General features: G+C 63.4%; 103 protein-coding genes (1 of these 103 running past the window's edge). 70 read left to right on the top strand and 33 right to left on the bottom strand.

What is annotated here, in order from left to right; all coding sequences use genetic code 11:
• The 7 genes from LB559_RS29455 to LB559_RS29425 all read right to left on the bottom strand — a co-directional run.
• A protein-coding gene (locus tag LB559_RS29455; RefSeq protein WP_224675612.1) for a serine hydrolase domain-containing protein crosses the window boundary here: on the bottom strand, nucleotides 1-741 show its 5' portion. Its footprint begins 441 nt before the window's first position; 741 of the gene's 1,182 nt are visible here — the first part of the coding sequence; it begins with the start codon at nucleotides 739-741; its stop codon lies off the left edge, out of view.
• 37 nt (nucleotides 742-778) lie between these two features.
• Nucleotides 779-1,975 carry a serine hydrolase domain-containing protein gene (locus LB559_RS29450; RefSeq protein WP_127368316.1) on the bottom strand — a complete coding sequence of 399 codons (1,197 nt, stop codon included), beginning with the start codon at nucleotides 1,973-1,975 and terminating at the stop codon, nucleotides 779-781.
• Nucleotides 1,976-2,038: 63 nt separating this feature from the next.
• Nucleotides 2,039-3,073 (bottom strand): extracellular solute-binding protein, encoded by a 1,035-nt coding sequence (locus tag LB559_RS29445; protein ID WP_224675611.1) that lies wholly within the window; start codon nucleotides 3,071-3,073, stop codon nucleotides 2,039-2,041.
• A gap of 23 nt (nucleotides 3,074-3,096) precedes the next feature.
• A complete protein-coding gene (locus LB559_RS29440; RefSeq protein ID WP_224675610.1) occupies nucleotides 3,097-3,897 on the bottom strand; it encodes an ABC transporter permease in 801 nt (266 codons plus the stop codon).
• Nucleotides 3,890-4,810 carry an ABC transporter permease gene (locus LB559_RS29435; protein WP_013529815.1) on the bottom strand — a complete coding sequence of 307 codons (921 nt, stop codon included), beginning with the start codon at nucleotides 4,808-4,810 and terminating at the stop codon, nucleotides 3,890-3,892. Before LB559_RS29435 ends, LB559_RS29440 begins: the two co-directional genes overlap by 8 nt.
• 2 nt (nucleotides 4,811-4,812) lie before the next feature.
• Entirely contained in the window at nucleotides 4,813-5,907 is a 1,095-nt protein-coding gene (locus LB559_RS29430) for an ABC transporter ATP-binding protein (protein ID WP_027161444.1), read from the bottom strand.
• 141 nt (nucleotides 5,908-6,048) lie between these two features.
• The gene (locus LB559_RS29425) at nucleotides 6,049-7,728 is read right to left on the bottom strand and encodes an amidohydrolase (RefSeq protein ID WP_224675609.1); all 1,680 of its coding nucleotides are present in this window, start codon (nucleotides 7,726-7,728) and stop codon (nucleotides 6,049-6,051) included.
• A 154-nt stretch (nucleotides 7,729-7,882) separates the two neighbouring features.
• Here LB559_RS29425 and LB559_RS29420 point away from each other — a divergent pair, with 154 nt between their 5' ends.
• The 4 genes from LB559_RS29420 (at nucleotide 7,883) to LB559_RS29405 (ending at nucleotide 11,731) form a co-directional block, all read left to right on the top strand.
• Nucleotides 7,883-8,644, top strand: coding sequence for a TetR/AcrR family transcriptional regulator (locus LB559_RS29420; RefSeq protein ID WP_224675608.1), 762 nt, complete (start codon nucleotides 7,883-7,885; stop codon nucleotides 8,642-8,644).
• 26 nt (nucleotides 8,645-8,670) lie between these two features.
• A complete protein-coding gene (locus LB559_RS29415; protein ID WP_024502679.1) occupies nucleotides 8,671-9,702 on the top strand; it encodes a histone deacetylase family protein in 1,032 nt (343 codons plus the stop codon).
• Between the two features lie 551 nt (nucleotides 9,703-10,253).
• Entirely contained in the window at nucleotides 10,254-10,964 is a 711-nt protein-coding gene (locus LB559_RS29410; RefSeq protein WP_024502680.1) for a helix-turn-helix transcriptional regulator, read from the top strand.
• Nucleotides 10,961-11,731 carry a helix-turn-helix transcriptional regulator gene (locus LB559_RS29405; protein ID WP_224675607.1) on the top strand — a complete coding sequence of 257 codons (771 nt, stop codon included), beginning with the start codon at nucleotides 10,961-10,963 and terminating at the stop codon, nucleotides 11,729-11,731. Before LB559_RS29410 ends, LB559_RS29405 begins: the two co-directional genes overlap by 4 nt.
• 34 nt (nucleotides 11,732-11,765) lie before the next feature.
• On the opposite strand, the gene LB559_RS29400 is transcribed toward LB559_RS29405, so the two are convergent.
• The 6 genes from LB559_RS29400 to motA are packed head-to-tail and all read right to left on the bottom strand — an operon-like array spanning nucleotide 11,766 to nucleotide 16,604.
• Nucleotides 11,766-12,203, bottom strand: coding sequence for a hypothetical protein (locus tag LB559_RS29400; RefSeq protein ID WP_224675606.1), 438 nt, complete (start codon nucleotides 12,201-12,203; stop codon nucleotides 11,766-11,768).
• Nucleotides 12,200-13,282: a flagellar biosynthesis protein FlhB gene (gene flhB, locus LB559_RS29395; protein ID WP_027161440.1), complete on the bottom strand. Its 1,083-nt coding sequence runs from the start codon at nucleotides 13,280-13,282 to the stop codon at nucleotides 12,200-12,202. Before flhB ends, LB559_RS29400 begins: the two co-directional genes overlap by 4 nt.
• Before the next feature lie 9 nt (nucleotides 13,283-13,291).
• On the bottom strand, nucleotides 13,292-14,302 hold the full coding sequence (locus tag LB559_RS29390) for a flagellar motor switch protein FliG (protein WP_224675605.1): 1,011 nt from the start codon (nucleotides 14,300-14,302) through the stop codon (nucleotides 13,292-13,294).
• A 43-nt stretch (nucleotides 14,303-14,345) separates the two neighbouring features.
• Nucleotides 14,346-14,732, bottom strand: a complete 387-nt coding sequence (gene fliN / locus LB559_RS29385) for a flagellar motor switch protein FliN (protein WP_023809994.1) — start codon at nucleotides 14,730-14,732, stop codon at nucleotides 14,346-14,348.
• Nucleotides 14,733-14,748: 16 nt separating this feature from the next.
• Nucleotides 14,749-15,696 (bottom strand): FliM/FliN family flagellar motor switch protein, encoded by a 948-nt coding sequence (locus LB559_RS29380; protein ID WP_224675604.1) that lies wholly within the window; start codon nucleotides 15,694-15,696, stop codon nucleotides 14,749-14,751.
• 32 nt (nucleotides 15,697-15,728) lie between these two features.
• Complete coding sequence (motA, locus tag LB559_RS29375) at nucleotides 15,729-16,604, bottom strand: flagellar motor stator protein MotA (protein WP_013529803.1); 876 nt, start codon at nucleotides 16,602-16,604, stop codon at nucleotides 15,729-15,731.
• Between the two features lie 147 nt (nucleotides 16,605-16,751).
• Between motA and LB559_RS29370 the strand changes: the two genes are divergently transcribed.
• The 31 genes from LB559_RS29370 to LB559_RS29220 all read left to right on the top strand — a co-directional run bounded on the left by LB559_RS29370 (nucleotide 16,752) and on the right by LB559_RS29220 (nucleotide 45,535).
• Complete coding sequence (locus tag LB559_RS29370) at nucleotides 16,752-18,563, top strand: DUF1217 domain-containing protein (RefSeq protein ID WP_224675603.1); 1,812 nt, start codon at nucleotides 16,752-16,754, stop codon at nucleotides 18,561-18,563.
• Nucleotides 18,564-18,570: 7 nt separating this feature from the next.
• The gene (flgF, locus tag LB559_RS29365) at nucleotides 18,571-19,293 is read left to right on the top strand and encodes a flagellar basal-body rod protein FlgF (RefSeq protein ID WP_224675602.1); all 723 of its coding nucleotides are present in this window, start codon (nucleotides 18,571-18,573) and stop codon (nucleotides 19,291-19,293) included.
• Nucleotides 19,294-19,296: 3 nt separating this feature from the next.
• Nucleotides 19,297-20,700, top strand: a complete 1,404-nt coding sequence (gene fliI, locus LB559_RS29360; protein WP_013529800.1) for a flagellar protein export ATPase FliI — start codon at nucleotides 19,297-19,299, stop codon at nucleotides 20,698-20,700.
• Nucleotides 20,687-21,526: a hypothetical protein gene (locus LB559_RS29355; protein ID WP_224675601.1), complete on the top strand. Its 840-nt coding sequence runs from the start codon at nucleotides 20,687-20,689 to the stop codon at nucleotides 21,524-21,526. Before fliI ends, LB559_RS29355 begins: the two co-directional genes overlap by 14 nt.
• An 80-nt stretch (nucleotides 21,527-21,606) precedes the next feature.
• A complete protein-coding gene (flgB, locus tag LB559_RS29350; protein ID WP_013529798.1) occupies nucleotides 21,607-21,987 on the top strand; it encodes a flagellar basal body rod protein FlgB in 381 nt (126 codons plus the stop codon).
• Between the two features lie 2 nt (nucleotides 21,988-21,989).
• On the top strand, nucleotides 21,990-22,406 hold the full coding sequence (gene flgC / locus LB559_RS29345; protein ID WP_013529797.1) for a flagellar basal body rod protein FlgC: 417 nt from the start codon (nucleotides 21,990-21,992) through the stop codon (nucleotides 22,404-22,406).
• On the top strand, nucleotides 22,406-22,732 hold the full coding sequence (locus tag LB559_RS29340) for a flagellar hook-basal body complex protein FliE (protein WP_013529796.1): 327 nt from the start codon (nucleotides 22,406-22,408) through the stop codon (nucleotides 22,730-22,732). The genes flgC and LB559_RS29340 overlap by 1 nt, the downstream gene beginning before the upstream one ends.
• Nucleotides 22,733-22,743: 11 nt before the next feature.
• On the top strand, nucleotides 22,744-23,532 hold the full coding sequence (gene flgG, locus LB559_RS29335; RefSeq protein ID WP_013529795.1) for a flagellar basal-body rod protein FlgG: 789 nt from the start codon (nucleotides 22,744-22,746) through the stop codon (nucleotides 23,530-23,532).
• Between the two features lie 3 nt (nucleotides 23,533-23,535).
• Nucleotides 23,536-24,063, top strand: coding sequence for a flagellar basal body P-ring formation chaperone FlgA (gene flgA / locus LB559_RS29330; RefSeq protein ID WP_063168917.1), 528 nt, complete (start codon nucleotides 23,536-23,538; stop codon nucleotides 24,061-24,063).
• Nucleotides 24,060-25,301 carry a flagellar basal body P-ring protein FlgI gene (locus LB559_RS29325; RefSeq protein ID WP_224675600.1) on the top strand — a complete coding sequence of 414 codons (1,242 nt, stop codon included), beginning with the start codon at nucleotides 24,060-24,062 and terminating at the stop codon, nucleotides 25,299-25,301. Before flgA ends, LB559_RS29325 begins: the two co-directional genes overlap by 4 nt.
• 9 nt (nucleotides 25,302-25,310) lie before the next feature.
• Nucleotides 25,311-25,892, top strand: coding sequence for a MotE family protein (locus LB559_RS29320; protein ID WP_024502688.1), 582 nt, complete (start codon nucleotides 25,311-25,313; stop codon nucleotides 25,890-25,892).
• Complete coding sequence (gene flgH / locus LB559_RS29315; protein ID WP_013529791.1) at nucleotides 25,889-26,596, top strand: flagellar basal body L-ring protein FlgH; 708 nt, start codon at nucleotides 25,889-25,891, stop codon at nucleotides 26,594-26,596. Before LB559_RS29320 ends, flgH begins: the two co-directional genes overlap by 4 nt.
• A 17-nt stretch (nucleotides 26,597-26,613) precedes the next feature.
• Nucleotides 26,614-27,108 (top strand): flagellar basal body-associated FliL family protein, encoded by a 495-nt coding sequence (locus LB559_RS29310; RefSeq protein ID WP_013529790.1) that lies wholly within the window; start codon nucleotides 26,614-26,616, stop codon nucleotides 27,106-27,108.
• Nucleotides 27,105-27,836 carry a flagellar type III secretion system pore protein FliP gene (fliP, locus tag LB559_RS29305; protein WP_013529789.1) on the top strand — a complete coding sequence of 244 codons (732 nt, stop codon included), beginning with the start codon at nucleotides 27,105-27,107 and terminating at the stop codon, nucleotides 27,834-27,836. The genes LB559_RS29310 and fliP overlap by 4 nt, the downstream gene beginning before the upstream one ends.
• A 200-nt stretch (nucleotides 27,837-28,036) precedes the next feature.
• On the top strand, nucleotides 28,037-29,038 hold the full coding sequence (locus tag LB559_RS29300; RefSeq protein WP_013529788.1) for a flagellin: 1,002 nt from the start codon (nucleotides 28,037-28,039) through the stop codon (nucleotides 29,036-29,038).
• Nucleotides 29,039-29,305: 267 nt separating this feature from the next.
• On the top strand, nucleotides 29,306-30,370 hold the full coding sequence (locus LB559_RS29295; protein WP_024502691.1) for a flagellin: 1,065 nt from the start codon (nucleotides 29,306-29,308) through the stop codon (nucleotides 30,368-30,370).
• A gap of 135 nt (nucleotides 30,371-30,505) precedes the next feature.
• Nucleotides 30,506-32,152, top strand: a complete 1,647-nt coding sequence (fliF, locus tag LB559_RS29290; RefSeq protein ID WP_013529786.1) for a flagellar basal-body MS-ring/collar protein FliF — start codon at nucleotides 30,506-30,508, stop codon at nucleotides 32,150-32,152.
• A 3-nt stretch (nucleotides 32,153-32,155) separates the two neighbouring features.
• Complete coding sequence (locus tag LB559_RS29285) at nucleotides 32,156-32,782, top strand: hypothetical protein (protein WP_224675599.1); 627 nt, start codon at nucleotides 32,156-32,158, stop codon at nucleotides 32,780-32,782.
• Complete coding sequence (locus LB559_RS29280) at nucleotides 32,779-34,116, top strand: MotB family protein (protein WP_013529784.1); 1,338 nt, start codon at nucleotides 32,779-32,781, stop codon at nucleotides 34,114-34,116. Before LB559_RS29285 ends, LB559_RS29280 begins: the two co-directional genes overlap by 4 nt.
• Complete coding sequence (locus LB559_RS29275; protein WP_224675598.1) at nucleotides 34,113-35,495, top strand: chemotaxis protein MotC; 1,383 nt, start codon at nucleotides 34,113-34,115, stop codon at nucleotides 35,493-35,495. Before LB559_RS29280 ends, LB559_RS29275 begins: the two co-directional genes overlap by 4 nt.
• A gap of 263 nt (nucleotides 35,496-35,758) precedes the next feature.
• Complete coding sequence (locus LB559_RS29270; RefSeq protein WP_224675597.1) at nucleotides 35,759-36,868, top strand: flagellar hook-length control protein FliK; 1,110 nt, start codon at nucleotides 35,759-35,761, stop codon at nucleotides 36,866-36,868.
• A complete protein-coding gene (locus tag LB559_RS29265) occupies nucleotides 36,798-37,385 on the top strand; it encodes a transglycosylase SLT domain-containing protein (RefSeq protein ID WP_050592657.1) in 588 nt (195 codons plus the stop codon). Before LB559_RS29270 ends, LB559_RS29265 begins: the two co-directional genes overlap by 71 nt.
• A gap of 223 nt (nucleotides 37,386-37,608) precedes the next feature.
• Nucleotides 37,609-38,277, top strand: coding sequence for a response regulator transcription factor (locus tag LB559_RS29260; protein WP_013529780.1), 669 nt, complete (start codon nucleotides 37,609-37,611; stop codon nucleotides 38,275-38,277).
• A 79-nt stretch (nucleotides 38,278-38,356) separates the two neighbouring features.
• Complete coding sequence (locus LB559_RS29255; RefSeq protein ID WP_013529779.1) at nucleotides 38,357-39,616, top strand: flagellar hook protein FlgE; 1,260 nt, start codon at nucleotides 38,357-38,359, stop codon at nucleotides 39,614-39,616.
• A gap of 27 nt (nucleotides 39,617-39,643) precedes the next feature.
• Nucleotides 39,644-41,098, top strand: coding sequence for a flagellar hook-associated protein FlgK (gene flgK / locus LB559_RS29250; RefSeq protein WP_224675596.1), 1,455 nt, complete (start codon nucleotides 39,644-39,646; stop codon nucleotides 41,096-41,098).
• Nucleotides 41,099-41,102: 4 nt separating this feature from the next.
• Complete coding sequence (locus LB559_RS29245; protein ID WP_013529777.1) at nucleotides 41,103-42,146, top strand: flagellar hook-associated family protein; 1,044 nt, start codon at nucleotides 41,103-41,105, stop codon at nucleotides 42,144-42,146.
• 31 nt (nucleotides 42,147-42,177) lie between these two features.
• A complete protein-coding gene (gene flaF / locus LB559_RS29240) occupies nucleotides 42,178-42,525 on the top strand; it encodes a flagellar biosynthesis regulator FlaF (RefSeq protein ID WP_013529776.1) in 348 nt (115 codons plus the stop codon).
• Complete coding sequence (gene flbT / locus LB559_RS29235; protein ID WP_013529775.1) at nucleotides 42,522-42,965, top strand: flagellar biosynthesis repressor FlbT; 444 nt, start codon at nucleotides 42,522-42,524, stop codon at nucleotides 42,963-42,965. Before flaF ends, flbT begins: the two co-directional genes overlap by 4 nt.
• Entirely contained in the window at nucleotides 42,965-43,372 is a 408-nt protein-coding gene (gene flgD / locus LB559_RS29230; protein ID WP_013529774.1) for a flagellar hook assembly protein FlgD, read from the top strand. Before flbT ends, flgD begins: the two co-directional genes overlap by 1 nt.
• A gap of 24 nt (nucleotides 43,373-43,396) precedes the next feature.
• Nucleotides 43,397-43,663: a flagellar biosynthesis protein FliQ gene (gene fliQ / locus LB559_RS29225; protein WP_013529773.1), complete on the top strand. Its 267-nt coding sequence runs from the start codon at nucleotides 43,397-43,399 to the stop codon at nucleotides 43,661-43,663.
• A gap of 228 nt (nucleotides 43,664-43,891) precedes the next feature.
• A complete protein-coding gene (locus LB559_RS29220) occupies nucleotides 43,892-45,535 on the top strand; it encodes an MFS transporter (protein ID WP_013529772.1) in 1,644 nt (547 codons plus the stop codon).
• A gap of 15 nt (nucleotides 45,536-45,550) precedes the next feature.
• On the opposite strand, the gene LB559_RS29215 is transcribed toward LB559_RS29220, so the two are convergent.
• The gene (locus LB559_RS29215) at nucleotides 45,551-47,332 is read right to left on the bottom strand and encodes a chloride channel protein (protein WP_063168927.1); all 1,782 of its coding nucleotides are present in this window, start codon (nucleotides 47,330-47,332) and stop codon (nucleotides 45,551-45,553) included.
• 130 nt (nucleotides 47,333-47,462) lie between these two features.
• Nucleotides 47,463-47,762 carry a putative quinol monooxygenase gene (locus LB559_RS29210; protein ID WP_013529770.1) on the bottom strand — a complete coding sequence of 100 codons (300 nt, stop codon included), beginning with the start codon at nucleotides 47,760-47,762 and terminating at the stop codon, nucleotides 47,463-47,465.
• A 147-nt stretch (nucleotides 47,763-47,909) separates the two neighbouring features.
• On the opposite strand from LB559_RS29210, the gene flhA reads away from it, so the two are divergent.
• Genes flhA through LB559_RS29195 form a run of 3 tightly spaced genes read left to right on the top strand, consistent with a single transcriptional unit; the run spans nucleotide 47,910 to nucleotide 51,132 of the window.
• Entirely contained in the window at nucleotides 47,910-49,997 is a 2,088-nt protein-coding gene (flhA, locus tag LB559_RS29205; RefSeq protein WP_027161423.1) for a flagellar biosynthesis protein FlhA, read from the top strand.
• Nucleotides 49,994-50,746, top strand: coding sequence for a flagellar biosynthetic protein FliR (gene fliR / locus LB559_RS29200; RefSeq protein WP_013529768.1), 753 nt, complete (start codon nucleotides 49,994-49,996; stop codon nucleotides 50,744-50,746). The genes flhA and fliR overlap by 4 nt, the downstream gene beginning before the upstream one ends.
• Before the next feature lie 2 nt (nucleotides 50,747-50,748).
• Entirely contained in the window at nucleotides 50,749-51,132 is a 384-nt protein-coding gene (locus LB559_RS29195; RefSeq protein WP_224675595.1) for a hypothetical protein, read from the top strand.
• 164 nt (nucleotides 51,133-51,296) lie between these two features.
• On the opposite strand, the gene LB559_RS29190 is transcribed toward LB559_RS29195, so the two are convergent.
• A complete protein-coding gene (locus LB559_RS29190) occupies nucleotides 51,297-51,992 on the bottom strand; it encodes a response regulator transcription factor (protein ID WP_224675594.1) in 696 nt (231 codons plus the stop codon).
• Nucleotides 51,989-53,539, bottom strand: a complete 1,551-nt coding sequence (locus LB559_RS29185) for a sensor histidine kinase (RefSeq protein WP_224675593.1) — start codon at nucleotides 53,537-53,539, stop codon at nucleotides 51,989-51,991. The genes LB559_RS29190 and LB559_RS29185 overlap by 4 nt, the downstream gene beginning before the upstream one ends.
• Nucleotides 53,540-53,663: 124 nt before the next feature.
• Here LB559_RS29185 and LB559_RS29180 point away from each other — a divergent pair, with 124 nt between their 5' ends.
• The 9 genes from LB559_RS29180 (at nucleotide 53,664) to LB559_RS29140 (ending at nucleotide 66,581) form a co-directional block, all read left to right on the top strand.
• Nucleotides 53,664-59,525, top strand: a complete 5,862-nt coding sequence (locus tag LB559_RS29180; RefSeq protein ID WP_318014191.1) for an autotransporter domain-containing protein — start codon at nucleotides 53,664-53,666, stop codon at nucleotides 59,523-59,525.
• Nucleotides 59,526-59,947: 422 nt separating this feature from the next.
• The gene (locus tag LB559_RS29175; RefSeq protein WP_224675592.1) at nucleotides 59,948-61,033 is read left to right on the top strand and encodes an ABC transporter ATP-binding protein; all 1,086 of its coding nucleotides are present in this window, start codon (nucleotides 59,948-59,950) and stop codon (nucleotides 61,031-61,033) included.
• A gap of 37 nt (nucleotides 61,034-61,070) precedes the next feature.
• Nucleotides 61,071-62,396 carry an ABC transporter substrate-binding protein gene (locus tag LB559_RS29170; RefSeq protein ID WP_013529762.1) on the top strand — a complete coding sequence of 442 codons (1,326 nt, stop codon included), beginning with the start codon at nucleotides 61,071-61,073 and terminating at the stop codon, nucleotides 62,394-62,396.
• Between the two features lie 193 nt (nucleotides 62,397-62,589).
• Nucleotides 62,590-63,441 carry a carbohydrate ABC transporter permease gene (locus LB559_RS29165; protein ID WP_411970131.1) on the top strand — a complete coding sequence of 284 codons (852 nt, stop codon included), beginning with the start codon at nucleotides 62,590-62,592 and terminating at the stop codon, nucleotides 63,439-63,441.
• A gap of 1 nt (nucleotide 63,442) precedes the next feature.
• Nucleotides 63,443-64,336 (top strand): carbohydrate ABC transporter permease, encoded by an 894-nt coding sequence (locus LB559_RS29160; RefSeq protein ID WP_024502709.1) that lies wholly within the window; start codon nucleotides 63,443-63,445, stop codon nucleotides 64,334-64,336.
• A gap of 99 nt (nucleotides 64,337-64,435) precedes the next feature.
• The gene (locus LB559_RS29155; protein ID WP_032808145.1) at nucleotides 64,436-65,047 is read left to right on the top strand and encodes a rod-binding protein; all 612 of its coding nucleotides are present in this window, start codon (nucleotides 64,436-64,438) and stop codon (nucleotides 65,045-65,047) included.
• A gap of 13 nt (nucleotides 65,048-65,060) precedes the next feature.
• Complete coding sequence (locus tag LB559_RS29150; protein WP_013529758.1) at nucleotides 65,061-65,486, top strand: hypothetical protein; 426 nt, start codon at nucleotides 65,061-65,063, stop codon at nucleotides 65,484-65,486.
• Nucleotides 65,487-65,583: 97 nt separating this feature from the next.
• Nucleotides 65,584-66,099, top strand: a complete 516-nt coding sequence (locus LB559_RS29145; protein ID WP_013529757.1) for a hypothetical protein — start codon at nucleotides 65,584-65,586, stop codon at nucleotides 66,097-66,099.
• A gap of 197 nt (nucleotides 66,100-66,296) precedes the next feature.
• Nucleotides 66,297-66,581, top strand: a complete 285-nt coding sequence (locus tag LB559_RS29140) for an SCP2 sterol-binding domain-containing protein (protein ID WP_013529756.1) — start codon at nucleotides 66,297-66,299, stop codon at nucleotides 66,579-66,581.
• Between the two features lie 95 nt (nucleotides 66,582-66,676).
• On the opposite strand, the gene LB559_RS29135 is transcribed toward LB559_RS29140, so the two are convergent.
• Nucleotides 66,677-67,246 carry a GNAT family N-acetyltransferase gene (locus LB559_RS29135; RefSeq protein ID WP_063168935.1) on the bottom strand — a complete coding sequence of 190 codons (570 nt, stop codon included), beginning with the start codon at nucleotides 67,244-67,246 and terminating at the stop codon, nucleotides 66,677-66,679.
• A gap of 153 nt (nucleotides 67,247-67,399) precedes the next feature.
• Nucleotides 67,400-68,533, bottom strand: a complete 1,134-nt coding sequence (odc2, locus tag LB559_RS29130; RefSeq protein ID WP_013529754.1) for an ornithine/lysine decarboxylase — start codon at nucleotides 68,531-68,533, stop codon at nucleotides 67,400-67,402.
• A 540-nt stretch (nucleotides 68,534-69,073) separates the two neighbouring features.
• Here odc2 and LB559_RS29125 point away from each other — a divergent pair.
• The 4 genes from LB559_RS29125 to LB559_RS29110 all read left to right on the top strand — a co-directional run bounded on the left by LB559_RS29125 (nucleotide 69,074) and on the right by LB559_RS29110 (nucleotide 73,144).
• On the top strand, nucleotides 69,074-70,270 hold the full coding sequence (locus LB559_RS29125; protein ID WP_127385244.1) for an amidase: 1,197 nt from the start codon (nucleotides 69,074-69,076) through the stop codon (nucleotides 70,268-70,270).
• Between the two features lie 2 nt (nucleotides 70,271-70,272).
• The gene (locus tag LB559_RS29120) at nucleotides 70,273-71,172 is read left to right on the top strand and encodes a LysR family transcriptional regulator (RefSeq protein ID WP_024502714.1); all 900 of its coding nucleotides are present in this window, start codon (nucleotides 70,273-70,275) and stop codon (nucleotides 71,170-71,172) included.
• A gap of 89 nt (nucleotides 71,173-71,261) precedes the next feature.
• Nucleotides 71,262-71,930: a DUF1007 family protein gene (locus tag LB559_RS29115; protein ID WP_027161413.1), complete on the top strand. Its 669-nt coding sequence runs from the start codon at nucleotides 71,262-71,264 to the stop codon at nucleotides 71,928-71,930.
• Nucleotides 71,927-73,144: a nickel/cobalt transporter gene (locus LB559_RS29110; protein ID WP_013529750.1), complete on the top strand. Its 1,218-nt coding sequence runs from the start codon at nucleotides 71,927-71,929 to the stop codon at nucleotides 73,142-73,144. The genes LB559_RS29115 and LB559_RS29110 overlap by 4 nt, the downstream gene beginning before the upstream one ends.
• A 25-nt stretch (nucleotides 73,145-73,169) precedes the next feature.
• Here the strand turns inward: LB559_RS29110 and denD are convergent, their stop codons facing one another.
• From denD to LB559_RS29090, 4 genes are all read right to left on the bottom strand, one after another.
• The gene (gene denD / locus LB559_RS29105) at nucleotides 73,170-74,147 is read right to left on the bottom strand and encodes a D-erythronate dehydrogenase (RefSeq protein WP_024502716.1); all 978 of its coding nucleotides are present in this window, start codon (nucleotides 74,145-74,147) and stop codon (nucleotides 73,170-73,172) included.
• Nucleotides 74,148-74,163: 16 nt separating this feature from the next.
• On the bottom strand, nucleotides 74,164-74,376 hold the full coding sequence (locus LB559_RS29100) for a hypothetical protein (RefSeq protein ID WP_013529748.1): 213 nt from the start codon (nucleotides 74,374-74,376) through the stop codon (nucleotides 74,164-74,166).
• A gap of 89 nt (nucleotides 74,377-74,465) precedes the next feature.
• Nucleotides 74,466-75,434, bottom strand: coding sequence for a cation diffusion facilitator family transporter (locus tag LB559_RS29095; RefSeq protein WP_063168938.1), 969 nt, complete (start codon nucleotides 75,432-75,434; stop codon nucleotides 74,466-74,468).
• A 10-nt stretch (nucleotides 75,435-75,444) separates the two neighbouring features.
• On the bottom strand, nucleotides 75,445-76,131 hold the full coding sequence (locus LB559_RS29090; RefSeq protein WP_013529746.1) for a GNAT family N-acetyltransferase: 687 nt from the start codon (nucleotides 76,129-76,131) through the stop codon (nucleotides 75,445-75,447).
• Between the two features lie 83 nt (nucleotides 76,132-76,214).
• On the opposite strand from LB559_RS29090, the gene LB559_RS29085 reads away from it, so the two are divergent.
• Nucleotides 76,215-77,399, top strand: a complete 1,185-nt coding sequence (locus LB559_RS29085; RefSeq protein ID WP_024502719.1) for a pyridoxal phosphate-dependent aminotransferase — start codon at nucleotides 76,215-76,217, stop codon at nucleotides 77,397-77,399.
• A gap of 153 nt (nucleotides 77,400-77,552) precedes the next feature.
• Entirely contained in the window at nucleotides 77,553-77,927 is a 375-nt protein-coding gene (locus LB559_RS29080; protein WP_224675590.1) for a YciI family protein, read from the top strand.
• A 101-nt stretch (nucleotides 77,928-78,028) separates the two neighbouring features.
• Here LB559_RS29080 and LB559_RS29075 read toward each other — a convergent pair whose 3' ends face one another.
• From LB559_RS29075 to LB559_RS29065, 3 genes are all read right to left on the bottom strand, one after another.
• Nucleotides 78,029-78,784 carry an SDR family oxidoreductase gene (locus LB559_RS29075; RefSeq protein ID WP_063168939.1) on the bottom strand — a complete coding sequence of 252 codons (756 nt, stop codon included), beginning with the start codon at nucleotides 78,782-78,784 and terminating at the stop codon, nucleotides 78,029-78,031.
• A gap of 258 nt (nucleotides 78,785-79,042) precedes the next feature.
• Nucleotides 79,043-79,780, bottom strand: coding sequence for a tellurite resistance TerB family protein (locus tag LB559_RS29070; protein WP_024502721.1), 738 nt, complete (start codon nucleotides 79,778-79,780; stop codon nucleotides 79,043-79,045).
• A gap of 116 nt (nucleotides 79,781-79,896) precedes the next feature.
• Complete coding sequence (locus LB559_RS29065; protein ID WP_013529741.1) at nucleotides 79,897-80,817, bottom strand: rhodanese-related sulfurtransferase; 921 nt, start codon at nucleotides 80,815-80,817, stop codon at nucleotides 79,897-79,899.
• Between the two features lie 311 nt (nucleotides 80,818-81,128).
• On the opposite strand from LB559_RS29065, the gene LB559_RS29060 reads away from it, so the two are divergent.
• On the top strand, nucleotides 81,129-81,767 hold the full coding sequence (locus LB559_RS29060) for a 2-dehydro-3-deoxy-phosphogluconate aldolase (RefSeq protein ID WP_127367336.1): 639 nt from the start codon (nucleotides 81,129-81,131) through the stop codon (nucleotides 81,765-81,767).
• A gap of 87 nt (nucleotides 81,768-81,854) precedes the next feature.
• On the opposite strand, the gene LB559_RS29055 is transcribed toward LB559_RS29060, so the two are convergent.
• The 3 genes from LB559_RS29055 to LB559_RS29045 form a co-directional block, all read right to left on the bottom strand.
• Nucleotides 81,855-82,046 carry a hypothetical protein gene (locus LB559_RS29055; RefSeq protein ID WP_013529739.1) on the bottom strand — a complete coding sequence of 64 codons (192 nt, stop codon included), beginning with the start codon at nucleotides 82,044-82,046 and terminating at the stop codon, nucleotides 81,855-81,857.
• 176 nt (nucleotides 82,047-82,222) lie between these two features.
• The gene (locus tag LB559_RS29050) at nucleotides 82,223-84,049 is read right to left on the bottom strand and encodes a DUF882 domain-containing protein (RefSeq protein ID WP_224675589.1); all 1,827 of its coding nucleotides are present in this window, start codon (nucleotides 84,047-84,049) and stop codon (nucleotides 82,223-82,225) included.
• A 409-nt stretch (nucleotides 84,050-84,458) separates the two neighbouring features.
• The gene (locus LB559_RS29045; RefSeq protein WP_224675588.1) at nucleotides 84,459-85,994 is read right to left on the bottom strand and encodes a sigma-54-dependent transcriptional regulator; all 1,536 of its coding nucleotides are present in this window, start codon (nucleotides 85,992-85,994) and stop codon (nucleotides 84,459-84,461) included.
• Between the two features lie 175 nt (nucleotides 85,995-86,169).
• Here LB559_RS29045 and LB559_RS29040 point away from each other — a divergent pair, with 175 nt between their 5' ends.
• The 12 genes from LB559_RS29040 to LB559_RS28985 all read left to right on the top strand — a co-directional run bounded on the left by LB559_RS29040 (nucleotide 86,170) and on the right by LB559_RS28985 (nucleotide 100,640).
• A complete protein-coding gene (locus LB559_RS29040) occupies nucleotides 86,170-88,002 on the top strand; it encodes a M3 family oligoendopeptidase (protein ID WP_063168941.1) in 1,833 nt (610 codons plus the stop codon).
• 361 nt (nucleotides 88,003-88,363) lie between these two features.
• Complete coding sequence (locus LB559_RS29035) at nucleotides 88,364-89,134, top strand: proton-conducting membrane transporter (RefSeq protein ID WP_224675587.1); 771 nt, start codon at nucleotides 88,364-88,366, stop codon at nucleotides 89,132-89,134.
• Nucleotides 89,135-89,316: 182 nt separating this feature from the next.
• Nucleotides 89,317-90,462 (top strand): aminodeoxychorismate synthase component I, encoded by a 1,146-nt coding sequence (locus tag LB559_RS29030; protein ID WP_024502728.1) that lies wholly within the window; start codon nucleotides 89,317-89,319, stop codon nucleotides 90,460-90,462.
• Nucleotides 90,411-91,073, top strand: a complete 663-nt coding sequence (locus LB559_RS29025; RefSeq protein WP_224675586.1) for an aminotransferase class IV family protein — start codon at nucleotides 90,411-90,413, stop codon at nucleotides 91,071-91,073. The genes LB559_RS29030 and LB559_RS29025 overlap by 52 nt, the downstream gene beginning before the upstream one ends.
• Before the next feature lie 3 nt (nucleotides 91,074-91,076).
• Nucleotides 91,077-92,030 carry a heme-dependent oxidative N-demethylase family protein gene (locus tag LB559_RS29020; protein ID WP_224675585.1) on the top strand — a complete coding sequence of 318 codons (954 nt, stop codon included), beginning with the start codon at nucleotides 91,077-91,079 and terminating at the stop codon, nucleotides 92,028-92,030.
• A gap of 130 nt (nucleotides 92,031-92,160) precedes the next feature.
• Nucleotides 92,161-93,606: a homospermidine synthase gene (locus tag LB559_RS29015; protein ID WP_224675584.1), complete on the top strand. Its 1,446-nt coding sequence runs from the start codon at nucleotides 92,161-92,163 to the stop codon at nucleotides 93,604-93,606.
• Between the two features lie 185 nt (nucleotides 93,607-93,791).
• A complete protein-coding gene (locus tag LB559_RS29010) occupies nucleotides 93,792-94,169 on the top strand; it encodes a hypothetical protein (protein WP_013529730.1) in 378 nt (125 codons plus the stop codon).
• A 187-nt stretch (nucleotides 94,170-94,356) separates the two neighbouring features.
• Entirely contained in the window at nucleotides 94,357-96,387 is a 2,031-nt protein-coding gene (locus LB559_RS29005; RefSeq protein WP_224675583.1) for a bifunctional metallophosphatase/5'-nucleotidase, read from the top strand.
• Nucleotides 96,388-96,662: 275 nt separating this feature from the next.
• The gene (hemH, locus tag LB559_RS29000; protein ID WP_013529728.1) at nucleotides 96,663-97,727 is read left to right on the top strand and encodes a ferrochelatase; all 1,065 of its coding nucleotides are present in this window, start codon (nucleotides 96,663-96,665) and stop codon (nucleotides 97,725-97,727) included.
• 155 nt (nucleotides 97,728-97,882) lie between these two features.
• Complete coding sequence (locus tag LB559_RS28995) at nucleotides 97,883-99,094, top strand: NAD(P)/FAD-dependent oxidoreductase (RefSeq protein WP_224675582.1); 1,212 nt, start codon at nucleotides 97,883-97,885, stop codon at nucleotides 99,092-99,094.
• Nucleotides 99,095-99,213: 119 nt separating this feature from the next.
• Nucleotides 99,214-100,164, top strand: a complete 951-nt coding sequence (locus LB559_RS28990) for an SPFH domain-containing protein (RefSeq protein WP_013529726.1) — start codon at nucleotides 99,214-99,216, stop codon at nucleotides 100,162-100,164.
• 11 nt (nucleotides 100,165-100,175) lie between these two features.
• Nucleotides 100,176-100,640 (top strand): NfeD family protein, encoded by a 465-nt coding sequence (locus LB559_RS28985; RefSeq protein WP_013529725.1) that lies wholly within the window; start codon nucleotides 100,176-100,178, stop codon nucleotides 100,638-100,640.
• 4 nt (nucleotides 100,641-100,644) lie between these two features.
• Here the strand turns inward: LB559_RS28985 and LB559_RS28980 are convergent, their stop codons facing one another.
• Nucleotides 100,645-101,646, bottom strand: coding sequence for an SIS domain-containing protein (locus LB559_RS28980; RefSeq protein WP_224675581.1), 1,002 nt, complete (start codon nucleotides 101,644-101,646; stop codon nucleotides 100,645-100,647).
• Nucleotides 101,647-101,883: 237 nt separating this feature from the next.
• On the opposite strand from LB559_RS28980, the gene LB559_RS28975 reads away from it, so the two are divergent.
• On the top strand, nucleotides 101,884-103,674 hold the full coding sequence (locus LB559_RS28975; protein ID WP_224675580.1) for an outer membrane beta-barrel protein: 1,791 nt from the start codon (nucleotides 101,884-101,886) through the stop codon (nucleotides 103,672-103,674).
• Nucleotides 103,675-103,714: 40 nt separating this feature from the next.
• Here LB559_RS28975 and galU read toward each other — a convergent pair whose 3' ends face one another.
• The gene (gene galU, locus LB559_RS28970; protein ID WP_013529722.1) at nucleotides 103,715-104,620 is read right to left on the bottom strand and encodes a UTP--glucose-1-phosphate uridylyltransferase GalU; all 906 of its coding nucleotides are present in this window, start codon (nucleotides 104,618-104,620) and stop codon (nucleotides 103,715-103,717) included.
• A gap of 209 nt (nucleotides 104,621-104,829) precedes the next feature.
• Here galU and LB559_RS28965 point away from each other — a divergent pair, with 209 nt between their 5' ends.
• Nucleotides 104,830-106,050 carry a lytic murein transglycosylase gene (locus LB559_RS28965; protein ID WP_224675579.1) on the top strand — a complete coding sequence of 407 codons (1,221 nt, stop codon included), beginning with the start codon at nucleotides 104,830-104,832 and terminating at the stop codon, nucleotides 106,048-106,050.
• Between the two features lie 127 nt (nucleotides 106,051-106,177).
• On the top strand, nucleotides 106,178-107,392 hold the full coding sequence (locus tag LB559_RS28960; RefSeq protein ID WP_224675578.1) for a DUF459 domain-containing protein: 1,215 nt from the start codon (nucleotides 106,178-106,180) through the stop codon (nucleotides 107,390-107,392).
• Between the two features lie 27 nt (nucleotides 107,393-107,419).
• Here LB559_RS28960 and LB559_RS28955 read toward each other — a convergent pair whose 3' ends face one another.
• Together LB559_RS28955 and gltB are read right to left on the bottom strand one after the other, a co-directional pair.
• Entirely contained in the window at nucleotides 107,420-108,874 is a 1,455-nt protein-coding gene (locus LB559_RS28955; protein WP_127388392.1) for a glutamate synthase subunit beta, read from the bottom strand.
• A gap of 141 nt (nucleotides 108,875-109,015) precedes the next feature.
• Nucleotides 109,016-113,752, bottom strand: a complete 4,737-nt coding sequence (gene gltB / locus LB559_RS28950) for a glutamate synthase large subunit (RefSeq protein WP_224675577.1) — start codon at nucleotides 113,750-113,752, stop codon at nucleotides 109,016-109,018.
• Nucleotides 113,753-114,244: 492 nt separating this feature from the next.
• Between gltB and LB559_RS28945 the strand changes: the two genes are divergently transcribed.
• Nucleotides 114,245-115,294: a threonine aldolase family protein gene (locus LB559_RS28945; RefSeq protein ID WP_224675576.1), complete on the top strand. Its 1,050-nt coding sequence runs from the start codon at nucleotides 114,245-114,247 to the stop codon at nucleotides 115,292-115,294.
• The last annotated feature ends 49 nt before the right edge of the window (nucleotides 115,295-115,343 follow it).

Genomic DNA, 115,343 nt, shown 5'->3' with positions numbered 1-115,343 from the left:
CCACAGCTTCTCGCGCATCAGGTCGGTGAACCGCTGGCCCGACGCACGCTCGAGCAGCAGGCCGAGCAGGTCGGAATTCGGCGAGCGGTAGCGGAAGGTCTGGCCATGCGGGGCTGCAAGACGTTGCAGGGTCAGGATGAATTCGCTCAGGCTCTCCGTGCCGCCGCCCGGATTCCACAGCGTGGCACGGCGATAGCGGGCGAAAGCACTTTCCGGATCGAGATAGGCTTCCTCGAAATCGAGGCTGACGCTCATATCGAGCACATGCCGCACGCTCGCATCGCCATAGGCCGAGCCGGCGGCTTCGGGGATGTAGGCCGTCACCGGCGCTTCCGGGTCGAACACCCCCTCGCCTTCTAGTATGCCGGCAATGATGGCGGTCAGCGACTTGCTGATCGAAAAGATGATGTGGCGGGCGCCGAAATCCATATGCGGCGCGAACCAGTCGCCGACGATCCTGCCGCCTTTCATCACCGTCAGTGCGTCGGTGCTCGAACGTGCGAGAAAATCAGCCACCGTCTCCGGTGTGCCGGCGATCGCGACCTTCTCGCCGAGCAGGCCGCCCATATCGCGCACGGGGATTTCGACAACGCCCGACGTCGCCGCCACCCGGGCGGTCGGCACCAGTTCGCCGAGATTCTGGAACGACCACCGGTTGAACGGGTTCTCGCGCCAATTGGCGAGCACCACCTGGTTGCGCCGGAAGCCATAGCGGGTCTCGAACACGGTTTTGCCGGTCATGGCGTTTCCTTCCGGGTCGTTTCTTCTTTGTGGAGGCTCAGCGAAGTGCCGTGGCGATAGCGTGCACGGCTTTCAGCGTCGCTATGGAATAGGCACCATTGGCGAAATCCGGCCAGGTCGAAAGCTTCACCACGACCATTCCGGTGTTCCAGTCGATATGGATCATCTGACCGAACACGCCGCGGCACATCAGTGCGCGCGAGCGCGGGTCCTCGATCCAGAACTGGTTGCGATAGCTGCCCTCCGGCAGGCTGGGGCTGAAGTCCGGCCCATGCCTGCCGTTGCGCGTGTCCTCGACCCAGCCGGCCGGCACGACGCCGCCACCATTGTCGAGGATCAATTGGCCGAAGCGGCCATAATCGCGCAACGTTGCATTGAAGCCGCCATCGGCCACCGCATAGCCGGCGCTGTCGACGGTGAAGCAGGCGCTTTCGTCGGCGCCGAGCTTTTGCCAGAGCTCTTCCGAAACCAGCTGCGGCAGCCGTTTGCCTGTCACCCGCTCCATGATGAAGGCGAGCACATCGGTCTCGATCGAGCGGTATTCGAATTGAGCCCCGTGCGGACGGACCGTTTCCTTCAAGCCCAGGATCAGTTCGAACATGTGCGAGGGCCAGCGAAAATCCGGATCGCTGCCAAGCGGCACCGGCTTCCAGCCGGTGGCGACATCGACCTGGCCGATGTCGGAATAGCGGTCGGTATATTCCTCGGAGAAACGCACGCCGCTGGTCATGTCCAGCACATGCTGCACATTGGCGCCGGCCCAGCCGGTAGCGCCGAGTTCCGGCAGGTAGTCGCTTACCGGTCTGGCCGGATCGATCAGGCCGCGCCCGACCAGTATGCCGAACACCGAACCGGTGACGGACTTCGCCATCGACTGCGACAGGTGCAGCGTGCGCTCGTCCATGCCGTTGAAATAGCGCTCATAGGCAACCTTGCCGTCCTTGAGCACCAGAAAACCGTCCGTATAGGTCTCGTCGAGCAGCCCGGCGAGTGTCGTCGGCTTGCCCTCGCTGTCCTCGACCGCCAGCCCGTCAAGATCGACCTCGGCGCGTTCGAGACGGCGGCGATGGCCGTTGCCGCGCCAGACTTCGGCGGTCGGCAGAATTTCACGGATGTGCTGGAACGCCCAGCGGTTCCATGGCGGCCGGTCCCAGTCGAGCTTCGGCGGCACCATGGCGGGCGGCGAGCCCTGCATGATCGGCGGCCGCGGATCGCTGTTGCGATAGGAGTCCATGAAAGCCATTCCCGGAAAAGAAAAGACCCGGCGGCATGTACCGCCGGGTCTCTCATGCAGCGATTACTTCTGCAGTTCGGTCCAGATCTTGGTGTAGAGTTCCTGCGTTTCCGGCGGGCACATCTTCTGGAATTCGCCTTTCGGCTTGGCATCGGCCGGAATGACGACTTCCGGCGCATCCTTCATGTCCGCCGGCATGTATTTGTCCGAGCCGGTGATGGCGTTGGCATAGCGGTGGAAGGCCGAGAGGCCCGCCGCGTTTTCCGGATCCATGATGAAGTTCTGGAACAGCTTGGCATTGTCGACGTTCTTGGCTTCCTTCAGAACGACGACGTTGTCGCTCCACAGGCCGAAGCCTTCCTTCGGATAGTTGTAGTGGATGGCCGGATTGACCAGCCGCTGGCGCAGCGCCGAGCCGTTCCAGTCGCTGGTCGCCTTGAAATCGCCGGCGCCCATCTTCTCGATGGTGTTGTATTCCATCGCGATCCAGTTCGGCTTGGCCGCCACCAGGAGGTCGCGCACCTTCTTCAGCACCGCCTTGTCGTCGGTGCACTGCTGGCCGCCGACATATTTGATCGCCGCGAAGATGACGTCGCCCATCTCCGGAACGACGTTGACCTTGCCCTTCAGCTCGTCCGGCGTGTTGAAGACGATGCCCCAGCTGTCGGCCGGACCCTTGTAGGCATCGGTGTTGACGACGACGCCGATCGTGCCCCAGGCCCACGGCACCGAATATTTGCGGCCCGGATCGAACTCGGGATTGGCCCATTCCGGCGCGACGTTCTTGAAGTTCTCCATCTTGCCCGGATCGGTCTCGAGCAGGAGACCTTCCTTGATCCAGATCGGCACATAGGTCTGCGACGGCACCGCGATGTCGAAGCCGGTGCCGCCCTGGCGAACCTTGGCCAGCGCGGTGTCGTTGGAATCGTAATCGGTGATGGTCACCTTGACGTTGTATTTGGCTTCGAACTTCTTGATCACGTCGGGGCTGGTGTAGTTGCCCCAATTGTAGATGTTGAGCACGCCGTCGGCGCGGGCCAGGCCCGTCGAGGCGAGCAACGCCAACCCCATGGCGGTTGCTGTTGTCTTCCAGTTCATGGTTTTAACTCCCATTTTTCGGTTCAGTCTCGTTTCCTGCTGACGAAGAAAAACAACGTGACGATCGCGACCGAAAGCAGCAGGAAGGCGGTCGATATCGCGTTGATCTCGGGTGTGATGCCGCGGCGGATCTGGCCGAGCATGTAGGTGGGCAGCGTGTCCTGGCCGCCCGATTTGACGAACTCGGTGATGACGACGTCGTCGAGCGAAATGACGAAGGCCAGCATCAGCCCGGCCAGGATGCCGGGCCACAGGAGCGGCAGCGTGATGCGCCGGAACGTCTTCCAGGGCGTCGCGTAGAGGTCGGCTGCGGCACGCTCCAGCGTCAGGTCCATATTCTCAAGCCGCGCCCGGATCGGCAAATAGGCAAAGGGAATGCAGAACGCCGTGTGCGCGGCGACCAGATAGCCGATGCCGGAATAACCGGTGAAGATCTTGATGCGCGAGAAGAAGATCAGCAGCGCCACCCCGGTGACGATCTCGGGCACCATCAGCGGCTGGTTGATCGCCGCATACTTGAAGGTGAGGCCGGGATAGGACGCGGTGCGGGTGGTGGCGAGCGCCGCCATGGTGGCAAAGATCGTGGAGAGCACCGCCGCGATGGAGCCGATCTGGAAGGAACGCAGCGTGGCATCGACGACCTGCGTGTTCTGCCATGCCGACTGGAACCATTTCAGCGAAAAGCCGCCCCATTCGGAGGTCGAGCTCGCCGCGTTGAAGGCATAGATGACCAGCACGATGATCGGCAGATACAGCACGATAAAGCAGGTCGCGGCGATCGCGCTGAATCCTGGCTGGTTCTTGATGGAAAAGTTCTTAGCCATGACGCACCCCCGACTTGCCGGCATTGCGCACATAGGCAAGCAGCGCCACCATGACGATGATCATGACGGCGATCGACAGCGCCGAGCCGAGTGGCCAGTTGCGGCCCTGCCCGAACTGCAATTCGATCAGGTTGGACAGCATCATGTTCTTGCCGCCGCCAAGCACGCTCGGCGTCACATAGGCGCCAAGCGCTGGAATGAAGACCAGGATGGAGCCGGCGATGACGCCCGGCTTGACCATCGGAAAGATAATTCGCCGCAGCACCTGGAAGCGCGTGGCGTAAAGGTCATAGCCCGCCTCGACCAGCCGGAAATCGAGCTTTTCCATACTGGCGTAGATCGGCAGCACCATCAGCGGCAGGTAGACATAGGCCATGCCGATCAGGATCGCCGTGTCGGTGTAGAGGATCTGGATCGGCGCCGAGATGATGCCGAGCTTGAGCAGCATTGTGTTGATGATGCCTTCGTTGCGGATGATCTGCAGCACTGCGAAGGTGCGGATCAAAAGGTTGGTCCAGAACGGAATGGTGATCAGGAACAGCCAGAGATCGCGGGTCTTTTCGCTGCGCGTCGCCATGAAATAGGCGGTCGGGAAACCAAGCACCAAGGTGGCGATCGTCGTCACCACCGAGAGCTTGATCGAGCGCAGGAAGATGGTGACGTGGGCGGCGGCGATCGAAAGCGTGTCGTCGAAGATATCGCGTTCCAGAAACACCGCTATCCAGGCTTCCGGCGAGAACTGCCACTTCACGTCGCCATAGGAGCCTGGCGTCAGGAACGAGTAGACGAGCACGATCAGCAAGGGGCCGGTCGCGGCGAGGAAAATGACCAGCAGCGCTGGCGCTGACAAAAGCCAGCGGTCGCGGACATCGCGCCGCTCCGCTGCCTTGGCGACTTCTTCCGCGGTCGCCATCGTCAGTCCTTCAGGACCTGGGCGGCATCGCTGCCGATGAGGATGCCGACCGCGTCGCCCTTCTCGAAACCGCAGCCCGCGCTGCGCGTGTTCTGCTGGCGTACGGTGAAGAGTTCGCCGCTGTCGAGATGAACATGGATGTGGGTGTCGGTGCCGAAATAGACGATATTATCGACCCTCCCCGACAGTTCGCCCTTGGCCTTGGTCAGCTTGGCGTGTTCAGGCCGAACCACGACCGTGGCATTGGGCTTGGGCTGGAAACCCTGGGCCACGGTCGCCTCGATGGTCGCACCGGACTTGAGCGTGGCGCGCGCCTTGCCGTTGGCCATCTCGCTGATGGCGGCCGTCAGGAAGTTGGTTTCACCGATAAAGTCGGCGACGAAGCGTTCGGCCGGCTTGTCGTAGATATCCCAGGGCGAACCGACCTGGAGGATCTTGCCCGATGACATGACCGCGATGCGGTCGGACATGGTCAGCGCTTCTTCCTGGTCGTGGGTGACGAAGATGAAGGTGATGCCGGTCTCGTGCTGCAGCCGCTTCAACTCGATCTGCATCTCCTTGCGCAGCTTGTAGTCGAGCGCCGACAGTGGCTCGTCGAGCAAAAGCACCTTCGGCTGCGGTGCCAAGGCGCGGGCCAAGGCCACGCGCTGCTGCTGGCCGCCGGAGATCTGGCTGGTGCGACGACCGGCGAGTGCCTCCATCTTGACCAGCTTCAGCATCTCGGCGACGCGCGCCTTGATCTCGGCCCTCGGCTTACCCAGCATTTCCAGGCCAAAGCCGATATTGTCGGCGACCGTCATGTGCGGGAACAGCGCATAGGATTGGAAAACGGTGTTGACCGGCCGTTTGAAGGGTGGCAGCGGCGCGATGTCCTGGCCGTAGAGCAGGATTTCACCGGCGGTTGGAAAATCGAAGCCGGCGATCAGCCTGAGCAACGTCGTCTTGCCGCAGCCGGATGGCCCCAGCAACGTGAAGAATTCGTTCTCGCGGATAGATACCGAGACCGTGTCGAGGGCAGCCACCTGCCCCTCACCTGATCCGAAAATTTTGCTGACGTTTACTACTTCAATCGCATTCCGATCCGGTTTGTCCGGCACGATTACGCCTCACTGTTGACCCCGCTCTTGCTGGCGGAGCTCTTCCCCTGTTCGATGTGACCACATGGCCGGTGGGTTGGCAAGCCCGGCATTGGGTCACAGTTCAGTCAGTCATTGAGACCTGCAAGCCCCATGCCATAGTCAGGCCTGATAGGTGATCTTGCCGCCGCAAATCGTCGTCACCGGCCGCACCTTGTGCAGATCGGCCGGGGCGGTGTTCTCGATATCCATCGACAAAACCACCAGATCGGCCATGTAGCCCGATCTCAGCGTGCCCTTGCGGTGCTCGGCGAATTCGGCGTAGGCGCCCTCGATCGTGTAACCGGCGATCGCTTCATGCAGTGAGAAACTCTGGTCCGGGTCGCTTTCTGCCCATGGTTTGCGCAACACTGCCGCCTGAATGCCCAGGATCGGATCGATCGGCGACACCGGCCAATCGGATGCGAAGACGACATGCGCGCCGGCATCCTTCAAGGTCCGCCAGGCATAGCTCAGCGGCCAGCGTGCCGGCCCGATGCGCGACACCGTCGGCTCCAGCGGAAAATCCATGGCGCCGGGCGGATGCGGCGGTTGCATGGAGGCAATGACGCCGAGTTCGGCGAAACGCGGCACGTCCGAGGCGGTGGTGACCTCGATGTGCTCGACCCGGTGACGGCTGTCGCGCTTGCCGTTCGCCTTCTGCGCCGCCTCATAACCGTCGAGCACCGCGCGCACGGCGCCGTCGCCGATCGAATGCACGGCGATCTGCAGCCCGCGCCTGTCGGCCGCGACGGCCAGATCGATGAATTGTTGCGGCGTGAACAGCGGCTCGCCCACCCAGTCGGGCCGGTCGGCGTATGGCTCGACCATGACAGCTGTCCAGGAGTCGAGCACCCCGTCGTAGAACACCTTGACCATGCCCGACGACAGCCATTCGCTGTTGTAGCTTTCGGCCATACCAGATGCCTTGTCGAGCATGTCGAGCCTCATGAAATTCTTGTAGTGGAACGGGATCTTGACGCGGCAGGGCAAGCCTTCCTCGGCTTCGATCTCGGCCAGCAGCTCAAGCTGGTAGAGGTTGCCGTCCATGTTCTGGATCGAGGTGATGCCGTGGCGGGCGCACCAGGCGAGCCCGCGCCGCATAATGTCGCGGTCGGCGTCCCGCTCGGCCGCCGTCGGCATCGGGTCCGGCTCGCCGCCGGTCGACAGCCCCAGCCGCACCCGGCTTTCGCCGGCAAGGTCGAGCACCGGGCCAAAGGCCTCGCCTTCGCGCAATTCGCCGGCGGCCAGTCCATCGTCACCCATGACAATCTCATTGCCAGGGCCGAGCGTGCGCCCCTGCAGGATGCCGGCCATTTCCAACGCCTTGGTGTTGGCCCACATGGTGTGATGGTCGGGCGCCGCCATGCAGAACGGACGATCGGGCAAAATGGCGTCGAGGTGATGGCGCGTCACGCGCTCGCTGCCGAGCACGGTGTAGTCGACGCCTTGGCCGACCAGCATCTTCGCGTCGGGCCGGGTAGGCGCATAGTCGCGGATCGCCTTCTGCAGCGCCTCGAAGCCATGGATACCGGTGAGTTGAAGGTGGGCAAGTTCAGCCCCGCCCGAAAACAGATGCATGTGGGCTTCGATGAAACCCGGCAGGACGGAGCCGCCCTTGGCGTCGATTACCTTGGTGGCCGGTCCCTTGAACTCTTCGATGGAGGCGCGGCTGCCGATGGCGACGATTGCGCCGTCCTTGACGGCGACGGCCTCGGCGGTGGGATTGTCGTCGTCGATGGTCAGTACACGACCATTGATGACGATCAGATCCGCATTGTGACCTGCACCTGTGACAGACATCGCGACTCCGCGCTTTTGACGACTGACTGAGACCGACAACCTCTTGGCCAACGACCTGCCACTCCACCGGAGCGGCGCCATGGGACGAAAAAGAATGCCAGCGCGCTGTCTTGGAAATTCCCCTTGTCATCCCAAGAGGCAGCGTGGATAAAGAATGCGACTGATTATTCGCGTTTGTCAACATACCGAATCTGGAATGTATCGTGGACAGCAAGCTCCCACCATGTTGAGACCGGGCGGGGAACGAGGACATCGGACGGTGAAGCGCAGTCTCGACCGCAAAACCAGGATAGCGCTCGAACCGCGCAAACAGCCGCGGCAAAAACGCTCCAGCAAGGTGGTCGACCGGATTCTCGACGCAGCGCTGGTCTTGACGCGGGAGCAAGGAACCAAGACGCCGACGACGCTGGCCATTGCGCAGCGCGCAGGCTTGTCGGTTGGTTCGATCTACCAATACTTTCCCAACAAGGAAGCCATTCTTCTGGACCTCGCCCGGCGCTGGCTGTCATCCTTTCCCGAGGTGATCGCCAAGCGTATCAAGGTCGCCCCGCCCACCAACCGTGAAGAGTTTCGGCAGGAAGTGCGCAAGCTCTTCATCGACACGTCCAGACTCTACCTCGAAAACGCCAGCCTGATGCCGGTGATCGAGGCCATTTCAGGCAACGCCGACCTCAGGCCGATCCAGAACGAATATGACGAGCAGATCATCGCGCTCTACGCCGCATGGCTGCAGCATGTGAACCCGGCGCTTGAAGACAATGTCGCCAGCCGGCTCGGCGTGCTGATGATGGACGTCGGGCACGCCTGCCGGCTTGTCGGGCTGAAAAGAGACCGCAAGACATACGACCTCATCGAGGACGATGTGGAAAGAATGTGGCTCGCTCTGGTGAGCCCTTATCTCAATCTTGAATCTTGACTGATTTCGCACTTCGAGAGGAATTTATGAAGACTGTTTTCTCCCCCCTTCACGCCGGCCATGCCGGTCAAATGGAACTGGTCACATCAGCCATCGTGCCGGGTTTCGAGAAGCCATCGAGGGCCGAATTCATCAAGGCGCGGGTCGAAAGCGAGAAACTGGGTCCCATCATCGCGCCGCACGAACATGACCTCGCCGCCGCCAAGCGCATCCACAAATCAGACTATATCGACTTTCTCCCGACGGTCTGGCCGCAATGGCTGGAAGCAGGTCTCACAGGCACGGCGATGCCCTTCACATGGCCGACGCGCGGCCTGCGCGGCGACGTGCCGCCAAAGCGCGTCGACGCGCTGCTCGGCTATTATTCCTTCGATGCCGGCGCCACTTTCGTCGAAGGCACGTGGGCCGCGATCAAGTCTTCCTACGACGTAGCGCTGACCGCCGCCGGTCTGCTCAAGGATGGCGAGGCTTCCGCCTTCGCGCTCTGCCGTCCACCCGGCCACCATGCCGGGGCTGGCTTCATGGGCGGCTATTGCTATATCAACAACGCCGCTGTCGCCGCGCAATGGTTCCGCGACCACGGCGCCAAACGCATCTCGATCCTCGATGTCGACTACCATCACGGCAACGGTACGCAGGAGATCTTCTACGACCGTGCCGACGTCCAGGTGCTCAATCTGCATGGCGATCCGATGGTCGAGTACCCGTTCTTCCTCGGCCATGCCGACGAACGCGGCGCGGGTGCCGGCGAAGGCTTCAACATCAATTATCCGATGCCCTTCGGCACCGACTGGGATGCATGGAACGCCTCGCTCGAGGATGCCTGCGGCAGGCTCGCCGCTTATGCACCGGATGTCGTCATCGTCTCGCTGGGTGTCGATACGTTCGAGAAGGACCCGATCAGCCAGTTCAAGCTGAAGACGTCTGATTATCCCAAGATCGGCCGCCGCATCGCCAGGCTCGGCCTGCCGACGCTGTTCGTCATGGAAGGCGGCTATGCCGTCGAGGAGATCGGCATCAACGCGGTCGGCGTGCTGACCGGGTTCGAGGATCGGTAAATGCCTGTCGTCCAGGAGCATCTGGCGATTTTGGGACAACGACAGGCATAAGCAAAGGACCACCGGGACGGGGCGGCAACATCGCCCGGCTCCCACTATCGGGCCAAGGCACCAGTCTTCGGCACAGCAACCGGCGCGCCCGTCTGTCCAATGCTCCCGAGCCTGGCGAAATCGACCAGCCGCCGAGGTGGCCGGCGAAGACTTTTGCGTCCCGGTCTTCTGTCCAGGGCGCGAAAACCGACTTGTGAGTCGCACATGAGTCCACCGGATTCGATTTTGTCAAATCGCGTTTGATGTCAGATTCAACTGCGGGTAGATTAGACCCGAATCAGCCGGTCCTGGGGGGCGCGGCGACCACCCAAAGTCTTTTGTTCCGGAGCTTTTCCGGCACCAGACGCGGACGGCTTCGCGTTCCCTGAATGGATTCGGGATTTGGTTCGGTGCAGCCCTGCGCCACGCGTGTGTCTTCGTCAAAGTAATGCGTATTCGGGTTCGGCGGCTGGTTTCCAGTATCCGGACAGCAGAAACGATTCCGGCCAAAAGCAACAAGAATGAGCAGTCCCGCCGCACGTCTTCAATCCGACACATTGGGCTCGCGCCTGACGTCGCGCGGCGATCTCACCAGCTTTTTCATGCAACTGACCGCCGAGATCGGCGCCGACAGCTACATGTTGGTCGCCATCGTCCACGACCAGGACCGCAACGATGCGCGCATCGTCTCCTCCAACTGGATTTTCGATGCCATCGAGCTGATCGGCAAGCGATTGATCGCCGGGCTTGCGCAAGGCGCGCTCACCGTCGCGCCAGGCATCCGCCCACAGCCGCTGGTGGCATCTCAAGCACCAGAGGCAGACGGATTGGTCACCGGCGAGGAAGCCCGCCTTCTCGACGTGCTCGGCCATGCCGAAATCTATTCGCTGCGCCTCAATGTCGGCCGCCAGCGCCTGTTTGCCCTGTTCTCTGCGGCGACCGCCGGCAGCATCGACCAGCCGGCGCTGATGCGCGCGCAGCTGAAATGCTGCTACGCGCTCTCGCACATCCCGCAACTGATTGCCGCCGCCGCCATGCAGGACCCGTTGTCGGATCGCGAGCGCGAATGCCTGTTCTGGGTTTCCGAAGGCAAGACCACCGACGAGGTCGCCGTCATCCTTGGCGTCTCCTCCAACACCGTCAACAGCTACATCACCCACGCCATCCAGAAATTCGCGGCCAGCAACCGCGCGATGGCCATCGCCACGGCGATCAGGAGCGGCATCATTTGAAACACGCCGATATCAAGGAAACGGCCGAAGCCCTTTTCAACGAGCAGCGCAACCCGTTCGGGGCCTTCACCCTTGGCTCCGAAACCCATCACGCGGTCACCATTCCCGATGCCGTGCGCCGCTGCCGCTGGATCGCCGTTGACATGAATGCCTCGGCTTTCGGCCTCTTCTTCGTAAGCCCCTCGCCCGAGCGGGCGCGGCTCGTGCCATGCTTCGATTCCGATTATCCCGGCATTGCCGTGGCGACCAAGTTCATCTCAGGCGCCAACGGCGAGGAGATCGTGCGCCACACCCGCATCTCGACCGAACCGCGCTGGTGGACGGATGACGGCGTCCCTGGCACGGCGGAGCTGTTTGGCGATTTCGCCTGGACCGAGCGGATGGCGGCGCTGGTGCCCGGAACCAGCGGCATCGCTTTTCCCGTGCACGCCGACCGCGGCCAATGCGGTCTTGTCGTGTTCCTGGGCTCGGAGATGACCTTGCAGCAGGATGCGCTCTACGAAATACACGCCCGCTGCTTTTCGCTGTTCGCCGCCGTCGCCCGCATCCGTCCGGGCGATGCCGGCCGCATGCGTGCAATCTCCAAGCGCGAACTCGAATGCCTGAAGCTGACCGCCAACGGCAACACCAGCGAGGAGATCGCGCGACTCCTGAAACTGTCGGTGCACACCGCCAACCAGTATCTGACCCAATCGACCCAGAAGCTCAACGCCGTCAATCGCAACCAGGCCGTTGCCAAGGCGCTGCGGCTGGGCTTGATCGAATAGGGGAATTCGGCAGCGCTTCGAAAGCGACCGACGGTCAGCGATAGGCCAGCGGCTCGACCTTGTGGATACGCGCCTCTTCGATCACCGCTTCGAGCAGCGCCGTGTTGCGCTCCGGGTCTTCGCCCGGCTTCTCGAACGATACGTAGTTGACCGCCACCGACGCGCCGAGCTCGCTCAGCGTCAGCTGGAAATAGACGGTGACGCCGGGCGGCCTCAGTTCCAGATCGAGCACGATGCGCGGGCTGCCGCTCCAGTCGACATGCGCCTCACCACCATGGCCGAGCCGCAGAGTGCCCGGCATGAAGAACAACTCAACCGCTGAATCGACCAGGTCCGACAGGCATGCGAAATGCTCCAGCCGGATAAAGGCGATGTAGTCGGCGACATCGATCAGCCTCAGTTCGCCCACCACCTGCTCGATGGCGCTGGCGACGATGATCTCGCGGGATTTTGCGTGCGGTTGCCGGTTCATGAAATCTGTCTGCGCTCAGCCTTTTTCGAGTAGACGATCCGCACCAGTTCGGCGACGGCCTGGTAGAATTGTGACGGGATCACATTATCGACCGAAACTTGCTTGTACATGGAGCGGGCGAGCGCCACGTCCTCGAAGACCGGGATGTTGTGTTCCCGCGCGATCTCGCGGATCTTGAGCGCCACCAGATCCTGGCCCTTGGCCAGCACCATGGGCGCCGAGTCCTCGTCGCGCACATATTTCAGCGCGATCGAGAAGTGCGTCGGGTTGGCGATGATCAGCGTCGCGCGCGGCACCGCCGTCATCATCCGTTTGCGCGCCCGGTCGCGCGCCAGCGAGCGCAGCCGCGACTTGACGATCGGGTCGCCCTCGGACTGTTTGAACTCGTCCTTGACCTCCTGCTTGCTCATGCGCAGATCCTGCTTCCAGTGGAAGCGCGACCAGACGATGTCGACTGCCGCGATCAGCCCCATGACGAAGACGATGGCCACCAGGATGTCGACGGCGATGCCGCGGATGACGAGACCGAAGGCGACCGGATTGGTGATCATCCCGGCGAGCAGCTTGCGGTGGTCTTCCGACAGGGTGAAACTCAGCACGACGATGGCAAACCCGACCTTGCCGAGTGACTTCAGGAACTCGACCCAACCCTGGATGCCGAACAGCCTGTTCCAACCCTTGGCGATCGAAATGCGCGAGAGTTGCGGCCGGACCCGCTCGCCTACGAATTGCGGCATGTTCTGGAACACCGAGGCGCCGACGCCGGCGACGGTCAGCAGCACCATCAAGCTCAGGACGGCGCGGCCGACCTCGAGCAGGACGATCTTGTAAAGCGCGATGACGTCGGTCTCGGTGTCCATTGGCCAGGCTTCCGGCTTCTCCAGGAACATCGACAGGAACATGCCGAGATCGATGATCGCATCCTTAGCGTAGAAGACGGTGAACACCAGTATGGCAACGAACGAGGCAAAGAGCGCTGTCTCCCGCGAATGGGGCAGCTTGCCCTGTTCGATGGTGTCGCGGATCTTCTTTTCCGTCGCCTCTTCGGTTTTCGAATCCTTGTCGACCGCGTCAGCCATGGCGCGGTCCTAGGCGGCGTCTTGGGTCGAGGGGAGTTCGAAGGCGGCTTCGCGCGACAGCTGGATCGTCGTCGTAACGATCGTCTTGCGGGCCGCCATGATATCGGCGAGGGGGATCCCGTCCGAGCCCTCCCCGAGCTCGGCTTCGATCATGCGCCGCGAGCGGGCGCCGATGGCCGACAGCACCGATTCTGCAAGGGCGGCCGACGTGCCACGCAAGGCCAGCGTGACCAGCTCCGTCGATAGCCCGTCGAACAGCAGCACCCGCGCTTTCTGGGTGAGCAGCGGCAGATCGTCGAAAGCAAACAGCCGGGCTCGCACGCCGTCGAGATCAGGCGTGCCGGCGGCTTCCAGATCCTGCATCACCTCCTCGAGCAGCGGCTTGTCGAGTTCGTTGAGGACGCTGGCGACACGCGCCTGTCCGGCCGAGGTATCCTTGGTCGAGGTTTCGGCCAACACACTGGTGCGCAGCCGGTTTTCGACGATCCTGGCGGCAGCGTCGGGAACATTGGCCATCGTCACCATGCGCTTGATGATTTCTCCACGCATCGGCTTGGTCAGTGTCAGCAGCACGCTCGCCGCCACCTGCGGCGCCAGCTTCGACAACACCATGGCCGCTGTCTGCGGATGCTCACCGGCCAGGAAGGCGCCAAGCCGCGCCGGTTCGAGCTTTTCGAGCTCGGGCCAGATCGGCGGCGGGCCTTCCGGTGCGACCTCGAATTTCCTGTCGCCCATGATCGCGCTCATCTCTTCGGGCGAGAGCGATTCGTTGAGGATGGTGTCCATCCTGTCGGCGGAATCGAGCAATCCCGCCCCTTCGGTGAATTCGGCCTCGAACTCAGCGACAATGCGCTCAAGATCGCTTTGCGGAATCGTCCGCAGCAGCCGGGCGCCCTCGATCAGGGCCTTCAGTTCTTCCTGCTTGAAGAATTTCAGCAGGCGGCTGGCCGACGGCTTGCCCATCGCCACAAGTATGGCGGCCGCCTTCTGCGCGCGGGTCAAGGTCACCGGCGTCGTCATGCCACTCGCCTCCGCTGCCACCGGCAAGCCCCGCAAACCATGTCTAGGCGCCCTTCGTGCCGGCGATGATTTCGGTCAGCCTGATGCCGAAGCGCGACGGATCGCTTTCCAGAACGGTGATCTCGCCGCGCGCGATCTTGCGGCCGTTGACCACGACGTCGACAGGTTCGCCGATGCGGCGATTGAGCGCCACGGTCGACCCTTTTTGCAGCGCCATCAGATCGGAGACCGGCATCTCGGTGCTGCCGAGGATGATCTGGACATCGACGGGGATGTTCATGATCACGCTCGAATTGGCCGATGAGGCCGCCCTGAACGCCGCATCGGGGCGTTGCTCCTCTTCATGCAGGACCCCGCGCAACTCTTCGATGGCACGGTCGAGTTGTTCGTCCGGCTGGTCGAGGTCGGCTTCCGCCTTGGTTTTGGCCATGATCGTCTCCAAATGCTCAGGCGCGTCCGGCGGCAGCCGGCATCAGCCCGTCGATAAAGTCCTGCCCGGCGTCGTAAGGATGCCTGATCCGGACGGTGTAATTCTGTCCCAGTTTGCCGAACTCGCATACGAACAGCGTCTTGCCCCGTGCGCTGAGACGCGCCTGGGACTGGGCCGTTTCCTCGAATTCGATGACGTCGCCGATTTCGAAACCGGCGAGGTCGCCGAGCGTCAGCCGCGCCAGCGGCATCGTGGCCTCGAGCGCCACGGTGGAGCGCATCACCTCTTCCGAAAAGCGGGCGCGCCAGCTGGGGCCGTGATCGTCGTCGCTGAGAGGCACGGCTCCGTCGCGGCTGGCCAGCACGACGCGCTGCGGCATCGTCACCGTCACGGTGCCACTGTCGGCCGGCGTCGAGATGCCAAGCACGATGCGGATTGCCGCGCCATCGCGCAGCACGTACCGCTTCGCCTCGGTGCCCGACATTGCCCGCGGCGCGGGCAGGCGCAGGTCGAGCGAACGCTTTCCCGATCCGTTGAGGGCCTGTGCGACCTGCTGGAACACCATGGTCGAAACATCGATTTCGATTTGCGACAGATCGCGTTCGATCGGCGATGCCGGCAGATCCGGGTCGCCGCCGAACAGCGTGCAGACCATGATGGCGATCGCCGGAGCATCGATCACCAGGGTCATCGCATCGGAGGACGCCGACGAGCCGATCACGGTCATCGCAAACGTGTCGCCGGCACGCGAACGCGCCTCGGGAACGCGGCTGACCTCGATCGCTTTGAGATCGACGACGACCGGAACGCCAAACTCGCTGGTCAGGCTTTTCTGCAGCAGCGGCACGGCGCGTTCGGCCATGGCGCGGCCTGCGTCGATGACCTGCGCGGCCTCGCCGCTGTCGCCGACCAGACGCTCGATGATCAGCGAGCGCGCTTCCGCTGGACTGCCCAGGCTGGTCATGACAGTGCCGGGACCGATCTGTCGCGCATCGTTCAGGCGGCCTTCTTTTCGACGGTGCCGGTATTCATCGTGCTCTGCTCGACCGCGTCGATCGTCGGCCGTTCATAGGACGAGATGGTCTTGCGGCCGAACTCGATCGCCACCTGCGGCAGCGCGCCGTTCATGTAGGCCAACAGCGTCTGCTTGACGATGATATAGAGGCGGTTCTTCTTCTCGCGCACTGTCTTGATCTTGGTGGCGACCGGTCCGACCACCGAATAGGACAGGAAGATGCCGAGGAACGTTCCGACAAGTGCGGCACCAATCAAACCGCCGAGAATTTCCGGCGACTGGTCGAGCGCGCCCATCGCCTTGACCACGCCGAGCACGGCGGCGACGATGCCGAGTGCCGGTAGGCCATCGCCCACCGCCACCATCGCGTGATAGGCCTTCATCTTGTCGGACCTGATGGTCTGGATTTCTTCGTCCATCAGCGCCTCGATCTCGTGCGAGCGGGCATTGCCGATGATGATGATGCGGCAGTAGTCGCAGATGAAATGCGTCAGATCGTGGTTATGCAGCACGGTTGGGAACGCCTGGAAAATCGCCGACTCTTCCGGATTGTCGATATGCGCCTCGACCTCGCTGCGGGATTTCGAGCGCAGCTCGCGCATCAGCGAGTGCAGCACGCCGAGCGTTTCGAGATAGTCCTGTTCCTTCGGCACCGCCTGCTTGAAGGCTTCGAGAATGCCCTTGCCGGTATCCTTGACCGTCTTCATCGGATTGGCGACGAGGAAGGTGCCAAAAGCCGCACCACAGATGATCACCGCCTCCCAGGGCTGGATCAGCACGTGAAGATGGCCGCCCATGGCCATGAAGCCGCCAAGGACGCAGCCGAGCGTTACCACCAGTCCAATCAGAATGCCCACGACAGGTCCTTCCGCATTTCACATCAGGAGCTAGGGATAGCCCCCGTGCCTTGTGTGAGGCTTGAATCGAAGGCGTCGGAGACGATTCAGTTTCGCGCAAGGAAGTAGGGGTATTGTCCGGACATAGCTTCGGCCGGAGGCACCTTTTTGCTTAATACCTTTACCAGCTATCAGCTCATCACCAGGGACATTTCAAAGTCGATCGACAGGATCGAGCAGCAGCCCGTGGTTGATCGCGACACCAAGTATTATCTGGACAACATCACCAAGGTGAAATCGATCGACGATTTCGTCAAGAATGACCGTTTGTTCAAATATGCCATGAAGGCCTACGGGCTCGAGGACATGGCTTACGCCAAGGCCTTCATGGTCAAGGCACTCAAGGAAGGCGTCTCCGATCCCAACAGCTTCGCCAACAAGCTGACCGACAAGCGTTACGCCGAATTCGTCAGGGCCTTCAATTTCGCCGCCAACGGCACCAGTACGACTGTCTACAACAAGGCGCAGCAACTGGTGACCAGCAACTATGCGCTGCAAGTCCAGATCGGCGCCTCGCAGAAGGGGCTCCCTTACTACCAGAGCGAAACCGCCTACTACGTCACCAACATCGCCAAGGTTAAATCGGTCGACGACCTGATGGGCGACAGCCGCCTGCTGACATATGCGATGGCCGCTTTCGGACTCGACGCCGCAAGCGAACCTGCCGCAACCGTCAAGGCGATGCTCGAAGGTGGCGTCAGCGATCCCGACAGTCCCGCCAACAAACTGCCCGACAAGAGCTACGCCAAATTCGTCGCAGCCTTCGACTTCGCCCAGTATGGCGATCAGACGACCATGCGCGACGATGTCCAGCAGGCGGTGCCGAAAGGATACATGGCCGGAGCCGGACTGACATTGGTCGAGCCAAGCGCGCAATATATCAAGGGCGAGGCCGATTATTACGCGGCAAACATTTCCAAGGTGACGTCGATCGACAACCTCATGGCGGACAAGCGCCTGCTCACCTTCGCCATGGCTTCCTACGGACTTGATGCGTCAACCGAAACGCCGCAGCAGATCCGCACAATGCTCGAGGGCGGCGTCAGCGACCCCGACAGCCCAGCAAACAAGCTGACGGATAAACGGTACGCCAACTTCGTCACGGCCTTCAACTTTGCCCAATATGGCGATCAGACAACGTCGCGCGACGAAGTGCAGAAAGACACGCCGAAAATCTATACGACGGAGTCGGCGCTTGGCCTGATCGCGCCGAATGCGGACTACATCAAGTCGGAGACCGCGTACTATCTTGCCAACGTCACGAACGTGAAATCCATCGACGACCTGATGGCCAACAGCCGATTGTACAACTACGTGCTCTCGGCCTACGGACTGGACCCGGCGACGGAAAGCAAGGACCTCATCCGCAACGTTCTTGCCGGTGGCATTCGCGACGCCGACAGCGTCGCCAACAAGATGACCAACAAGGCCTATGCCGGGCTGGCCGCCGCCTTCAACTTCGAACAATACGGCGAAGCGGCCACCACCATCAATCCGGCGCAGCAGCCGACCGTCGACAAATACATGCGCCAGACCCTCGAAGAGGATGCCGGCCAGACCAACCAGGGCGTGCGGCTGGCGCTTTATTTCGATCGCAAGGCCCCAACCATCACCAGTTGGTATGACGTGCTGGCCGACACTGCGCTTGCCAGTGTCGTGCGCACCGTGCTCGGCCTGCCCGATTCCTTCGCCACCGCCGATGTCGACAAGCAGGCGCAGCTGTTCGAGCAGAAACTCGACATCTCGGATTTCTCCGACCCCGAGAAACTCGGCAAGTTCCTGACGCGCTTCACCAGTATGTACGAGATCAACAACCCGACTTCATCGGCCGTCACCTCGGTCAGCGTGCTGTTTGCCCAGCCACTCACCGTCGGCATCTCCACCGACCTGATGATGGCCATGCAGAAACTGAGGTTCTGAGACCATCATGCGGGACAGCCTGTACGTCGCTCTTTCATCGCAGATCGCGCTCGAGCGGCGCCTCGACACCATCGCCGACAACGTCGCCAACGCCTCCACGGTCGGCTTTCGCGCCACCGGCGTGAAGTTCGAGGACGTCGTCTCTGGCACCGGGCAGAAATCGGTGTCATTCGCCTCCCCGGGCAAGACCTACCTTTCCGGCGCCCACGGTGCCTTGAGCGAGACCGGAAATCCCTTCGATTTCGCCATCCAGGGCGATGCCTGGTTCGCTATAGAGACGCCGGTCGGCACCGTCATGACCCGCGACGGCCGTTTTTCGATGAACGAGAACGGCGAACTGATGTCGATCGAAGGCCACCCGGTGCTCGATGCCGGCGGCTCGCCGATCCAGCTTGACCCCCGCAACGGTCCGCCCAAGGCCGGGGCCGATGGTTCGTTGCGCCAGAACGATCAGCTTGTCGGATCGATCGGCCTCTACAATTTCGATCCAGGCGCGAACTTCGTCCGCTATGGCAATTCCGGCATTGTTCCGGCACGCACCCCGGAGCCTGTCACCGATCGCTCCGATATCGGCGTTGCCCAAGGTTTTCTCGAAGAGTCCAATGTCAATCCGGTGCTGGAGATCACCAGGTTGATCATGGTCCAGCGCGCCTTCGAGAACACCGCCGCCCTGATGCGCCAGACCGACTCGTCCACCGACGAGGCGATCAAGACGCTCGGCTCGAAATAGTCCATGTCGCTCGACCAGCCATCCCTGCGGGCACTCGAAAGACAACTCCAGCCGGCACCGGAAGACCGGCTTGCCGCCCTGGAACGGGTCTGGCGGCGTTTCGCCGACGCCGAGGCACTGCTCAAGCGCGGCGGCCGCGTCATCGAAGTCACGCCCACGCACTACAAGGTGCACGGCCTTTCCAGCTTCGCCAGGCTGGGTGACATCGTCGAGCAGCCCGGCCATGCCGGTGCGCGCCGCGGCGAGATCGTCAAGATCGGCCGCGACGAGGCCGTCGTGGCACCCTTCGAACGCAGCGCCGATTCCGGCATCGGTGATGCCGTGTTCCGCCGCGGTCCGCTTGTGGTGGCACCGCATGCCTCATGGCGCGGCCGCACCATCGACGCACTCACCAGGGCGATCGATGGCGGCCCGCCGCTCGCCCGGGGAGACGACACATCGCGCGGCGCCCAGACGACGCCGGGCGCCATGGCGCGGCAACGCGTCGGCACTGCCTTCATGACCGGCGTCAAGGTCATCGATATCTTCACGCCGCTCTGCTTCGGCCAGCGCCTCGGCATCTTTGCCGGCTCCGGCGTCGGCAAGTCGACGCTGCTCGCCATGCTCGCCGGAGCCGACGCATTCGATACCGTCGTGGTGGCGCTCATCGGCGAACGCGGCCGGGAAGTCCGTGAATTCCTCGAGGACACGATCGGCGACAGCATGGCCAAGACCATCGCCGTCGTCGCCACCAGCGACGAAAGCGCCATGATGCGCCGGCGTGCGCCGGACACCGCCATGCGCGTCGCCGAGCATTTTCGCGACCAGGGGCATCGCGTTTTGCTGGTGCTGGATTCGATCACCCGCTTCGCTCACGCCTTGCGTGAGGTGGCGACGGGAACCGGCGAGCCGCCGGTCGCCCGCGGTTATCCGGCCTCGGTGTTCACCGAATTGCCCAAGCTGCTCGAACGCGCCGGGCCGGGTACGGAGGGCAAGGGATCCATCACCGCCATCATTTCCGTACTGGTCGACGGCGACGATCACAACGACCCGGTCGCCGATTCCGTGCGCGGCATCCTCGACGGCCATGTCGTGCTCGACCGCACGATCGCCGAACAGGGTCGCTATCCCCCCGTCAACCCGCTGTCGTCCATATCGCGGTTGGCCGGAAAGGCCTGGAGCGTCGAACAGCGCGCGCTGGTGACAAGGCTGAAGTCGATGATCTCGCGCTTCGAGGACACACGCGATATCCGCTTGCTCGGGGCCTATCAGGGCGGCGTCGATGCCGAACTCGACATCGCCGTGCGCCAGGTGCCGCTGATCTATGAAGCGCTGACGCAAGGGCCGAAGGATCGCCCCTCAGCCGACCCGTTCTCCGATCTCGCCCGCCACCTCAAGAGCAAGCTGAACGCCGATGCCGGAGACTGAACGCGAATACACCGAGCGCATCCTGCGCGACATGATCGCCGAGGCCAATGCCGCGCAGCAGGCAAAGGCTGACACGGCGAGAACTGCCAAAGCAAAGGCCGCCCGTGCCATCGCGGCCAAAGCCGAGGCCGTTCTGGCCAGAGCCGTCAAGCCAATCCTGCCACGGGCTGGCAAAGCCGATCCTGATCTGGCCAGGCCCGTCGAACCCGCTCTGTCCCGGACTCCCCAGGCGGTGGCTGCCGAGATGACGCAGGCCAGCCGGGAATCGCTGATCGACGGCCTGTTCCCGCGCACCGAATGGCCGCAGCCGCCAAAGGCGCCGTTTCCCCGACTGGAGAAGAAGTCCGACCGACGCAGCGACTTCGTCATTGCCGCGCTCGGCATCGCGCTCGGCCTGATCTGCGCCCTGTTCCCCTGGTATATCTTCTTCAACCAGGACCAGTTTGGCGTCCAGGCGATGAAGTTCGGCGGCACAGGCTCCAATTCCGGGCGAGCGGGCGGCGGCGTGGTCGCCGAACGCAGCGCGCCGCTGACGGCAAAGGACGTTCCCGCGGCCAATCTCGATCTTCTTGCCACGGGGACGGTGCGGGATGATGCCGATCCCGCAGCCGCATCCGACGAGCAACCGTTTCCGGCCGACGCGGCGAAATTCCGCATGGTTCATGTCGCCAACGGCCGCGCCATGATCCAGGACGACGCTGGCCTCTGGATCGTCAAGCGCGGCTCGATACTGCCGGATTCCAGCAAGGTATCCTCCATCGAGCAGCGCAACGGCAAATGGGTCATGGTCACCAGTGCCGACCAGGTGATCGAACTGTCCAGATAAACGATCTCCGGCTTCCGGCCATCCGCAAGGCCCGCGCAAGACTGGCGGCCTAGTCTCTGGGTACCTGCTCGGAGATTCCCATGGAGCCCGTTTCCCTTTTCGACCTCGCCGCCAAGCAAGCGCAATGGCTGGCCGTGCGCCAGTCGGCCGTGGCCGGCAACATCGCCAATGCCAACACGCCGGGCTATACGGCAAACGACGTCGAGCCATTCGAAAAGGTGCTCGACCGCGCCGCCGTATCGCTGCAGGCCACCCAGGCCGGCCATCTTGGCAATGCAGCGACCAATGCCGGCTTCACCATCAAGCCGCAGGAAGATGACGGCGTTGTCATGCCGTCCAAGAACTCGGTCGTGCTGGAAGACCAGTTGCTGAAGGCCGGCGAGGTGCGCCGGTCCTTCGAGCTCAACACGGCGATCGTCAAGGCGTTCCATTCGATGATGATGATGGCGGTGAAGAGCTGACCATGGACGCACTGACCGCAGCCCTCAAAGTCGCAGCATCGGGCCTCGGCGCCCAGTCGGAACGCCTGCGCGTGGTTTCCGAAAACCTCGCCAACGCCCAGTCGACGGGCACCGCGCCCGGCTCCGACCCTTATCGCCGCAAGACCATCAGCTTCGTCTCCGAGCTCGACCGGGCCTCCGGCAGTTCAACGGTTGCAGTGAACTCGATCGATCGAGATCCCAGTGACTTTCCAGTCGAGTTCCAGCCCGGCAACGAGGCCGCCGACGAGAAGGGCTACGTCAAGATGCCCAACGTCAACGTGCTGATCGAAATGGCTGACATGACCGAGGCCAATCGCTCCTACGAGGCCAACCTTCAGGTGGTCAAGCAGGCCCGCGACCTGATTTCCATGACCATCGACCTGATGAGGAACCAGTAATGATCAGCGGTATCGGAGCCCTTCAGTTCAAGCCGTCGATCGGCGGCGACGACGCGGCGACAAGCCTGCTCCAGGGCGGCGCGACACCGTCGGCCGGTGGCAATGTCGGCACCTCCTTTGCCGAGGCGCTGAGCCAGGCAGCCTCCAAGACCGTCGACACGATGCAGAATGCCGAGCAGGTATCGATGCAGGCGCTCAAGGGCGATGCCGACACCCGCCAGGTGGTCGACGCCGTGATGAGCGCGCAGCAGGCGCTTCAGACCGCAGTCGCGATACGCGACAAGGTGGTCTCCGCCTATCTCGAAGTCAGTCGAATGGGCATCTGAGGAATTCCGCCATGAAAGCACTCGCCATCGCCGCCACCGGCATGAATGCCCAGCAGACAAATCTGGAAGTCATCGCCAACAACATCGCCAACATCAACACCACCGGCTACAAGCGCGCTCGCGCCGAATTCTCCGATCTGCTCTATCAGGTCGACCGCACGCAAGGCGTGCCCAACCGCTCCAACGCCTCGCTGGTGCCGGAGGGCGTCTCGATCGGCCTCGGCGTCAAGACGACGGCGGTGCGCAACGTGCACACCCAGGGCGAACTGACCAGCACCGGCAACAGTTTCGACCTGGCGCTGACCGGCAGGGGCTGGTTCCAGATCGAGGGTGCCGACGGCGGCACGCTCTACAGCCGCGCCGGCGCTCTCAACACCAACGCCACCGGCCAGTTGGTGACGGTCGACGGCGCTGCGGTCATTCCGGCAATCAATGTTCCCGTTGATGCCGTCGAGGTCATCGTCAACAAGACCGGCCAGGTCTTCGCCCGCATCGACGGGCAGACCGACCTGCAGAACCTCGGTCAGCTTCAGATCGCCAATTTCGCCAACGAGGCCGGCCTGGCGCCGCTCGGCGACAATCTGTTCCAGGAAACCACGGCTTCGGGGCCGGCGAATGTCGGCGTGCCTGGCGATCCCGGTTTTGCCACCATCCAGCAGGGCTATCTCGAAGCCTCCAACGTCGACCCGGTCAAGGAAATCACCGAGCTGATCTCGGCGCAGCGCGCCTATGAGATGAACTCCAAGGTCATCCAGGCCGCCGACGACATGGCCTCCGTGGTCTCCAAGAACATCAGGTAACGCATGATGTCGACGCCCGGCCTCCTGTCTGCATTCCGCCGCACCGCGCTCGTCCTTGCGCTGGTGACCGGCACGATGCCGGCTTTTGCCCAGGAATCGGCCAACCAGTCGGCCACCCGGATCGCCAGCAATCAAGCTGGCGGCGAGGTGGTACTTATTCCGAGCCGGGTTATCTATCCCGGCGAGACCATCAACCTGGCTGCCCTGAAACAGGTCACCCTTATCGTCGGCAAGCACAAGCCGGAGGCGGTCGCCACACGGGCCGAGGAACTGGATGGCAAGGTCGCCAAGCGCACCTTGCTGCCCGGCCGCTACATTCCCTCCGCCGCCATCCGCGAGGCCTGGCTGGTCGAACAGGGTGCCTCCGTGCAGATCTTCTTCATCGCCGGCGGCCTGACGATCTCGGCGACCGCCGTGACGCTGCAGCCAGGAGCCGCGGGCGACCTCGTCAAGGTTCGCAACATCGACAGCGGCAAAATCCTGTCCGGCACGGTGATGGCGGATGGAACCATCCAGGTCAGCGCTTCATGATGCGCGGGCTTACCTTGATCCTGGCAGCCGTGCTTGGCCTGCAGCCGTCGCTGGCCGACGGCCTGACGCCGAAGGCCAAGCGCGAGCTCGCCGCCAAGAATGGCGGCGTCTACAACGATCCCGAATATGATCCGGCCACCACAAGCCGCATGTTCCGGGTTTCGACCGGGCCGAGTTCGCTGCCGCCGGGCCAGGTCGCCTCGCGTATCAAGGACATCGCCCAGCTGCAGAGTTCGCGCGACAATCAACTCGTCGGCTACGGCCTGGTCATCGGCCTTGCCGGATCGGGCGACAGCCTGCGCAACTCGCCATTCACCGAACAGTCGATCCGCGCGATGCTCGAAAACCTCGGCATCGCCACCGAAGGCGGCAGCGCGCGCGCCAAGAATGTCGCCGCCGTCATCGTCACCGCCAACATGCCGCCCTACGTGCAGTCGGGCGCCCGCATCGACATCGACGTCTCCTCGATGGGCGACGCGACCTCGCTTTCCGGCGGCACGCTGATCATGACGCCGCTGAAGGCGGCGGACGGCGAAATCTATGCCGTCGGCCAGGGCTCGGTCATCGTGTCCGGCTTTACCGCGCAAGGACAGGCCGAGCAGCTGACGCAAGGCGTGCCGACCGCCGGCCGCGTGCCCAACGGCGCCATCGTCGAGCGTGCCGTCCAAGCCGAATTCGACGATCAGGCGATCCTGACGCTGCAGCTGCGCAATCCCGATTTCTCGACCGCTATCCGCATCGCGGACGCCATCAACGACTACACCGGCCAGCGCTTCGGCATGCGGGTGGCGGCCGAGCGCGATTCGCGCACCGTCCAGATCAGAAGGCCGAAGGGTGTCTCGGCGGCGCGCTTCTATGCCGAAATCGAGAATTTGGTGGTCGAATCCGACACGCCGGCCCGTGTCGTGATCGACGAGCGCACCGGCACCATCGTCATCGGCAATGACGTCAAGATCTCAAGGGTCGCCATCAGCCACGGCACGCTCACCGTGCGCATCACCGAAGCGCCGCGCGTCGTGCAGCCCGAACCCTTCTCCAAGGGCGAGACCGCGATCGAACCGTTCACCGCCATCGACGCCAGCCGGCCCGACGCCCGCGTTGCCGTGCTTGACGGGCCCGATCTCCAGACCCTCGTTTCCGGCCTCAACCGCCTCGGCGTCAAGCCGGACGGCATCATCGCCATTCTGCAGGGCATCAAGTCGGCCGGGGCCCTGCAGGCCGACCTGGTTCTGCAATAGGCGATGCCGATGAAGCGCTCCTTCCCACGCCACGACAGACACCACAAAGCCGCGATCCTGCTTGCGACCGCTTTTCTCGCGGCTCTGCCCTTTGCCGGCGGCACCGCGCGCGGCGAGGAGACGGTCCGCCAAGTCCTGCCGGGAGCACAGGTGGCGGCGGCGCCGCAGCAACTGACACGGGAAAAGGCGCCGGACCAAAGCGAGATCGAGCGCTTCTGCTCAAACATCGCCGACGCCGCCCGCGACCGCCGCTATGTCCTTCAGGCGCAGGAACTGAAGCAGCTCCAGGCTGGCATTGACGAGCGCATGAAAGCTCTTGATGCAAAGAAAGCTGAATACGAGACCTGGCTGAAGCGGCGCGAGGTTTTCCTGGCCCGGGCCGAGGACGGCGTCGTCCAGATCTACGCCGGTATGAAACCCGACGCCGCCGCCGAGCGGCTGGCCATCGTCAACGCCGACCTGGCTGCGGCTATATTGATGAAGCTCGATTCACGCAAGGCGAGCGTCATCCTCAACGAAATGGACCAGAAGGCGGCGGCGACGCTCACCGGCATTATGGCCAGCGCAGCCCGAAGGGTAGATCCGTCATGATCCGGAAGATGCTTGTCCTGTGCGCGGTTGCCATGCTGTCCGGTTGCGGAACCAACCTCAAGGAGGTCGGCAGAGAGCCGGCCCTGTCCCCGGTCGGCTCCGGCATCGATGGCGGCAGCACCGGCTCGCTCTATCGATATCCGCAAACGCCGCCAGCGCCGGTCAAGAAATTCTCGTTGTGGGACGACCGCCAGAGCCGGCTGTTCACCGACCCGCGGGCGCTGTCCCAGGGCGACATCCTGACGGTCAAGATCAAGATCAACGATCGCGCCAACTTCAAGAACCAGAACGACAGGAGCCGCACCGCCAATCGCAAGCTCGGTTATGACCTCAGCGCGCAGTGGGACAAGTGGAGCACCGCCGGCAAGGGCGCCGGGGCTCTCAGCTCCACCACCGACACGACGGCTGACGGCGAGATCAAGCGCTCGGAAACGCTTGAACTCAATGTCGCGGCGATCGTCACCGATGTGCTGCCCAACGGCAATCTGATGATCACCGGATCGCAGGAAGTGCGCGTCAATGCCGAGCTCAGGGTGCTGACGCTCGCCGGCATCGTGCGGCCGGCCGATATCGGCGCCGAAAACACCATCCCCTACGAACGCATCGCCGAGGCCCGCATCTCCTACGGCGGACGCGGTCGCATCACCGAGGTCCAGCAACCTGCCTACGGCCAGCAGATCCTCGACCAGGTTCTTCCGTTCTAGGATCGGGGCAGGGCGCCGTGGCAAATATTGAACAGGTTCAGCCGCGCAAGGGTCCCTCCCCTGTCATTCAGGCCGGCATGCTGCTGCTTGTGACGGCGGCCGCCATTGGCGTGGGTTGGATGTCCGGCGGTTATCTCAAGGGCGTCGGCGCACCGGCGTCGGTACCGGTCGCGCCTGAGAACGAAGGTAAGATCATGCAGCCCGCCGCAGCCGAGCAACCAGGCCTGGGCCCGATGCTGGTCGTGCTGGCGCCGATCACCACCAACATCGCCTCGCCTGCCGGCACCTGGATCAGGATGGAGGTGTCCGTCGTCTATGACGCGCCGCAGCCACAGGCAATGTCGGATGACATCCACCAAGATCTCCTGGCCCTGGTGCGCACGTTGAAGATGCATCAGATCGAGGGAGCCAGCGGCTACCAGCACCTGAAGGCCGACCTCGAAGAACGCGCCGCGATCCGCAGCCAGGGTCACGCCAAACAGGTACTCATCAGGACATTGCTGCTCGAATGAGAAAGTTCCTTCTCGCCACCGCCATGATCGCCGCCGCCACCTCCATCGCGGCGGCTCAGCAGCTCGATCTCGGCGGCATCGGCAAGGCTGACGGCACCACCGTCGGCTACATCATCCAGATGTTCGGCCTGCTGACTGTTCTGTCGGTCGCGCCGGGCCTGCTGATCATGGTGACCAGCTTCACCCGCTTCGTCATCGCCTTCTCGATCCTGCGCGCCGGCATCGGCCTGCAGTCGACACCGGCAAACCTCATCCTGATTTCGCTGTCGCTGTTCATGACCTTCTATGTCATGGCGCCGACCTTCGATCAGGCCTGGAACACCGGCGTCAAGCCGCTGATGGACAACCAGATCACCCAGACCGAAGCCTTCGACAAGATTTCCGATCCGTTCCGCACCTTCATGCTGCACAATGTGCGTGACAAGGATTTCGACCTCTTCGCCGATCTCGCCCGCGAGCGCGGCCAGACCGTTTCGCGCGACACCGTCGACCTGCGCATCCTGGTGCCCGCCTTCATGATCTCGGAGATCCGGCGCGGCTTCGAAATCGGCTTCCTGATCGTGCTGCCATTCCTGGTCATCGACCTGATCGTCGCCACCATCACGATGGCGATGGGCATGATGATGCTGCCGCCCACGGTGGTGTCGCTGCCGTTCAAGATCCTGTTCTTCGTCCTGATCGACGGCTGGAACCTGCTTGTCGGCAGCCTGGTGCGCTCCTTCAACTGACACTGCCGCGCCGGCTCGAAATTCCAGCAATATATTTTCGATTAACCGTCCGGTTTAGCCCTTTGGTAGGGACTTGCCCGCATATTCGCTCGCAGATGGCGGGTGATCGATTTCAGAGATCATTGGCATGATGCCGCACCGTCATACCGGGAGGCCCGGTATGTCAAAAAAACACCTGTAAAAACCAAGGTACGAGTACCATGTCCAGCATCATGACGAACTCCGCCGCGTTGACGGCTCTGCAGAGCCTTAACGCCACCAGCAAATCCCTCCAGGACACCCAGGCCCGCATCTCGACCGGTTATCGCGTCTCGCAGGCCTCGGACAACGCCGCTTACTGGTCGATCGCCACCACGATGCGCTCCGACAACCAGGCAATGTCCACCGTTTCGGACGCTCTCGGCCTCGGCGCCTCGAAGGTCGACACCGCCTATACCGGCATGAACAGCGCGATCTCCACCATCAACCAGATCAAGGCAAAGCTGCTGGCTTCCTACGGCCAGACGGACGCCTCGAAGGAAAAGACCCAGACCGAAATCACCGCTCTTCAGGCGCAGATGAAGTCCTACGCCGACGGCGCCACCTTCTCCGGCACCAACATGCTGTCCGTAGACAGCGGCTCAACAGCCACGACGGCTGCCGATGTGAAGATCCTTTCGGCCTTCAACCGTGACGCGGCCGGCGCATCTTCGATCTCGACCATCGACGTCAAGGTGGAAAGCATCAAGCTCTATGAAGCTGGTACCACCTCGGGCCTCGCGAAGGGCATCCTTGACACGTACCGCCTCGGCAGCGACGGCAGTGTGGCCGCAGCGGTCTCCGGCACGCAGACAGCTCTAGGGGCGGCTGCACTGGCCACCGACACCTATTCGGCCGCCTCGCTTTCCATCTTCTCGGGTGGCACGGCTGCCAGCGATTCGCAGATCAAGCAGATGCTGACCGTCATCGACTCCGCGCTCGCCGATATGACCAACTCGGCCACCACGCTCGGCGCCGCCAAGAGCAGTATCGACCTGCAGAAGACCTTCACCTCGGACCTGATGGACTCCATCGACCGCGGCGTCGGCCAGCTCGTCGATGCCGACATGAACAAGGAATCGACCCGTCTGCAGGCCCTGCAGGTCCAGCAGCAGCTCGGCGTGCAGGCGCTGTCGATCGCCAACGGTTCCTCGCAGTCGATCCTGTCGCTCTTCCGCGGCTGATCGCCTCCGCTCAACCACAGTTCGCACTAGAAATTCGGGCCGCGCCAAAAGCGCGGCCCTATTTGCGTTTGCTCCAGCCCCGCACAATCCTCGATCCTTAACTCTCAAAAGCCAGCTTTTAACAGGCTGTTAACCATGCCGCGCTAGTTATGGTTAACCAATAGCTTACGACAGTTGGCGAATCGGTCCGACCGGCACGATGCCAATCGTTGAACAGGCCCATCCGGCATGTCTGAGCATGTCGGCTTTTGAGAAGGAGCGACTTTCTTGGCGAGCATCATGACCAACGCCTCGGCGTTAACCGCACTTCAAAGCCTCAGCGCCACCAACAAGTCGCTCGAACAGACACAGGCCCGCATATCGACCGGCTATCGGGTCTCGCAGGCTTCGGACAACGCCGCCTATTGGTCGATCGCCACCACCATGCGCTCGGACAATTCGGCCCTGTCGACGGTGCAGGATGCACTCGGCCTCGGCGCCTCGAAAGTCGATGCCGCCTACACCGGCATCACCAACGTGCTGACGACGATCGGCCAGATCAAGACCAAGGTGTTGTCCATGGTCGGCCAGACGGATGCCGCCAAGGCGAAGACCCAGACCGAGATCAAGGCGCTTCAAACGCAGATGAAGTCCTTTGCCGATGCGGCCACCTTCTCCGGCTCGAATTTCCTCGCGGTGACCTCCAAGCAGGTCACGTCCGCCAATGATGGCGTCCAGCCCGACTCGCAGATCGTGTCCTCATTCAATCGCTCTTCATCCGGCGCTGTCTCGATCGGAACGATCAACATCAATGTCGAGGGCACCAAGCTTTTCGACTACGGCCTTGCCGCCGAAGTCAAGAACCAGGGCGTCCTCGATCGCCAGACCTCCATCTATTCCACGGGCGCCGCCCAGACCCTGTATGACAACGCCTATGCTGGCGTGATCGCGGGCGGAGGAACGGATATCGCCGCGAACACTGCCGGCCAGACGGCGGCGGGAGCGGTCACCAAGGTCGACAATATTTCCGCCTACAACCTCGACATCACGGCCCCAGGGGTGACCGACGGCATCATCACCCAGATGGTCACCATGATGGACAAGGTCATGGCCCAGTTGACTGATTCCGCCACCATCATCGGTTCGGCCAAGAGCTCGATCGACCTGCAGAAGACCTTCACCCAGAGCCTGATGGACTCCATCGACCGCGGCGTCGGCCAGCTCGTCGACGCCGACATGAACAAGGAATCGACCCGCCTCCAGGCCCTGCAGGTGCAGCAGCAGCTCGGCATCCAGGCACTGTCGATCGCCAACAGCTCCTCGCAGTCGATCCTGTCGCTGTTCAAGAACTAATCGCGGGCGCCACCGGCGCCCTCCTTTTCGCACTCCGATTGACGGGCCGCGCCGCAAGCGCGGCCCGATTTCATTTTCGCACAAGCTTCGAAGACTAGAGTTCCGGCGGACAATCATGCTGGGAGTCGTCGAACCGTGCCGGAACAGATCCAGAGCATCATCTCGAATCTCCGCGGGTTTGGCGTGAAGCGCCTCGCCATGCTGGCGGGCATCGCCGTTCTGGTGATGGGCGTCATCGGCATCGCCTCGGTCTATCTCAACCGCCCCGCCTACGACACGCTCTATGTCGGACTCGACCGCGCCGACGTGAACCAGATCGGCCTGGTGCTGGGCGAAGCCGGTATCGGCTTCGATGTCGGCGCCGACGGAACTTCGGTTCTGGTGCCGGCCGGCACCACCGCCCAGGCCCGCATGCTGCTCGCCGAAAAGGGCCTGCCGACCAGCGCCAATGCCGGCTACGAATTGTTCGACAATGTCGGCTCGCTCGGCCTCACCTCGTTCATGCAGCAGATCACCCGCGTACGCGCGCTGGAAGGTGAGATCGCCCGCACCATCCAGTCGATATCGGGCATTAAGGCGGCGCGGGTCCACATCGTCATGTCCGAACGCGCCAATTTCCGCCGTGACGAGCAGCAGCCTTCCGCCTCCGTGGTCATCCGCTACGCCGGCATCGACGCCGAAAAGAGCGCCATGTCGATCCGCCATCTCGTCGCCGCCGCCGTCCCCGGCCTGTCGGCCGACAAGGTGACGGTGCTCGATTCCAGCGGCAACCTGCTGGCTGCGGGCGACGACCCTTCAAACACCAGCGCCGCCCGCACGCTCGGCGTCGAGCAGACCGTCGAGGCGCAGATCGGAGACAACATCCGCCGTGCGCTGACGGCCTATCTCGGCCCCGACAATTTCCGCGCCAGCGTCAAGGCCGAGGTCAACACCGACACCCGCCAGACGGAAGAGACCATCTTCGATCCGAATTCCCGCGTCGAGCGCTCGGTGCAGTCGGTGCGCGCCAACGAGAACAACAACCAGAAGCAGGCTTCCACTCCGGCCAGCGTCGAGCAGAACCTGCCCGAGACCCAGGCAACCGCCACCGATGGTCCGCAATCCTCCTCGCAGAACGACCGCAGGGAAGAGATCACCAACTACGAGATCAATTCCAAGAAGATCGCCACCGTCTCCAACGGTTACACCGTCACCAAGATGTCGATTGCCGTGGTCGTCAACCAGCAGCGGCTGACGACCATCCTCGGCAAGGACGCCACACCGGAGCAGATCGCCAAGCGCGTCGCCGAGATCCAGAAGATGGTCACATCCGCCACCGGCCTGGATGAAAAGCGCGGCGACATCATCGACGTCTCGGCGGTCGAGTTCATCGATGGCCTGGATGGCGAGGCGATCCCGCAGGCGGGAATGCTCGATTCGATCGGCCAGCATGCCGGCACGATGATCAATGCAGGTGCCTTCATCGTCGTGGTGTTCCTGGTGGCCTTCTTCGGCCTGAGGCCGATGGCCGCGGCGCTGACGGCAAAGGCTGCTCCAGCCCTGGCAGGTCCCAGCTTCGACGACGTCCAGCGCTCGCTGCCGACGCCGGAGGCAATGGCGGCCACCGACAATGCCGCGGTTGGCGCCTTGCCAGGCACACGCCCAGGCCCCACTCCGCTCGACGATCTTCGCCAGAAGATCCGGCCGGCGCCGCAGGACCGGCTTGCCAGGATGGTCGACCTCAACGAGGAGCGCACCGCGCAGATCCTGCGCAAATGGGCTTCCCAGGAAGTGGCGGTGTAAACCATGCCTTCCGTAGCCCTCTTCGACCTTCTGCCCGATTTCGGCACGCGCGCGCAGCGTGCCGGCCAGCCCCGGGCAGCAGTCGATCCCGAACACAAGCCCGAGACGCCGGCGCCGCAAGCCGATATCGGCACGCTGATCGCCGAGGCGGTTGCCCAGGCGGAGGCAGCGCTGGAGGGCCGCCTGGCGGCTGCGCATGACGCCGCGCTCGAAGCCGAACGCCAGGCCAGTGCTGAGGAAGCAAGGATATTTCTCGAAAGCCTTGGCGACGATGTCGGCAAGGCGGTCTCGTTGCACATCGATGCGATGGAGGCGCGCGTGACCGGACTTGTCGCCGGCACGGTCGCCCGCATCATCGGCGGCATCGTCAGCGACGATCTGCAGAAACGTTCGATCGATGCATTGGCAGACGCCGTCCGCGAAGCGGTTGGCGACGCCGAGGCTGTGCGCATCGTCGTGCGCGGCCCGCTCTCGATGTTCGAAACACTGAAGGCATCGCTCGGACCCCGCGCCGCCAATCTCGATTTTGTCGAGGCGCCAGGCTTCGACCTGACCGTGGCTGTCGACGAGGCGGTGTTCGAGACGCGCATGGCCGAATGGTCGACGACCCTCTCGGAGATCCTGGCATGAGCGTCGCCAACGCCGATCAGGGCCGCCACGAGATCATCATCGTGCGGCGCAGTCATGACGACCATGACGAGGCCCACCATGGCGGCGTCTGGAAGATCGCCTTCGCCGACTTCATGACGGCCATGATGTGCTTCTTCCTGGTCATGTGGCTGATCAACGCCGCCAACGAGCAGACCAAGGCAGCCGTCGCCAGCTACTTCAACCCGGTCAAGCTGGTCGACCGCAATTCGAGCCGCAAGGGCCTGGAGGATCTCGGCGACGGCCCGCGCGCCATGGGACTGACGGCCGACGATCCGCAAGAGGCGACCAGCAAAGCCGGACAGAACGGCAATGCCGGCGCGGGCGCGTCCGAGCGCAAGCAGGACAAGCAGGAGCCACAGCAGGCGGAACACTCCGACGACCATCTCTTCGCCGACCCCTACGCGGTGCTTTCGGAAATCGCCACAGATACCGGCGTCATGCAGAATGTCAGCCAGAAAGGCGATGGCGGTGTGCAGGCTGCCGGCCCGGCTACCGGCGCCTCCGGTGGCGCCTCCTACCGCGATCCTTTCGAGCCGGATTTCTGGTCGCAGCAGGTCGCGGCGCCCGGCGCCGAGGCCAGCGCCCAGCGCACCAAGATCGAGGGCGATCCGGCCAAGCCCGGCGACAAGACCGCCGAAACGCAGGTGCTCAAAGTCAAAGCCGTGCCGCCTGTCGCGGCACCGCTCGAGCCACTGGCAAAGGACGCGACCAGTAAACAGGCCGCGAACCCTGCCACGGCATTGGCCGGCGAGACCAAACCGGACGGCACCAAGGCCGCGGTAGCGAAGGCTGAGCCTGAGGCGCAAAAGGCCGTCCAGCCCGACATCGGGGAGAAGGCGCCAACCGCTGCTGCCGTGAAGGCAGCGGCCGACGTCAAGCGGCAGTTGGCCGATGCTTTCAAGCCTGGCGACAAGCTGCACGACGGCGTCTCGGTCGAAGCCACCGACAAGGGCGTCGTCATCTCGATCACCGATCAGCTCGACTTCGGCATGTTCGAGGTCGGCTCGGCGTTGCCGAGACGCGAACTGGTGCTGGCAATGGAGAAGATCGGCCGCATCGTCAACAGCCAGAAGGGCACCATCAGCATCAACGGCCACACCGATGCCCGGCCGTTCCGCAGCGACAGCTACGACAATTGGCGGCTGTCGACGGCGCGCGCGCATTCCGCGTACTACATGCTCGTGCGCGGCGGCGTCGACGAACGCCGCATCACCGAGGTCGCCGGTTTCGCGGACCGCCAGCCGAAAATAGCAGCCGATCCATTGGCGGCCGCGAACCGCCGCATCGAGATCCTGATGGCGACCGGCGGATGAAGCGAGCGGCCGTCACCCGCCGGTTGATCGGCCTGTTGCTGCTGGCCGGCGGACACGCGTCCACTGGTTTCGCCCAGGAGGCCCTGCAGCCGTATCAGCTGGTGCGCTCGCTGCAGCTCATCCAGGACCGCATAGCCGCCGGCGATCATGCCGCCCTGCCGATGCAGGCCAAGCTGCTCGAGATGACGGATGCGCGCCTGCGCGCGGCGAATGCCGAGGACTACAAGGATCCCAAGAATTTTCGGGCCCTGCTTGTCTACGGCATGAGCGGCGGCAACCCGGTGACCGTCGAAGCGGCCACGTCGCGCGCTACGGCGGACCCGCAAAGCCTTGCCATCGCAAAAGGCGTGATTGAGTACCTCAACGGCAGGCCCGGCAAGGCTATCGAAGCCTTGAGACCGATCGATCCCATGGCGCTGCCTCCGGATCTCGGCGCCTTCCTCGCTTTGGTCAAAGGCTCGCTGCTTGCCGGCGATCAACCGGCGACCGCACTCGGTCTGCTCGACGAGGCAAGATTGCTCAGCCCCGGCACGCTGGTCGAGGAGGCGGCACTTCGCCGTTCGGTCGGCCTTGCAGTCGCGCAAGGCGACGCGGCACGTTTCGCCCTTGCTTCCACCCAGTATGTCGAGCGCTACCTCTATTCGCCCTATGCCAGCCAGTTCGCGGACTCCTTTGTCTCCGGCGTCATCGCGCTGCACATGTCGATCAGCCAGGACAAGCTGGGCGACATCACCTCGATGATGGATCCCGAGCGCGAGAAGGTGATCTATCTGCGCATCGCCCGCCGTGCCGCGATAGACGGCCTGAACGACCTTTCGGCCTTCGCTTCGGCGCGGGCCGAGCAGGGCCGTGACGGCAACACCAATCAGGACGATCCACGCGCCCTGCTCTATGCCAGCCTTTCCACCGTCACCTCGGGCACAATCGAGGACATTCGTGCCAAGCTCGGCAAGATCGATCGCAGCCGGCTGTCGGAGGGCGACCGCGCCTTGCTCGACGCCGCTCAGGCCATTGCCGGCGAGGTCGTCGCGCCGCCCACCGCCCTTCCGGCGGAAAAGCCTGCCCCTGTCGCGGCCGAGCAACCTCCGGCTCCCGAGATCGCCACGCCGCAAAACGCCGATGACAGTGGCTTGCCACCGGTCGAAGGCGCCATCTCGGAGCAACCCGCCGCCACCGCGGCCTCCGGCGGATCGGCCGCCAATGCGCCGGACACGGCGGCAGTTGCAGCCACATCCGCCGAGCCTGCGACCGTCGTGCCGGCGTCGGCACCTTCACCCGCCGCCGGTCCAGAGCCCGCCGATCCGACCGACGCGGCCATGACCAGAACACGTCGACAGCTCGACCTGATCGACCAGATGCTTGGAGCCGCCCCCAAATGACCAACAGCCTCGGCTCGGCCTTGCCAGGATTTGCCTCCACGCGCGCGACGTCGGAGCAGCCGGCCGCGAACGGCAGGAACGATGACGCCGGCTTCGGCAAAATGCTGCGCGACGATGCCCGCCCGGAACGGCAGGCGTCGACAGAGGCGGGATCGCGCGACCAGCGCTGGAGCAAGCTCGCTGCGGGCCTTGCCGGGCATGGCGCCAAGGTCGAACCGGCATCGGCCGAGCCCGGAAGGACCACCTCGGCCAAAGGCGCAAGCGTGAAAACCGGCAAGGACGAATTGGAAGCAAAGGCCCACAAGGCCGACGCCGAAGAGATGGCGTCGGATACCGCGCCGCTTCAGGACGACCTGCCGCTGCTGATCGCGTTTCATGACCTGCGGCATTTCTCGACAGCGGCCAAGGCAGCCGGGGGCAATGCTGCCACTGGCGAGAATTCGTCGGACCCGGCGCTCGACGGACAGGCGTCACTGCCAAAGACCTACCGGTCAAAATCCGCGGGCGGACGCGAAGCACTCGAAACCGTATCGAAGCCGGAGCAGGCGTCGATAATCGACGGACCTTTGACGGCGCTTGACGGTCAGTCGCCGAGCGCTGTCTCCAGCGCGCCCAAACGCGACGTCACAGCGGCGGCCCAGAAGCTGTCGGACGCGCCGGCTGCCGATGTGCCCGGCGTGCGGTCGAAGCACGCCGCGAATGCGATGAAGAGCATCGAGGATGTGCAGTCCTCGATGCGCCCAGAAGCGGGGAAACAGTCCCTGTCCACTGCGCGCATCGACGTGGTGTCGGAACGGAGTTTCCCCGCACCGCCGCAAAGTCCCATCAGCCAGGCGGCCCTCAATGTGATCAACGCCATAGCCGCCGACGCCGGGCCGCAAAAGGCGCTTTCAGCCTCACCCACGTCCGCCCATCTGGCCAGCTCTGTTGCCGTTCCGACACATGTGCTGAAGATCGAACTTCACCCCGCCGAACTCGGCATGGTGACGGCCAGTCTTCGCCTCTCCGGGGAACAACTTTCGATTGAGCTGAAGCCTGAAACACACGACGCCTATCGTCGGCTGTCGGCCGACAGCGAGGCCATCGTCAAGTCGCTGCGGGGCCTCGGCTTCGAGGTTGACAAGGTCACGATACTGCAACCTTCGGTAGCAGTTCCCGCTACAACCCGGACGGATGCAACCGCTCCTCTGGCGGCGGCAACAGGCCGCGATCAAGCATCCTTTCAACCGGGGAATTCGGGCAGCGGCAACGGTGGAGCCGGCGGCCAGCAACCGGGCCAGCAATCCTCAGGGAAACGCAACGATGACGCGCAGGACTACGGCCGCGGCACTTCGCCTGCTCGCGAGCGCGCTGGCAGCGATATCTTTATCTAGCGCGGCAAACGCCGCCGCAGCCGCGGCCAACCCCTGCGAGCCGGAGATCCTGCGCGCCGCCGATCGTTATGGCGTGCCCGCCGGCATCCTCTATGCCGTTGGCCTGACGGAGACCGGCAACAAGGGCAGCCTTCAGCCCAACGCCTTGAATATAGAAGGAAAAGCAGTCTTTCCGAGGAGCCGGACCGAGGCCCTGGCCGCCTTCGCCAATGCCCGGCGTGAGGGCAAGACCCTGATCGATCTGGGCTGCATGCAGATCAATCACCACTACCACGCGTCGCATTTTCGCAGCGTCGAGGACATGCTCGACCCACGCCAGAACGTCGACTATGCGGCGCGCTTCCTGGCCAGCCTTCATGCCCGTCACGAGACCTGGTCGATGGCCGTGGCCCGCTATCATGCCGGTCCCGACAACGACCCGGCGCAGAAGATCTATGTCTGCCGTGTCATTGCCAACATGGTCGCCACCGGCTTTGGAAAATGGACCGCGAACGCCCGTGGCTTCTGCAACCCGTAAGCGCATTTCCCGCTTCTAATAGACAAACCGTACAACCCGGAATTGTTGGCTGGACTTGGTTAGAGCTTGCCACCGAAAGCATATCTGGTTGCACGCTAATGCAACCGATACGATTCCAGACTCCCAAGAAACTAGCTACAAGAAATGACGGTTGTTCAGGATTCCCGCCAGCGGATACGCCTCTCTTCACGGGGCAAATGATTTGATTCGGAAGGCGGGGCCGATGATTGTGATCGTTGACGAGCGCGAGCTCGTAACAGAGGGATACAATTCACTTTTCGATCGTGAGGGCATCGCCTGTGCAGGCTTTGCATCCGGCGAATTCGGTGAGTGGGTGAACTCTGCCGCGGACACCGATCTGCGCTCGGTCCGAGCCTTCCTCATCGGCGACTGCCGCGAAGGCTCCATCTCTCCGCGCCAGATCCGCGACCGCACCGGCGCTCCGGTGATTGCGCTCAGTGAACAACATTCCCTGGAGAACACGCTGCGGTTGTTCGAGAGCGGCGTCGACGACGTCATCCGCAAGCCCGTCCATATCCGCGAGATCCTGGCCCGCATCACCGCCATCCGCCGCCGCGCCCAGGAAGACGTCGCCTACACCGAGATCGGCGCCATGCGCATCTTCATGGATGGCCGCGACCCCGAGATCGACGGTCAGCCCCTCCCCCTGCCGCGCCGTGAACGCCGCATCCTCGAATATCTGGCGAGCAATCGCGGGCGCCGGGTCACCAAGACCCAGGTTTTCAACGCCATCTACGGCATCTTCGACGAAGAGGTCGAGGAGAACGTGGTGGAAAGCCACATCAGCAAACTGCGCAAGAAGCTGCGCGAGAAGCTGGGCACCGACCCGATCGATTCCAAGCGTTTCCTCGGCTACCGGCTCGTCTTCTGATGCAGCGCCGCGCCAGCCTCGCGCAAGAAAACATGCGTAGCCTCGCAGCCAGCAGCATGGACACAGCGGAGACGTTTCGATGAGCCTCTATGGAATGATGCGGACCGGCGTTTCCGGCATGAACGCGCAGGCAAACCGCCTGTCGACGGTCGCCGACAACATCGCCAATTCAGATACCACGGGTTACAAGCGGTCCTCCGCCGAATTTTCGACGCTGGTCATGCCGTCGACCGGCGGCGCCTACAATTCCGGCGGCGTCACCACGACGATCCGTCAGGCCGTCAGCGATCCGGGCGTGCTTCAGTACACGACCTCGGTTTCCGACCTTGCCGTCAGCGGCGATGGCTTCTTTGTCGTTCAGGATCCGAGCGGTACCCCCTATCTGACCCGAGCCGGCGCTTTCGTTCCCGACGGTCAGGGCAGGCTTGTCAACTCGGCCGGTTTCCAGCTGATGGCCTACAGTTACGAGAACGGCGTACCGGCAGCGACGGTCAACGGCTTCGAGGGATTGGTCCCGGTTGTCATCTCCGACCAGGGCATGACCGCAACGCCGAGCACCGAGGGCAGCTTTGCCGGCAACCTGCCGGCGGGTGCGACCCCGGTCGCGACCGCCAATCTGCCCGCCGCCAACGCTGCGACCGCGCAATACACGTCGAAATCCTCCATGGTCGCCTACGACAATCTCGGCAACAAGAAGCTGCTCGACGTCTATTTCACCAACACCGGCGCCGGCACCTGGCAGGTGGCGGTCTTCGATCAGTCGAAGGCCACCGCTGGAACATCGTTCCCCTACACCGCCGGCGGCTTGCTGGGCTCGGCCAACCTGACCTTCGACACCACCACCGGCAAGCTCACCGGCACGCCCACCAACGTTTCATTTACCGTGCCGAACGGCGCCACCCTCAATCTCGATCTGTCGGCGCTGACCCAGCTTGGCACCGGCTTCACGGTTTCCGACGCCCAGGTCAACGGCAACGCACCGAGCACCATCGACAAGGTCCAGATCAGCAAGGACGGCACCATCTACGCCCAGTACAAGGACGGCTCGACCAAGCCGCTCTACAAGATCCCGCTGGCCGACGTACAGAGCCCGGACCAGCTCAAGGCGCTGCCTGGCAACGTCTATTCGCAGGGCACCGAGTCCGGCGCGGTTCGTGTCGGCTTTGCCAATGAAGGCAAGCTCGGCTCCATCATCTCCGGCGCGCTCGAGAATTCCAACGTCGATATCGCCGAAGAACTGACCAACATGATCGCGGCACAGCGCAGCTACACCGCCAATTCGAAAGTCTTCCAGACCGGTTCCGATCTGATGGACGTCCTTGTCAACCTGAAGAGATAAGACGGGCGTCGCCCGCGAAAGACCCGCATGTCACTGTCTACCGCATTGAGTATCGCCCAGTCGGCGCTTATGAACACCGCGCGACAGACCAGCGTTGTCTCGCGCAATGTCGCCGACGCCTCCAACCCGGACTATTCGCGGCGCCAGGCCGTCGTCACCAGCACGGCGCCGGGTGCGCGCTCGGTCGATATCCAGCGCGCAGCCAACGAGCTTCTGTTTCGCCAGAATCTCGCCGCGCTATCGGCCTGGAGCGGCCAGAACGCTCTCTACAACGGCATGGATAAGTTGGGTGTTGCGGTCAATGGCGTCGACAATGCGTCCTCGCCCTCGACCGCGATCGCCAACCTGCAGCAGGCGCTGCAGCTCTACGCCACCTCGCCGTCGAATCAGAACATCGGCGCCTCCGTCATCGACGCCGCCAAACAGGTCGTGCGCTCGCTCAATGAGGGCTCCAAGGCAGTCCAGGATTTCCGCACCCAGACCGACGGCCAGATTGCCACCGCCGTCGACGACCTGAACTCGCTGCTCGGCCAATTCCAGGATGCCAACACGGCCGTCATGTCCGGAACCCGTTCCGGCACCGACGTTTCCGATGCGCTCGACCAGCGCGATGCGCTTTTGAAGAAGATTTCGAACTATGTCCCGGTGTCGACCTTCACGCGAGGCGACAATGACATGGTCATCACCACCGGCGACGGCACGACCTTGTTCGAGACGATACCGCGCACGGTCACCTTCGCGGCGTCGGCAGGCTATACCGCGGGTGCCGCCGGCAATGCCGTCTACATCGACAATGTGCCGATCTCGGCGGGAGCCGGTGGCAACACCAGCGCCAGCGGCACGCTTGCCGGCCTGCTGCAATTGCGCGACGGCGTCGCCTCGACCATGCAGAGCCAGCTCGACGAGACCGCGCGTGGCCTGATCACAGCCTTTGCCGAAACCGCACCCTCGATGGCCAACGCCGCCGGCCTGTTCACCTGGTCTGGTGCGCCGGCCGTGCCGGCGGCCGGCACGCTGGTCAACGGCCTTGCCGCGTCCATCAGCGTCAATGCAGCGATGGACCCGGGCACCGGCGGCAACCCGATGCTGCTGCGCGACGGCGGAGCCAACGGTGCGGCCTACGTCGCCAACACGGGCGGTGGCGCATCCTATTCCACCCTTCTGGTTGCCTATGGCGACCGGCTCGACCAGCCGATGACTTTCGACCCCGCCGCCGGGGTTTCGGCAACGTCCAGCGTGTCCGACTACGCCGCCAGTTCGATCGGCTGGTTCGAGGGCGTGCGCCAGCAGGCTTCGACCGCCTCCGACGCCAAGGAAGCACTGGCGTCGCGCAGCGCCGAGGCGCTGTCCAACGCGACCGGGGTCAATGTCGACCAGGAAATGTCGCTGCTGCTCGACCTCGAACACACCTACCAGGCATCGGCCCGGATGATGAAAACCGTCGACGACATGATGACGGCCTTGCTCAACGCGGTGGGATAATTCCATGACTTCAGTCTCCTCGGCCGCAATCTCCAATGCCATGCGCTCCCAGCAGATGCGCATGCAGGCCGAACTCGTCAAAGCCACGAAAGAATCCTCGACGGGCAGGGTCGCCGACGTCGGCCTGGCTCTCGGCGGGCGCACCACCCAGGCCGTCACTTTCCAGCGCGATCTTGACCGGCTCAACGTCATCATCGATTCCAACGGCCTGGTCGGCGCCCGGCTCTCCTCGACGCAGACCTCGCTTGGTCAACTCTCGACCGCCGCTCAGACGTTCCTGTCCGCCCTGACCACCGCCTCCTCAAGCGACTCGTCCAACAGCCTCACCCAATCCTCCGGCAAGGCGACCATCCAGCAGCTGACCTCGATCCTCAACACCAGCGTCAATGGCGAATACCTGTTCGCCGGCACCAACACCGACGTCAAGCCAATCAACGACTTCACAGCTGCCGGCTCCCCCGCCAAGGCGGCATTCGACGCCGCTTTCGTCGCCAATTTCGGCTTCACCCAGGACGATCCGCTCGCGGCCGACATCACGGCTGCCCAGATGGACGATTTCATCACCAATGATGTCGCCCCGCAGTTCACGGGCGCTGGTTGGCAGGGCAACTGGTCGAACGCCACCGACCAGCAGATCGTCAGCCGCATCGCACTCAACGAAACCACACCGACGTCGACCAGCGCCAACAGCGCCGGCATCCAGAAGCTCGCAATGGCGGCAGCCATGGTCAGCAGCCTGATGTCCAGCAACATCAGCCAGGCGGCGAAGAATACGGTTGTCAGCCGCTCCACCACATTGGTTGGCGAAGCGCTGAGCGGCATTGGCCAGCTTCAATCCGAGACCGGCATCGTCCAGAAGCGGGTTTCCGATGCCAACGATCGGATGAAAACGCAGGTCGACCTTTTCGAACGGCACATTCTCGACCTGGAAGCTGTCGATCCGGCCGAAGCCGCGACACGGGTCGCGGACCTGACACAGCACATCGAAACGTCTTTCGCGTTGACCGCACGCCTGCAGCAGCTCAGCCTGTTGAATTACCTGACCTGACAACGCTTAACGGAACGGTAGAGCCCCAACGATGTACCAATTCTCTTACGCCGACATCCAGAGCAACTCCGTTGCCGACGCGAAGGACCGCGAGCGCGAGCTTCTGACCCGCTCGATCGACATGCTGGCGGCGGCAGCAGTGGCCGGCCACGGTTCGATGGAGGCGATAGAGGCGCTTCACTTCACCAACCGCGTCTGGACCGCCTTCGTCGAGGATCTTGGCTCCAGCGACAACGCCCTGCCAAAGGAACTGCGCGCCAACCTCATTTCCATCGGCCTGTGGCTGCTGCGCGAGGCGGAGGACATCCGTCAGGGCCGCACCAACAATTTCGAAGGGCTGATCGAGGTGTCCCAGATCATCAGGGACGGCATTCAATGACCAACACGCTGAAGATATCGCTGAAGCCGAACGAAAAGATCTATATCAACGGCGCCGTCATCCGGGTCGACCGCAAGGTCACCGTCGAATTGATGAACGACGTCCAGTTCCTGCTCGAAAACCACGTGATCCAGGCCGAAGATGCCTCGACACCGCTCAAGCAGCTTTATTTCATCCTGCAGGTCATGCTGATGAACCCGGCCGGCGCCGCCGCCGCACGCGAGATGTTCCGTCGTTCGCTGCCGCTGCTTCTGGCAAGCTTCGAGGACGGCCAGATCTGCAGCGCGCTGAAACAGATCGACCGCATGGTCGGCGAGGACCATATCTACGAAGCGCTGAAGGCGATCCGCGCACTTTATCCGCTCGAACGCCGCGCGCTGGGTGGCAATGACGATGTTTCGGGTGCCGAGCGCCCGTTGGCTGTTGGAGCACGATACTGATGAACGTGGACATGACGACGACGATTCCGACCGGCGCCAATCAGGCCACCGCGTCCACCTCGAAGACAGCAGTCGACTACCAGTCCTTCCTGAAGCTTCTGATCGCCGAGATGAAGAACCAGGATCCGACCAAGCCGATGGATTCGACGCAGTATGTCGCCCAGCTCGCCACCTTCTCGCAGGTCGAGCAATCGGTGCAGACCAACACCAAGCTCAATCAGATCATGCAGTCCTCGGCGCTGTCACAGGCCGACGCACTGATCGGGCGCTCGATAACCTCCGCCGACGGCCTGACGACGGGCACCGTGGCTTCGGTGCGCCTCGCCAGCAACGGTCTCATCGCCGTGCTGCAGAACGGCACCGAAGTCGCGGTCGGTCCGGGAGTTTCGGTCAAGGCGGCAAGCTGACGCTTTCGACAGAGAGCCAGTCCCATGAATGAGGCCGACGCTCTCGACATCGTCCAGTACGCGGTATGGACGGTGCTCGTCGCGTCCGCTCCGGTGGTGCTGGTCGCCATGGTGGTCGGCATCGGCATCGCCCTCATCCAGGCGCTGACCCAGGTGCAGGAAATCACCTTGACCTTCGTGCCGAAGATCGTCGCCATCATGCTGGTGGTGGCGCTGACCGGCCCCTTCATCGGCAGCCAGATATCGGCCTTCACCAACGTCATCTTCGAGCGCATCCAGAACGGGTTCTAACCTGTTTTGGGAAGGTGTGCCGCGGCATGCCGTTCGTGATTGTCCGAAGACAGACGCCGCCGATCCCCGCGGCGCCTCCGCACCCACGGCAGACAAGCCTGGACCGCCTCTATCCCATTGTTGGACCATGAGCTTTTTTGCCCTTTGCGGCGCCATGCCCTACTTTCGGCAAACGGTCTGCGCAAACGGATTGTCTGACGGGCAGGCACGACATGGCAGGAATCCCAAATGATTGACGAAAAGCCGGACAGCGAGAGCGTCTCGGCGCTGGCGCCCTTCCGGCACGGCATTTTCCGCGCCGTGTGGGGCGCAAGTCTCGTCTCGAATTTCGGTGGCCTGATCCAGGGTGTCGGCGCCGCCTGGATGATGACCACGATCGCCACCTCGCCCTATCAGGTGGCCCTTGTCCAGGCTTCGACCACCTTGCCGATCATGCTGTTTGCGTTGGTCGCCGGCGCCATCGCCGACAGTTTCGACCGGCGCAAGGTGATGCTGGTCGCCCAGACCTTCATGCTGGTGGTGTCGGTGCTTCTGACCCTGTTCACCTATTCGGGCCTGATCACGCCATGGACGCTGCTTGCCTTCACCTTCCTGATCGACAGCGGCACCGCACTCAACAGCCCGTCATGGCAAGCCTCCGTCGGCGATATCGTTCCCCGCAACAAGGTGCCGGCGGCCGTCGCCCTCAATTCGATGGGCTTTAACCTGACGCGCAGCGTCGGTCCGGCGATCGGCGGCATCATCGTCGCCGCCGCCGGTGCGGCAGCCGCCTTCGCGGCGAACGCGGTGAGCTATATCGGCCTGATCGTCGTGCTGGCGCGCTGGAAGCCGAACGTGCCGGTATCGACCTTGCCGCGCGAGTCGCTGGGGGCCGCCATGGGCGCCGGCCTGCGCTATGTCGCCATGTCGCCCAATATCGGCAAGGTGCTGGTCAGGGGTGCTGCGTTCGGCTTCAGTGCAGGCGCTGTGCTTGCGTTGCTGCCTCTGGTGGCGCGCGACGTCGTCAAGGGCGATGCGCTTACCTATGGCATCATGCTCGGCGCCTTCGGCATCGGCGCGGTCGGCGGCGCCTTGATCAGCGTCAGGCTGCGGCAGTTGCTCTCCAGCGAGACGATGGTGCGCTGTGCGTTCGCCGGCTTCGCCGTCTGCGCCTTCAATGCCGCCGTCAGCCAGCATGCCTGGCAGACATCGCTCGGCCTGCTTGTCGGCGGTGCCTGCTGGGTGATCGCGCTTTCGCATTTCAACGTCACGGTGCAGATGGCGACGCCGCGCTGGGTGGTCGGCCGGGTGCTGTCGGTCTACCAGACCGCGACCTTCGGCGGCATCGCGCTCGGCAGCTGGATCTGGGGCGTCGTCGCCGACGCGCATGGCGCCGAAACCGCGCTGATCGCCGCCAGCATCGCCATGCTGGCCGGCGGCGCCATCGGTCTTTTGCTCCCGCTGCCGCAACAGCAGGTGCTCAACCTCGACCCGCTCAATCGCTTCAAGGAACCGCATTTGGCGCTTGACCTTAAGCCGCGCAGTGGTCCCATCGCCATCATGATCGAGTATGTGATCCGCCACGAGGACGAACCGGAGTTCCTCGCCATCATGGCCGAACGCGGCCGCATCCGCCGCCGTGACGGCGCCCGCAACTGGACGCTGGCGCGTGATCTCGAGAATCCCACCATATGGATCGAGCACTATCACACGCCGACCTGGATCGAATATATCAGGCACAATGGACGCATCACCCATGCCGACGCCGTCATCGGCGAGCGCCTGCGGGCACTGCACAGCGGCAACGAGCCGCCCCGCGTGCGCCGCGTGATCGAGCGCCCGACGACCGCCGGCACGGCCCTCGTGATGGCCAAGGGACCTATTGAGCACTGACTCCGGGTTGTCCCTCTACCCCTCGCCCGACAGGTCCCGGCGCGCCTTGTCGAGTTCCTCGGCATAGCGCCGCATCAAATGGCCTTCGGTCAACAGGCCCAGCACGATGTGGTCGGTGAAATCCTCGACCACGGCGAGTTCTTCGGCGCCCGCCCGCTGGAATGTTTCCGCGGCGGCCTGCACGTTCATGCTCGGCACCAGCACCGCGTCCTTGTATTTGGCGAGATCGCGCACCGGCACCTCGCCATCGGACGGATCGCTGTGCAGTTCGGCCACGATCAGCACGCCGACATAGTGGTCGCCCGCATCGACGGCGATGACGCGCTGGGCAGAGCCGAGCGGCACCTCCTTGCGGAAGGCTGCCAGCGTCGTCGAGGCATAGATGGTCTTGATGTCCTTGCGCATCATCGAGCCGACTGTGAGGCTGCGCATCCAGCCGACATCGTGGGCGCTGCGGATGGTCTCGCCGCGCAGATGGAAGCGCCATGTCGAGAACGAGTAGCCGAAGGTTTCGCGCACCAGGATGGCCGACATGATCGAGGCGGCCAGCACGACGCCGGTCAGCGTCAGGTCGCGGGTCGATTCCAGCGCCAGGAAGGTCATCGTCAGCGGACCGCCGACGACACCGACGGCGAGCGACGTCATGCCGACAACGGCGGCGACGGCAGGGTCGATGCCGGTTGCCGGAGAAATAACAAGCATCACATCCGCGAACGCCTTGCCGAGCAGCGCGCCGAGGAACAGCGAGGCAAAGAACAGTCCGCCGCGAAAACCCGACCCCAGCGAGACCGCCGACGCCGCCAGCTTGAGCACGAAGACGCTGGCCACCACGGCCAGCCCGTAATTCATCGAGAATTCGCGATGCAGCGCGCCATGGCCGCTGGACAGCACCTGCGGCGTGATCAGCCCCAACAAGCCAACGATGACGCCGCCAATGACGGGGCGCAGCGACGCATCGATCGACAGCCTGGCGAAACCGCGCTCGATCAGCGTCACCAGATGCATGATGGCGATCGAGGCGGCACCGCCGAGCAGCCCGAGCAGCAGGAACGGCACATACTGGCTGGCGGTGAGCGCCGGCAGACCCGAAAGCTCGAGCGGGAAAGGCACCCCGCCGAACATTTCAGCGGTCAGCGAGGCTGAGATCGCGGCGGTCATGACAGGCGCGACATTGGCGACCGAGTAGATGCCGATGACCAGTTCGAAGCCGTAGAAGGCGCCGGTCAGCGGTGCATCGAAGGCAGCGGCGATGGCGCCGGCCGCACCACAGCCGACCAGGATGCGGACATCGTTGCGGCGCAGCCTGAAGATGCCCGCCAGCCGCGATGCCAGCCCGGAGCCAACCTGCGTATAGCCGGCTTCCAGCCCGACCGAGGCGCCAAAACCGCTGGAGATCATCGTCTGGCCGGCGATGATGAAGGTGTCGGTCAGCGACATGCGCCCCCCATAGAGCGCATTGGCTTCGATCGGGTCGATCGGTGTGCGGAATTTCCGTATCCGGAGCCAGACCACCGTCAGCCCCAGCAGTATGCCGCCGATCGCCGGTATCAGCGCCTGCATCGGATTGGCGAGCGAGAACATGCCGGAAAGCCGGCCGCCTGGCTGAACGCCGAACAGCAGCCCGTGCAGGTCCTGCACGATCTGGCTCATCGCCGTGACCAATATGCCAGCCATGACGCCTACGACACCGGCGAGGATGACCACCACGATGCCGCGTGCCTCGAGCAGGGGCAACGACCTGATCAGCACCGCGCGCAGCCGGCGGGCATAGACTTCGCTGTGGTTTCTGGAAAGCACCCGGGCGGCTCGCCGATATCGAAAGGCAGTGGAAAACCAGCCTGATACGCCCGGCGGCACGGCATGGCAACCACAATGCCGACAGACACCATGTTGGCGACAGCGCGATATCGATCGGCCTATGGACCGTTCAGGTCGACATGGGCTCGCCGGCTTCATAGAGCACGAGGTTGCGCTCGCCTATGCCAAGCGCCGGCCAGCTCGCACGCCAGTCCGCAATGTGCGGCGAGGCGAAGTGCGCGTCGAGCGCTGCCCTGTCGCTCCAGACTTCCGTGACCCGGATGAGCCCGGCATCGAAAACATCCTGCGCATAGGAATATTGGATGCAGCCGACCTCGGCGCGGCTGCCTGAAACCATGCGTTCCATTGCGGGCTTGGCTTCCTCAAATTTGTTTGGCGGCAAGCGGATGGTGCCGATGATCAGAAGCATGGGTTTCCCTTTCCTGGCGAGGCTAGCCGACACGGCGACCTGCGCATGATCGTTCGAACTAGCCAGTCTCCCACCCTCGCGCAAGCTTGGCGGACTACCCTCACAGGGCTGTCGCGCGCTCGGCAGTCTATGGGGTTTGGGGACGATATGGCGATCAGCGAAAGCATTCAGCCCGGCGCGGCCGCCAAGAACGGCCGCGACGTCTTCTTCGCCATCGGCATCGTCATCATACTTGCCGTGCTGTTCCTGCCGATCCCGGCCTTTCTCATCGATGTCGGCCTCGCCTTTTCGATCGCGCTTTCGGTGCTGATCCTGATGGTGGCGCTGTGGATCCAGCGGCCGCTCGATTTTTCGTCTTTTCCAACCGTGCTGCTCATCGCCACCATGCTGCGGCTGTCGCTCAACATCGCCACCACGCGCATGATCCTGTCGCATGGCAATGAAGGGACGCATGCCGCCGGCTACGTCATCGCCGGCTTCTCCAAGTTGGTGATGGCCAGCGACTTCGTCATCGGCCTCATCGTCTTCATGATCCTGATCGTGGTGAACTTCATCGTCATCACCAAGGGCGCCACGCGTATCGCCGAAGTCGGCGCGCGCTTCACCCTCGATGCCATCCCCGGCAAGCAGATGTCGATCGACGCCGACCTCTCGGCCGGCATGATCGACGACAAGACCGCGCAGCTGCGCCGCCGTGAACTGGAAGAAGAATCTTCTTTCTTCGGCTCGATGGACGGCGCCTCGAAGTTCGTCCGCGGCGACGCCATCGCCGGCCTCATCATCACCGCCATCAACATCGTCGGCGGCATTGCCATCGGCTACATCAGGCACGGCATGGGCATGGGCGAAGCCGCCGACGTGTTCATCAAGCTGTCGGTCGGCGACGGCCTCGTCACCCAGATCCCGGCACTGATCGTGTCGCTCGCCGCCGGCCTGCTCGTCTCCAAGGGCGGCACCCGCGGCTCGACCAACCAGGCGGTGTTCGGCCAGCTCGGCGCCCACCCGCGCGCCCTCTATGTCGCGGCATCGCTGCTGGTCCTGCTCGGCCTGATGCCCGGCCTGCCGCTGTTCCCGTTCTTTGCGCTCGCCGCCGGCATGGCCGGTCTCGGCTACGTCATCCCGATGCGCGCCAACCGTGTCCTCGCCGAAGCCGAGGCGATCAAGGACCAGGAAAAGGCGACCAAGGTCGAGGAGGAGAAGAACTCGGTCAAGGCCTCGCTCGCCACCGCCGAGATCGAGCTTTTGATCGGCAAGCAGCTGTCGACAAGGCTGCTGACGTCGCATCAGGAACTGGTTTTCCGCATGGGCAAGATGCGCAAGAAATTCGCCACCCAGTACGGCTTCGTCGTGCCGGAAGTGCGTGTCGCCGACGATTTCGCCATCCCGCCGAAAAGCTACCAGATCAAGGTGCACGGCACCGTGGTGGCCGAATACCAGATGCGCGTCGGCGAGATCATGGTGCTGCTCGGCAATCGCGACGTACCCGAGATACCGGGCGAGGAAATCCGTGAGCCGGCCTTCGGCATGCGCGCCTATTCCGTCGTCGAAGCCTTCGCCGAGGATCTGAAGCGCGAGAACTACACCTTCGCCGACAACATGTCGGTGCTGCTCACCCATCTCTCCGAGGTTATCCGCAACAACCTGCCGCAGCTTCTGTCCTACAAGGATATGAAGGCGCTGCTCGAACGCCAGGACCAGGAATACCGCAAGCTCGCCGACGAGATCTGCACCACCCACATCTCCTATCCCGGCCTGCAGGCGGTGCTGAAGCTGCTGCTCGCCGAGCGCGTCTCGATCCGCAACCTGCACCTGATCATCGAGGCGATCGCCGAGATCGCGCCGCATGTGCGCCGCACCGAGCAGATCGTCGAACATGTCCGCATCCGCATGGCCCAGCAGATCTGCGGCGACCTGTCCGAGGGCGGCGTGCTGAAGGTGCTGCGCCTCGGCAACCGCTGGGACCTCGCCTTCCACCAGAGCCTCAAGCGCGACGCCAAGGGCGAGGTGCGCGAGTTCGACATCGACCCGCGCCAGCTCGAGGAGTTCGGCCAGGACGCCACCAAGGCGATCAAGAAATATCTGGAAGCCGGCGAACGTTTCGTCCTCGTCACCGCGCCCGACGCCCGCCCCTATGTGCGCATGATCATCGAGCGGCTGTTCACCACGCTGCCGGTGCTCAGCCACGTCGAAATCGCCAAGGGCGTCGAGATCAGGGTACTCGGAACCATATCGTGAGCGTGCTGTCGCAAGGCGTCGTCATCGCGGCGTTCCTCGCCTTCTGCCGCATCGGCGCCTGTTTCATGCTGATGCCGGGCTTGTCCAGCGCCCGCGTCCCGGTCCAGGTCAGGTTGTTCGTGGCGGTCGCCGCCACCGGCGGCCTGCTCGCCTTCCTGTGGGACAAGATATTTCCTTTCGTCGACCCGCGCCCGCAGATCCTGGTGCCGATGATCATCTCGGAACTTCTGGTCGGCGGCCTGATCGGCGCCATGACCAGGCTCTACATGGAAGCCCTGCGCTTCATGGGCTCGGCCATCGCCATGCTGGTCGGTTATGGCGGCACCGGCGGACCGGCGATCGAGGAGCCCGAACCCCAGGCAGCCCTTGCCGCGATCATCTCGTTCTCGGCGCTGTTGATGCTGTTCGTGTTCGATTTCGACCACGAGATAATACGCGCGCTGGTTTCCTCCTACACGGTCGCGCCGGTCAACATCTTCTTCAACCCGCAGGCAGCCCTCGTCGATGTCACCGACACGGTGTCGGACACCTTCTTCCTGGTCATCCGCCTCGGCAGCCCGTTCGTCGCCTATGCCATTCTCGTCAATCTGACGATCGGCTTCGTCAACAAGCTGACCCCGCAGATCCCGATCTATTTCATCTCCCAGCCCTTCATCATCGCCGGCGGCATGATCATCTTCTATTTCGCCGTCGGCACCATGCTGTCGCTGTTCGTCGACGGCTTCGTCGACCTGACGCTGGCGAGATGACCATGAGCACGCGCAAGGACCGCCTCAAGAAACTGGTCAAGGTGCAGGAACAGCTGAAGGCGCTGCACGAAACCCGCCACGCCACCTTCCTTGCCGCGGCCAGTGCCGCCGAGGCCGAAGCCAGGGAACTGGTCGGCCATTTCGACCAGGCCGATTCGCTGTCCGCCCTGTTTCCCGACCTCTACCATCGCCGCATCGCCCAAGCGGTCGTGCGCCAGGAGGCGAACCTGGCGAGCGCCAAGCAGGAAGCCAGCCTCATCGCCGCGGCGACCGCCCGCACCAACATGGTCGAGCGCGCCTACAAGGACGTGCGCAACCGCGACGAACGCGAACGCTCCGACCGCGAGCGGCTCGATATCATCGCGCAGAAGCAGGGGGAGGAGTAGCTGAGGGTGTTCTGCTATCTGGCCAACGGTGAGCGTCATTGTCCAGATTGCGAATGGCGGGCATGGTGGCTTCCTGAGAGCGGACATTGCAGGCTGCGCATCGAGGTCCTGCTCACGCCACGAACAGTCGATGCTTCGGTCTGGAAGCGGCCGTTAACAGACGTTCATTGCACGGCGGCGGCCGCCGTGAAGATGTAGCCAACGCCATAGACGACCTTGATCGGCGCGGGCAAGCTGATGTGTTCCTCCAGTTTGCGCCGTAGCCGGCTGACGACGGCGTCGAGATGCCTGTTGTCGAAGTTCGACCTGGGGCGGGCGACAAGCTCCACCAGATCCTCGCGCTGGCAGATTTCACCGCTACGGTTGCAGAGCACGTTCATGAAGGCGAACTCGGCCGCCGTCAGTTTAAGCGAACGGTGATTGGGCGCGATCAGCATCCAGTTCGTACCGTCCAGCACCCACTGATCGCTGCTGCCGTTCGCAGAGTCGGGCAGGTCTCCCGTCCGTCGCAGCAGGCTACGAATTGCAGCGTCGATCTCGCGCAGTGTGCTGTGCTTGACCAGGTAGATGTCGGCGCCGCTCTCAAAGCCACGGATACGGTCGTCGCTGTCTCCCAGCGCCGTCAGCATGATGATGCCGCAGGCATGCGATTTGCGGATTTCGGTTGCCAGATCGAACCCATTCCCATCGGGCAGCCCGACATCGAGGATGATGACAGCGGGCGAACTGCCGTTGGCTAGCGTCTGGCGCAATTCCCCTGCCGTCCCGACGCCTTCGGCCGTGAAGCCCGTCAGTTCCAGGAAATCCGCCAGGTCCTTGCGCAGCCGGGGCTCGTCCTCGACGATCAGAATATGCGTCATGCGGTCAGTTCCTCCGGCGAAAGTCGATCCGTTGCCTCGCCTGCCAGAGGCAGGCTGACGATGGACGTAATGCCCTGGTCGTCGTTGGCGAGCAACTGCAGCTTGCCGCCGTGATAGGCCAGCAATTTGCGCGAAGAATAGAGGCCGAGCCCGGTTCCGGTTCCCGCCATCGTATTGGAGGCCCGGAAGAAGCGCCTGCCGATCTTGTGAAGCTCGGCCTGTGGAATACCGATGCCACGGTCACGGACCCGAATGACCACACTTCGACCTTCGCTGCGCACATCGATTTCGACTGGCTGGTCCTCTGACGAATATTTGAGCGCGTTGTCGATGAGGTTGATCAGGACGGTCGCCAGCATCTCGGGATCGGCGACAAGCGAAACGGCGTCGTCATCGGCCATAAAGATCAGGCGCTCGCCGCGCCCGGTCATCCCGAAATGCAACCGCACATCGGCAACGAGCAAACCGACGCGTATCGTCTCCGGCTGAAACCCGCTGTCGCGGTCATTGGCCATGAAGCGGTCGATCAGGGAAAACAGGCGATCGAGCGCCTCGCCAATGCCGGCGATCCGTTCTCGTGTCGCTTCGGGCGACTTGTCGCCGACAAGGCCGATCATGTCGGCCGCGTTGCGGATGATTGCGAGCGGGGTGCGAAACTCGTGGCTGACGACGCGCATGAAGTCCGCCTGCTCGTCGCGAAGCACGCGTTCGGCCGCCAGGCTCGCGTTCAACCGGCCTTCCAGCCGTCGTCGTTCCCGTACCTCCCGCGACAGGGCGATGTTTTTCTCGAGCAGCGCGGAGGACAGCCGCGAACTGACCATGAACAGCAGGCAGCCGAAAAAGGCGATCAGGAACAGCGCGCCCTGCAGCAGATACCAGGCGTTGCGGTCGGCCAGAACCGAGGCGCTTTGAAAATCGACCGGCAGCCGGTATTCGATGATGCTCTGGAGAACGCTAGCCGCGATATACTCGGCTAGCACACCGATCGTGATCCAGCGCAGGAGGGATGGTTGCGTCCGGTCCCGCATCAGCCCAAGACACATCACCGACATCATGACGACCGTAAAAAAGGTCGATGCGTGAATGCGTATAGCAATGTCGCCCGGATCCATCGCGAGGGCGGCACTCCACACGACAATTTGGATAATCAGCAGTGAAATGCTGATCCAGGTATAGCGTGGCTGCCCCAGAAAGCGCGCCAGACCCTCGGCCAGCAACACCAGGCCCAGCTTGATGATCGTGTTGTGGAGCACGATGGCCCAGGCCGCCGGCTGCTCCCCGCGCAGGAGAATCAGCAGCACCCCCGCCGCGATAGCGACGAAGCCGGCCGCAAGAAACTTCAACTCATAGAGACGGCGCCACGCCAGCCAGACAAACAACCAGGTGACGGCCTGCAGGCTTGCGGTTGCGAACGTGACAACCAGAACGGTCTTTAGATCAAGCATGGTCGAGTATTCGCACGGGTTCCCCTGCCACACCCCCCGATGCGCCAAATGTTGAATCTCGCAGGAGTTGTGCAGGGAGGCAAGCGCGATCCGCGCGTGCAAGAATTGGTCAGAATTCAATAGAATTGATCGGTGGAATTGTCGGGAGAGGACGTTTTATCATCGACCGCGATCGTCGTGGTGGTTTCGCCGGGCGGATTGTGAGGAAGCAGTCGGGGCGGTGTGCGTGGCGGACGCATGCGAACCGACGCTGCGGCAAGCGATGATTTTCGCAGGACGCCCGGCGATCGGGCCGGCGGCGGAATCGTTGCTTGCGGCACACGAGGAGGAATTCCATGACAATTCGCGATCGTCGCTCGCTTATGCGCCCGCTTGTACTTTTGTGCTCCACGGCGCTCGCGGGGTCGTTGCTGCTGCCAGTCGTCCTGACGGCGCCGGCGCATGCACAGGCTCTTTATGGTGCGACCGGAGGCCGGGGGGTGATGGTGACGTAGACAGCAACGGTGGCGATGGTGGCGATGCAGGTGACGCCGGCGTCGCGGGCAACGGTCCGGATGCAGGGACCGGTGGGGCGGCCGGCACGCAGGCCATTCCAGACGGTGGAAATGGTGACAACGGCGGCTCCGGTGGCGGCGGCGGCGGTGGTTACAGCAATATCATTGCTGGCGATATTTCCGCGCCCCTCAATGGTGGCAATGGAGGCTATGGCGGCGGCGGCAGCTTTTTGGACGGAGGCTATGGCGGCGGCGGCGCTGGTGGCGATGGCGTGCGTAATGCAGAGACGAACCCGGCAATTTCCGTGACGGCTGATGTTCATGGCGGCGATGGCGGCGATGGCAATGGCAATGGCCCGTTTGCCGGCGGCGGCGGCGGGGGCGCCGGCATGGTGCTTTTGAACAACGGCGCCATCACTGTTGAAAGCTCGGCCACCGTTGCTGGCGGAAACGGTGGCAATCCTGGCGCCAATTTCGGCGGTGGTGGTGGTGCGGGCATTGTTTTGAACACCGGCGGCGACTTGACCAACCATGGCGATGTCCTCGGTGGCACGGGCGGGGCTTTAGCCACCGGCGGAACAGCCATTGTGATGGGAGATACTGGCAGCATCGTCAACGACGGTCGCATTACCGGTGGCCGCGCCGGGGTTTCTGCATCCGCCGGTGCAGCGATCGACCTCAGAAATGGCGGGACGGTTTTTAACAGCGGAGTGATCATCGGCGGCGAGGGCAACGGTGGCCATGCTGGCGGCTCTGACGGCCCTGCTGGCGGAACCGGCAGTGGCGGCGCCCCCGGCTATATTCCCCTAACGCCCAGTAATGGAAACGGTGGTACCGGCATCATTGGGGCCAATTTGGCGGTGCTTAACGTCGGGGAGATTACTGGGGGAGATTCTTTCTTTGGCCGGGCTAACGCCATCACCTTCACCGGCGGCGCCAACACGCTTTCCCTGCGAAACGGCTCGATTATCACCGGCAATGTCGTGGTGGAGAGTGGCGCGACCGGCTCTTTGATGCTCGGGGACTATGACACGCTGCCTTCCACACCGGCCTTCGATGTCTCGAAGCTCGTGAATACGGCCACGGTAGGTGCGAGTGACGAGTTCGTCGGCTTCACGAGCTTTAACAAGGCCGGGACGAATACCGTGACCCTGACCGGCACGGGTGCGCAGGACTGGACCATCGATCAAGGCACCTTGGTCGGCGACACCAACAGCTTCGGCGGCAATCTCACCTTCTCAGGCCTGGGCAGCGGCATCGTCGTCTTCGACCAGGCGAGCGACGGTAGCTATGCCGGGACCATTACCGGCCCCGGCCATTTCGCCAAGACCGGCGCCGGTACGCTGACGCTGTCGGGCGACAGTTTCGGCCTCGCGGGCAACGTGGCCGTCTCGGCAGGCACGCTCGACATCCACACACAGCTCACCTCAGCTACCGGGATCATTGATACTGACGGAACTGATCCGGACGAGTCGGCCACCGCAAGAGTTTCAGGGTCGTCCACCTGGACTACCAACCTCCTTATTGTCGGAGATCACGATAAAGGGAAAGGGAGCTTGATCGTCGAGAATGGCGGTCAGGTTTTCAGCGCTGCGGGAGGAGTTCTGGCGCAAGGCGCGGGCAGCACTGGCTCCGCGGTGATCTCCGGGAATGATTCGAGTTGGACACTCGATGGTACCATCTCAGTTGGTCACTATGGCAATGGATCGCTCAGCATTGAAGATGGCGGGCAGGTTTCCAGCGGCAACGCCCTTATTGGTGCGGATGCTCAAGCCACCGGAGTTGTGAATATTACGGGCCGCGGGTCGGTTTGGACAGGCAACGCCTTCATTGCCGTTGGCTTCGTTGGCAAGGGCACGCTGACTCTGTCGGAGGGCGGGCAGGTTTCGGTTGCGGGGGGGCCTGCTATCGTTGGGTTGGCGGCCCAGCCAGGATCATTCGGAACGCTCAACATCGGTGCGGCAAGTGGGGAAGTGGCGAAGGCCGCCGGCACGGTTGATACGGCGTCGATAGCGTTTGGCCTTGGCACCGGTACGGTTGTGTTCAATCATCTGGGAAATCCCGATGGCTCCGATCTGATTTTCAGGCCATCCCTGACCGGCTTGGGGACCATCCTCCATGAAAGCGGCACGACCGTTTTGGCTGCAGACAATTCCGGCTTCACCGGTGCCACCACTGTTGCAGGCGGCACGCTTCTTGTCGGGGACCATGCCAGTGCCGGCTTCCTCGGTGGCACGATCAATGTCGAGGACGGCGCCACGCTGGGTGGCTCGGGCACGGTGGGCACGACAACGGTTGCCGATGGCGGGCATATCGGGCCAGGCAATTCCGTGGGTACGCTGACGGTCGATGGCAATCTGGAGCTGTCGGCCGGATCGATCCTCGATTACGAGCTGGGTAGTCCCGGCACGGCCGGAAATCCGGCCACGGGCGTGAGCGACCAGATAGCAGTGCGTGACAACCTTACGCTTAATGGCACGATTAACCTGGCACAGAGCGGAAACCCGGGAGACGGGTCGGCAGGCTTGGGTTATTACCGGCTGATGACCTATGGCGGAACGCTGTCCGGCGATGGGTTGACGATCGGTGCGGTTCCCTATCGCGATGCCAGTCTTTATGAAATCCAGGCCGGGAATGGCAATGTCGATCTGTTTGTTCCCGCTTCGGGCACGCCGGGAGACGACACGCTGCAGCACTGGCAGGGCGGCGACGGGACCTGGAACACCACGAACGAAAAATGGCTGAACCAGGGCGGCGATACTCTCGTCTCCTGGGCAGGCAACCATGCGGTGTTCAAGAACGAACCGGGCGGCTTCGACGGCGGCACGATCGCCGTCGAGGGAGCGCAAAGCTTCAAGGGCCTGCAATTCGTCGACAACGGCTATCGCCTGGAAGGCCCAGGCACACTTGACGTAGGCGGCTCCGGCAATGCCGAGATCCGGGTGCTGGCAGGCACGGCAGCCGCCATCGCGACGACGATTACAGGCGCGGGCGGGTTCAGCAAGACGGAAGGCGGCACGCTCGTCCTGGAAGGCAGCAACAGCTATCAGGGCGGCACGCGGCTTCTAGGCGGGATTATTTCCGTTTCTTCCGATGCCAATCTCGGCGCTGCAAGCGGTGCCCTGACATTCAACGGCGGCACGCTGCGGAACACGGCGGCGTTCGCGACGGCGCGCAACGTCACCCTGGATGCCGGCGGTGGGACGTTCCAGACCGATGCCGACCTGACGGCGAACGGCGTCATCTCCGGGACCGGCGCGCTCACCAAGACCGGGGCCGGCGGGCTGGTGCTTTCGAGCGCCAACAGCTACGCCGGTGGGACGACGGTTTCGGCAGGATTCATCACCGCGGCGACGACAGGCGCGCTGGGCAGCGGACCGGTGAATGTCAAGGCCGGTGACCTCCGCTTCATCAATGATGCAAGCGCCGAGAGCCTCGACATCGTCATGGAAACAAACGCAACGATGCGCTTCGATGGCAGTGCGTCGGCGGGAACGGCGACGATCGTCACTACCCAAAGCCGCATCAACTTCAACGACGAAACATCGGCCGGTGCGGCTTCGATCACCGGCAATGGTAGCAGGACGTCCTTCAACGGCAATTCGAGCGCCGCCAATGCCACGATTGGCGTTACAATCCAAGGAACGCTCGACTTCTACGACACCGCGTCTGCCGGCAGCGCCGCCATCACTAACAAGGGCGGCTTCGTTGGCTTCCATGGCGCTAACACGGCGGATGGGGCCGCGATCATCAACGATACGGGGGGAAAGGTCGACATCTCCGAAATGACGTCGGACGGTATCGCGATTGGCTCGCTTTCGGGCGATGGTCTCGTCTTTCTCGGCTCGAAGGTGCTGACGCTTGGCGGATTGGATAAGAACGACACCATCGGCGGCGTCATCCAGGATGGCAGCACTGGCATCGGAGGGAGCCTCGTCAAGACCGGCGCCGGCACGCTGACGCTGAACGGCGTCAGCACCTATACCGGTCTGACCACCATCGGCGGCGGCAAGCTCGTTGTCGGCGACGGCAGCCATTCCGGGGCAAGCATTGCTGGCGCCATTGCGGTTGCAGCCGGCGGCACGCTCGGCGGTTTGGGAACGGTGGGTACGACCACGATCGCTTCTGGCGGCACGATTACGCCGGGCAATTCGATCGGCACGCTGAATGTGTCAGGCGATTACACGCAGGAGATAGGCTCGACCTACGAAGTCGAGATCAATCCGGCCGGCAATTCCGACCTGATCGACGTGACGGGCAAAGCCACCATCCAGGGTGGCACCGTCTTCGCGCTCAAGGCGCCGGGCGGCTACAGTGCCGGAACCCGCTACACGATCCTGAGCGCGGATCAAGGCGTGACCGGCACCTATGATGCGTTCGACCAGAACGCCCCGTTTGTCGACCTGGCACTCGCCTATGACGCCAGTAATATCTATCTCGACGTTGCCCGCAATGACGTGTCGTTCTGCGACGTGGCCGGCACCCGCAACCAGTGTGCCACCGCCAATGGCGCCGAAAGCGCCGGGCCGGGCAACCCGATCTACGATGCAATCGCCGGCCTTCCGGACGATGAAACCGCACGCGAAGCCTTCGATGCGTTATCTGGCGAGATCCATGCGTCCGCCAAATCGGCGCTGATCGAGGACAGCCATTTTGTCCGCGATGCCATCAATGACCGCCTGCGTGCGGCCTTCGAGGGGGTAGGTATCCCGGCAACGCCGGTGCTGGCCTATGGCGAAGGCGGTCCGATGCTGGCGCCTGCCACCACCGATCGCTTTGCCGCCTGGGGCACGGCTTTCGGGTCATGGGGCACCTTCGACGGCGACGGCAATGCCGCGGGCCTCGATACCTCCACCGGCGGCTTTCTTACCGGCGTCGACGGCCTTGTCGCGGAGGATGTGCGGCTTGGCATCATGACTGGCTACAGCCACACGAGCTTCGATGCCGACGGCCGATCCTCGTCAGGCTCGAGCGACAATTATCATCTCGGCCTTTATGGTGGCACGCAGCGGGGCGCTCTCGCCTTCCGCTCCGGGCTTGCCTATACGTGGCATGACATGAAGACATCGCGCTCGGTGGCCATGCCCGGCTTTGCCGACAGCCTGAGCGGCGACTACAACGCTGGCACCTTCCAGGCGTTCGGGGAACTCGGCTATCGCATCGATACGCCAGTCGCGGCCTTCGAGCCTTTTGCCAACCTCGCTTATGTCAACCTGCATACGGACGGCTTCACGGAAAAGGGCGGTGCGGCGGCATTGACCAGTGCAAGCCAGACCACCGACGCCACCTTCACCACGCTTGGTCTCAGAGCCTCCGCCGGCTTCACGCTCGGCGCCATCAATGCCACAGCGCGCGGCATGCTGGGCTGGCGCCATGCCTATGGCGACGTCATACCGACCAGCACACATGCCTTCTCTGCCGGTGATGCCTTCACGATCGCTGGCGTGCCGATCGCCAAGGACAGTGCCGCCATCGAAGCGGGGTTCGATCTCAACCTGACCGATGCCGCAACCCTCAGCGTCGCCTACCAGGGTCAGTTCGGCTCCGGCGTCCAGCAGAACGGCTTCAATGCAAAACTCAACGTGGAATTCTAATCAAGCGGGAAGGATCGTTCCGGAATGACTGCCCCTGACGGAAAAGGGGCTATTCAATCCGCTTGTCGCATCGCCCAGGCGGTCGTACGCCAGGAAGCGAACCTCGCGAGCGCCAGGCAGGAAGCCAGCCTTATCGCCGCCGGTCGGAGCGAGCCTACAAGGACGTGCGCAACTGTGATGAACGCGAACGCTGCGACCGCAGGTGCCGGACTTGATCGCGCAGAAGCGGACGCAGGAGCAGCTGGGAGGATTGTGTGGCGCGAAGCGGACCCTCCCAAGGTTCGGCTTTCCCCTAAACGCTTTACAGCCCGGTTTGGTAGCGCTACCGTTTCGGCCTAGCGTGAGCCTGGGAGGAGCCAGGGCTGTCGCTGGCGGAAGCGTTGTTCCTTCGACGACGTCGCGGGAATTTATTGGGAGGATCGATGGCGTCTGTCGCAATTGGCGAAGTCTACAAATCATTCGGCGCTGTCGAGATCCTGCACGGGGTCAGCGTGAACATCGAGGACGGCGAGTTCGTCACTCTGGTCGGACCATCGGGCTGCGGAAAATCAACCCTTCTCAGAATGATCGCCGGCCTGGAAAAGATTTCACACGGCCAGATCGCGATTGGCGAACGTGTCGTCAACAACGTTGCGCCCAAGGAGCGCGACGTCGCCATGGTCTTCCAGAACTATGCGCTCTACCCACACATGACCGTTGCCGAGAACATGGCGTTCTCGCTGATGCTCAAAGGAGTTTCCAAGCCGGAGAGCGATGCAGGCGTGCGCCGCGCGGCCGAAATCCTTGGGCTGGTGCCGTTGCTGGCGCGCTATCCTCGGCAGCTTTCCGGCGGCCAGCGCCAGCGCGTCGCCATGGGCCGCGCGATCGTGCGTGATCCGGCGGTCTTTCTCTTCGACGAACCGCTGTCCAATCTCGACGCCAAACTCAGGGTGCAGATGCGCGCCGAGATCAAGGAACTGCACCAGCGCCTCAAGACCACGACAGTCTACGTCACGCACGACCAGATCGAGGCCATGACCATGGCTGACAAGATCGTGGTCATGCATGACGGCATCGTCGAGCAGATAGGGCCGCCGCTGGAACTCTATGACCGGCCGAACAATCTTTTTGTCGCCAGCTTCATCGGCTCGCCGGCCATGAATTTGCTGAGGGGCGAGATCGCTATTGACGGCTCACCCTCGTTCCGCGGCGCCGGGGGGATTTCAGTCCCGTTGGCCTCGGCACTTTCCATCCCCAATGGCGAGCCTGTGGTGCTGGGAATAAGGCCCGAGCATTTGCGGCTGTCCGACGACCAGGGCATTCCGGTCACCGTCGCGGTGGTTGAACCAACCGGGTCCGAAGTGCAGCTCATCGGCCGGACAGCCGGCGGCGAAGAGATCGTCGCGAATTTCCGGGAACGACATTCCTTCACGCCGGGCGAAACCATCCGGCTTACGGCCGAGCCCGGCCTCATCCATCTCTTTCACGGAGAAACCGGACAGAGGTTCCAAACACGTACCGATCAGTAGGACCACAGGCAAGGACAACAAGCAGGAGGAAACGAGCATGAAGTTCACCAGACGTGACGTGATCCGCACCACCGCCGGCGCGGCGGCGGGTGCCTTGGGAAGTCGGTTCATCAGCTCTCCGGCCCTTGCCCAGGACGGACCGAAATACAAACCCGAGGATGGCGCAAAGCTTAGGCTGTTGCGCTGGTCGCCCTTCGTCCAGGGCGACGAGGACCAATGGCTGGCCAACACCAAGCGCTTCACCGAAGCGACCGGTGTCGCGGTCCGCGTCGACAAGGAAAGTTGGGAGGACATTCGCCCCAAGGCGGCGGTCGCGGCAAATGTCGGCTCCGGCCCCGACCTGATGTTCGTCTGGTTCGATGACCCGCACCAATATCCCGACAAGCTGCACGACGTGAGCGAACTGGGCGAGTATCTCGGCTCGAAATACGGCGGCTGGCATGATGGACCAAAGCAATATGCGACCCGGGAAGGCAAATTCATCGGCCTGCCACTGGCCACGATCGGAAATGCCATCGTCTATCGGGAAAGCTGGGTGAAAGAGGCCGGCTTTTCGGAGTTTCCCAAGGACACGAAAGGCTTCCTGGAACTTTGCAAGGCCTTGCAGGCGAAGGGCCATCCGGCCGGCTTCACGCATGGCCATGGCGTCGGCGACGGCAACAACTATGCTCATTGGCTGCTGTGGAGCCATGGCGGCCAGATGGTCGACGAGAGCGGCAAGGTAACGATCAACAGCCCCGAGACCCTCAAGGCCATCGAATACGCGCAGGAACTCTACAAGACCTTCATTCCAGGCACGGAAAGCTGGCTCGACGTCAACAACAACCGCGCCTTCCTGGCCGGCGAACTGGCTGTCATCGCCAACGGCATCTCGGCCTACAACACCGCCAAAATCAATAAGGACAATGATCCGAAGCTGGCTGAAATCGCCAAGGACATACGCACCACCAACCTGCCCATCGGCCCTGTCGGCAAATCCGTCGAATTGTTCCAGGTGACCACGGCTGTCATCTTCAATTACACGCCCTACCCCAACGCGGCCAAGGCGTATTTGCAGTTCATGTTCGAGGAACCGCAAATGAAGGACTGGATCACCTCCTCGGCCGGATATTGCTGCCAGACCCTGAAGGCATTCGACAACAACCCGGTATGGACTGCCGATCCCAACAACGCCGCTTACGCCAAGGCTTCGGCTACTCTGCGGCCTAACGGCTATGCCGGGCCGCTCGGCTATGCTTCGGCGGCAACCATGGCCGACTACGTGCTGGTCGATATGTTCGCCAAAGCGGTGACCGGCCAGGCGACGCCACAAGAGGCAATGGAAGAGGCCGAGAAGCGGGCAAATCGCTATTATCGCGTTTGAGCCGGTTCAGCCGGGCAGCGCGGCTGCCCGGCTGGCTTCGGATTGCATCGTGGCCGATCCGGCCGATCAATGAGACCTCAGCAGGAGCCGACCCATGGCCGTGCCGTCAGCTGCTATCCAGCCGCGATCTTCGATCTTCTCACGGATTCTATCGCGCTGGAGCGAAAGCCGGAACGCACTTGGCTTCGGCTTCATGCTTCCGGCGGCTGCACTGCTGCTTGTCTTCCTGACCTATCCGCTGGGGCTCGGCGTCTGGCTTGGCTTCACCGATGCCCGCATCGGCCGCCCCGGCATCTTCGTCGGCATCGAAAACTATGAATATCTGTGGAGCGACGCCGTCTTCTGGCTCTCCGTCTTCAACACCTTGCTCTACACGATCAGCGCTTCGATCCTGAAATTCGCGCTCGGCCTCTGGCTGGCGCTCCTCCTCAACCAGAACCTTCCCTTCAAATCGTTCTTCCGCGCGATTGTCCTGCTGCCGTGGGTGGTGCCGACGGTGCTCTCGGCCATCGCCTTCTGGTGGATCTACGATTCGCAGTTCTCCATCCTGTCGTGGGCGCTCATGGAAATGGGACTGATCGACCACCGCATCAATTTCCTTGGCGATCCGGAGAACGCGCGCGCCTCGGTGATCGCTGCCAATGTCTGGCGCGGCATTCCTTTCGTGGCCATCACGCTGCTGGCCGGCCTGCAGACGATTCCCCAGTCGCTTTACGAGGCCGCGACGCTCGACGGCGCCAGCCGTTGGCAGTTGTTCCGCTATGTGACGCTGCCGCTGCTGACGCCGATCATCGCCATCACCATGACCTTTTCGGTCTTGTTCACCTTCACCGATTTCCAGCTGATCTATGTGCTGACTCGCGGCGGGCCGGTGAATGCCACCCATCTGATGGCGACGCTCTCGTTCCAGCGCGGCATTTCCGGCGGCCAGCTTGGCGAGGGAGCCGCGATCGCGGTGGCGATGATCCCGTTCCTGCTTGCGGCGATCCTTTTCAGCTATTTCGGCTTGCAACGTCGTAAATGGCAGCAGGGCGGTGGAGACTGACATGGCCGCGATCGAAACGAGCAACCGTCCGAACACGGATGAAGGCGGCATGGGCTATCTTCAGAGCCTGCCCCGGCGCGTGGTGACCGTTTATCTGCCGCTCCTGATCTTCGTCATCGTACTGCTGTTCCCGTTCTACTGGATGACGATCACGGCGGTGAAACCCAATCTCGAGATGACGGATTATGCCAATTTCAACCCGTTCTGGGTCGTCCATCCGACGCTCGAGCATATTCGGTATCTGCTCTTCGAGACGTCCTATCCGGGTTGGCTCCTCAACACGATCATCATCTCGACCGCCTCAACTTTCCTGTCGCTGCTGGCGGCGGTGTTCGCTGCCTATGCGATCGAGCGCTTGCGGTTTTCCGGGGCGCGGCAGGTCGGCTTGGCGATCTTCCTGGCCTATCTCGTGCCGCCCTCGATTCTGTTCATTCCACTGTCGGTAATGGTGTTCAACCTCGGCCTTTACGATACGCCGTTCGCACTGATCCTCACCTATCCGACGTTCCTCATTCCATTCTGCACGTGGCTCTTGATGGGCTACTTCCGCTCGATACCCTTCGAACTGGAAGAATGCGCGCTGATCGATGGAGCGAGCCGCTGGCAAATCCTGACCAAGATAGTTCTGCCGCTGTCGGTGCCCGGCCTGATCTCCGCCGGCATCTTCGCCTTCACCCTGTCATGGAACGAATTCATCTACGCCTTGACCTTTATCCAGTCGTCCGAAAACAAGACCGTGCCGGTCGGCGTGCTTACCGAGCTGGTACGTTCGGACGTCTATGAATGGGGAGCCCTGATGGCAGGCGCGCTGATCGGCTCCCTGCCGGTGGTGGTGCTCTATTCATTCTTTGTCGAGCACTACGTCTCCTCGATGACGGGGGCGGTCAAGGAGTGAGGCTGAGGCGCAAATCCCACCCTCGGCCGGCAGCTTCGATCCGATCCCCGCACTCCGCTCCCTCTCCTTCCCGCAAGCCTGCCACAAGCTTGTTGAGGCATGGTCTGGTCAGGGAAAACCGGTAAAAGGCGGACTTTCTTGGCGATTTCTCCACCCAGCGACATCGTTATGGATGTGGCCCGAGCCGTCGACCCGGCGGATATCGAGACCGCCCGCGCCGCGCTGGCAAAGCGGGCCGGCGGCGCTACGGGCACGTTTTCACTCGACACAGCCGCTTCCGTCGATGCCGGCTCGATCCTGTCGCGCGCCACAGCCGACAAGGCCGCCGCCGCAACCGACCCGGCCAAGAAATTCAAGAAGTTCGAGGCGATGGTGCTGCAGACCTTCATCCAGAACATGCTGCCCAAGGACACCGAGGGCGTCTACGGCAAGGGCTTGGCCGGCGACATGTGGAAATCGCAGCTTGCCGAGCGGGTGGCGGACGTAATGGCCGAACGCGGCGGCATCGGCATCGCCAAATCGATGCTCGCCGACCACTATCTCGAAGGCAAGCGCGTCGTGCCCGTCGGTCCGGTTTCGGGCGGGCCGGAAAAGACCGAGGTCGACCAGCAAAACAGCCTGTCGACCTCGCTGGTCCATCAATTGCAGCGCAAGGCTGCGGGATCGATGACCGGTGACGAGACGACCATAAAAACAAATATCAAGATCTAAACTGGGAAACGCCATGGCCGACTTTTCGGAATCCACCCCCAACCTGCCAGCACGCACGACCACGTCGGAAGCGCCGATCCCGTTCGCGCGGCCCGGCAATCTCGCCGCCATCATCGGCCGCATCGAGGAAGTGGTCGAGGAAGAGACGGCAGGCATCCGCAACGCCACCAACTATGATCTCAAGGCATCGAACGCCCGCAAGAGCCGCTACCTCTACGAGTTGACCCGCGCCATGAAGGGCGGCAGCGAAGCCGAATTCCTCGAGCAGCACCGCGAGGGCCTGACCCGGCTGCGCCAGAAGCTGGCGAAGAACGAAGCGGCGATCCTGGCGCATCTCAGCGCGGTCAACGAAGTCGCCAGCCTGCTGCGGCACGCCATCCAGCGCGCCGAGACCGACGGCACCTATTCCGCCGGCGAGTTCGGCTGGATAAAGGCGTGATGGCGAACACAGGCGACACATCGGAGATCCTGCCTCGGCAACGGCGCCGTGCCGCGTTGCCATTGCAAGGGACTGACCAAGGGACTGACAAGGCCCGATGATCAAGGTCATCGCCATCGCCGTCTGGATCTGCGCCGCAACGCTGGGCGCCGTATTCTATTCTTTCCAGGCGGCCGGCGAGCGCGGTGTCGGCGAAACGCCGAAGCCGATGCTGGGCGGCCTCGACTACGTCAAGACCGACATCATTTCGGTGCCGCTGATCCGCGATTCCGAGATCGGCGGCTATTTCCTGACCAAGCTTGTCTACACGGTCGAACCCGAGCAGATCAAGAAACTGTCCATTCCCGCCGAAGCGCTGATCACCGACCAGGTTTATTCCTACCTCTATTCCAATCCGCAGATCGACTTCACCAACAAGGCGACGATCGATCTCGATGCCTTCCGCGCCGCGATCCGCGATACCGTCAACACGCGTGTCGGGGCGCCTTTGGTGCATGAGGTTCTGATCGACCAGGTCAATTTCCTGTCGAAGGACGAAATCCGCGACAACTGGCTGCGCCGCAAGAAAAGCGAGACGGCGAGCGAAATGACCAAGGCGTTCAAGGAACACTGAGTTGCCGGGCTCGCATTCCCGGCCTCCTCTAGGCTCGCCTGCCGCAACGGCAGGAACCAACCGCCTGAATTCGCGTTGACGTAAACGTCAACCCAAAGATATATGCGGCAGCGACCGTGATCGCGAAACCGCGGCACGGGCTTCGGCTGGATCGAAGCGCCGTTGCGAGACAGATGCAACCAGACAAGGAGAACAGCGTGAGCGTTCAGGAGATTGCCGAGAAGATCAAGTCGCGCGTGGCCAGCAGCGGGTTCGATCGTTCCGTGAAATTCGACACCGGCAGCGACGGCGTCATCGTCATCGACGGCGCAACCGTCTCGAACACCGATGCACCCACCGACTGCACCATCAAGCTCTCGCTCGACGATCTCGATTCGCTGATCGCTGGCGACCTGAACCCGACAATGGCGTTCATGACCGGCAAGATAAAGGTCGAAGGCGACATGACCGTTGCCATGGCGCTCAGCCAGCTGATCGGCTGAAGGCATGCAGGCGCCCAAGGTGGCGCCCACCAATCGCGAAAAAACGCCGCCTTTTCGGGCGGCGTTTTTGCATGAAATGCTGGCGGCTTCGTATCTCAGGCCGCCGATATCAATTCCTGCGCCTTCAGCTTGCGGCCGGCCGCCCTCAGCGTGCCGTGCACGCCGTCAAGCGCGCCTTCCACCAGTTCCAGCGCCAGCAGGCGGTGCCGCTCATAGGGTCCCGGCATGGCAAGCGAACCGGTCTTCTCGGCCGAGAAGCCGAAGCGCGCGTAATAGGGCGCATCGCCGACCAGAAGGATCGCGGCATGGCCAAGACGTGCCGCCTCGGCGATGGCATGGCGCATCAGGGCCGAGCCGATGCCGGCGTTCTTGAGCGACGGATCGACGGCAAGCGGGCCAAGCAGCAGCGCAGCCGCACCGCCCTCGCCCAGCCTGACGTCCCACAGCCGCACGGTGCCGGCGACGCCGCCCGAGCCATCGCGGGCGACGAAGACCAGGCCTTCCGAGGGCCGCCGGCCACGCCGCAGCTTCTCCGACGACTTTTTCCTGCGCTTCGGCCCCATCGCCCGATCGAGCAACGCCTCGCGCGCCGCAACATCGGCGGCGGTTTCGGCAACCATCACAAAGGCCGGTGCGTGGCCCCCAATTTCAACTGGCATTTCCATTTCCGTAATCCCTGGCGAGCGGAGATCTGTTCCACAGGCGAGCCCGGGTGGACGAAAGTCGCCCACCTGGGATGATCTGATCGGCTCTCTCAGCGCATTTTCAGGCGAAGTTGTGTCCGGTTCGCCGTTCGAAAATGCGCTGAGCAAGCGCCGTCAGATCACGTAGGATCGGAGAGGCTCGAAGCCGTTGAAGGCGACCGCCGAGTAGGTGGTCGTGTAGGCGCCGGTGCCTTCGATCAGCACCTCGTCGCCGATGGTCAGCGACAAAGGCAGCGGATAGGGCGTCTTCTCGTACATCACGTCGGCCGAATCGCAGGTCGGGCCGGCGAGCACGCAAGGTGCGGTCTCCGTGCCGTCATGCGCGGTGACGATCGGGTAGCGGATCGCCTCGTCCATCGTCTCGGCCAGGCCGCCGAACTTGCCGATGTCGAGGAACACCCAGCGCACATTGTCGTTGGCGGCCTTCTTCGAGATCAGCACGACTTCCGACTTGATGACGCCGGCATTGCCGACCATGCCACGGCCCGGCTCGATGATGGTCTCCGGAATGGCATTGCCGAAATGCTTGCGCAGCGCCGAGAAGATCGCCTGGCCATAGGCCTGGGCGGCCGGCACGTCACGCAGATAGCGCGTCGGGAAACCACCGCCCATATTGACCATCTTCAAGACGATGCCTTCCTCGGCGAGCGTCGCGAACACCACCTTGGCGTCGGCCAACGCACGGTCCCAGGCGGTCAGGTCGGTCTGCTGCGAGCCGACATGGAACGACACGCCATAGGCGTCGAGGCCGAGCCCCTTGGCATGGCGCAGCACGTCGACGGCCATCGCCGGCACGCAGCCGAACTTGCGCGACAGCGGCCACTCGGCGCCCTCGCCATCGGTCAGCACGCGGCAGAACACGCGCGCACCGGGCGCGACGCGGGCGATCTTCTCGACCTCTTCGACGCAATCGACGGCGAACAGGCGGATGCCGAGCTGGTAGGCGCGTGCGATGTCACGCTCCTTCTTGATGGTGTTGCCGAAGGAGATGCGGTCCGCCGGCGCACCAGCGTCCATCGCCATCTCGACTTCGGCAACGGAAGCGGTGTCGAAGGACGAGCCCATCGCAGCAAGCAGGCGCAGGATTTCCGGCGCCGGGTTTGCTTTCACCGCATAGTAGATCCTGGAATCGGGCAGCGCCTTCTCGAAGGCGCGGAAATTGTCGCGCACGACATCGAGGTCGACGACGAGGCAGGGGCCGGTCGGACGTCGGGTGGCGAGGAAGTCAAGGATGCGCTGGGTGGCCATCGGGGTCTCTCCATCAGCGCCTTTCGGCGCGCAATAAGGCTGCGGGACGCGGGCTGTCGGCCTCGCGAACTCGCGGTGGACAAAGGCGGGACGGAAATCCATGGAACCAGCCGGTGGAGACCCCGGAACCATGAAGCGCCGTCTCGCGGCGGTGAACCTTGGCCTTGCCCGGCCTCGGTTCGCTTTGTCTGCCTTGGCTTGGATGGGAGACCCGTCCGCACTGCCGGCAATGAAGGTGTGCCTCTTCAGTAACCCCGGTTTTTGGACAACCGGCAGAACACCAGAAAGGCCCGCACCGTCGTTGCTTCAAGGTGTCCTCGGGCTGGCGGTTGGCCGCTAGACCGACTGGAGGGGTTGGCTCCAGTTACCTTACCGATTTCCCTCACCATTCGAGGATCGGCGGACACCCACAGGCACGTGCGACTTTGGGCAAGCGCGATATAAGGGCGAAGACTTTCACAATCAATAAAAATCGTATCGCAGGTTGTAAAATTTCTGGCGTCGAACAATGTTGCGGCAACCGTATCCGGATATCGAACGATGACAGGCACGCACGGCCCTCTCAACGCCTTTCTCGATCTTCGCCAGATGCCCGTGGCACATGCCCAGCTTGGCCCGCTGGCCGGCCTGCGGCTGGCCGTCAAGGACATATACGACGTCGCCGGCTACCGCACCGGTTGCGGCAATTTGCAAAAATTCGCCGAAAGCCACGCAGCCTCGCGCACCGCACCCGCCGTGCAGATGATCCTCGATGCCGGCGCACGCTTCGTCGGCAAGACGCAGACCGACGAGCTCGCCTTCGCGCTGTTCGGTCAGAATGCGCATTTCTCGTTTCCGGTGAACCCGGCGGCACCCGACCGCGTCACCGGCGGCTCCTCATCGGGGTCGGCGGCGGCGGTGGCGGGCAGGCTGGCCGATATCGCCACTGGTTCCGACACCGGCGGCTCGATCCGCGCGCCGGCGAGCTTTTGCGGACTGATCGGGCTGCGCACCACGCATGGCCGCATTTCGCTCGACGGCACGATGAAGCTGGCGCCGAGCCTCGACACGTTCGGCTGGTTCGCCGACGACATCGAGACCTACGAGACCGTCGGCAAGCTGCTGCTCGGCCGCGATCCGCACCAGCACGTGTTGGACCGGCCGCTGGCGCTGGATTGGCTGGACGGGCTGGTCGCCCGCCCGGCGCTGGCCGAATATGCCGGAATGAAGGGGCTGGCGGGCGCGGTTTTCGGCGCGCCGGCGACGCCGGCAATCCGCTTCTCCTCATCTCCCGATGAACTTTACTGGTGCTTTCGCCGGCTGCAGGCCAGGGAGGCCTGGGCGGTGCATGGCGAATGGATCACCAGCGGCGAGCGCGACCTCGGCCCCGGCGTCGAGGAGCGATTCGGCTTCGGCCGCGCCGTCGACGACAAGACGGCCCAGGCCGAGAAGGTGCGGCGTCTGACCTTTCGCGGCGAACTGAGCGCCCTGCTCGGCAAGGACGGCTTCCTTGTCCTGCCGACGGTGCCTGGTCCGGCGCCTTACGTGGACAGCACGCCGGAGCAGTTCCAGGCCTATCGCGAACGGGCGCTCCAGCTTCTGTGCCTGGCCGGCCTGTCCGGTTTTCCACAGATCACACTGCCCGTCGGATCGGTCGCCGGCGCCCCGTTCGGCCTGTCGCTGCTTGGCCCTTCCGGCAGCGACATTGCCCTGATACGGCTCGGCCGGAAACTTCTCGACGCGGCACGAAAGGCCTGACCATGGACACACTGACGCGCATGCGTGCCTTCATCGACGTGGTCGAGGCCGAGGGCTTTTCCGCGGCGGCGCGCAAGATCGGCCGCTCCAAGGCCTTGCTGTCGAAATATGTGCGCGAGTTGGAGGACGAACTCGGCGCTTTGCTGCTCAACCGCACCACGCGCCAGTTCTCGATGACCGAGGCCGGCCACACCTATTACCGGCGCGCCTCGGAGATCGTGCGCGAGGTCGACAGCCTGGCCGACGCGGTGCGCGAATCCTCCGGCGACGTGCGCGGCCGGATCAAGCTGTCGGCGCCGCGCACCTTCGCCGACGCGCCGATCGGCCAGTCGCTGATCGACTTCGCCAAGCAGCATCCAGACATCGTGCTCGACATCCAGCTCGACGACCGCTTCGTCGATCTGGTCGAGGAAGGCTTCGACCTTGCGGTGCGCATCTCGCGGCTGGAGAACTCGTCGCTGATCGCCAGGCGTCTGGCGCCATTTTCGATAAAGCTCTGCGCCTCCCCCGAACTGATCGCCAAGCACGGCACGCCGACACGGCCGCAGGATCTCAGCCGCATGCCTTGCATCGTCGACACCAATGGCCGCGGACTGAACAACTGGCCGTTCAAGGGCGACAATGGCGATCCGGTCAGCGTTTCGGTGTCGGGTCCGATCGAGGTCAACAGCCCGATGACGGCGAGAGCCGCGGCCGTGTCCGGGCTGGGATTCACCGTCCTGCCGGATTTCATTGCCGCGCCCGACCTCGCGAGCGGCCGGCTGGTGTCGGTGATAGATGACCGTATCCTGTCGGGCGGCGGCATCTTCGCCGTCTACCCGCACCGCCGCTATCTGCCGGCCAAGGTCCGCGTTTTCGTCGACTTCCTGGTGCAGTGGTTCAGGACGCGTGAAGTTGCCTGACCCACTTCAGTCGAGCAGCGGTCCCAATTTCGCCCCCTTTCTGGTAACTCTCGGCAACTCTTCCGAAGCCTAGGGAATCGCGACCGAGAATGCACCTGAAACGGCACGCAATTATGCTGGCTTCGGCCTTGGCGGCTAGCTTTGCCGCCACTGGACCCGCTTACGTGCATCCACACGTCTTCGCCGAGGCTCGCCTCGATGTGATCCTCTCCCCGGATCACCAAAGCGTGAAGGCTCTGCGTCATCTCTGGCGCTTCGACGATCTGTTTTCCTCGACGGTGATGATGGAATTCGACAAGAACTCCGACCTGAAGCTCGACGACAAGGAGCTGAAGGAAGTCGCCGACACCGTTCATGCCTCGTTGGCGGAGTTCAATTACTTCCAGCTCGTCACCGTCGACGGCAAGGACGTGGCGATGACGCCGCCGCCGCATCTGATGGCCAATTTCGACAACGACCAGCTGATCATCCTGTTCGAGTCCGAACCGAAGGTGCCGATCAAGCTCAACGGCAAAATCGATATCGGCGTCTACGATCCGACATTCTACACGGCGATCGACTTCACCGAGGACTCCAACATCACGGTCGAAGGCCTGCCCTCGAACTGCACCAGCAAGGTGGTCCGTCCCGACCCCGACGAGGCCATCAAGGAAAACCAGAAGACCCTCACCGATGCCTTTTTCAATGACCCGACCGGCACCGATATGAGCAAGATCTTCGCCACCAAGCTCGAACTGACCTGTCAGCCAGAAGGATGAAGCCGGTGACGAAACCGTCCCTGCGTTTGGCATTCGGCCTGTTGGCCCTCACAGTCGCCATGATGCATTTCGCCGACGCGGCTCATGCCCAGAGTTCGCTCGGCATCGGCGTCAATGACGGCATGGCGCCCACCACCGGCCCGTTCGCCCATATCCTGATGTGGATCAATCTCAGGCAGCAGGAATTCTACCGCGCGCTGGCAACGGCGATGAAGGCGATGCGCCAGGACGGCAGCAAGATCTGGATACTCGTCGGCCTGTCCTTCGCCTACGGTATTTTCCATGCCGCCGGCCCCGGTCACGGCAAGGCGGTGATCTCGTCCTACATGGTGGCCAATGAAGTGGCGTTGCGGCGCGGCATCCTCTTGTCCTTCGTCTCGGCGCTGCTGCAGGGCCTGACCGCGGTCGCGGTGATGGGGGTCGCCTATTTCGTCCTGCGCGGCACCTCCGTCTCGATGACGGACGCAGCCTGGTTCATGGAGATCATGAGCTTTGTCTTCGTCACCCTGTTCGGCGCCTGGCTGCTGTGGCGCAAACTCGGCCCCGCCGTCCTGCGTCTGTTCGGCAAGGGCCCGGCCTACAGCCTGTCGGCGGCTCATGCCGGCCATTCTCACGCCGGTCATTCTCATGGGGGTCATTCTCATGGGGGTCATTCGCACGGCGCGCATTCGCATGCCGGCCATTCCCATGCAGCTCACAGCCATTCGGCGCATGCCCATTCGCACGCGCTGCACGCGCATGACCATGTGCACGGCCCTTCGCACGATCATCACGATCATCACGATCATGCCGAACACGATCATGCTCATCACGATCACGCGGCCGGCGAAGTCTGCGACACCTGCGGCCATTCGCACGCACCCGATCCGGCGCTGCTGTCAGGCGACCGCTTCGACTGGCGCACGGCCTGGACAGCGGTGGCGGCGGTCGGCATCCGCCCCTGCTCCGGCGCGCTGATCGTGCTCAGCTTCGCCCTGCTCAACGGCCTCTGGCTCGGCGGCCTGCTGTCGGTGCTGGCAATGTCGCTGGGCACCGCCATCACCGTTTCGGCACTGGCGACGCTGGCGGTGACCGCCAAGAACTGGGCGGTCTATTTCGCCGGCGACGGCCGCATGGGCAACCGCATCCACTCGATCGTCGAGATCGGCGGCGCCGCCTTCGTGTTCCTGTTCGGACTGCTGCTGCTGTCGGCAAGCCTGGCGAGCGGCGGATGATGCCCGACGCCACGAGGGTCGGAGTTTAACCCGCGATCTTGCCGCCGAGCTCATCCTCGATGTGAGCGCGGATGATCTCGTCAAAACTCTTTTCGGCGCTGAAGCCGAGCTCCCGCGACCGCTTTGCCTCGAAGCGCGTCGGCCAGCCCTTGACGATCGCCCAGATCGTGTCATCCGGAACCTCGCGGATCAGGCTTACCGCCTTCGGCCCGGCGATGCGTTCCAGCGCCTCGATCTGCTCGCCGACGGTGACGGCGACGCCGGGCATGGTCAGATTGCGGCGTGGCCCGACAGCGCTGCCGTCGATCCCCGCCGCATGGATCAGGAAGTTGACCGCCGAGCGCGGGCTGGCATGCGTGTGCACGACCGAGCGCGGCACCGGCAGGATCGCCTCATGGCCGCTCAACGGCTCGCGGATGATGCCCGAGAAGAAGCCGGACGCCGCCTTGTTCGGCTTGCCCGGCCGCACGCAGATGGTCGGCAGCCGGATGCCGATACCGTCGAAGAACCCGCGCCTGGAATAGTCGGCCAGCAGCGCTTCGCTCATCTGCTTCTGGGTACCATAAGAGGTCAGCGGCGTCGGATGGAAGTCATCGGGAATGACGTCCGGGAACGGCGCGCCGAACACCGCGATCGACGAGGTGAAGACGACGCGCGGCGCAAAGCCCGCCACCCGGATGGCATCGAACAGGGCGCGCGTGCCGTCGAGATTGACGCGGTAGCCGAGTTCGAAATTCGCCTCCGCCTCGCCCGATACGATGCCGGCGAGATGAAAGACGACGTCGGGGCGCGATGCGACCAGGCGCTCGGTGGCACCCGCTTCGGCGAGATCGCCGGTGTGCAGCGTGACGCTGACGCCATCCAGGCTCGGCGCCTGTGGCGGCACGATATCGTGGAGATCGAGCGCGGTGATCTTGCCCCCGCGCAGCGTCCCGTCCTTGGCCAGCCGGGCGATGAGCTTGCGGCCGACCATACCCGCGGCGCCAGTGATCAGAATGCGCATATCGAAGATCCCTTGCCTATTTACCCTGGTTTTTGCGCTGGTTGCGGGCGCGCAGCCAGAACACCGAGAAGAACGCCAGCACGAAGACGATGCCAAAGGCGCCGGCCAGCACGGTGGAAAGGCTGCCGAGTGCCAGCATCACGGTCGGCAGATAGTAGGCGCCTATTCCGAACAGCAGCATGATCCACGCGGCGGCGATGACCGCGTTCCTGGTGTCGCGGTCCATCATGCCGCGTCCGGAGGATGGGCGTTCGTCAAGCTGGTTTTCAAGGTTTTGCAACTCCTGAGGCAGGACGATCGACATCGATCGATCCGGTCCTAGTGATGGTGGTCGTGGTATGCAGCCGCTTCATGCTCGTGCCCGTGGTCGTGCTCGTCGCCATCGTCGGCGCATTGGCCGAATTCCGGTTCCACGGTGGCATGGCTGATGCCGTGCTCGCTTGCAAGCCGCTTCTTGACGGCACTCACCGCCTGATGCGCATCGACGCCCTCGTCGAGACAGGCATGCAGCGTCGCCATATTGCTGGTCCCGTCGAGCGACCAGACATGCATGTGGTGCACTTCGCGTACGCCGTGGATCGTCGTCTGGATATCCCTGGCGATCAGATCTCGGTCGAGGCTTGGCGGCACGCCCTCGAGCAGGACATGGGCGGCCTCCCGCATCAGCGACCACGCCGTGTAGAGGATCAGCAGTGAAACCAGGACCGACAGGATCGGGTCGATCGGCGTCCAGCCGGTCGCCAGGATGACCAGCGCCGCCGCGATGGCCGCCGCCGAGCCGAGCAGGTCGCCAAGCACATGCAGGATGGCGCCGCGCATGTTCAGGCTCTCGCGGTCGCCGCCATGCAGCACGAAGAACGAGCCGAGGTTCACCAGCAGGCCGAGGATCGCCACCACCAGCATCGGCCCGCCAAGCACCGGCGCCGGCGCCTGCAGGCGTCCCCAGGCCTCATAGACGATCCACAGCGCGATGACGAAGATGGCGATGCCGTTGGTATAGGCCACCAGCGTCTTGACCCGGCCGAAGCCATAGGTGAGGCGAACGGTCGCCGGCCGGCCGCCAAGATGAAACGCATACCAGGCAAGGCCGAGCGCGATCGAATCGGCGAGCATGTGGCCGGCATCGGCCAGCAGCGCCAGCGAGCCCGTGAGGATCCCGCCAAGCGCCTCGGCGACCATGAAGCCGCCGGTCAGGCAGGCTGCGATCAGAACGCGTTTCTTGTCGGTCGAGCCATGCACATGACCAGGGCCGTGACCGTGCCCGGTGTGATCGTGGGTATGTGCCAACAGTGAACTCCTAAGCGCCGAATTCCGCGCGAAAATCCTCGAGCCGTCGCTTCTGCCGGCCGTCGCCATCGAAATTGGCCGGATCGAGCCACGCCTCATAGGCACTGCGCAGCGCCGGCCATTCCTTGTCGATGATCGAATACCACGCAGTGTCGCGGTTTTCACCCTTGACGATGAGATGCTGGCGGAAAATGCCTTCGAACTTGAAGCCGAACCGCTCGGCCGCCCGCTTCGATGGCTCGTTGCGGTTGTTGCACTTCCATTCGTAGCGGCGATAGCCGAGCCCGTCGAAGATGTATTTCATGAACAGGAACTGCGCTTCGGTTGCTCCCGGCTTGCGCGAGATGAGCGGTCCCCAATAGATGTTGCCGATCTCGATGACGCCGTAGGCCGGATCGATGCGCATCAGCGTCTGGCGTCCGGCGACCTTGCCGCTGGCCTTGTCGATGACGGTGAAGAACAGCGGATCCTCGCTGGCCTCGACTTTGTCCAGCCATGGCTGGAAGGCGGCGCGGGTCTCCGGCGGATAGTCGGGCAACCAGGCGAAGCGGTCGTCGATATCGGACACGGAGGACGCTTCATAGAGGCCGTCGCCGTGTTTTGCAGCGCTTAGCGGTTCAAGCCGGACGTATCGACCGTCGATGGTCTTGCGTTCGGGCCGCGGACGCGGTTGCCAATCCTTCAGATTTTCCGACACCGAATGCTCCAATCCGTTTGACTTTTGCGGGCTGAGGCTCACAAAAACGCGACCCAACAGCAAGAACCACACGGACGGGAAAAATGCTCCACACGATTTCGGCCTTCGACCGCCTTGGCGAGGAAAACGCCTTTGCCGTGCTTGCGAGGGCCACAGCACTTGCCCAACAAGGCCGCGACATCGTCAATCTCGGCATCGGCCAGCCCGACTTCAAGACGCCGCAGCACATCGTCGAGGCGGCGATCAAGGCGCTGCGCGACGGCCATCACGGCTACACGCCGGCCAATGGCCTGCTGGCGACGCGCGAGGCGGTGGTGCGCCGCACGCTGACTACCACCGGTGTCGAGATATCGCCCGAAACGGTGATGATCCTGCCCGGCGGCAAGCCGACCATGTTCGCCGCGATCCTGATGTTCGGCGAGCCCGGCGCCGAGATCCTCTACCCGGACCCCGGCTTCCCCATCTACCGCTCGATGATCGAGTTCACGGGTGCGGCACCCATTCCCGTGCCGATGCGCGAAGAAAACGGCTTTGCCTTCTCGGCCGAGGAGACGCTGGCGCTGATCACCTCGAAGACCAGGCTGCTGATTCTCAACTCGCCCGCCAATCCGACCGGCGGCGTCACGCCTCGCGCCGAGATCGAGAAACTGGTCAAGGGGCTGGAGGCGCATCCGCAGGTCGCCATCCTCTCCGACGAGATCTACGACGTCATGACCTATGATGGCGAGACGCATTGCTCGCTGCTCGGCTTTCCCGAAATCCGCGACCGGCTGATCGTGCTCAATGGCTGGTCGAAGACCTGGGCGATGACCGGCTGGCGCATGGGCTGGTCGATCTGGCCGAATGGCGACAAGGGCGCCCATCTCTACGACAAGGTGCGCAAGCTGGCGGTCAATTGCTGGTCCTGCGTCAACGCGCCGAGCCAGTTTGCCGGCATCGCCGCCATCGACGGCCCGCAGGACGACGTCGACGAGATGATGCGCGCCTTCGACCGCCGCCGGAAGATCGTCGTCGAGGGATTGAACGCCCTGCCCAACATATCCTGCATCACGCCCAAGGGCGCGTTCTACGCCTTCCCCAACGTCTCGAAGACCGGCTGGAAGGCCAAGAAGCTCGCCTCGGCACTGCTCGACGAGGCCGGCGTGGCGCTGATCGGCGGCCCCGATTTCGGCATTCTCGGCGAAGGCTATATCAGGCTCTCCTATGCCAATTCCGAGGAGAACATCCTGCGCGCGCTGGAGCGGATCGGAGCGTTTCTGGCGAAGTGAGGTTTGAAAGCGGGCCGGTGGCCTCTTTCCGGGTGGTTGCGGCTGGCGACAATGATGGTGTCATGATCTGTCCGGACACGCACGGCCAAGGCTGGGCGGGCGTGTCGGGAACCGCTACGCTCCCTGGATCAGGATCGAAGCAGGTGACATAAAATGTTCTACGCAATCCTTGCCTATCACGTGGAAGATGCGATCAAGGCGCTGACGCCGCAGGAAGATGCAGCACTTATGGCCGACCTGCTGAAGATCAACACCCGGCTTCATGAGGAAGGCACGCTGGGGCCGTCCGCGCGTCTGGGCGCAACACAGGATGCCATCACCCTGCGCGGCCCGGGCGACGGTGTGATCATCGACGGTCCTTTCGCCGAAACCAAGGAACAGTTGCTCGGGCTCTATGTCGTCGACTGCGCCACGCGAGACGAGGCCATCGCGATCGCCCGCGACCTTCGCCGCGTCAATCCCACCGCCGTTCACGAGATCAGGCCCATTCTGCTGTTCAAGCCCGGCGTGCCGCTGGCCGGGAAATAAAACCATCCGGCTGGGTCCCCGCTGCTTCGCAGCGTCCCAGCGTTCGCCGGCCTTTCATCGTGCCACTGGCACGATGAATTCGCTTACGCGAACCGGGCTGCTCACCCACGCCCGACAAACGGCATCTTGGTCGCCATCACGGTCATGAACAGCACGTTGGCGTCGAGCGGCAGGCTGGCCATGTGGACGACGGCGTCGGCGACGCGCTGAACATCCATCACCGCTTCGGCTGCGATCGAGCCATTGGCCTGCGGCACACCGACCGTCATCGGCTGCGCCATGTCGGTCAGCGCATTGCCGATGTCGATCTGGCCGCAGGCGATGTCATAGGGCCGACCGTCGAGCGCCAGCGTCTTGGTCAGTCCGGTGATGGCATGCTTGGTCGCCGTGTAGGGCACCGAGCCTGGGCGCGGCGCATAGGCCGACACCGAACCGTTGTTGATGATGCGGCCACCCATCGGCTTCTGCTTGCGCATGGCGCCAAAGGCGGCACGGGCGCACAGGAACGAACCGGTGAGGTTGACGCCGACGATATCGTTCCACACTTCGACCGGTATCTCGTCGATCGGCGTCGATTTGTAGCCCATGCCGGCATTGTTGAAGAGCAGGTCGACACGGCCGAAGGCCGCCGCCACGGTCTCGAACAGATCGTCGACCTCGCCTGCCTTGCTGATATCGCAGGCAACCGCCAGGGCCTTGGCGTCGGTGGACCCGGCCTCAGCCACGGCTGCATCCAGCACGGATTTGCGGCGTCCGCAGAATACCGTGTTCCAGCCGGCCCTGAGCAGCGCCGTGGCGACGCTCTTGCCGATGCCCGTGCCGGCCCCGGTGACGATGGCGGTTCTTTGCTCGGTCATGGCTATTGTCCTCCGGCAGCGCTGCGCTTGCTCGACTGATTTTGGGGGGTTGGCTCGAAAAGGAAGGCATCGCAAATGACGGCGGCGATGGCAAGCGTGTCCATCCGGCCGGACCGACAAAAAGGGCGGCCATTGGCGACCGCCCCTGATCTGAACCGGGCTTGGGAGGAGGAAAAGCCGATCCGACTGTGTTGAATGATGCGCTTGCTGGGTTAATGAGCGGTTAACCCGGAAAGTGCCCCCCTGTGCCGTTTTGGCCTACCAGCGCGGATTGGGTGACGTCCCGGCCTTGGCCGGCACCTTGGCCGCCGAAACCGTCGCCTCGACATGGTCGACCAGCGCGTCCGGCAGGCCGAGCCGGCCGGCAAGCAGGTCGAGATAACCGCGCTCGGCGCGTGTGTCGGGATCGATGGTCAGGCGCGACGCCGTGTAGAGTTCGAGCTTCTGCGCATCGGTCTTGGCGCCGGCCACCAGCGTGTCGAGGTCGAGCGGGCTTGCCAGCTCCGCCATCAGGAACTTTTCGGCATCGGAGCCTATGCCGGCCAGGCTGAGCTTGCCGGCGATCTTCTGGCGCTCTTCATCGTCGATATGGCCATCGGCTTTCGCCGCCGAAATCATCGCCCGCACCAGGGTCAGCGTGAATTCGTCCTCGCCTTGCGGCGCCTGCGACGGGTGGAAGGGGGTATCCTTGGGCGGCGGCAGCAATTCCGGTTCGCCGGCCGCCGGTGCTTCCGCGGGCGCGTTGCCGGCCTTGTAATTCTGGTAGGCCTTGTAGGCGAGGCCGCCGATCGCGGCCAGTCCGCCAAGCTTCACCGCGGCGCCCGTCACGTTGCGGCCAGTACCGGTTCCGAGCAGCACCGCGGCCAGCGCACCGGCGGCCAGCGGATTGTCCTTGGCCATCTGCACGGCCTGCCCCGCCTTGTCGCGAACAGTGCCGCTGGTGCCGGGGATTTGCGAGCCGAGCAGATCGTCGAGAAGCTTCTTGGGATCGAACATTCAGTGCCTCCAGGATTTGCCCGGCCGAACGGGCGGGTTTCGAACGTCGAAGACGTAGGTCCCGAAACTTGACATTGCAATGACAGGCAGCCGCTTTGCAGCAGCACGATGCTGGATCAGGAGCCGATATGCGGCCCCCTGCCCCGCGCCTGCGCAAGCTCGACCTGGCGCTGGCGCTCGGCATAACGCTGGCGGTCCTCGTCCGAACGCGCATCGAAGCAATGCGGGCACGAAATACCGGCAGCGAATTTGGGCGACGTCAGCTCGCCCGGCGTCAGCGGGTGGCGGCAGGCGCGGCACAGTTCCGCGTCACCCTCGGCAAGGCCGTGCGACACCGAAACCCGCTCGTCGAAGACGAAGCACTCGCCTTGCCAGAGGCTCTGTTCGGCCGGAACCTCCTCGAGGTATTTGAGGATACCGCCCTTGAGATGGAAGACATCCTCGAAGCCGAGCGATTTGACATAGGCGGTTGCCTTTTCGCAGCGTATGCCGCCGGTGCAGAACATCGCAACCTTGCGGCCTTCGAGCTCCGCCCGGTGCGTTTCCACCCAGGCCGGGAACTCGCGAAAGCTTGCGGTGGCCGGGTCGATCGCACCCTTGAACGTGCCGATCGACACCTCATAGGCGTTGCGCGTGTCGATGATGACAGTGCCGGGCTGCGAAATCAGAGCGTTCCAGTCGGCCGGCGCGACGTAGGTGCCGGCACTTTTCGAAGGATCGATGTCATCGACACCCATGGTGACGATCTCGCGCTTCAGCCGCACCTTCATGCGATGGAACGGCATGTCCGCGGCCGCGCTGTACTTGACCTCGAGTCCGGCAAGCCCTTCGATGGCTTCGAGATACGCGATCAGTTCGGCAATTGCCGTCTCGCTGCCGGCGACGGTGCCGTTGATGCCTTCATGCGCCAGCAGCAGCGTGCCCTTTATGCCGCGCCCGCAGCAGAATGCGGCGAGCGGCGCGCGCAGTTCTTCGAAAGCGTCGAGCCGGGCAAACCGGTAGAGCGCGGCGACGCGAAGGAGTGGAAGTGATGTCATTGCCGAAGCCACTAGACGCTCGAGCAAGCCGATTCAAGGCAAAGCAGGCATCCTGTTCGGCGGGTCACTGGCGCAAATCTGCACCATGGGCGAATTTGTACCATAGCTGAGATCAGGGAGTCAAGAAAAAATTCCTATCCTGAAAAGCCACCGGGACAAAAGCTGTCGGCACCATCGAGCCGGCAGCCACCCTTGTCAACTTGGGCTTGGCGAGCATGGGTGACGCGTGACATCGCGACACGGCCGGTTTCGTGGACAGGAAAACGGCCTTCTGCTAATCGGTTGAATTGTCCCACGCCACGGAGAGACACATGCCCAGCAAGACCGAAAAACTTCTGTCGCTCCTCAACGGCCAGCCCGTCATCCCGGTGCTGAAGATCTCCGATGTCGCCAATGCCGTGCCGCTGGCCCGCGCTCTGGCGCGCGGCGGCCTGCCTGCGATCGAGATCACGCTGAGGACCGCCGACGCGCTGGAAGCGATCCGGCGGGTCGCTGGTGAAGTCGAGGAAGCCATCGTCGGCGCCGGCACCATTCTCGATGCCAGGCAGTTCGAAGAGGCTGCCGCCGCGGGCTCGCGCTTCATCGTCAGCCCCGGCATCACCCGCGAGCTTCTGTCGGCAGCCGCCGCCAGCGATGTTCCGCTGCTGCCCGGTGCGATCACCCCCGGCGAGATCATGGCCGCGCGCGAAGCCGGCTTGCGCTTCCTGAAATTCTTCCCGGCCGAGCAGTCGGGCGGCATCGCTTCGCTGAAGGCCTTCGCCTCGCCGCTCGCCGATGTGAAATTCTGCCCGACCGGCGGCATCTCGGCCAAGAACGCAGCTGACTATCTCAGCCTGCCCAACGTGGTCTGCGTCGGCGGCTCCTGGGTGGCGCCCGACGACCTCGTCAAGGCCGGCAAATGGGACGAGATCGAAGCCTTGGCGCGCGCGGCGAGCAAGCTCGCAAAATAAGGCTTTCATGGCGGCATGGAAAAACCCGGCCGACTTGCGTCGACCGGGTTTCCGCCGGATGTTTTTTCCAGGCCTGCCTTGGCTGGATCAGTTGCAGACCCTGACTTCCCTGACCACCCTATGATGATGCTTCCAGGTCGTGACAACCTTGGTCCGGCAGTGCTTCTTCATGTGCATGTGATCGTGGGTCTTGACGACAATGGTTTCGGCCTGCGTAGGGGCGATGGCCGCCGAAGCGGTTGCCAACGCGATGACCGATGCCAGTAGAATCTTCTTCATGGGTATCCCCGGGTTTGAACGAACGAGGGAGAAACCGTTGACGGCCCGAGGCGTTCCACGATCACGGCAATGTCAGGCCGGTGTGATCGGAAGCCGGCGGGCCGCGCGACCGGATCCGGCCACGCAGCAAAAAGCCGCGCTGGTTGCCCGGCGCGGCTTTGTCGATTGGTTTGCCGTCATTTGGTCTGGAAGCGGGCTACCGACATGAACTTGACGGCGTTGCCGGTGAAGCGATTGGCATCGGCCACCTGGCTGCTCGGCTGGAAGCCAGCGGTGTAGACCTCGCTCGGCGGCGTGTGCACGATGCTGTAGGCGTAACCCGGCGCCGTCGTCGCGCTTGAAACGGTGGCGACCTGCTCGCCGCTGGTCAAGGCCCAACGGGCGGCCTGCGGTGCGGCTGCGACCACCATGGCCTTGGGGCCTGGCTTCAGGTCGCGGGCGGTGGCTCTCGATTCCTTGCGCGTCGTCTTGACGCCGGCGCCGATCGCGGCGGCCGGATCGGAACCGACTGGGCGGGCCACGACAGCATCGCGCGGCGATGCGGTGTTGGTGCCCGGATCGTTGAACGCCGAACGCGGCTCGGACCCGGACAAGGAAGCAAGCTGGTAATCGGCCGCACCGACCTGGGCATTGGCCTCGTCGAGCACGGCCTTGACCGCGTCCGGCCTGGCCATCTCGGGCCGCGCCGTCGGCAGCACCGAGAACGCATCGGTCGCGGTCTTGCCTTGGTCGGCCGTCTCGGCCAGCGCCATCAGCACATCCTTGCTGGGCGGCGCAGCCAGAGCGGCCGGCAGCGAATTGTCGGGACGCCATGTCGGCAACGGTATGTTGTTGACCGCGACCTGGGTCGCATCAGCCGAAGCCGTTGCATCGGCCATGCCGAAAGGAACGCTCGCCGGCGCATGCGCGGTCGCCACGGCCTGCTCGGTGGTGGCTGTCGCCTCCGCCATCGCGAAGGGAACATTCTCAGGCTGCTGCGCGCCGACATCGGCTTTCGGCCGCGGTGCGAAATCCGGCAGCGGAATGCTTCGGGCCGGCAATGCCGCGATGATCGTCTCCGGCGTGTCCTCTTCCGGCTCCCGAGCCTGCTGTTCGGTCACCTGCGGAATCTCGGCGCGCCGCGCATTCTCCGGCGCCACGATGGCGATGCCCGGGAGGTTGCTGGTCTTGGCCGCCGCTGCCGGCTTCAGGTTTCTCGCCTTGGGCGGGGGGGCGGCCGAAGCGGTCTCGACATCGGCGCTGTCGTCGGCCTCGTCGTCGCCGCCGCCACCGAAGAAAGCCGACAGGAATCCACCCGATTTCTTGCTGCTGCCGCCGGCACTGGCCATCTCGATGGCCGGCGAGCCTGAACCCTTGCGCGCCTTGTAGGAGGCGAGCGCCTGCTCAAAGCCGGGCAGCGGCCTGCCGTCGCTCGGCACATGCAGCGTCTTGCCATTGGGGAACAGGGAGACCAGTTCCTGGCGGCTGATACCGGGCCAATGGCGCACATTGCCGACATCCATATGGACGAACGGCGAACCGGATGACGGATAGTAGCCGACGCCACCGCCCTGCATCTTGAGGCCGATGTTGCGCAGCTTCTTCAGCGGCACGCCGGGAATATAGAAATCCATCGCCTTGCCGAGCATGTGCTGGCTCTTCTCGGCCACGCCCCTGCTGCGGCTGCGCAGCATCGAGTTCGTCGACGGCGAGCGATAGCCGCAGACGACCTGGATGTAGTCCGTGGCACCTGCTTCCCGATACGCCTCCCAGACGAGATCCAGCAGGCGCGGATCCATCTTGGTCGGCTCGTTGCGACGCCAGTCGCGCAAAATGATGTTGATCTTCCGGAGACCTTCGGGGACGTAGCGGCCGTTGCGCTTGTAGACGATCTCGGCCTTCTCATGGGTGTGGAGATGATAAAGCTTCAGCGACCGTGTTTCGGCGCTGGCTCCGCTCGCAGCCGCGGCAACAAAACCAAAAGCGACAACCAACACTGCCAGCCACTTCGGCCAGACGCTCAAATGATGGTGCCGCCTGTTTGTGTGTCGTTCGATTCTGTTCAAATCAAAAGGCCTTGCAGGCTGCCGTTTGTCCCCGGATTTGTCCAAACGGATGTGGCATTAGCACACCCGAATATCGATCCTAATGGTTAATCATCGCTTATTGAAGCCGAAATGCGGTAACACCGTGGCGATATCCCGTCAAAAATTGTTCACAAGGTTTCTTGGTAAACCGCTGGTTTAGATCAGATTTTCGCCTTCGCCCCGAACACGATCTGTTACCGCTAGCCTTAATGCGTGAACAGAGCTGTCCACGAGACAGCCACAATGCCGCCGAAACGGCGATACAAGGCCCGTTGTGGCATTGCAAGCTGGCGCCGGCCTTGTGGCAAAGCCGGAAGCCGGGCCAAAGCTCAGCCCGGCATCGCCCTTAGGAGGCTAGTCGATCGACGCGGCCTGTCTCCGGATCGATGCCGTGTTCCTTGAGCTTGCGATAGAGCGTCGAGCGGCCGATGCCGAGTCGGCGGGCGACTTCGCTCATCTGTCCGTTGTAGTGATCGATGGCAAGCTTGATCATCTCGAGTTCGACATCGGCAAGTGCCCGCACATTGCCGCGCTCGTCGAGCGCCCGCAACGTGCCGAAGCGAGGCTGCAGCCTTGCCGGCGGATCGAACGCGATTGCCGGGCCGCCCTCGCCGAGCAAGGCTTCGTCATCGCGCGCCTGCAAAGGCAAGGACGGCGACGGCGCGTCGCCATCCATATCGAGGTTGACGGTGCCTTCCACTTGCGCCCGGATCTGCGGGAAGTCCTCCGCGGTTAACATATCGCCTTCGCAAAGCACCGAGGCGCGAAAGACGGCGTTTTCGAGCTGCCGGATGTTTCCGGGCCAGTCATAGGCCTGCAGCACCGCGAGCGCTGCCGCCGAAATACCTTGCAGGCGACGGTGCGGGTCGGCCGGCGCGACCTTCTCCATGAAATGGGTGACCAGATATGGGATGTCGTCGCGGCGGTCGCGCAGCGGCGGCACGAAGATCGGATAGACGTTCAGCCGGTAGAACAGATCCTCGCGGAACTTGCCGTCCTTGACCTGCTGCAGGAGGTTGCGGTGCGTCGCCGAAATCAGCCTGATGTCGACCCTGACGGTCGAGCGCCCACCGACCGGGTCGACCTCGCCGTCCTGGACCGCACGCAACAGCTTGACCTGCACGTCGAGCGGCAGGTCGCCGATCTCGTCGAGAAACAGCGTGCCCGAATGCGCTTCGACGAACTTGCCGGTGTGCTTGTCGGTGGCCCCGGTGAACGAGCCCTTCTCGTGACCGAACAGGATCGATTCGACCAGATTGTCTGGAATGGCGCCGCAATTGACGGTGACGAAGGGCTTCGTGCGGCGGTCGCCACTGCCCTGGATGGCGCGCGCCACCAGTTCCTTGCCGACGCCGGACTCGCCCTCGATCAGGATCGGAATGTTGGATGCCGCCGCTTTCTGGCCAAGACGGATCACCCTGTCGATGGCCGGGCTGTGCGTGATCATGTCCTTGAAGGTCAGGAGGCCGCCGCGCCGGCGCGATGTGCGCTTGACCTCGCCCTCGACGGCCTCGACCTTGAGCGCATTGCCGATCGACGCCTGCAGCCTGTCGGGAGACGCCGGCTTGACGACGAAATCGAAGGCGCCATGACGCATCGCCGAAACCACGGTCTCGATTCCGCCCTGCGCGGTTTGCACGATCGCCGGCACGTTGATGTCGCGCTCGCGCATCGCCTTCAGCACGCCGATACCGTCGAGACCGGGCATGACCAGATCGAGGATGACCACCGACACCTCGCGGGCGCCGGGTCCATCGAGGATGTCGAGAGCGGCCGCGCCGCCGTCGACCACGATTGCGCTGTAGCCGAACCGCGTCACCGCCGCTTCGAGCAGCCGGCGTTGCACCGGATCGTCATCGACTATGAGTATGGAACCTGTCATGACTGGTGTGACTGCCCGCCCGAGGAATTCTGCCCTGTGGACCATCTTGGCACAGGGTTCTAAATAAGGTTTCAAAAAACCCGGTGAATGAATTCCTTAGGATTTGACCGGCTTCTCGTTTCTCCTTGAACCTTGGCCACGGAAGGTGTCGGCAATGCATAGGGATTCTGGGTACATGGTTTCCGCACGGCGGCTGGCGGCGCCGGCGTCGGGTCAAGGCGCGGCCGAGCTGGGCGACCTGCCGGAATGGAACCTTGCCGACCTCTATGCCGGCATGGACGCGCCGGAGCTGAAGCGCGACATCGCCAAGGCCGCCACCGATGCCACCAGTTTCGAGAGCCGCTGGAAGGGTACGCTGGCCGCCGAAGCCGAGCGCGGCGGCGCCGGCAGGCTGGGCGAGGCGCTTGTCGCCTACGAGGCGCTGGAGGAACTGATCGGCCGCATCGTCTCCTATGCGGGACTGGTTTATGCCGGAAACACCGCCGATCCCCAGCGCGCCAAGCTCTATGGCGACATCCAGGAGAAGATGACCGACGCCAGCGCGCACCTTCTGTTCTTCGCGCTCGAACTCAACCTGATCGACGATGCGTCGATCGAAGGCGCGCTCGCCGGCGATCCCGCCTTTGGCCACTATCGGCCATGGGTGCTCGATCTGCGCAAGGACAAGCCTTACCAGCTCGAGGACCGCGTCGAGCAGCTCTTCCACGAAAAGTCGATCACCGGACGCGGCGCCTGGAACCGCCTGTTCGACGAGACGATGACTGACCTTCGCTTCCACATCGACGGCGAGGAACTGACGTTGGAGCCGGCGCTGAACCGTCTGCAGGACGCCGACGGCGAGGTGCGCCGCCGGGCGTCCGAGGCGCTGGCCACGACCTTCCGCAAGAACTTGCGCACCTTCACGCTGATCACCAACACGCTGGCCAAGGACAAGGAGATATCCGACCGCTGGCGTGGCTTCGAGGACATCGCCGATTCACGCCATCTGGCCAACCGCGTCGAGCGCAGTGTGGTGGACGCCTTGGCCTCCGCCGTTCGCGATGCCTATCCGCGCCTCTCGCACCGCTACTACGCGATGAAGGCACGCTGGCTGGGCATGGAGGTGATGAACCATTGGGACCGCAACGCGCCATTGCCGGATACGCCCCAGGCGATCATCGGCTGGGACGAGGCCAGGAACACCGTGCTGTCCGCCTATCAGCGCTTTTCGCCCGACATGGCCGAGATCGCGCGAACCTTCTTCGACCGCAACTGGATCGACGCGCCGGTGCGGCCCGGCAAGTCGCCTGGCGCCTTCGCGCATCCGACCGTACCGTCGGCGCATCCCTATGTCCTGCTCAACTACATGGGCAAGCCGCGCGATGTGATGACGCTGGCGCACGAGCTTGGCCATGGCGTGCATCAGGTGCTGGCCGGCGGCCAGGGTGCGCTGATGGCCTCGACGCCGCTGACGCTGGCCGAGACGGCATCGGTCTTCGGCGAGATGCTGACCTTCCGCTCGCTGCTCGACCAGACCACCGACCGGCGCGAGCGCAAGGCCATGCTCGCCCAGAAGGTCGAGGACATGATCAACACGGTCGTGCGCCAGATCGCCTTCTATGAATTCGAGCGCAAGGTGCATGCCGAACGCAAGAACGGCGAACTGACCTCCGACAGGCTCGGTCAGTTCTGGCTCGAAGTGCAGGCCGAAAGTCTGGGTCCCGCCATCAAGCTGCGCGAAGGCTACGAGGTGTTCTGGACCTACATCCCGCACTTCATCCATTCGCCCTTTTATGTCTATGCCTATGCTTTCGGCGACTGCCTGGTGAACTCGCTCTACGCGGTCTACCAGAACGCCGAGCGCGGCTTTCAGGACAAGTATTTCGAAATGCTGCGCGCCGGCGGCACCAAACATCATTCCGAGCTTCTGGCGCCCTTCGGGCTCGACGCCACCGATCCCGCCTTCTGGCAGATCGGACTTGGCGTCATCGGTGGCCTGATCGACGAGCTGGAAGCGCTCGACACTTGAAATGCGCCCCCAGGCGTCGCTCTAACAGTTTAGCCGGAATGCATGTTGGGACAGCTCTACTATCGCCCTAAATATCTGTTCTTGAAGTACTCTCCACCGAAGTTTTCCGATAGCTTTCCACAAGCTCTATGATAGCCTTCGCTCCAAGCTCAGCCGGAGCGCATGCGGATCGGCGAGGAGAAATCTCAGCCGGCCGTGGCGCTCAGGCGAACGCGACAACGGCCGTTGGCCATGGGCAAGCAAAGCCGATCGCCGACAGCTCGAACCGAAGCCGGCTGTTCTGCTTACCGCGGAACCACCAAGAGTAGTCCTTCGCCGAAGATCATGACCCACGGCAGACGGATCTGACTGGAGAGAGACAATGGGCACTTTTTTCTACGTGGTCCTGGCGTTCCTGATAGGCGTATTGGTCGGCTGGTTCCTTTGGGGGCGCCTGCGCGGTGAACTCGACAGCTTGCGCGGCGATCTCGACCGTACACGCAGCGAACGCGACAGGCTGCGCACCGACAGCGACCGCCTGACCGGCGAACTCGATGCATGCGGCAAGACCCGCGCCGACCTTGAGCGCCGGCTGCGCGAAGCGTCGGCCGCACCTGCCGCCGGAAGCAGCGCGGCAAAACCGGCAAGCCAGGCGCCGGCGGCCCTGATGTCGACCCCCGCGACGGCCAAATCCGCCACCACAAAGCCCGCGACGGCCAAACCGGCCGCTGCGAAAGCGGTCTCTGCCAAGGCGGTCCCTGCCAAGGCGGTCCCTGCCAAGGCGGTCCCTGCCAAGCCGGCGGCGAAACCCGCCGCCACCAAAACCTCGGCTCCAGCCAAATCCGCAACGAGCAAGCCTGCAACAGTCAAGCCTGCAACAGCCAAGCCAGCATCCGGAAAGCCCGACAATCTGCGTCGGCTGATCGGTATCGGTCCGGTCAATGAGAAACTGCTCAAGGCACAAGGCGTCACCAGCTTCGCCCAGATCGCGTCCTGGACAGCGGCCGATATCAAACGGATCGAAGACGTCATGAATTTCGATGGCCGCATCGCGCGCGAACGCTGGATCGAGCAGGCCAAGCTGCTCGCCGCCGGCAACGAGAAGGAATTCGCCAAGCAGTTTCCAACAGCCGGAACCTCCAGCAACAGCTGATCGCCAGGCACGACCTGAAGATTGCAAGCGGCGGCGCCATATCGGCGTCGCCGTTTGCTCTTGGTTCCTGAGTTGGCCCAAAGGTCGGCTTTAAGAGGCAGCGTGCCGTTCCCTCGATTGCGCGCGGGCGGCACCCCATATAGAGCGGTTGATGGCTTCATTGACCGCAGCATTCGGTGCCCATGTCCCTGCCCGCCGCAATTTTTCGCAATGACAAAAGCGCGCGCCAGCTCGTTTTCGACCGGCCGGCCGATATCATCGTGGCGCACGACGCAGGCGATTTCGGGCCGGCTCTGGAAGCAGCACAAGCCGCGCATGATGCAGGCAAATGGCTTGCCGGCTATTTCTCGTATGAGGCGGGCTACCTGCTCGAACCCAAGCTCGTTCCCCTGCTGCCGAACGGACGCCGCGCTCCACTCGTGTGCCTCGGGGTTTTCGATGCCCCGGTCGAACAGGCGGTGCCGCCGCGCAATACGGCGGCGACCAATGGCCCGATCTTCGACGCCCGTGCGACGTGGTCGCCCGAGGATTATGAAAAACGCTTCTCGCGGCTGCACCAGCACATCCGGCAAGGTGATTGCTACCAGGGCAATTTGACCTTTCCCGTGCATGCGCAATGGTCAGGCGAGCCGCTGGCCGCCTTCGATGCGTTGACTGAACGTCAGCCGGTGAAATATGGCGCGCTGATCGCGCTCGGTGAACCCATCGTGCTGTCGCGCTCGCCTGAACTGTTCTTCGAGATCGACGCCGAGGGCATGATCGAGACGCATCCGATGAAGGGAACGGCGCCGCGCGGCGCCACCAAAGCCGAAGACGAACGGCAGAAGATCTTCCTGCGCAATGACGAGAAAAACCAGGCCGAAAACCGGATGATCGTCGATCTCCTGCGCAACGATATCTCGCTGATCAGCGAGGTGGGCACGCTGGACGTGCCGGCGCTGTTCCGCATCGAGACTTACCCGACCGTGCATCAGATGGTGAGCGACGTCAGGGCCAAACTGCTGCCGGGTCTCTCTATCCGCCAGATCTTCGCGGCGCTGTTTCCTTGCGGTTCGATCACCGGGGCGCCTAAGATCCGTGCCATGGAGATCCTGCGCGACCTGGAAGGCACGCCCCGCGATGCCTATTGCGGCGCCATAGGCTGGATCGCGCCCGGCGGCCCGATGCGCTTTTCCGTGGCGATCCGCACCATCTCGCTCTTTTCGGGCGGCGAGGCCGTCTACAATGTCGGAGGCGGCGTCGTCTTCGATTCGACGGCGCAGGAGGAGTATCAGGAGTGTCTGCTGAAAGCGCGCTTCGCGACGGGAACACCGCCGACTTTCAGTTGATCGAGACCATGCGCTGGGAACCCGGCTCGGGCTTCCTGCGCTTCGATCGTCATCTTGCGCGCCTCTATGGCTCGGCGGCGGAACTCGGCTTCCGCTGTGATCCAGGCACGGTCGGCGAGGCGCTGAGCAGCGCGGTCGGCGGTTCCGGCGTTGCCATGCGCACGCGCCTCGTCCTGTCGCACGATGGCGAGGTGACGGCCTCGGCGCAGCCTTATGAACCGCTCGCCGCCGACAAGGTCTGGATGCTGCGGCTGGCGCGGACGAGGCTCGATTCGAACGACACGCTGCTGCGCCACAAGACCAGCCGGCGACAGCTTTACACGCGTGCCCGTGCCGGACACCTCATCACGCAGGCCGACGAGGTGCTTATGGCCAACGAGCGTGGCGAGATCTGTGAAGGCACGATCACCAATGTCTTTGCCGATCTCGGCGACGGCGTGCTGGCGACGCCCCGGCTCGATTGCGGCCTGCTGCCTGGCGTATTGCGCGCGCAGCTTCTGGATGAAGGCCGCGCCCGCGAAGCGATCTACAGCTTGGACGATCTGAAATCCGCCAAGTCCCTGTTCGTCGGCAATTCGCTGCGCGGACTGATCCCCGCAAGACTGACCTGAGACATGACGTCCGTGCCCACTCACACACCCCCAAAACATACGCTGCCCACCCACACGCCCTATGACGGCTCGTCGAAACTGTTCAGCATCGGGCTGAAGCCGCTCGACCCGGCGGCCTGGATCGAGGTCGACGGCCATCTGCTGCCGTATCTCGCCGAAAAGCACCGGCTCTATGCCGAAATCCCAGAGCGCATTTTCGTCGAGGAGGACGGCACGCGGGACGCCCAGCAGGAAGTGCTCGACTTGCTCGCCGCGCATCTCCCGGAGAGGTTCCCCGAAACCCATCGGCTCGGCGGATCAGGCGTCGAGGTGGCGGGCGCGGCGAGCCGTCTGCCTGCTTCCCTCGCCGATGCGCCGCTGGCCAAAGCCTCACTGCTCGTCCAGGAAGACCTGATCCTGATGCGCAGCAGTGACAGCGGCTGGCGGCTGGTCGCCGGCTCGCTCTGCTTTCCCTCCTCCTGGTCGCTCCTGGAAAAGTTCTGCAAGCCGCTGCAGGACATCCACGCGCCGGTGCCGGGTTTCGGCCCGGGCACGCGTCCGGCGGAACTCATAAACCGGATGTTCGATGGCCTTCAGGGGCAGGCCGTCGAGCGCTACAACTGGTCGATCCAGGCCGACAACGCGCTCTACCATCCGCTCTCCGACCTGCAGCGCATCGACCGCGCCACCAACCGGCCGTCGCGCTTTCCCGATGGCGACATCGACGCCCGTGCCTTCATTCGCGTCGAGCGGCAAACCCTACGCAAACTGCCTGTTTCACGCGATATCCTGTTCACCATCCGCATCCATCTCGATCCGCTCGCCGTGCTGGCCAGGCACCCTGATCGGGCGAAGCTCGCGGTGTCTTTCGCCGCCCAGCTCGAAGCACTCGATCTCGCCCAGCTCGACTACAAGGGCCTGACATCGGACCGTGATCGGCTGATGACGGTCCTTAACCACATGGCCAATGACGACTGATCGCTGGTTGGCGCTTTTCGCTGGTTTGTGACAATGATCTGTGATGTAGCGCATGGCCGCCGGGCAAAGATGCCCGGTTTTGTGTGCGCGTTTTCCCAGTTTCCTGGGCTTTGAAGGAGTGCTCGATAAAATGGCGAATGAAAACTGGCCCGTTTACGGTGAGATCAGCGGCCCTGTCGTGATGATCGGCTTCGGCTCGATCGGCCGGGGAACGCTGCCGCTGATCGAACGCCATTTCAAGTTCGACAAGTCGCGCATGACGGTTATCGATCCGCGCGACACCGACCGCAAGCTGCTCGACGAGCGCGGCATCACCTTCGTCCAGGAAGCGGTGACCGAGAAGAACTACAAGAAGCTCCTGACCCCGCTTCTGACCAATGGCGGCGGCCAGGGCTTTTGCATCAACCTGTCGGTTGATACCGGCTCGGTGGACCTGATGCGGCTCTGCCGCAAGCTCGGCGTGCTCTACATCGACACCGTCGTCGAGCCGTGGCTCGGCTTCTATTTCGACGCCAAGGCCGATAACGCCAGCCGCACCAATTACGCGCTGCGCGAGTCGCTGCTCAAGGAAAAGCACGACAAGCCCGGCGGCGCCACGGCGGTCTCCACCTGCGGCGCCAATCCAGGCATGGTCTCGTGGTTCGTCAAGCAGGCGTTGGTCAATCTCGCCACCGATCTTGGCCTGGAGTTCTCGGAGCCCGCGCAGGACGACCGCGAGGGCTGGGCCAAGCTGATGAAGAAGGCCGGCGTCAAGGGCATCCACATCGCCGAACGCGACACCCAGCGCACCAAGAAGCCGAAACCGATGGATGTGTTCTGGAACACATGGTCGGTCGAAGGCTTCATCTCCGAGGGCCTGCAGCCCGCGGAACTTGGCTGGGGCACACACGAGACATGGATGCCGAAGAACGCCAAGAAGCACAAGCACGGCTCGAAGGCAGCCATCTACCTGGAACAGCCGGGCGCCAACACGCGCGTGCGCTCGTGGTGCCCGACGCCCGGCGCGCAATACGGCCTGCTGGTGACGCATAACGAGGCGATCTCTATCGCCGATTTCTTCACCGTGCGTTCGAAGAAGGGCAAGGTGCATTACCGCCCGACCTGCCACTATGCCTATCATCCCTGCAACGACGCGATGCTGTCGCTTGACGAGATGTTCGGCGCCGCCGGCAAGCCTCAGCCGGTGCATCATGTGCTCGACGAGAACGAGTTGATCGACGGCGTCGACGAACTCGGCGTGCTGCTCTACGGCCACGACAAGAATGCCTACTGGTACGGCTCGCAGCTGTCGCTCGCCGAGGCGCGCAAGCTGGCCCCCTACCAGAACGCCACCGGCATGCAGGTCACCTCGGCGGTGCTCTCGGGCATGGTCTGGGCGCTGGAGAATCCCGAGGCCGGCATCGTCGAAGCCGACGAGATGGACTACAGGCGGTGCCTGGAAGTGCAGTCCCAGTATCTCGGACCGGTCAAGGGCTACTACTCCGACTGGACGCCGCTCGATAACCGTCCCGGCCTGTTCCCGGAAGACCTCGACCGGAACGACCCGTGGCAGTTCCGCAACATCCTTGTGCGATAGCAGCACCGCCCACCTGCCTCACTGCCTTGCAATCGCCCGGAAATCGGGCGATTGAAGGGATGCGGACCATAGCGATACGTATTCATCTGGACGCACGTCGCTCTGGAAACTTGGATGCACGCCTCGTGCTTGTCGAAAATCGATTTCCGATTTTTGGGCCGATGCGGAGAGGAGAGGATTTTCACATGATCATTGCGCGCAAAATTCTTTCGATGAGCGTGGCGGGTGCCATTGCGGCGATGCTCGCCGCCTGTGCGACCAGCGGCCCCGATCAACCGCCGATGGCAGCGGCGCCGAAAGGCGTCGAGGGCTCGTGGATCGACGCCAAGGGCACCGGCCTGTCGACCTTCACCGGCGGCACCTTCACGACGGTAGCCACCGACACCGGCCAGAAGCTTGCCGACGGCAGCTACACGATGACCGGCGCCACATCGGTGCAGATCAACGGCACCTCGCTGATCCGCCAGACCGCGGTCAGCTTCAACTGCCTGATGGTGTCGACAAGCCAGCTCAACTGCACGAGCTCCAGCGGTCAGAATTTCGTGCTGACAAGGCGCGTCTGAACCCACGACCATTCGTTTTCCAAGGACGGCGGCCGGTTGGCCGCCGTCCTTTTTTGTGCCGGCAAAGGGTCCCGGATTCCGCTTGCGTCATCCGGAACGCGATGGGAACATGGCCAAAGCGCCGGCTGTTATGTTCCAGTCAAGCAAGAGCGCTAATGGCCTCTGATCAGCTTTCCGGGAGACGAAGATGAAGAAGCTTGCCGCCATTGCAGCCCTGTCAGCCTCAACCCTCGGCCTGTCGGCCGGCGCGTCCTTTGCCGACTACACGCTGAACATCCTGCATATCAACGACTGGCACAGCCGCATCGAAGGCAACAACAAATATGAATCGACCTGCTCGGCGGACGAGGAGACCAAGGGCGAGTGCATCGGCGGCGCGGGCCGGCTGATCACCGCGATCGCCCAGGAACGCAAGAAGCTGGAAGGCCAGAACGTGCTGCTGCTCAGCGCCGGCGACAATTTCCAGGGCTCGCTGTTCTACACAACCTATAAGGGCAAGGTCGAAGGCGAATTCCTCAACGACATGAAGTTCGATGCCATGGCCCTCGGCAACCATGAATTCGACGACGGCGAGGCCGCCTTGGCGCCGTTCCTCGACATGATCAAGTTCCCCGTGCTCGGCGCCAATGTGAAGGCCAACGCGCAATCCAAGCTCGGCGACCGCGTCAAGCCATCTGTTGTCGTCGAGGTCGGCAGCCAGAAGATCGGCATCATCGGCGCGATCACCAACGACACGCCGGACCTCGCTTCGCCGGGTCCCAACGTCGCCATCGAGGACGACGTCAAGTCGATCACTGCCGAAGTCGAGAAGCTCAAAGGCGAAGGCGTCAACAAGATCATCGCCGTGACCCATATCGGCTACAAGCGCGAACGCGACGTCATCGCCAAGATCCCGGGCGTCGATGTCGTCGTCGGCGGCCACAGCCATTCCCTGCTGTCGAACACCGACCCGAAGGCGGAAGGCCCCTACCCGACGATGGTCGACAATCCGGACGGCTACAAGGTGCCGGTGGTGCAGGCGGCCTCCTATTCGAAATATCTCGGCGAGTTCAAGGTGGTGTTCGACGACAATGGCGTCGTCAAATCGGCCAGCGGCGACCCGATCTATCTCGACAAGTCGATCACCCCCGACCCGGCCGTGCTCGCCCGCATCAAGGAGCTTGGGGCGCCGATCGAGGCGTTGAAGAACAAGGAAGTGGCCGAAACCACCGACGTCATCGACGGCAGTCGCGAGAGCTGCCGCACCCGCGAATGCGCGATGGGCAATCTCGTCTCCGACGCCATCCTCGACCGCGTCAAGGGACAGGGCGTCGAGATCGTCATCTCCAATGGCGGCGGCCTGCGCGCCTCGATCGACAAGGGCACCGTCACCATGGGCGAGGTGCTGACCGTGCTGCCCTTCCAGAACACGCTGGCGACCTTCCAGATTTCGGGCAAGGATCTGGTGGCCGGCCTCGAGGGCGGTCTCAGTCAGGTCGAGGACGGCGCCGGGCGCTTCCCCCAGGTCGCCGGCCTGAAATATTCCTTCGACAAATCCGTTGCGCCCAATGCCGGCCGGGTCAAATCGGTGGAGGTCATGGAAGGCGGTGCCTGGACGCCGATCAAGCCGGAGAAGGACTATCTGGTCGCCACCAACAACTATGTTCGCCAGGGCGGCGACGGCTACAAGGTCTTTGCCGACAAGGCCAGGAATGCCTACGACTACGGCCCCGGCCTCGAACAGGTGGTTGCCGACTATCTCGGCGCCCACCGGCCCTACACGCCGAAGCTCGACGGCCGCATCACCGAAATAGCCGCGACCGTCGCCGCGGCGCCTGCGGCCCCGGCAACCGATCCGGCCAAGCCAGCCGAAGCGGCACCGGCCACCCCGGCGCCCGCACCGGCTGAAGCCGCCAAGCCTGCCGAAGCGGCACCGGCAATGCCTGAATTGCCGGCCAACTCGGGCGATATCGCCAACACACCACCGGCCATATCGACGGAAGGAGCACCTCCCCCGCCAGCGCCACCAGCCGCGCTGGCACCGGCCGAGCCGGCAAAACCTGCTGAGGCCGCGCCAGCGGAAGCCAGCCATGTCATCGTTGCCGGCGACACCTATTGGGATCTGGCCAAGAAGGCCTATGGCGACGGCGCCATGTGGAAGGTCATATCGGGCGCCAACAAGGGCTACGAACCCCGCCGGCTTCCTGTCGGCGCAACGCTGACCATCCCGCCGAAATAGCTCGCTTATATGCCTGAATGACACCGCCCGTCCGAAAACCGGACGGGCGTCCTGTTTTCGGGCTAATGCATGTCGCCCAAAAGTGACCTCGGTTTTGGGAGAACGACATGCATAAACCCAAAAGTGACCTCGGTTTTGGGAGAACGACATGCATAAAACAGAGACTTAAAGCGGGTCGTCTGAATCCATTCGGACAATCCGCTGTAAGGTGCGGCCAGACGCTGCATTGAATGCGCGCGCAAGATGGTTAGGTTCGCGTCTCCCGGAGAACCCTTATGACGCTTCCCACCCCCGCCGATCCCAAGGTTGCAAAAGCGCTCGGCCCGTTGCCCGCTGGGCATCCGCCGGTCAAGGCGGGCAAGATCGGCGTCATGCTGGTCAATCTGGGCACGCCCGATGGCACCGATTTCAAGCCGATGTGGCGGTATCTGCGTGAATTCCTGTCCGATCCGCGCGTCATCGAGCTCAACAGGGCGATCTGGTATCCGATCCTCTATGGACTTGTGCTCACCACGCGCCCCAAGAAGTCGGGCGCCAATTACGCCCGGATCTGGAACCGGGAAAAGAACGAGTCGCCGCTGCGCACCTACACCCGTGCCCAGGCCGAAAAGCTGGCCGAAGCGCTGCGCGACCTGCCTGATGTCGTCGTCGACTGGGCGATGCGCTATGGCAATCCTTCGACCGCCAGCATTGCCCAGCGTCTGGCCGACCAGGGCTGCGACCGCATTCTTTCGTTTCCGCTCTATCCGCAATATTCGGCGACGACCACGGCAACAGCCAACGACCAGCTGTTTCGCGCGCTGATGAAGATGCGCCGCGCGCCGGCCGTCCGCAGCGTGCCGCCCTACTATGACGAGCCGGTCTATATCGAGGCGCTGGCGCGTTCGATCGAACGGCATCTGGCGACGCTGGATTTCGAGCCGGAGGTGGTCATCACCTCCTATCACGGCATTCCAAAACCCTATTTCGAGAAGGGCGATCCCTATCATTGCCACTGCCAGAAGACGACGCGGCTGTTGCGCGAACGGCTCGGCTGGGATGACAGGAAACTGATCATCACCTTCCAGTCGCGCTTCGGCGCGCAGGAATGGCTGCAACCCTATACCGACAAGACGGTGGAGAAACTCGCACAGGACGGCGTCAAGTCGATCGCCGTCGTCAATCCCGGCTTTTCCGTCGACTGCATCGAGACGCTGGATGAGATCGGCCGCGAGGCGGCCGAAACCTTCCACCATGCCGGCGGCAAGAATTTCGCCCATATCCCTTGCCTCAACGACAGCGCGGAGGGGATGGCGGTGATCGAGGCGATGGTGCGGCGCGAACTGTCTGGCTGGGTCTAGGAGAAATTCCAGGAAAAGTGTGAAACGGTTTTCCCGGGAAAAGCGAATAGCGCTTTCCCTTGGGAATTTCGTCAACCGGGGTTAGAGCGGCTCGCCGCTCTAACTCCGGAACAACACAAGCTCCGGGGCGTTAAGGCGCGCCGCCGGAGAATGCGATGCCCCGCAAACTCGACCTCAGAACTGGCCAGCCCGTCTGGTCAGCCTATCGCGCGCCTGCGGTGCCGACGGACGGCCTGACCCGGGACGTCAAGACAGATGTGCTGGTCGTCGGCATGGGCATCAGCGGCGCCATGATGGCCGAGGCGCTGACGGCCGATGGCCATCGGGTGATCTGTATCGACCGGCGCGGTCCGCTGAAGGGCTCGACGGCCGCAACCACCGCACTGGTGGCATTCGAAATAGACCAGCCTCTCTCCACGCTCTCGAAGATGGTCGGCAGAGCCTCGGCGCAGCAGGCCTGGCGGCGCTCGCGGCTCGCCGTCTCCAATCTCGCCGGACGCATCGCCGAACTCGGCATCAACTGTGGCCTGAGCCGGGCGCCGTCGCTCTATCTGTCTGGCACGATACTTGGTCCGTCGGAACTGCGCGACGAGGCCAAGGCACGGCGGCTAGCCGGCATCGCCGCGACCTATCTGACGCCGGCGCCGCTGGCGGAGACATTCGGCATCGACCGCGAAGGCGCCATTCTCAGCCACGGCAACATCGCGCTCGACCCGCGTAAGCTGACGGCTGGGCTGCTGCTGAAATCCCTTCAGCGCAAGGCTCGCTTCTACGCCCCCGTCGAAGCGACAGTGATCGAGGATAGCGCCGAAGCTGTTGTCGTCGCGACCAGGGATGGCCCGACCATAACCGCGCGACATGTTGTTCTGGCTACCGGCTACGAACTTGTGGAGATCGTGCCGGCCGCGGCCCACCGGATCATCTCGACATGGGCGATCGCAACATGCCCGCAACCGCGAAAGCTCTGGCCGGACGCAGCGTTCATCTGGGAAGCGTCGGAGCCGTATCTGTATATGCGCACGACGATCGACGGCCGGGTCATTTGCGGCGGCGAGGACGAGGATTTTGTCGACGAAGCGCGGCGCGACGAGCTGATCGCCGACAAGAGCACACGCATCGCCGAGAAGCTCGGCCTGGTATTTCCGCATCTCGACACCAGGCCCGATTTTGCCTGGACCGGTTCGTTCGGCACCACAACCACCGGCCTGCCCTATATCGGCGCCATTCCCCGCCACCCGCGCATCCATGCAGTGATGGGCTACGGCGGCAACGGCATCACCTTCTCGCAGATCGCTTCCGAGATTGTCCCGGCTTCGATCAACGGGCTGGAGGACACGGATGCAAGATTGTTTGCCTTCAACCGCTGATCGCACCCGCAAACAATCCGTCATCACCTGATTGTAACGCATCTGAAACACACTTAAGTCTTTGGTGAAGTCGGCCGCGCGAGAATGGCTTGTGCGGCCTTCGTCTGAGGGAGAGCCAAATGGATTTCAGTGGTTTCGATATTGCGGTTGGTGCACTTGCCCTTCTGGTATTGGTGCTGCTGATCAAAGGCATCAGGACAATCCCGCAAGGCTACAACTATACGGTGGAGCGCTTTGGCCGTTACACCAAGACACTGAGCCCGGGTCTCAATTTCATTTACCCGTTCATCGACCGCATCGGCGCCAAGATGAACATGATGGAGCAGGTGCTCGACGTTCCAAGCCAGGAAATCATCACCCGCGACAACGCCATTGTCGGTGTCGACGGCATCGCCTTTTTCCAGATCCTCAACGCCGCTCAGGCCGCCTACCAGGTTTCCGGCCTGCAGAACGCCATCCTCAATTTGACGATGACCAACATCCGTACCGTCATGGGTTCGATGGATCTCGATGAACTCCTGTCGAACCGCGACGCCATCAACGAGCGCCTGCTGCGCGTCGTCGATGAAGCGGCCCACCCGTGGGGCATCAAGATCACCCGCGTCGAAATCAAGGACATCAACCCGCCGGCCAACCTTATCGAATCGATGGGCCGGCAGATGACCGCGGAACGCAACAAGCGCGCCCAGATCCTTGCCGCCGAAGGCCTCAAGCAGTCGCAGATCCTCGAGGCCGAAGGCCGCAAGGAAGCCGCCTTCCGCGATGCCGAGGCGCGCGAGCGTTCGGCCGAGGCGGAGGCCCGCGCCACCCAGGTGGTGTCGGAAGCGATCTCCAAAGGCGATGTGCAGGCGCTGAACTACTTCGTCGCCCAGAAATACACCGAAGCGTTGGGCAAGATCGGCACCGCGACCAACAGCAAGATCGTGCTGATGCCCTTCGAGGCATCGTCGCTGATCGGTTCGCTCGGCGGCATTGGCGAGATCGCCAAGGAAGTCTTCCGCAGCGAAGGCACGACCGGCTCGCAGAGGCAGGCCGCGCGCCCGCCGGTCGTTCGCCCAACCGACAACTGAGGTCGAAACCAATGATCGACCGCATCGTTTCCGAACTCGGCCCGTGGAACTGGATGGTTCTCGGTTTCGTCCTGCTGGTGATGGAAATCATCGCGCCGGGTATCTTCATGCTGTGGATCGGCATCGCCGCGCTGATCATCGGCGCTGTGTCGCTGCTGATCTGGGACACCGGCTTCTGGACATGGCAGGTCCAGGTCCTCGCCTTCCTGGCGCTGTCGCTGGTCTCGGCCTATGTCGGCAAGAAGCTGGTCGGCAGCCGCAACGACCCGACCGATCAGCCGCTGCTCAACCGGCGCGGCGCGCAGATGGTCGGCAGGATGGCGACACTTGCCGAACCGATCCGTGACGGGCGCGGCCGCATCAAGCTGGGCGACACACTGTGGCGTGTCTCCGGCCCTGACCTGCCGGCCGGCACGCAAGTGCGCGTGACGGGTGCGGCCGATACGGATCTGGAACTGACCGTCGAGGCGGTCTGAACGTTCAGGCGGCGCCGATACGCAGCAGATCATGCAGGTGGATGAGGCCGACTGGTTTCCGGCCCTCCACCACCATCAGGCTGGTGATGGCTGAATTGTTGATCGTCTGCAGCGCCGTTGCCACCAGCGTGTCCGGCGTCGCGGTCTTCGGACCTCTTGTCATCACCTGATCCACCGTCATCGCCAGCAGATTGCTGCCGATGTGACGGCGGATGTCGCCATCGGTGATGATGCCGACCAGCGCACCGTCGACATCGGTGATCGCGACGCAGCCAAACCCTTTGCGCGACAGTTCCAGGATCGCGTCCTGCATGCCGGTGCCCGCAACCACCAGCGGCAGCCTGTCGCCGACATGCATGATCTCGCGGATCTGCGTCAGGTTGGCGCCGAGCTGGCCGCCCGGGTGAAAGGTGCGGAAATGGTCCGGCGTGAAGCCGCGTGCTTCGAGCAGCGCGATCGCCAGCGCGTCGCCCATCACCAGTTGCAGCAGCGTCGATGTCGTTGGCGCCAGGCCGTGCGGACAGGCCTCCGGAGCGCGCGGCAAAAGCAGCACCACGTCCGCCGCCCGCGCCAGCGCCGATGTCTCTCCGGCGGTGACGGCGATCAGCGGAATGGAAAAGCGCCTGGAATAGGCGACGATGCCCATCAGTTCCTTGCTTTCGCCCGACCACGACATGGCGATGATGGCGTCGTCCCTGGCGATCATGCCGAGATCGCCGTGGTTGGCTTCGGCGGGATGGACAAAGAAAGCCGGCGTGCCGGTCGAGGCCAGCGTCGCGGCGATCTTCGAACCGATATGGCCGCTTTTGCCGACGCCGGTGACGATGAGCCGGCCTTCAATCCCCGAGATCATCTCGACCGCCTGGGCGAAAGGCGCGGCCAGCCCATTCTCCAGCGCCTCGGCGAGGGCTGCGACACCAGCCTGTTCTGTCGCCACCGTCCTCAGCGCCGAAGCGATCGAGGCTTGCCTGTCCAAAGGCTTCTTATCCAGGGATCCCGCATGCATGGCTGATGCGATTAGCGCTTTGCCGGCGCGCTGTCCAACGGAAATGGCCCCAGGCATATCGCCCAAACGTGTGCGGTGGTTTCAGACGACGGCAGGCGAGAAACGCACGCGGTATGAATCCCTTTGGAAATCAGCGCTTCAGGCAGCTGACGGGCCGCTGCCTCAACCCTCCGTTAACCATCCCCATTTACGGTTCGGTAAGTATGGCGCGCGTGCGCCGCGCAAGCAGTGGTGGCGATGTCCGGGGTCCAGCCAGAAAATTCGACGGGACGTGGGGGCAAGGCGGTCTGCGCCTTGCTGCTGGCAACCAGCATGTTTGCCTTGCTGCGCCCAACGGCGCTCCATGCCCAGGAAACCGAACTGCGCGGCGAAGTTTCGGAATCGGCGATCCTGTCCGACCAGCAGCGCAAGGCGAGACAGCTGGCCTTGGCAGCGCAGGGTCAACAGCCGGCCAACGCCGCGCAGGACAATGCGCCGGCCCGCACCTATCTGCCGGCCAGCGCCGGTGCCGTGCCTGACGACGCCGACACTGGCGACGCCACCGCGACCGGCAGCCTCTTTGACCCGCCGGCAGCCACTGACGACACGTCCGCCGACACGGCGGCGCCGCCCAAGCCTCGCCGCCGCTCATCGAGCGCCAGGCAGAATGCGGCTGACCAGGCCAAGGACAGGGCTGCCGACAAGTCGAAAAAGAAGAAGAAATCGACGGCCGACACCTCCGACATCACCGCTTCCACGACCGCCTCCACGCCGGACGCCACCGATGCTGCAGAGACCGATGCGGACACGGCCAACCGCCGCGCACTCACCATCGACAGCGCCGACAGGCAGAAGCTCGACCCAGGAGCGGAGCGTACGGACGCCATCGAAGGCCAGAAGAAGAAGCTGGAGGATGATCCGTTTGCCGCCACCGGCGTCAAATGGGGCTCCTTCGTCATCCGGCCGACGATCGAACAGGGCCTGACCGCCACCTCGAACGGCGATTCGAGCAGTGCAGGCAAGTCGGCGCTGCTGTCCGAGACGGCGCTGCGCTTTTCCGCCGCCTCCGACTGGCGCGAGAACTCCGCTACGATCGACGGCTATGGCCTTTTTCGCGAGACCGTCTCGGGTTACCCGGTTCACGACGAGCAAGGCCGCATCGAAGGCCAGCTCAATGTCGACCTCGACAATGAATTGCGCGCCATCGCCAAGCTCGGCTACGAGGCCGTGCCGGAATCGGCATCATCGCCGGACGCCATTGCCGGCGTCAGCAAGCAGCCGCTGCGGCAGACCATCGATGGCAGCCTGGCCGTCGAAAAGCATCTCGGCAAGATGCAGTACACGTTGACCGGCGCGGTCTCGCACGACTTCTACGGCGACGCCAAGCTATCGGACGGCACCTCGCTGTCGCAGAAGGATCAGGACTCGACGCTCTACACGGCGACGTTGCGCACCGGCTACGAGATCTCCCCTGCCCTGACCCCCTTCACCGAAATCGAGGTCGGCCGCCGGACCTATGATCAACGCATCGACAATGAAGGCTTCGAGCGCTCGTCGACGCGGCTCGGCGCCCGCGCCGGCCTTGCACTCGACATGGGTGAGAAGCTGTCGGGCGAATTCTCGGCCGGCTGGCTCAGGGAAGCGATCGACGACAAAAACCTTGATGCGATCTCGGGTGCCACCGTCAACGCCGACCTCAAATGGTCACCCGAGCGCGGCACCATGATCGGCCTGACCGGGCGGACCACCGTCGAGCCCACGACCACATCGGGCGAAAGCGGCGACATTCTCTATTCCGGCCGCCTGACAGGCGAACGCCAGATTCGCGCCAACCTCACCGCCAACGCGGCTCTGGGTCTCGACTGGCGCGATTACATCGGCATCGACGGCCATGACAGGGTATTGAGCGCCGAGGCCGGCCTGACCTGGTGGCTGAACCGCTACGCCGGCCTGACCACAAGAGTGAGGACCGAGAAACTGACCAGCAACCTGCCGGGCCGGGACTACACCGCCAACAGCATCTTCCTCGGCGTCAAGGTGCAGCGCTGAACGGCCGCACCAACGACATCCGGCCGCTCGCTAGGATGTTTTAAAACGCAGCGCCACGGCGCTCTGACGGCTTCAGCTCGTCGAGAAGCGTGCGGATGACGCCCGCCATGTTCTCGTTCATGTCGCTGCGCCACAGCGCGAAGGCGACATTGGCCTCGACAAAACCCTCCGGCGATCCGCAGTCGAACGTGCGGCCTCGATAGTGGTAGCCGTAGAAAGGCTGCTGCTTTTCCAGCTTCAGCATGGCGTCGGTGAGCTGGATCTCGTTGCCGGCGCCTTTTTCCTGACCTTCTAGGATCTTGAAGATCTCCGGCTGCAGGATGTAGCGGCCGTTGATGTAGAGGTTGGACGGCGCGGTGCCGGCCTTCGGCTTTTCCACCATCTCGGTGATACGGAAGCCGTGATGCGTGTCCTCGCCGCGGCCGACGATGCCGTATTTGTGGGTTTCGGCGGGATCGCATTCCTGCACCGCGATGATGTTGTTGCCCGTCTCCTCGTAGAGCTCGACCATTGCCTTCGTGCAGCTCTTCTCCGACTGCATGATCATGTCGGGCAACAAAAGCGCGAAGGGCTCGTCGCCGACGAGCTCGCGGGCGCACCAGACGGCGTGGCCAAGTCCCATCGGCACCTGCTGGCGTGTGAAACTGGTCTGCCCCGGCGCCGGCTGCAGCCGCTGCAGGCGGGCGAGCTGGTCGTCCTTGCCGCGCTGGGCCAGCGTGTCATAGAGTTCGAACTGGATGTCGAAATGATCCTCGATGACGGCCTTGTTGCGACCGGTGACGAAGATGAAATGCTCGATGCCGGCTTCGCGCGCCTCATCCACCACATACTGGATCACCGGCCGGTCGACGACGGTCAGCATTTCCTTGGGGACAGCCTTGGTGGCCGGAAGAAACCGTGTGCCGAGACCGGCGACCGGGAAGACTGCCTTGCGAACTCTCTTCATGCTTTCAATTATCCGTTTGAGGGCCAGCTCCGCAATCCCCGTTTCAAGACATTTTCACGCCGGAATTGAGGATTACTGGGAAACTGAGGGGAACGTCCACCGGTAAAGCTTCGAAGCGTCTTTTCGTTCCCGGTGGCACCTATGGTAAACTAATTCCTAACCTGGTTCGGCGATGAATGGTCTTTCCTGAGACAGAGAAGGAGGAAAAGATGTCCGTTCGCAATGCCGCAAAAATTTTTACCAGCGTCATGGCGGCAGCCAGCCTATCGCTCGCTCTGCTGATGCCTGGCCCCGCTTTCGCCGATGCCGGTTTCCGGCAATGGGTCGCCGGCTTCCGCGCCACCGCCGTGCAGAGCGGCGTTTCCGGCGCCCTCTACGACCAGGCCTTCAGGAACATCAGGGATATCGATCCCGTGGTGCTGGAAAAGACGCGCACGCAGCCTGAATTCACGGCCCCTGCCTGGGACTATTTCGACAACCGCGTCCATGATCAGTCCGTCGCCGTCGGCCAGCAGATGGCCAGGAAATGGAAGCCGTGGCTGGATCGGATCGAGGCCAGGTTCGGCGTCGACCGTTACATCCTGCTGGCCATCTGGTCGATGGAATCGAATTATGGCGAGATCCTCAAGCGCGACGACATCATGCGCAACGTCGTGCGCTCGCTGGCGACCTTGGCCTACGCCGATCCGAAGCGGGCGAAATTCGCCCGCACACAGCTGATCGCCGCGCTGAAGATCCTGCAGACCGGCGACATCGACGAAAGCCATCTGAGCGGATCCTGGGCCGGCGCCATGGGCCACACCCAGTTCATCCCGACCAGCTATCTGCACTATGCCGTGGACATGGACGGCAATGGCAAGCGAGACATCTGGAATTCGATCCCCGATGCGCTGGCGACATCAGCCAATTTGTTGAAGAAGAATGGCTGGCAGGCCGGCAAGACCTGGGGCTATGAGGTCGCCTTGCCAGCCGGAAAACTTCCCGGCGGTTCCAAGACGCTGTCGCAGTGGCAGGCGCTCGGCGTCGCCAGGGCCAACGGCAAGCCGTTCAAGAACGGCTCCGACAAGGCGACGCTGAAGGTGCCGGACGGCCGCAGCGGGCCGGCCTTCCTGATGATCAAGAATTTCACGGTCATCAAGGCCTACAACAACGCCGACAAATATGCGCTGGCCGTCGGCCTTCTTGCCGACGAAATCGCCGGCTCGAGCGGTCTGGTGCAGGACTGGAAGCGGCCTTTCACCAAGCTTACTTTCGAGGAAAGGCAGGAGCTGCAGAAGCGGCTGTCCCAGCATGGCCTTTACGACGGCAAGTTCGACGGCAAGATCGGCGACGGCTCGAAGACTGCCATCATGGCCTTCCAGGCCAAGGCCGGCTTGACCCAGGACGGCTATCCGAGCATGGAAGTGCTGAAGTGGCTCCGGCAGAAATAGAGCCGCCTGCGGTGCCGCGCGGCCTTCCAGGCGCGCAAAGGACACTGTAGCAATCTGGTTGGGCGGCATTTGCCGAGAAACCGATGCGGTTTTTCGGCAGGACTGCGCCAAGGGACGGAGGAAACGATTGGCTTCGGCTGCGCGCATCGCAGGGCTTGTTCGTCGCATGCCGGTGCTCGTCCTGGCCGTGGTCATGCTTGCCGTCGGCGTGGCTGGCGCCTTTCATGCGCCGGCCATGGCGCAGGAGCAGCAAAACCGCGGCTGGTCGTTGCGCGACCTTTTGTTTCCGCGCCGCAGCGAGCGCATTGAGCCGCCCTTGGATATCCAGAAGCCGAGGCCCAGGCCCAAGGCGAAAAAACCCCGCGCCCCGCGCCCGTCCGCGGAACCGGAAATCCCGGTGGTCGACAAGGCGCCGGACGCGCGCACCGTCCTGGTGGTCGGCGACTTCATGGCCGCCGGCCTCGCCGAAGGCCTCGACACCGCTTTCGCAGAGAATGCCGGCGTCAGGATCGTCGTTCGCAGCAATGGCTCGTCCGGCTTCGTGCGCGATGATTTCTACAACTGGCCCGAACAGATCAAATCGCTGATCGAGACCGAAAAACCCGCCGCCGTGATCGTCATGCTGGGCTCCAACGACCGCCAGTCGATGAAGGTGGGCGACGTGCGCGAACAGCCACGTTCCGAGAACTGGACCAAGGAATATGAACGCAGGACCGACGCGCTGGGCAAAGCCATCGCCGCGGCCAAGGTCCCCTTCCTTTGGGTCGGCATGCCGGCGTTCCGGGTGCCGAAGATGACCTCGGATATGCTTGCCTTCAACGACATCTACCATCAGGCCGCAGAAAGCCATGGCGGCGAATTCGTCGATATCTGGGACGGCTTTGTCGACGAGAACGGCGCCTTCGTCACCAGCGGCCCCGACATCAACGGCCAGCCGGTGCGGCTGCGCGCCGATGACGGCATCAATATCTCGAAGGCGGGCAAGCGCAAGCTCGCCTTCTACACCGAAAAACCGCTGCTGAAGATCCTCGGCCTGACCGCGCCGGGAAGCATGATTACACCGTCCGCTCCGGCGGGCGCCCCTGTCGAGACGCCGGCGCCGGCCGCGCCCCCCATCGTCATCGACCGCACCGCGCCGATGCTGCTCAGCGATCCGGCACTCGACGGCGGCTCGGAGCTGCTTGGCGCGGCACCGCCGGCAAAGGCCAATCCGGACCTGCCCGGTGAAAAGCTTGTGGTCGAGGGCAAGGCACCGATTGCATCGCCCGGCCGCGCCGACGATTTCTCCTGGCCGCCGAAGGCCGCAGCCGCGACCGACACCACGACCGCGATCAATCGTTAGTGTCGCAGCGCGGCTCCGAGGCCGGGCTCAGCGCGGGAGAACGCTCGACCCCATCAACGCCTCGTCGATCGCGCGCGCCGCCTGGCGGCCCTCGCGGATCGCCCAGACGACCAGCGACTGGCCACGACGCACGTCGCCGGCCGCATAGAGCCTGTCGACGCTGGTCTTGTAGTCGCGGTCATTGGCCTCGACATTGCGCGAGCGGCGGCTGTCGGTGGCGATCTTCATCTCACCCTCCAATTCCTTCGCCACACCGGCCGCGGCCGGCCCGGCAAAGCCGATGGCGATGAAAGCGAGATCGGCACGAATGACGAATTCGGTACCGGCGATCGGCTTGCGCTTGTCGTCGACCTCGCAGCACTTGACGCCGGTCAGCTGGCCTTCCTCGCCGATGAATTCGAGCGTCGCCACTTGGAATTCGCGCTCGGCGCCTTCGGCCTGCGAGGACGAGGTGCGCATCTTCGTCGCCCAGTAGGGCCAGACCGAAAGCTTGTCTTCCTTCTCCGGCGGCTGTGGGCGGATGTCGAGCTGTGTGACGCGCACCGCGCCCTGGCGGAAGGCCGTGCCGACGCAGTCGGACGCGGTATCGCCGCCGCCGACGACGACGACATGCTGGCCGCCGGCGATGATGGGATGCGACGGCCACGCCACCGACTGGATCGGTTCGCCGCCGACCCGCCTGTTCTGCTGCACCAGATAGGGCATCGCGTCATGCACGCCGCCGAGATCGTCGCCGGGAATACCGGCCGCGCGCGGCGTTTCGGAACCGCCGCAATAGAGCACGGCATCATGTTCGGCGAGCAGTTCGGCGACCGGCTTGTCGACCCCGACATTGACGCCGCAATGGAAGGTCACGCCCTCGCCCTGCATCTGCTCGATGCGCCGGTCGATATAGTGCTTCTCGATCTTGAAGTCGGGAATACCGTAGCGCATCAGCCCGCCGGGCCGGCTTTCGCGCTCGTAGACATGGACGTCGTGACCGGCGCGGCCAAGCTGCTGGGCAGCCGCCATGCCGGCCGGGCCGGAGCCGATGACGGCGACCCGCTTGCCGGTCTTCTTCTCCGGCGGATAGGGCCTGATATGGCCGGTTTCATAGGCCTTGTCGGCAATCGCCTGCTCGACCGTCTTGATGGCGACGGGAATGTCCTCGAGGTTCAGCGTGCAGGCTTCCTCGCAAGGCGCGGGGCAGATGCGGCCGGTGAACTCCGGGAAATTGTTGGTCGAATGCAGGTTGCGGATCGCGTTGTCCCAGTCGCCATTGTAGACGAGGTCGTTCCAGTCTGGAATCTGGTTGTGGATCGGGCAGCCGGTCGGCCCGTGGCAGAACGGAATGCCGCAATCCATGCAGCGCGCGGCCTGTTTTTCGACCTCCTTGTCAGACATCGGCAGCGTGAACTCGCGGAAATGCCGGATGCGGTCGGAGGCCGGCTGGTACTTGTGCACCTGCCGGTCGATTTCGAGAAAGCCTGTTACCTTGCCCATAGTCCAGTTCCTGCTGTCCAGATGGTGCGGTTTTCGCCGCACCCGTTAACCCCTTGAGGCAGCCATGGCAACCTTGCGCCGGAGGTCAAACTGTCGATGAAGATGGGCCGGGAAGCCTGGGCTCCCCGGCCATTGCAAAGCCTATTCCGCCGCAACGCCCATGCGCATGCGTTCCATCTCGATCAGGGCGCGGCGGTATTCGACCGGCATGATCTTGCGGAACTTCGGCCGGAACGTCGCCCAGTCGTCGAGAATCTCGCGACCACGTACCGACCCGGTGTAGTGCACATGGTTGGATATCAGCTGGTAGAGCCGCTCCTCGTCATGGCTGGTCATGTCGCCGGAGACGTCGACGCGACCCTTGTGGTCGAGGTCGCCGCCATGGTGCAGCAGCCTTTCCATCAGATCGTCTTCTTCCGGAACGGGCTCCAGCTCGACCATCGCCATGTTGCAGCGCTCGGCGAAATCGCCCGCCTCGTCGAGCACGTAGGCGACGCCGCCAGACATGCCGGCGGCGAAGTTGCGGCCGGTCTTGCCGATGACGACGACGATGCCGCCAGTCATGTACTCGCAGCCATGATCGCCGACGCCTTCGACGACGGCGGCGACGCCCGAGTTGCGCACGGCGAAACGCTCGCCGGCGACGCCGGCGAAATAGGCCTCGCCCTCGGTTGCGCCATAGAGCACCGTGTTGCCGACGATGATGGATTCAGCCGCGACGATCTTGGCCTCTTCCGGCGGCCGAATGACGATGCGTCCGCCCGACAGGCCCTTGCCGACATAGTCGTTGCCGGCGCCGACAAGCTCGAACGAGATGCCGCGCGCCAGGAAGGCGCCAAAGGACTGGCCGGCAGTGCCGGTCAGCTTCACCTGGATCGTATCCTCGCGCAGGCCCTTGTGCTTGAAGCGCTTGGCCACTTCGCCCGACAGCATGGCGCCCGCGGAGCGGTCGACATTGCGGATATCGACCTCGATCTTGACCGGCAGCTTGCTCTCGAGCGCCGGCTTGGCCAGTTCGATCAGCTTGCGGTCGAGCACGTCGTCGATCGGGTGCTTCTGCCGCTCGGTCCAGTGCACCGCTTCATGCGGCGCATCCGGCTTGAAGAACATCTTCGAGAAATCGAGCCCTCGCGCCTTCCAGTGCACGATCAGGTCGCGCTTTTCCAGAAGATCGGTGTCGCCGATGATCTGGTCGAGATGGGTGTAGCCCATCTCGGCGAGCAGCTCCCTCACCTCTTCCGCGACGTAGAAGAAGAAGTTGATGACATGCTCGGGCGTGCCCTTGAAGCGCTTGCGCAGCACCGGATCCTGCGTCGCGACGCCGACCGGACAGGTGTTGAGATGGCATTTGCGCATCATGATGCAGCCGGCCGCGATCAGCGGTGCGGTCGAGAAGCCGAACTCGTCGGCGCCGAGCAGCGCGCCGATGATGACGTCGCGCCCTGTGCGCAAGCCACCATCGACCTGCAGCGCAACGCGCGACCGCAAGCCGTTCAGCACCAGCGTCTGGTGTGTCTCGGCAAGGCCCATTTCCCACGGGCTGCCGGCATGCTTGAGCGAGGTCAGCGGCGAGGCACCGGTGCCGCCGTCATAGCCAGAGATGGTGATGTGGTCGGCGCGCGCCTTGGCGACGCCCGCCGCGACCGTGCCGACGCCGACTTCCGACACCAGCTTGACCGACACGTCGGCCGCCGGATTGACGTTCTTCAGGTCGTAGATCAGCTGTGCCAGATCCTCGATCGAATAGATGTCGTGATGCGGCGGCGGCGAGATCAGGCCGACGCCCGGCGTCGAATGCCGGACCTTGGCGATGGTGGCGTCGACCTTGTGGCCGGGCAGCTGGCCGCCCTCGCCGGGCTTGGCACCCTGCGCCACCTTGATCTGCATCATGTCGGAGTTGACGAGGTATTCGGCCGTGACGCCGAAACGTCCCGAGGCGATCTGCTTGATCGCCGAGCGTTCCGGGTTCTTGCCGCCGCCCGGCAGCGGCAGATAGCGGTCGGCCTCTTCGCCGCCCTCGCCGGTGTTCGACTTGCCGCCGATCTGGTTCATCGCGCGCGCCAGCGTCGTGTGCGCTTCGCGCGAGATCGAGCCGAACGACATCGCCCCGGTCGAGAACCGCTTGACGATGTCGGCCGCCGGCATGACGTCGTCGAGCGCCACCTTCTTGCGGCCGGTTTCCCCGGCCAGCTTGAGCTTGAACAGGCCGCGAATGGTCTGGGCGCGGGCCGTCTCGCTGTCGATCTGGGCGGAATAGTCCTTGAAGGTTTCCCACGATCCCTGGCGCACGGCGTGCTGCAAGGTGGCGACAGCATCGGGCGACCAGATATGCGCCTCGCCGCGCATGCGGAACATGTATTCGCCGCCGACCTCGAGGCTGTTGCGCAGCACGGGGTCGTTGCCGAAACCGTCATTGTGGCGGCTGAGCGTCTCGGCCGCGATCTCGTCCAGGCCGACGCCTTCGATCAGCGTCGCGGTGCCGGTGAAGTATTGCTGCACGAAATCGGTCTTCAGGCCGATGGCGTCGAAAATCTGCGCGCCGCAATAGGACTGGTAGGTCGAGATGCCCATCTTGGACATCACCTTGAGGATGCCCTTGCCGATCGACTTGATGTAGCGCGAGACGACTTCGTAGGCGTCCACTTCCTTCGGCAGCTCGCCGCGCTTGTGCATGTCGAGCAGCGTGTCGAAGGCGAGGTAGGGATTGATCGCCTCGGCGCCATAGCCGGCGAGGCAGCAGAAATGATGCACTTCGCGCGGCTCGCCGGATTCGACGACGAGGCCGACCGAGGTGCGCAGCCCCTTGCGGATCAGGTGATGATGGACCGCCGCCGTCGCCAGCAGCGCCGGGATGGCGATGCGGTCGGGCCCGACCTGGCGGTCGGACAGGATGATGATGTTGTAGCCGCCGGCAACCGCCGCCTCCGCCCGCTCGCACAACCGATCGATGGCGCCCTGCATGCCCGCGGCGCCTTCGGCGGAGCCATAGGTGATGTCGATCGTCTTGGTGTCGAAACGGTCCTCGGTGTGGCCGATGGAGCGGATCTTCTCGAGATCGCCATTGGTCAGGATCGGCTGGCGCACTTCGAGCCGCTTGCGGCGCGAATTGCCGACAAGGTCGAAGATGTTGGGCCGCGGCCCGATGAAGGACACCAGGCTCATCACCAGCTCCTCGCGGATCGGGTCGATCGGCGGGTTGGTGACCTGGGCGAAGTTCTGCTTGAAATAGGTGTAGAGCAGCTTCGACTTGTCCGACATCGCCGAGATCGGCGTGTCGGTGCCCATCGAGCCCACCGCTTCCTGGCCTGTCGTCGCCATAGGCGACATCAACAGCTTGGTGTCCTCCTGGCTGTAGCCGAATGCCTGCTGGCGATCGAGCAGGCTGACATCCTTGCGCAACGCGCGCGGTTCGACCGGCTTCAGATCTTCGAGGATCAGCTGCGTGTTGGCGAGCCAGGTCTTGTAGGGATGCTTGGTCGCGATCTCCGACTTGAGCTCCTCGTCGGAGACGATGCGCCCCTTCTCCAGGTCGATCAGAAGCATGCGGCCAGGCTGCAGCCGCCACTTCTTGACGATCTTCTCCTCCGGCACCGGCAGCACGCCGGCTTCCGAGGCCATGATGACGCGGTCATCGTCGGTGACGATGTAGCGCGCCGGGCGCAAGCCATTGCGGTCGAGCGTGGCGCCGATCTGGCGGCCATCGGTGAAGACCACCGCCGCCGGTCCGTCCCACGGCTCCATCAGTGCCGCATGGTATTCGTAGAAGGCCTTGCGATCGGCATCCATGAGCTTGTTGCCGGCCCAGGCTTCCGGGATCAGCATCATCATGGCATGGCTGAGCCTGTAGCCGCCCTGGAACAGGAACTCGAGCGCATTGTCGAAGCAGGCGGTGTCGGATTGGCCGTCATAGGAAATCGGCCACAGCTTCGAGATGTTGTTGCCGAACAGTTCGGAATCGACCGACGCCTGGCGCGCAGCCATCCAGTTGTTGTTGCCGCGCACGGTGTTGATCTCGCCATTGTGGGCGACCATGCGGTAGGGATGCGCCAGCTTCCATGACGGGAACGTGTTGGTCGAGAAGCGCTGGTGGACGAGGATCAGCGCGGTTTCGAAGCGCGGGTCCTTGAGGTCCTTGTAGTAGGCCCCGACCTGATAAGCCAGGAACATGCCCTTGTAGACGATGGTGCGCGCCGACAGCGACACGCAATAGGCGCCGACGTCCATGTTGTCGTTCTCGGCATAGATGCGGCCCGAGATGACCTTGCGCAGCAGATAGAGCCTGGCCTCGTATTCCTCGTCATCGGTAATGTCTGGCGTGCGGCCGATGAATATCTGCCGATGGAACGGCTCGGATGCCACGATGTCGGGCGCCTTCGACAGCGACGAATTGTCGACGGGCACGTCACGGAAACCGATGAGCGGAAGTCCCTCGGATTGCGCCGATTCGGCAATGATGTCCTCGATATGGGCGCGAAGGGCCGCGTCCTGCGGCATGAACCAGTGTCCGACGCCGTACTGGCCCGCCGGCGGCAGCTCGACGCCCTGGGCTGCCATCTCCTCACGGAAGAACTGGTCGGGAAGCTGCACCAGTACGCCGGCGCCATCGCCGACCAGCGGATCGGCGCCGACAGCGCCGCGATGCGTCAGGTTTTCGAGCACAGCCAGCCCGTCCTCGACGATCTGATGCGACTTCACGCCCTTCATGTTGACGATGAAGCCGACGCCGCAGGCGTCATGCTCGTTGCGCGGATCGTAGAGGCCCTGGGCGGAAAATCCGTTGGCGCTTCGGCCAATATTGGATCGCAAGGTGGTTTTGACGGTTGCCGCTTTCGTCTGCGCGGCCTGGCCGTTCGTCGCAGAGTGCGTCATGTCCGTCATCTCCTGTCCTCCTTCCCAGCCATTCAGGCGCTGGTTTGCCTCGGCAAGCGCTTGGCTCACCCTGATCCTTGTGGCACGTCTTGCGAAATCCTGTCGAACCAGGCGGCTTTCCGCATGGATCGCATCCGGTAATCGTACAGGCCAGAGTCTGGCTGTCCACCTGTCGCTCGCGGCAACAGCCGGAGAGGCCCAAATGATACGCCAATCCAGCTCGTTTTGTGCGACAAAATAAGACAGCACTACTGTCCTAAATTTTTATGGCAGAAATCCCGGACGCACACAAGACCGATTTGCAAAAAACTTGGGGCATTCGCGACAGAAAATGTCGTGAAGCTGAGGAAAAACGTAAGCTTCAGTCGTCGGCTTGGGCTTTGCCCGTTGGCTGGCTTTACCGTTTTTCCGGCGCCTGGCCCTTGCGATCAGCACGCGAAACCGGTCAACTTCAGTCTGATTTTCCCCAACCCCCCGTTCTCCCAAGACATAGGCAGATGCATGTTCTTCGCTTCCGACAATTGGGCAGGCGCCCACCCCAACATTGCCGCCGGCCTGTCGGCCAATGCCGGCAGCTTTTCCACCGCCTATGGCGACGGAGCGCTCGACCAGGCAGTCTACCAGCGCTTCAGCGAGATTTTCGAACGCGAGGTCGCGGTGTTCTTCGTCGCCACCGGCACGGCCGCCAACTCGCTGGCGCTGACCGCTTACAACAAGCCGGGCGGCATTTCCTTTGCTCATCGCGAATCGCATGTCATCGAGGACGAATGCGGCGCGCCGGTGTATTTTTCCGGCGGCTCACGCCTGCATGAGATCGATGGCGCGCTGGGCAAGATCGATCCGCACAATCTGGAAAGGACCATCGGCCGTTTCGCACCGGAAATCGTCCATTGGGGACGGCCGATGGCCGTTTCGATCACCCAGTCGACCGAGGTCGGCACTATCTACGGCCTGGATGAGATCGAGACGATCGCGGCGATCGCCAAACGATATTCGGTGCCCTTGCACATGGACGGCGCCCGCTTTGCCAATGCGCTGGTCGCGCTCGACACGTCGCCAGCCGAAATGACCTGGAAACGCGGCGTCGACATCCTGTCCTTCGGCGGCACCAAGAATGGCTGCTGGTGCGCCGAAGCGATCGTGCTGTTCGATCTTGATCGTGCCAGGGAATTGGCGTTCCTGCGCAAGCGCGCCGCCCAGCTGTTTTCGAAATCGCGCTTCGTCGCGGCGCAGTTCGAGGCCTATTTCAAAGACGGATTGTGGCTGGACACCGCCCGCCACGCCAACGCCATGGCCGCACGCCTTGCCGCCGCGATCGAGGATTCGGCCACGGCAAAGCTGGCATGGCTGCCGCAGGCAAACGAGGTTTTCGCAGTAATCAAGAAAGCCGAAGCTGAAAAGCTGCAGGCAGCGGGTGCGGCGTTCTATGATTGGCACAAGCCGCACGGCTTTGACGGCCACATCAGCGAGGACGAGTTGCTGTATCGCTTCGTCACCAGCTTCGCGACGACGGCCGATGAGGTCGACCGTTTTGGCCAGCTGATCGCCTGATACCGAAATCCCCGATAACAAAAAAGCGGCGCCCTTGCGCGCCCCGTAC

The organism is Mesorhizobium sp. BR1-1-3 (assembly GCF_020165455.1).
Taxonomy (GTDB): Bacteria; Pseudomonadota; Alphaproteobacteria; order Rhizobiales; family Rhizobiaceae; genus Mesorhizobium; species Mesorhizobium ciceri.
The sequence above is the reverse complement of the archived record's forward strand: the minus strand, read 5'-3'. Positions and strand labels throughout refer to the sequence as shown.

Bases quoted from the DNA above. Each gene is read 5' to 3' on its own strand.
- LB559_RS29450 (WP_127368316.1), bottom strand. From the start codon at position 1,975: ATGGACTCCTATCGCAACAGCGATCCGCGGCCGCCGATCATGCAGGGC.
- LB559_RS29445 (WP_224675611.1), bottom strand. From the start codon at position 3,073: ATGAACTGGAAGACAACAGCAACCGCCATGGGGTTGGCGTTGCTCGCC.
- LB559_RS29440 (WP_224675610.1), bottom strand. From the start codon at position 3,897: ATGGCTAAGAACTTTTCCATCAAGAACCAGCCAGGATTCAGCGCGATC.
- LB559_RS29435 (WP_013529815.1), bottom strand. From the start codon at position 4,810: ATGGCGACCGCGGAAGAAGTCGCCAAGGCAGCGGAGCGGCGCGATGTC.
- LB559_RS29425 (WP_224675609.1), bottom strand. From the start codon at position 7,728: ATGTCTGTCACAGGTGCAGGTCACAATGCGGATCTGATCGTCATCAAT.
- LB559_RS29420 (WP_224675608.1), top strand. From the start codon at position 7,883: ATGCGACTGATTATTCGCGTTTGTCAACATACCGAATCTGGAATGTAT.
- LB559_RS29415 (WP_024502679.1), top strand. From the start codon at position 8,671: ATGAAGACTGTTTTCTCCCCCCTTCACGCCGGCCATGCCGGTCAAATG.
- LB559_RS29410 (WP_024502680.1), top strand. From the start codon at position 10,254: ATGAGCAGTCCCGCCGCACGTCTTCAATCCGACACATTGGGCTCGCGC.
- LB559_RS29400 (WP_224675606.1), bottom strand. From the start codon at position 12,203: ATGAACCGGCAACCGCACGCAAAATCCCGCGAGATCATCGTCGCCAGC.
- flhB (WP_027161440.1), bottom strand. From the start codon at position 13,282: ATGGCTGACGCGGTCGACAAGGATTCGAAAACCGAAGAGGCGACGGAA.
- LB559_RS29390 (WP_224675605.1), bottom strand. From the start codon at position 14,302: ATGACGACGCCGGTGACCTTGACCCGCGCGCAGAAGGCGGCCGCCATA.
- fliN (WP_023809994.1), bottom strand. From the start codon at position 14,732: ATGGCCAAAACCAAGGCGGAAGCCGACCTCGACCAGCCGGACGAACAA.
- LB559_RS29380 (WP_224675604.1), bottom strand. From the start codon at position 15,696: ATGACCAGCCTGGGCAGTCCAGCGGAAGCGCGCTCGCTGATCATCGAG.
- flgF (WP_224675602.1), top strand. From the start codon at position 18,571: ATGCGGGACAGCCTGTACGTCGCTCTTTCATCGCAGATCGCGCTCGAG.
- fliI (WP_013529800.1), top strand. From the start codon at position 19,297: ATGTCGCTCGACCAGCCATCCCTGCGGGCACTCGAAAGACAACTCCAG.
- LB559_RS29355 (WP_224675601.1), top strand. From the start codon at position 20,687: ATGCCGGAGACTGAACGCGAATACACCGAGCGCATCCTGCGCGACATG.
- flgB (WP_013529798.1), top strand. From the start codon at position 21,607: ATGGAGCCCGTTTCCCTTTTCGACCTCGCCGCCAAGCAAGCGCAATGG.
- flgC (WP_013529797.1), top strand. From the start codon at position 21,990: ATGGACGCACTGACCGCAGCCCTCAAAGTCGCAGCATCGGGCCTCGGC.
- LB559_RS29340 (WP_013529796.1), top strand. From the start codon at position 22,406: ATGATCAGCGGTATCGGAGCCCTTCAGTTCAAGCCGTCGATCGGCGGC.
- flgG (WP_013529795.1), top strand. From the start codon at position 22,744: ATGAAAGCACTCGCCATCGCCGCCACCGGCATGAATGCCCAGCAGACA.
- flgA (WP_063168917.1), top strand. From the start codon at position 23,536: ATGATGTCGACGCCCGGCCTCCTGTCTGCATTCCGCCGCACCGCGCTC.
- LB559_RS29325 (WP_224675600.1), top strand. From the start codon at position 24,060: ATGATGCGCGGGCTTACCTTGATCCTGGCAGCCGTGCTTGGCCTGCAG.
- LB559_RS29320 (WP_024502688.1), top strand. From the start codon at position 25,311: ATGAAGCGCTCCTTCCCACGCCACGACAGACACCACAAAGCCGCGATC.
- flgH (WP_013529791.1), top strand. From the start codon at position 25,889: ATGATCCGGAAGATGCTTGTCCTGTGCGCGGTTGCCATGCTGTCCGGT.
- fliP (WP_013529789.1), top strand. From the start codon at position 27,105: ATGAGAAAGTTCCTTCTCGCCACCGCCATGATCGCCGCCGCCACCTCC.
- LB559_RS29300 (WP_013529788.1), top strand. From the start codon at position 28,037: ATGTCCAGCATCATGACGAACTCCGCCGCGTTGACGGCTCTGCAGAGC.
- LB559_RS29285 (WP_224675599.1), top strand. From the start codon at position 32,156: ATGCCTTCCGTAGCCCTCTTCGACCTTCTGCCCGATTTCGGCACGCGC.
- LB559_RS29280 (WP_013529784.1), top strand. From the start codon at position 32,779: ATGAGCGTCGCCAACGCCGATCAGGGCCGCCACGAGATCATCATCGTG.
- LB559_RS29275 (WP_224675598.1), top strand. From the start codon at position 34,113: ATGAAGCGAGCGGCCGTCACCCGCCGGTTGATCGGCCTGTTGCTGCTG.
- LB559_RS29265 (WP_050592657.1), top strand. From the start codon at position 36,798: ATGACGCGCAGGACTACGGCCGCGGCACTTCGCCTGCTCGCGAGCGCG.
- LB559_RS29260 (WP_013529780.1), top strand. From the start codon at position 37,609: ATGATTGTGATCGTTGACGAGCGCGAGCTCGTAACAGAGGGATACAAT.
- LB559_RS29255 (WP_013529779.1), top strand. From the start codon at position 38,357: ATGAGCCTCTATGGAATGATGCGGACCGGCGTTTCCGGCATGAACGCG.
- flgK (WP_224675596.1), top strand. From the start codon at position 39,644: ATGTCACTGTCTACCGCATTGAGTATCGCCCAGTCGGCGCTTATGAAC.
- LB559_RS29245 (WP_013529777.1), top strand. From the start codon at position 41,103: ATGACTTCAGTCTCCTCGGCCGCAATCTCCAATGCCATGCGCTCCCAG.
- flaF (WP_013529776.1), top strand. From the start codon at position 42,178: ATGTACCAATTCTCTTACGCCGACATCCAGAGCAACTCCGTTGCCGAC.
- flbT (WP_013529775.1), top strand. From the start codon at position 42,522: ATGACCAACACGCTGAAGATATCGCTGAAGCCGAACGAAAAGATCTAT.
- flgD (WP_013529774.1), top strand. From the start codon at position 42,965: ATGAACGTGGACATGACGACGACGATTCCGACCGGCGCCAATCAGGCC.
- fliQ (WP_013529773.1), top strand. From the start codon at position 43,397: ATGAATGAGGCCGACGCTCTCGACATCGTCCAGTACGCGGTATGGACG.
- LB559_RS29220 (WP_013529772.1), top strand. From the start codon at position 43,892: ATGATTGACGAAAAGCCGGACAGCGAGAGCGTCTCGGCGCTGGCGCCC.
- LB559_RS29210 (WP_013529770.1), bottom strand. From the start codon at position 47,762: ATGCTTCTGATCATCGGCACCATCCGCTTGCCGCCAAACAAATTTGAG.
- flhA (WP_027161423.1), top strand. From the start codon at position 47,910: ATGGCGATCAGCGAAAGCATTCAGCCCGGCGCGGCCGCCAAGAACGGC.
- LB559_RS29195 (WP_224675595.1), top strand. From the start codon at position 50,749: ATGAGCACGCGCAAGGACCGCCTCAAGAAACTGGTCAAGGTGCAGGAA.
- LB559_RS29190 (WP_224675594.1), bottom strand. From the start codon at position 51,992: ATGACGCATATTCTGATCGTCGAGGACGAGCCCCGGCTGCGCAAGGAC.
- LB559_RS29175 (WP_224675592.1), top strand. From the start codon at position 59,948: ATGGCGTCTGTCGCAATTGGCGAAGTCTACAAATCATTCGGCGCTGTC.
- LB559_RS29170 (WP_013529762.1), top strand. From the start codon at position 61,071: ATGAAGTTCACCAGACGTGACGTGATCCGCACCACCGCCGGCGCGGCG.
- LB559_RS29165 (WP_411970131.1), top strand. From the start codon at position 62,590: ATGCTTCCGGCGGCTGCACTGCTGCTTGTCTTCCTGACCTATCCGCTG.
- LB559_RS29160 (WP_024502709.1), top strand. From the start codon at position 63,443: ATGGCCGCGATCGAAACGAGCAACCGTCCGAACACGGATGAAGGCGGC.
- LB559_RS29155 (WP_032808145.1), top strand. From the start codon at position 64,436: ATGGTCTGGTCAGGGAAAACCGGTAAAAGGCGGACTTTCTTGGCGATT.
- LB559_RS29150 (WP_013529758.1), top strand. From the start codon at position 65,061: ATGGCCGACTTTTCGGAATCCACCCCCAACCTGCCAGCACGCACGACC.
- LB559_RS29145 (WP_013529757.1), top strand. From the start codon at position 65,584: ATGATCAAGGTCATCGCCATCGCCGTCTGGATCTGCGCCGCAACGCTG.
- LB559_RS29135 (WP_063168935.1), bottom strand. From the start codon at position 67,246: ATGGAAATGCCAGTTGAAATTGGGGGCCACGCACCGGCCTTTGTGATG.
- odc2 (WP_013529754.1), bottom strand. From the start codon at position 68,533: ATGGCCACCCAGCGCATCCTTGACTTCCTCGCCACCCGACGTCCGACC.
- LB559_RS29125 (WP_127385244.1), top strand. From the start codon at position 69,074: ATGACAGGCACGCACGGCCCTCTCAACGCCTTTCTCGATCTTCGCCAG.
- LB559_RS29120 (WP_024502714.1), top strand. From the start codon at position 70,273: ATGGACACACTGACGCGCATGCGTGCCTTCATCGACGTGGTCGAGGCC.
- LB559_RS29115 (WP_027161413.1), top strand. From the start codon at position 71,262: ATGCACCTGAAACGGCACGCAATTATGCTGGCTTCGGCCTTGGCGGCT.
- LB559_RS29110 (WP_013529750.1), top strand. From the start codon at position 71,927: ATGAAGCCGGTGACGAAACCGTCCCTGCGTTTGGCATTCGGCCTGTTG.
- denD (WP_024502716.1), bottom strand. From the start codon at position 74,147: ATGCGCATTCTGATCACTGGCGCCGCGGGTATGGTCGGCCGCAAGCTC.
- LB559_RS29100 (WP_013529748.1), bottom strand. From the start codon at position 74,376: ATGATGGACCGCGACACCAGGAACGCGGTCATCGCCGCCGCGTGGATC.
- LB559_RS29085 (WP_024502719.1), top strand. From the start codon at position 76,215: ATGCTCCACACGATTTCGGCCTTCGACCGCCTTGGCGAGGAAAACGCC.
- LB559_RS29080 (WP_224675590.1), top strand. From the start codon at position 77,553: ATGTTCTACGCAATCCTTGCCTATCACGTGGAAGATGCGATCAAGGCG.
- LB559_RS29075 (WP_063168939.1), bottom strand. From the start codon at position 78,784: ATGACCGAGCAAAGAACCGCCATCGTCACCGGGGCCGGCACGGGCATC.
- LB559_RS29070 (WP_024502721.1), bottom strand. From the start codon at position 79,780: ATGTTCGATCCCAAGAAGCTTCTCGACGATCTGCTCGGCTCGCAAATC.
- LB559_RS29065 (WP_013529741.1), bottom strand. From the start codon at position 80,817: ATGACATCACTTCCACTCCTTCGCGTCGCCGCGCTCTACCGGTTTGCC.
- LB559_RS29060 (WP_127367336.1), top strand. From the start codon at position 81,129: ATGCCCAGCAAGACCGAAAAACTTCTGTCGCTCCTCAACGGCCAGCCC.
- LB559_RS29055 (WP_013529739.1), bottom strand. From the start codon at position 82,046: ATGAAGAAGATTCTACTGGCATCGGTCATCGCGTTGGCAACCGCTTCG.
- LB559_RS29045 (WP_224675588.1), bottom strand. From the start codon at position 85,994: ATGACAGGTTCCATACTCATAGTCGATGACGATCCGGTGCAACGCCGG.
- LB559_RS29040 (WP_063168941.1), top strand. From the start codon at position 86,170: ATGGTTTCCGCACGGCGGCTGGCGGCGCCGGCGTCGGGTCAAGGCGCG.
- LB559_RS29035 (WP_224675587.1), top strand. From the start codon at position 88,364: ATGGGCACTTTTTTCTACGTGGTCCTGGCGTTCCTGATAGGCGTATTG.
- LB559_RS29030 (WP_024502728.1), top strand. From the start codon at position 89,317: ATGTCCCTGCCCGCCGCAATTTTTCGCAATGACAAAAGCGCGCGCCAG.
- LB559_RS29020 (WP_224675585.1), top strand. From the start codon at position 91,077: ATGACGTCCGTGCCCACTCACACACCCCCAAAACATACGCTGCCCACC.
- LB559_RS29015 (WP_224675584.1), top strand. From the start codon at position 92,161: ATGGCGAATGAAAACTGGCCCGTTTACGGTGAGATCAGCGGCCCTGTC.
- LB559_RS29010 (WP_013529730.1), top strand. From the start codon at position 93,792: ATGATCATTGCGCGCAAAATTCTTTCGATGAGCGTGGCGGGTGCCATT.
- LB559_RS29005 (WP_224675583.1), top strand. From the start codon at position 94,357: ATGAAGAAGCTTGCCGCCATTGCAGCCCTGTCAGCCTCAACCCTCGGC.
- hemH (WP_013529728.1), top strand. From the start codon at position 96,663: ATGACGCTTCCCACCCCCGCCGATCCCAAGGTTGCAAAAGCGCTCGGC.
- LB559_RS28995 (WP_224675582.1), top strand. From the start codon at position 97,883: ATGCCCCGCAAACTCGACCTCAGAACTGGCCAGCCCGTCTGGTCAGCC.
- LB559_RS28990 (WP_013529726.1), top strand. From the start codon at position 99,214: ATGGATTTCAGTGGTTTCGATATTGCGGTTGGTGCACTTGCCCTTCTG.
- LB559_RS28985 (WP_013529725.1), top strand. From the start codon at position 100,176: ATGATCGACCGCATCGTTTCCGAACTCGGCCCGTGGAACTGGATGGTT.
- LB559_RS28980 (WP_224675581.1), bottom strand. From the start codon at position 101,646: ATGCATGCGGGATCCCTGGATAAGAAGCCTTTGGACAGGCAAGCCTCG.
- LB559_RS28975 (WP_224675580.1), top strand. From the start codon at position 101,884: ATGTCCGGGGTCCAGCCAGAAAATTCGACGGGACGTGGGGGCAAGGCG.
- galU (WP_013529722.1), bottom strand. From the start codon at position 104,620: ATGAAGAGAGTTCGCAAGGCAGTCTTCCCGGTCGCCGGTCTCGGCACA.
- LB559_RS28965 (WP_224675579.1), top strand. From the start codon at position 104,830: ATGTCCGTTCGCAATGCCGCAAAAATTTTTACCAGCGTCATGGCGGCA.
- LB559_RS28955 (WP_127388392.1), bottom strand. From the start codon at position 108,874: ATGGGCAAGGTAACAGGCTTTCTCGAAATCGACCGGCAGGTGCACAAG.
- gltB (WP_224675577.1), bottom strand. From the start codon at position 113,752: ATGACGGACATGACGCACTCTGCGACGAACGGCCAGGCCGCGCAGACG.
- LB559_RS28945 (WP_224675576.1), top strand. From the start codon at position 114,245: ATGTTCTTCGCTTCCGACAATTGGGCAGGCGCCCACCCCAACATTGCC.